Genomic DNA, 112,244 nt, shown 5'->3' with positions numbered 1-112,244 from the left:
ACGAGAAATACACGCTGGTGGTGTGGGCCGAGGGCGAGGCCTTGATACGGATGTCGATCCGCGAGCTGATGGAGCAGCTGGACCCGAAGTACTTTGCCCAGGTCCACCGCTCGGTGGTGGTGAACCTGCGCTCGGTCAGCCACCTGACCCGGGGCCTGAACGAGACGGCCGACGTCCATCTGCGCGGCCGCACCGAGGTACTGCCGGTCAGCCGCAGCTACCTGCACCTGTTCCGGCAGATGTAGAAATGCTGGTCAGCCGCCGCTGGGTCGGCCGGTGATGACCACTTTTTCCAGCTGCCAGACGGTGACGCCCACCTCGACCACCTTGATCATGACGAGGGTCGCCAGGATGACCACGGCCACCATCAGCGTGGTGTGCAGGGCGCTGTCCGAGAAACGGTGCAGATAGCTCTTTTTCCCGGGAAGGCGTTCGCGCCAGTGGCGGGCAACGGCGACAAGGCTCTTGCTGTTCATTTTGAGCTCCTGGCTGCGGGCCGCCGCGGCGGCGACCTCACAGCACAAGTCTAGGTGCCCATTCGAGCCGCTTCCAGGCCGGTCAGACCCAGGAAATTGCCTCCGGTCGCGCGATTGCGGGTCAGATCGCGTCCGTGCGCTCGTTCAGCCAGGCCAGCGCAGCGCCCTGAACCAGCGGACTCAAGCGGCGGCGCACCTCGGCGTGGTAGCTGTTGAGCCAGGCCTTTTCGTCCTCGCGCATCAAGGTCAGGTCGATGCAGCGGGTGTCGATCGGGCACAGCGTCAGCGTCTCGAAGGCCAGCATGTCGCCGAACTGACCCTTTTCGGGCGTGTCGAGCGCCACGTTGAGCACCAGGTTCTCGATCCGCACGCCCCATTGGCCCGGGCGGTAGATGCCGGGCTCGATGGAAGTGATCATGCCGACTTCCATCGCCATGGTCGCTTCCGGCATCGCCTTGGAGATGCTTTGCGGGCCTTCGTGCACATTCATGAAATAGCCGACACCGTGGCCGGTGCCGTGGCCGTAATCGATGCCTTGCTCCCACAGCGGGGCGCGGGCAATGGCGTCCAGCATCGGGCTCAGGGTGCCGCGCGGGAAACAGGTGCGCGACAAGGCCAGCGTGGCCTTGAGCACCAGCGTGTAGTCGCGCTTCTGCGCGGCGCTGACGGTGCCGATGGGCCAGACGCGGGTGATGTCGGTTGTGCCGCCGAGGTACTGGCCGCCGGAGTCGATCAGCAAGAGGCCATTGCCCTTGATCTCGCTGTGCGATTCATCGGTGGCGCGGTAGTGAGGCAGGGCGCCATTGGCATTGAAGCCGGCGATGGTGTTGAAGCTCAGGCCCTTGAAGCCCGGGCGGCGGGCGCGGGCGGCGCTCAGGTGCTCGTCCACCGTCAGCTCGGTGATGCGCTCACCAGCCGCGAAGGCGGCTTCAAACCAGGCGTAGAACTCGCACATGGCCGCGCCGTCCTGCTCCATCGCTTCGCGTACGTAAGCGGCTTCGTCAGCGGTCTTGCGGCTCTTGGCCAGGGTGCTGGGGTTGATGGCTTCGACCACGCGCACGCCGGAGGCCACGGCTTCACGCAGGCCCAGTGTCACGCGCTTGGGGTCGACCAGCAGCACAGCCGAGGCGGGCAGGGCGCCGAGCGCCGCCGGTGCCTGCTCGTAGGCGGCGATGGTCACGCCGTCTGCAGCCAGGCGGGCTTGCAGGGCCGCGTCGATCTTGCCTGGCGCCAGGAACAGCGTGGCCTTCTCGCCGTCCAGCAGCAGGTGGGCCATGAAAACCGGGTTGTAGGTGACATCGGCGCCGCGCAGATTGAGCAGCCAGGCCACGTCGTCTACCGTGGAAATGAAATGGTGGGTGGCGCCGCGAGCGGCCGCGGCGGCACGCACATGGGCGAGCTTGTCCTTGCGACTCACGCTGGCCTGCGGCGGCAAGTGCTCGAACACGGCCGCTGTGGGCAGTCCGGCGCGGTCTTCCCAGGCACTGGCGATCACGTCGACCGTGGTGTCCAGGTTCAGACCGGCGGCTTGCAGTGCGCTGCGGATCTGGTGAGCCAGGGCCAGGCCCAGCACCTGGCCATCCACCGCAACTGTGTCGCCGGCCTTGAGGTTCTCGACCATCCAGTCGATGTAATTGGAAGCCGCGGCCGACATGACCTTGACCAGCGTGATGCCGGTGCCGGCCAGCTCGGTTTCGGCCTGGCTCCAGTAGCGGCTGTCGGCAAACAGCGCAGCGCCGTCAAGCGTCACGACCAGGGTGGCCACCGAGCCCGTGAAGCCCGAGGCCCATTGACGGCCTTGCCAGCGGTCGGGCAGGTATTCGGAGAGGTGCGGGTCGGCCGAGGGAATCAGCGCGGCTTGGCAGCCTTTGGCGCGCAGGGCGTCGCGGATTTTCTCCAGGCGCAGCGTGATCGTGTGGGTGCGGGTGTCCATGTCGGCGCTCTCTCCAGGGCTTGTGGCTTCGGGGCGAAAGGCGACGATTTTTGCGAGATCGCCGCCTTTGATGAAAGGCGACGATTTTTGCGAAATCGCAGCTTTCACAGAAAGCTGCGATTTTCCTATAGCTCGGTGCGCAGTGCCCAAAGTTCAGGAAACAAGACCACATCCAGCATCTTGCGCAGGTAGCTGACGCCGCCCGTGCCCCCGGTGCCGCGCTTGAACCCGATGACCCGCTCGACGGTGGTGACATGGCGGAAACGCCAAAGGCGGAACGCGTCTTCCAGGTCTACGAGCTCCTCGCCCATCTGGTACAGGTCCCAGTGGTTCTTGGGATCGCGGTAAACCGAAAGCCAGCCAGCCTTCACGTCTTCGCTCATGGCATAGGCCTGCGTCCAGTCGCGCTGGGTGTGGCTCTCGGGCATGGCGATGCCGCGGCGTGCCATCAGGCGCAGCACCTCGTCGTACAGCGAGGGCGACTGGTAGGCCGCCTGCACCTGGTTGAGCAGGTCGGGCCGGTGCGCGTGGGGCTTGAGCATTGCCGGGTTCTTGTTCCCCAGCATGAATTCGATCTCGCGGTACTGCCAGCTCTGGAAGCCGCTGCTGTTGGAGAGATAGGGCCGTATCGCCGTGTACTCGGGCGGCGTCATCGTGGAGAGAACGTCCCAGGCATGCACCAACTGCTCCATGATGCGCGACACCCGTGCCAGCATCTTGAAGGCTTCGGGCAACTGGTCGGAAGCCACGCAGGCCACGGCGCCATGCAGCTCGTGCAGCATCAGCTTCATCCACAGCTCCGAGGTCTGGTGCTGGATGATGAAGAGCATCTCGTTGTGCTCGGGGGAGAGCGGCTTCTGCGCGGAGAGGATCTGGCCCAGCTGCAGATAGTCGCCGTAGCTCATGTCCTTGGAGAAGTCGAGCTGCGCCCCTTCTTCCTTGACAATGCTTTCAGTGGGGTGGTGTGGGCAGCTCATGTCACGGCGCCTTGCTGGTGGAACTCAGGGCGGCGCCATTCTTCGCTGGCGAGCACCGCATGCAGATGCTCGACAGCGTCGAACACCTCGGCATAGCCGATGTAGAGCGGCGTGAAGCCGAAACGCAGGATGTGCGGTACCTGCTCCAGGCGCCTCGGGTCGCCCGCGCGGAAGTCGCCGATCACGCCGCGGGCGATCAGGGCTTGCATCACGGCATAGCCGGCTTCCTGCAGCGGCGCCGCGAGGCTGAGGCAGACCTGGCTGCCGCGCTGGGACGCTTCGCGCGGGGAAGACAGACGAATGCCCAAGGACGCGCAGCGCGCCTCAGCGAGCTCGATGAAGAGCTCGCACAGCGCCACCGACTTCTTGCGCAAGGCGGCCATGCCGCCCAGGGCTTCGGCCGCCAGCACGGTGTCGACACCGCATTCCAGCGCCGCCGTCGAGAGGATGGCCGGTGTGCCCGCGATGTAGCGCCGGATGCCCGGTGCAGGCTGGTAGTTCGGCGTGAACTGGAAAGGCGCCGCATGGCCCAGCCAGCCCGACAGCGGTTGCCAGAAGCGCTCCGCATGCTTCGGATTCACCCACACGAACGCCGGCGCGCCAGGGCCGCCGTTCAGATACTTGTAGCCGCAGCCCACGGCAAAGTCGGCCCGTGCGCCGCTCAGGTCCACCTCATGCGCGCCGGCGGAATGGGCCAGATCCCAGATCACCAACGCACCCGCGGCATGGGCTGCGGCGGTCACTGCGGCCATGTCGTGCATGAAGCCGCTGCGGTAGTTGACCTGGGTGAGCATGAGCACGGCCAGGTCGCCATTCAGCGCGGCCGGCAGTTCGTCGACCGAGTCGATCAGTTTCAGCTCGGCGCCATGCTGACGGGCCAGGCTTTCAGCGATGTAGAGGTCGGTCGGGAAGTTGCTGCGCTCGGAGACGATCAGTCGACGTTTTGGCGCATCGGCACGGGCCATCTGCAGCGCGGCCGACAAGACCTTGTAGAGGTTCAAGGACGTGGAATCAGCCACTACGCATTCGCCAGGCTTGACGCCGATCAGGCGGCCAATCTTGTCGCCGATGCGGCCGGGCAGGTCGATCCAGCCGGCCGTATTCCAGCTCTTGATCAGGTCCTGGCCCCATTCCCTCTGCATCACCTCCTGCACGCGGCTGGCTGTAGCGCGCGGGAGCACGCCAAGGGAATTGCCGTCGAGGTAGATCACGCCTGGCGGCAGGTCGAACTGGTGGCGCAGCTCGCGCAGGGTGTCTTCGTCGTCGAGGACCTGGCAGTCCTGTCTTGTTCTTGTCATCTTCGTCATCACAGTTCTCTCAAGACCGCGCGCACCGGCGAAGCGCAGGCACCGGCCAGTTTCAGGGGCAGGGCGATCAACTCGTAGTCGCCTTCGGGTACTTCATCCAGCACCAGGTTCTCCAGCACACGCAGCTTCAGCCGCAGGAGCTGCTGATGACTGGGAAGCAGCTTGCTGCTGGCGGGGTCGACCGAGGGCGTGTCCAGGCCGATCAACTGCACGCCTTGTGCGGCCAGCCATGCCACCGTCTCCGGCGCATAGGCCGTGAAGTCGGGGTTCCAGGCGGTGTCGGCCTGTTTGCAGCAACGCACCAGCACGCGCGGCGGCAAGTTGGCGGCCGCGTGATGCAGGTGCTCGATGCGGATCAGCGGGCCGCAGTCGATCGCATGGATCACGCGGCAGGGGCCGAGGTAGGCATTCAGGTCGACCTCGGCCGCACTCGGCTCGTCATTGCCGTAGTGCAAGGGCGCATCGGCATGGGCACCGACATGCGGCGACATCGTGATCGCACTGAGGTTGACCGGGCAGTCGGGCGACACCCGCGCGGTCCAGCGCAGTGAATAGGGCTCGTCACCGGGAAATATCGGCGCTTCGGACGAAACGGTGGGCGAGATGTCCCAGAGGCGTGGCATGGCAGGCAGGGGAGATGAAATTCGGGCCGGACCTTAGCAAGGATGCTTGAGCCGTGGTGTCGGTTAATTCCAACGAGCTGTCAAGCCTGCGAGATCAGTCGGGCCTGGGTTTTCGTCTATTTGACACTTCAATTATCCAGACCTAAAGTGCGGCGAACCCTGCTCCGTTCTTCCATCGACAACACCATGCGCATCTGCTGCATAGGCGGCGGTCCAGCCGGCCTGTATTTCGCCCTCTTGATGAAGAAGCAGAACCCTGCCCACGAGGTGGTGGTGCTGGAGCGCAACCGCGCCGGCGACACCTTTGGCTGGGGCGTGGTCTTCTCCGACCAGACGCTGGCGGCGCTGCGCGCGGCCGACCCGCAGAGTGCGGCCGAGATCCTGGACGCCTTCAACCATTGGGACGATATCGCCGTGCATATCGGCGGCGAAACCGTGGTGTCCGGCGGCCATGGCTTCTGCGGCATCGGTCGCAAGCAGCTGCTGTCCATCCTGCAACGCCGCTGCATGGAGCTCGGCGTCGAGCTTCGCTATGAGCAGGACGTGCAGGACGACGCCGGGATCGAGGCCGACCTGATCATTGCGGCCGATGGCCTGAACAGCCGCCTGCGCCAGAAGTACGCGGCGACCTACCAGCCCGACATCGACCTGCGCAATTGCCGCTTCGTCTGGCTCGGCACCAAGAAGCTGTTCGATGCCTTCACCTTCGATTTTCAGCAGACCGAATGGGGCTGGTTCCAGGCCCACGCCTACAAGTTCGATGGCGAGACCTCGACCTTCATCGTCGAGACGCCCGAAGCCGTCTGGCAGGCGGCAGGGCTGGAGCAGATGTCCAAGGAAGAGGGCATCGCCTTCTGCGAGAAGCTCTTTGCCAAGGTGCTGGATGGGCACGCCTTGATGTCGAATGCAGCGCATCTGCGGGGCTCGGCGCAATGGATCCGCTTCCCCCGCGTCGTCTGCAAGACCTGGGTGCACTACCGTGAGCCCCTGGGCCTGCGCTCTGCGGAGTCCGTCCCCCAAGGGGAGCGCGGAGGCTCGGGGCGGCCCAGCGCCTCCGCCAACGGTGTTGCGCCCGTCGTCCTGATGGGCGACGCCGCCCACACCGCCCACTTCTCCATCGGCTCCGGAACCAAGCTGGCGCTGGAAGATGCGATCGACCTGGCGCGTGACATCGCGGCGCACGAGGGTGACCTGAAGGCGGCACTCGACGCGTATCAGGCGACACGCAGCATCGAGGTCCTGCGCATCCAGAATGCGGCGCGCAACTCGACCGAATGGTTCGAGAACGTCGATCGGCATGCGCGCCTCGACCCTCAGCAGTTCGCCTATTCGCTGCTCACCCGCTCGCAGCGCATCTCGCACGAGAACCTGCGCCTGCGCGACGCTCGCTATGTCGGCGACTTCGAGCGCTGGCTCGCCAGACGTTCGGGACTGGACGCGACGGTGCCGCCGATGTTCACGCCCTTCAAGCTGCGCGAGCTGACGCTGAAGAACCGCGTCGTCGTCTCGCCGATGGCGCAGTACTCCTGTGTGGACGGCTTGCCGGCGGACTATCACCTCGTGCACCTGGGCGCCCGCGCCCTGGGCGGCGCCGGCCTCGTGTTCGCCGAGATGACCTGCACCTCGCCAGATGCGCGCATCACGCCCGGTTGCCCGGGCTTGTGGAATGACGAGCAGATGCAGGGCTGGCAGCGCATTGTCGAGAACGTCCATCAGCACAGCAGCGCCAAGATCGCAATGCAGCTCGGCCATGCCGGCCCCAAGGGGTCGACGAGAGTGCCTTGGCATGGCGGTGAGGACCTGCCGCTGGAGTCTGGCAACTGGCCATTGCTGGCTGCGTCAGCGCAGCAATACCTGAGCGGCATCAGCCAGACCGCCAAGCCCATGGACCGCGCCGACATGGACCGCGTTCGCGATGACTTTGTCGCCGCCACGCAGCGAGCCGCCGCCGCCGGTTTCGATTGGATGGAGCTGCACTGTGCTCACGGCTATCTGCTCTCCAGCTTCATCTCACCTTTGACCAACCAGCGCCAGGATGACTACGGCGGCAGCCTCGAGAACCGTCTTCGCTACCCGCTGGAAGTGTTCCGCGCCATGCGGGCGGTTTGGCCTGCCGAGCGGCCGATGTCGGTGCGGATCTCGGCGCATGACTGGGTGCCTGGCGGAACCACGCCGGAAGATTCGGTCGAGATCGCGGCGGCCTTCAAGGCGGCGGGTGCCGACCTGATCGACGTGTCCTCAGGTCAGGTCAGCAAGGCGCAGAAGCCGGTCTACGGCCGCATGTTCCAGACGCCTTTCTCCGAGAACATCCGCAACCGCGTCGGCATCGCGACCATCGCCGTCGGCGCGATCTCCGAGGCCGATCACGTGAACAGCATCATCGCCTCCGGCCGCGCCGACCTGTGTGCCGTGGCGCGCCCGCATCTGGCCAACCCGGCCTGGACGCTGACCGAGGCCGCACGCATCGGCTACACCGGCCCGGCGGGCCTGGATTGGCCTCAACAATACCTGTCGGGAAAGCAGCAGATGGAGCGAGAGTTCGAGCGCCAGCGTGGTGCCGGGCTTGCGGCGGCTGAGCAGGCGAACAAGGCGCTGGGCGTATGACAAGGCGGCATGCAGTTGTGACCGGCGGTGGCAGCGGGATTGGCGCCGCAGTTGCGCGAGCGCTGGTGAACGAAGGCCATCGCGTCACGCTGATGGGTCGCCATCTGCAGCGCTTGCAGGCCCACGCGGATGCACTCGGCGATGTGGCCGTGCAGGTCTGCGATGTCGGCGACGAGGCCAGCGTGCAGGCCGCCTTTGCCGCCACCCCGCCGGTCGATCTCCTGATCAACAACGCCGGCCAGGTCGAGACCGCGCCGCTGGCCAAGACCTCGCTGGAGGTCTGGCAGCGGCTGCTGAACGTGAACCTAACCGGCAGCTTCCTCTGCAGCCGCGCGGTGATTCCGGCGATGCGCGAGCGCGGCTATGGCCGCATTGTCAATGTGGCCAGCACGGCGGGGCTCAAGGGCTATGCCTATGTGGCGGCGTACTGCGCGGCCAAGCATGGCGTGGTGGGCATGACGCGAGCGCTGGCGCTGGAGCTGGCCAGGAGCGGCATCACGGTCAATGCGGTCTGCCCCGGCTATACCGAAACCGAGATCGTCGCGGCCGCCATCGAGAACATCCAGGCCAAGACCGGGCGGTCGGCCGAGGAGGCGCGCGCCGAGCTGGCCAAGGCCAATCCACAAGGCCGGCTGATCACACCGGAGGAAGTGGCCGCCAGCGTACTGTGGCTGACACGGCCCGAGGCCGGCGGCATCAATGGACAAGCAATCGCCGTCTGCGGCGGGGAGACAGCCTGATGGCATTGCAGGACGAGGCAGGACCCGACCCCGATCTGGAATCGCGGGTCAGCGACAACGACCATCAGGCGCTCAAGCTCTGGCTGCGCTTGCTGGCCTGCACCACGCGGGTCGAAGATCAGATTCGCGCACGGCTGCGCGGCGAGTTCGGCACCACCTTGCCGCGCTTCGATCTCCTGGCGCAGCTGGAGCGGCATCCGCAAGGGCTGACGATGCGCGAACTCTCGCGGCGCCTGATGGTGACCGGCGGCAACGTCACCGGCATCACCGATCAGCTGGAAGCCGAAGGCCTGGTGCTGCGCGAAACCCATCCCAGCGACCGCCGCTCCTTCACCGTGCGGCTCACGCCGGCCGGTCGCCGCCAGTTCAAGCGCTGGGCGGCCACGCATGAGCAGTGGGTGGTCGATCTGCTGGGGGGCTGGAACGCCGAGGAGAAGCAGCAGGTCTACGGGCTGCTGTCCGGCCTCAAGACCCATTTGCTCGCTCTGGAAAGCCAACAGAAATCATCGGAGAAGGATGCATCGTCATGACGGCATCGAAGAACACGCATCTGCAGGGCGGCAATCTGCAAAGCCTGGTGGGCTGGCAGCCCGAGCATTTCGGCTGGCGTGTCGAGGGCTCGGTGGGTCTGATCACCTTGAACCGGCCCGAGCGCAAGAACCCCTTGACCTTCGAGTCCTATGCCGAGCTGCGCGACCTGTTCCGCCGCCTGGAATACGTGGACGAAGTGCGAGCCATCGTGGTGCAGGGCGCCGGTGGCAACTTCTGCTCGGGTGGCGATGTGCACGAGATCATCGGCCCGCTCACGCAAATGAGCATGCCGGACCTGCTGGCCTTCACCCGCATGACAGGCGACCTGGTCAAGGCCATGCGAGCCTGCCCGCAGCCCGTCATCTCGGCCATCGACGGTGTCTGCGCCGGTGCGGGCGCCATCATCGCAATGGCATCGGACCTGCGTGTCGGCACGGTTCGCAGCAAGACGGCCTTCCTGTTCACCCGCGTGGGCCTGGCCGGCTGCGACATGGGCGCCTGCGCCATCCTGCCGCGCATCGTGGGCCAGGGGCGCGCTTCGGATCTTCTTTACAGCGGGCGCTCGCTCGGCGGCGACGAGGGCCTGAACTGGGGCTTCTTCAATCGCCTGCATGAGCCCGATGCCTTGCTGAACGAGGCATTGAGCTGGGCCGCGCAAATCGCCACCGGCCCGAGCTTTGGCCATGCGATGACCAAGAAGATGCTGCACCAGGAATGGTCCATGGGCGTGGACGAGGCCATCGAGTCCGAAGCGCAGGCACAGGCGATCTGCATGATGACGCAGGACTTCCACCGGGCCTACAAGGCCTTCGTCGCCAAAGAGCGGCCCGAGTTCAAGGGAGATTGAGATGGAGCATCTCGATTGGCCTTTTTTTGAAGACAAGCACCGACGGCTCGCATCTGATCTGGATGCCTGGTGTGCCGCGCATCTGGCCCATGTAGATCACAGCGATGTTGATGTCGCCTGCAAGGGCCTGGTCAAGGCGCTGGGTGAGGCCGGTTGGCTGAAGCATGCGATTGCCGGCATGTCGCTCGGCGGCACGGCCGATGTGATCGACACCCGCGCCATCTGCCTGTTGCGTGAAACGCTGGCGCGGCACGATGGCCTGGCGGACTTCGCCTTCGCGATGCAGGGCCTGGGCTCGGGCGCCATCTCGCTCGCCGGCACGGAAGAACAGCGCCAGCGCTATCTGCCGCGCGTGGCTCGCGGTGAAGCCTTGGCAGCGTTCGCCTTGTCTGAGCCGGATGCGGGTTCCGACGTGGCCGCCATGCGCTGCGAAGCCATTGATGATGGCGACAGCTATTTGCTGAACGGCGACAAGACCTGGATTTCCAATGGTGGCATCGCCGACTTCTACGTCGTGTTCGCGCGCACCGGCGAACAGCCGGGCGCGCGCGGCATCTCGGCCTTCATCGTCGATGCCGACTCACCCGGCCTGGAGATTGCAGAGCGCATCGACGTGATGGCGCCGCATCCGCTGGCCACCCTGCATTTCCGCGGCTGCCGGGTGGCGCGGTCGCAGCGCATCGGCGCCGCCGGCGAGGGTTTCAAGATCGCGATGCGCACGCTCGATGTGTTTCGCACCTCGGTGGCTGCCGCGGCCCTGGGTTTTGGCCGCCGCGCGCTGCAGGAAGGGCTGGCGCAAGCCAAGAGCCGGGCGATGTTTGGCGGCCACCTGGCTGATCTGCCGCTGGCCCAGGCCAAGCTGGCCGACATGGCTTGCAAGATCGACAGCGCCGCCTTGCTGGTCTATCGCGCCGCCTGGCTGCGCGACCAGGGCAAGGCCATCACCAAGGAGGCCGCGATGGCCAAGCTGGTGGCGACCGAGAACGCCCAGCAGGTCATCGACTCGGCCCTGCAGCTGTTTGGCGGCCGGGGCGTGCGCGTCGGCGAGGTGCTGGAGTCTCTGTATCGCGAGATCCGGCCTTTGCGCATCTACGAGGGCGCCAGCGAGGTGCAGCAATTGATCATCGGGAGGGAATTGCTGAAATGACCAGCGCTCACGTCGATACCTTCGCTCGCGACCATCTGCCCCCGGCCGAGCAATGGCCGGAGCTGATCTTCGACCTGCCGGAGCTGCAGTTCTCTGCACAGCTCAATTGCGCCACCGAGCTGCTGGATCGCTGGGTGGAGCAAGGCCAGGGCGACCGGCCCTGCGTGCGCGGCGCCAAGCTGCAGTGGACCTACGCTCAGCTGCAGGCCGAGGCCAACCGCATTGCCCATGTGCTCGTGGACGAGATGGGCGTGGTTCCTGGCAATCGCGTGCTGCTGCGCGGCAGCAATACGCCGCAGATGGCGGCTTGCTGGTTCGCGGTGATCAAGGCGGGTGCGATTGCCGTGGCGACAATGCCGCTCTTGCGTGCCAAGGAACTCGGCCAGGTCATCAGCAAGGCCGAGGTCAGCCATGCGCTGTGCGATGCGAATCTGGCCGAGGAAATGCAGCTGGCGCAGGCGCAATGTGCTGGCCTGAAGCAGATGCTGTTTTTCCGCAGCGAGGCGGCCGATGGGCTGGAAGCCAGGGCCGCAGCCAAGCCTGTGCAGTTCACCAACGTGAATACCGCGTCGGACGATGTGGCGCTGATCGCCTTCACCTCGGGCACGACCGGAGCACCAAAGGGCACCATGCACTTCCATCGCGACGTGATGGCCATCTGCCGTTGCTGGCCGGTGCATTGCCTGAAGCCGGTGGCAGAGGACATCTTCATCGGCAGCCCGCCGCTGGCCTTCACCTTTGGCCTGGGCGGCCTGCTCTTGTTTCCGATGAGCGTGGGCGCATCGACCGTGCTGCTCGAGAAAGCTTCGCCGGATGCCCTGCTCGCCGCGATTGCCCAGTACAAGGCGACGGTTTGCTTCACCGCCCCTACGTCCTATCGCGCGATGGCGCCGCAGCTTGGCAAAGCCGATCTGACAAGCCTGCGCAAGTGCGTCAGTGCCGGAGAGGCCCTGCCCGCCGCCACGCGCAAGCTGTGGAAGGACGCGACGGGCATCGAGCTGATCGACGGCATCGGTGCCACCGAGCTCCTGCACATCTTCATCTCGCACGACGAGGCCGGCGCCCGGCACGGCGCCACGGGCAAGCCGGTGCCCGGCTACCGGGCCTGCGTGCTGGATGAAGAGGGCCAGGTCTTGCCTGCCGGCCAGGTCGGGCGGCTCGCGGTCAAGGGCCCGACCGGTTGCCGCTACCTGGCGGACGAGCGGCAGCGCGGCTATGTGCTGAACGGCTGGAACCTGACCGGCGACGCCTATCTGCAAGACGAAGACGGCTATTTCGTCTATCAGGCCCGCACCGACGACATGATCATCTCGGGCGGCTACAACATCGCCGGCCCCGAGGTGGAGAGCGCACTGCTCGCCCATCCGACGGTGGCTGAATGCGGCGTCGTCGGGGTACCTGACGAAGAGCGCGGCCAGATCGTCAAGGCCTTTGTCGTGCTGCGCGAAGGCTTTGTCGGCGATGCCGAACTGGTCAAGACCTTGCAGGATTTCGTCAAGGCGAGCATCGCGCCGTACAAATACCCCCGTGCGCTAGAGTTCCGCGCGACCCTGCCGCGTACTGAAACCGGCAAACTGCAGCGTTTCCGACTCAAGCAATCCAGCTGATCGACATGGAGAGGACCACGATGAAGAACAAGGCGATGAATGCGACCCTGCTCGGCGCTGCGCTGGCGCTGCTGGCTGCGGGCCCGGCCCTGGCGGCTGACAAAGTCAAGGTCGGTCTCCTGACCACGCTCTCGGGCGCGGGCGCCGGCCTCGGCGTGGACATCCGCGACGGCTTCCTGCTGGGCGTCAAGCACAGCGGCGGCAAACTCGGCGGTGTGCCCATCGAGCTGGTGACTGCCGACGATCAGCAGAACCCCGAGGTTGCCAAGCAGACCGCCGAGCGCCTGCTCAAGCGCGACAAGGTCGACCTGATGACCGGCATCGTGTTCTCCAACGTGATGCTGGCCGTGGGCCCCTCGGTGTTCGATGCCAAGGTGCCCTATGTGTCGGCCAATGCCGGCCCCTCGCAATACGCGGGCGAGCAGTGCAATCCGTATTTCTTCAACGTGGCCTGGCAGAACGACAACCTGCATGAGGCCGTGGGCAAGACGATGCTGGAGAAGGGCTACAAGAAGGTGGTGGTGCTGGCGCCCAACTACCCGGCAGGCAAGGACGCGATCACCGGCTTCAAGCGCTTCTACAAGGGCCCGGGCGCTGTAGTTGCCGACGAGATCTATACCAAGCTCGGCCAATTGGACTATGCGGCCGAGCTGGCGCAAGCCCGCGCCGCCAAGCCTGACGCGATGTACATCTTCCTGCCCGGCGGCATGGGCAGCGCCTTCATCAAGCAGTTCGTCGGCGCCGGCCTCTCCAAGGACATCACCCTGTTCGGCCCCGGCTTCTCGGCCGATGAAGACGTGATCCGCGCTGTCGGCGAACCGATGCTGGGCATGTTCAACAGCTCGCACTGGGCCCACGACATGGAGAACGCAGCCAACAAGAAGTTCGTCGCGGACTTCCAGGCCGAGTACGGCCGCATGCCTTCGCTCTATGCCAGCCAGGGCTATGACGCGGCCCGCCTGATGGACGGCGCGGTGAAGGACGTGAAGGGCAAGGTCGAGGACCGGCCCGCGCTTCTGAAAGCCCTGAAGGCTGCGCACTTCGCCTCGGTGCGGGGCGACTTCCGATTCAACAACAACCAGTACCCGATCCAGGACTATTACCTGCGCGTGATCACCAAGACCAATGCCGGCAAGGTGACGAACCGTACGCTCTACAAGATCTTCTCGCAGCACGCAGATGCATATGCCTCGAGCTGCAAGATGAAGGCGCTTTGATTGGACTGGATCCTCGTCACCGAGCAGTTGCTCAACGGCCTGCAGTTCGGGCTGATGCTGTTCCTGCTGGCGGCCGGCCTGACGCTGGTCTTTGGCATCATGGACATGATCAACCTGGCGCACGGCTCGCTCTACATGGTCGGCGCCTACCTGGCGGCGGCCGTGGTGGGCGCGAGTGGCAGCTTCGTGCTGGCCGTGGTGGTTGCCATGGCCGGTACCGCATTGCTGGGCATGGCGCTGGAGTGGAGCCTTTTGCGTCGGCTCTATGAGCGGGACCATCTCTCGCAGGTGCTGGCGACCTTCGCGCTGATCCTGATCATGAACGAAGGTGTGCGCATGATCTGGGGCGAACAGCCCCTGATGCTCAACACGCCCGCGGCCTTGTCCGGCCCGGTGGAGTTGTTGCCGGGGCTGATGTATCCGAGCTACCGGCTCCTGATCATCGGTGTGGGGCTGGCTGTGGCCTTGCTGCTGTGGCTCGGTGTGACGCGCACCCGCGTGGGCATGTGGGTGAGGGCGGGTGCGTCGAACCGACCGATGGCCATGGCTTTGGGTGTGGACACGCGCAAGCTGTTCACGCTGGTGTTCGGCATTGGCGCGGCGCTCTGCGCGCTGGCCGGCTCGCTCCTGGGCCCGCTCTTGGCGGTACAGGTGGGCATGGGGGAGAGCATCCTGATCCTGGCCTTCGTGGTGATCGTGATCGGCGGCATCGGCTCGATCCGCGGGGCTCTGGTGGGCTCGCTGCTGGTGGGGCTGGTGGACACGGCCAGCCGCACGCTCTTGCCGGCCGCCTTGCGCCTGCTGGCCAGCCCCGAGGTGGCTTCCAACGTCGGCCCGGCACTGGCTTCGATCCTGATCTATGTCCTGATGGCAGGGGTCTTGTTCTGGAAGCCGCAAGGCCTCTTTCCGGCACGCAGCGGATGACAGTTCCTACCTCCTTGCATCACCGAGGCCTCGGCCCTTGGAGCTGGCTCGTGCTGGCCGCGTTTGCGGCGTTGCCGCCGGTGCTGGCCGCCTTCGGCCTCGAGTTCTACACGGTGGTGGCAACCCGCGTGCTGATCTTCGCGATCGCCGCTTCCAGCCTCAATCTGATCCTGGGCTTTGGCGGCCTGGTCAGTTTCGGCCACGCCGCCTTTGTGGGCCTGGGCGCCTACACGGTGGGCATCCTGGCCGATGCGGGTGTCAGCTCGGCTTGGGTCGCCTGGCCAGTGGCTTGCGTCGTGTCGGGCCTGGCGGCAGCGCTGATCGGCTGGGTCAGCCTGCGCACGCGCGGCGTCTACTTCATCATGATCACGCTGGCCTTTGCCCAGATGTTCTATTTCCTGATGGTGTCGCTGAAGGCCTATGGCGGTGACGACGGTTTGCCGCTGCCGCAGCGCTCGCAGATGGGCATGGGCTTGGACCTGAAAGACGACGCGCAGCTCTATTGGGTCGCCTTGGCGCTCTCTGCGCTGGTGCTGGCCGGCCTGCAGCGGCTGCTGAACAGCCCGTTCGGTTGGCTGCTGCAAGGCAGCCGCGAGAACGAGACGCGAATGAACGCACTCGGCGCGCCGGTGCGCCGCGTGCAATGGCAGGCCTTCGTCCTGGCCGGCGCGCTGGCCGGCCTGGCGGGCGCGCTGCTTGCCAACCTGAGCGGCCTGGTCACGCCGCAGATGCTGCATTGGTCGCAATCGGGCCAGTTGATGGTGATGGTCATCATCGGCGGGGCTGGCGCCTTGTGGGGCGGCGCCTTGGGTGCGGCCGTGCTCTTGCTGCTGGAAGAGCTGCTATCGACTTACACCATCCACTGGCAGATGGCGCTGGGGCTGCTGCTCCTGTTCGTCGTGCTGTTCGCGCCTCGCGGTGTGGCCGGGCTGTGGAAGAGGCGAAGCCATGACTGAGCCCTTGCTGAAGGTCGAAGGCCTGGTCAAGCGCTTCGGTGCGCTGGTGGCAACGGACTCGGCCAGCTTCGACGTGCGCGACGGCGAGGTCCATGCGCTGATCGGGCCGAATGGCGCCGGCAAGACGACCCTGATCCACCAGCTCAGCGGCGCCTTGAAGCCCGATGCCGGCTGCGTTCTGTTCGCCGGGCAAGACCTGACCCGCGCTGACATGGCAGCCCATGTGAACGCCGGTCTGGCGCGTTCGTACCAGATCACCAGCATCTTCAAGAAGCTGTCGGTGCTCGACAACCTTCGGCTCGCCTTGCAGGCGCGCCGCGCGCCGAGCTGGTTCGGCTCGGTGCAGCGCGATGCGGCCTTGCGTGACGAAGCCGAACATCTGCTGTCCCAAGTTGGCTTGATTGCGCAGGCAAGAGCCACCGCGGGTGCGCTGGCTCATGGCGAGCAGCGCCAGCTGGAACTGGCCTTGGCTCTGGCCACCAGGCCGCGTCTGTTGCTGCTCGATGAACCGATGGCCGGCATGGGCCCCGACGAAGGCCGCCAGATGGTGGAGCTGCTCCTGACGCTGAAAGGCAAGACCACGCTCCTGCTGGTCGAGCACGACATGGATGCCGTGTTCCGCCTGGCCGATCGCATCTCCACCCTGGTGGCCGGCCGCGTGATCGCGACCGGCACGCCGGACGAAATCCGCGAGCATCCCGAAGTGCGCAAGGCCTATCTGGGTGACGAGGTGAGCTCATGACGGCACTGCTGGAAGTCACCGGCCTGCAAGCGGCCTATGGCGACAGCCAGGTGCTCTTCGGCGTCGATCTGAAGGTGGAAGCCGGCCAGGTCGCCACGCTGCTGGGTCGCAACGGCATGGGCAAGAGCACGCTGCTGCGCTGCCTGGTTGGCTGGCTTGCGCCGCGCGGCGGCAGCATCCGCTTCGCGGGCCATGACATCGCTGGCTGGAGCGCCGACCGCATTGCCCGCCTGGGGCTGGCCGTGGTACCGGAAGGGCGGCAGATTTTTCCGAACCTGAGCGTGCGTGAGCAATTGCTGGCCTTTGCCGCCAACCGCTGCGAGGCCAGGGAGCCGTGGACGCTGGACCGGATCCACGCGCTGTTCCCGCGCCTGCAGGAGCGCGGCGCCAACATGGGCAACGAGCTCTCCGGCGGCGAGCAGCAGATGCTGGCCATCGCCCGCGCGCTGATGACCAACCCCAGGCTGCTGATACTCGACGAAGCCACCGAAGGCCTGGCGCCGCTGGTGCGCGAAGAGATCTGGCGCTGCCTGCATCGCTTGCGTGATACCGGCCAGACCATCCTGGTGGTCGACAAATACGTGAGGCAGCTCTGCGAGCTGGCGGACCGCCACACCATCCTCGAGCGCGGCCGGGTGGCCTGGGCGGGCGAGACCGAGGAACTGGCCGCCGATCATGGCCTCTGGCAGCGCTACCTGGGTGTATGAAATGAATGCCATCTACGAGCGACGCGAGCGGGTGCGTTTCGGCCATTGCGATCCGGCCGGCATCGTTTTCTATCCGCGCTATTTCGAGATGCTCAATGCGCTGGTCGAAGACTGGATCAGCGAGGGCCTGGGCATTTCCTACGCCGAGCTGCTGGGCCCGCGCCGCGTGGGCTTGCCTACGGCAAGTCTGAACACCGATTTCAAGCGAATCAGCCGCATGGGCGATGAGCTTGTGCAGCGAGTCGCCATTACGAGGCTTGGGCGCACCTCGCTGACGCTGCATGTCGAATTCGAAGGCAGCGACGGTCTGCGCGTCGCCTTCGACCAGGTGCTGGTTTGCACCTCGCTGCAGACGCACCGTCCCCAGGAATTTCCCGCCGACCTGCGCGCCGCGCTGACGACAGCCCAAGAGGCGCAAGGAGTGAACCCATCATGAGCACCATCAGCAAACAGATTCTTCAACCCGCCGATTGGGCCGAGCCGCGTGGCTATGCCAACGGCGTGGCGGCCACCGGGCGCCAGATCTTCGTGGCCGGCCAGATCGGCTGGAACAGCCAATGCCAGTTCGAGAGCGACGATTTCGTGGCGCAAGTTCGCCAAGCCTTGTGGAACATCAAGGCGCTGCTGGCCGAGGCCGGCGCCAATCCGGAACACATCGTGCGCATGACCTGGTACCTGCTCGACAAGCGCGAGTACCTGGCGCGTGGCCGCGAGATCGGCACCGTGTACCGCGAGGTGCTGGGCCGCGAATACGGCATTGCGATGACGGCTGTGCAGGTGGCGGGCCTGATCGAAGACCGGGCCAAGGTCGAGATCGAGGTCACCGCTGTCTTGCCGCAATAATCAAGCCGATACACCCTATCCACTCGAGACCGACATGGCCAACAAAGCATCCTTTCACTGGGACGACCCGCTGCTCCTGAATGAGCAACTGAGCGACGACGAGCGCATGGTGCGCGACGCCGCTGCCGCCTATTGCCAGGAACGCCTGGCGCCGCGCGTGCTGGAGGCCTTCCGCCATGAGCGCACCGACCTGGAAATCTTCCGCGAGATGGGCGCGCTGGGCCTGCTCGGCCCCACCATCCCGGCCGAGTACGGCGGCCCCGGTCTCAACTATGTGAGCTATGGCCTGGTGGCCCGCGAAGTCGAGCGCGTGGATTCGGGCTACCGCTCGATGATGAGTGTGCAGAGCTCGCTGGTCATGGTGCCGATCTTCGAGTTCGGCAACGAGGCCACCAGGCAGAAATACCTGCCCAAGCTGGCCACCGGCGAATGGATCGGCTGCTTCGGTCTGACCGAACCCAACCATGGTTCCGACCCCGGCTCCATGGTCACGCGCGCCAGGAAGGTGACGGGCGGCTACAGCCTCTCCGGCGCCAAGATGTGGATCACCAACAGCCCGGTGGCCGATGTGTTCGTGGTCTGGGCCAAGGACGACGAAGGCGCCATCCGCGGCTTCGTGCTGGAGAAGGGCTGGAAGGGCCTGACCGCGCCGGCCATTCACGGCAAGGTCGGCCTGCGCGCCTCGATCACGGGCGAGATCGTCATGGACGAGGTCTTTTGCCCGGAAGAGAACGCCTTCCCGGAGGTGCGCGGGCTGAAGGGCCCGTTCACCTGCCTGAACAGCGCGCGCTATGGCATCGCCTGGGGTGCGCTCGGGGCGGCGGAAGACTGCTGGCACACCGCTCGCCAGTACGTGCTGGATCGCAAGCAGTTCGGCAAGCCCCTGGCTGCCAACCAGCTGGTGCAGAAGAAGTTGGCCGACATGCAGACCGAGATCACACTGGGCCTGCAGGGCTGCCTGCGCCTCGGGCGCATGAAGGACGAGGGCACGGCTGCGGTCGAGATCACCTCCATCATGAAGCGCAACAGCTGCGGCAAGAGCCTGGAGATTGCCCGCACCGCGCGCGACATGCTGGGCGGCAACGGCATCTCCGATGAATTCGGCATTGCCCGCCACCTGGTGAACCTGGAAGTGGTCAATACCTACGAGGGCACGCATGACATCCATGCGCTGATCCTCGGCCGCGCACAGACCGGCATCGCGGCCTTCTGAGCTTCGCGCTGATGGACACCGGCCGCATCGCCATCATCGGCTGCGGTCGCCTGGGCTCAACGCTGGCGCGGGCCTTCGATGCATCCGGGCTTGCCGTTGCGGCGGTGGCCAATCGCCGGGCCGAGGTCGCGCAAGCCCTGGCTGCGCGCTTGAAGGCTTGCGAGGCCTTGGGTGCAGAGCAGGCCGTGCGAGCAGCCGACCTGGTTTTTCTCTGCGTGCCCGACGACGCGATTGCGCCGCAATGCGCGGCCTTGCCCTGGCGCCAAGGCCAGTCCGTGGTTCATTGCAGCGGCGCGACGGAATTGACTGCGCTGGCTTCAGCCCGCGCCGCCGGCGCCGCTGTCGGTGGCTTCCACCCCTTGCAGATCTTCTCCGACCCCGAGCTGGCCTTGCAGCGCCTGGCCGGTTGCAGTGTCGGCATCGAGGCCGAGGCTCCAGCCTTGCTGGCCCGGCTTCAAGAATTTGCGCGACGCCTGGGCCTCAAGCCGCTCGAACTCAAGGCCGGCCAGCGTGCCGCCTACCACGGCGCTGCCAGCTACTCGGCCAGCTTTCTCCTGTCGATGCTGGACGAGGCGCGCCAGATCTGGGGCGAGGCCCTGGGCTTCACGCCTGAACAGACGCTGCAGGCGCTCCTGCCTCTGGCTCGCGCGACGCTGGAGGCCGCCGAGCGCCGTGGCCTGGCTGGCGCCCAGGCCGGCCCGATCTCGCGCGGTGATGTGGGCGTGGTCGCCGCCCACTTGGAGGCGCTGGACGCGCTGGGCGGCGCCCATGGCCAGATGTATCGTGAGTTTTCGCTGCGCCAATTGGCGCTGGCACGCGAGGCTGGTCGCTTGGGCGAGGCCGCCTTGCAGCAGATGGATCAGCTGCTGCGCAGCTGATCCGCTGGTTTTGTCGCTTTATCGCATGAGGGATGTCGCTGGCCGCCCCAGCCTGCGAGGATGCGCCTTTCGCCAAAACCTGACGGTGGCCAACCCGGCCACCTGCACCGTGCAGTAGCCAACACAGGAGCTTTTGCCATGGATGATGCGCGCACAAATCAAGCGCCAGCAAGCCCCCCCAGTCCGGCGCCGTTCGCGCCGCTGGCCGAGAACCAGCGTATCGAGGCCCTGGATGTGGTCCGTGGCTTTGCGCTGATAGGCATCTTTCTGATGAATATCGAATGGTTCAACCGGCCGTTCGCAGCCTTCAATGACGGCATTCCGCGGGATGCCACCGGCCTTGACTGGCTGGCCAACTGGTTCGTCAACTACTTTGTGGCTGGCAAGTTCTGGACCATCTTCTCCCTGCTGTTCGGCATGGGCTTCGCGGTGATGCTGGTGCGCGCCGAGAAGGCCGGCCGCGAGTTCAAGAAGGTCTATCTGCGGCGCATCCTGGCGCTCGGCGTGTTCGGTGCCTTGCACTACATCTTCCTCTGGGAAGGCGACATCCTCTTCAGCTATGCCGTCGGCGCCCTGGGCCTGATGATCGTGCTCTACGGCCGTACGTGGCCCATCCTGATCGGCGCGCTGCTGGCCTGCGCACTGGGCTTTCTCGCCAACGCGATGTTCGCCGTGATGACCGGCCTGCTGCTGATCGGCCTGTTGGCGATTTATCTGCGCTCGCCCAAGAAGGTCTTCGGGATTCCGCTGTTCAGCTTCCTGCTCCTCCTGATCGGCTCACTGATTTCGATCGGCGCCGTCGTGTTCTGGTTGCTGCCCGACGGGCCGACTGAGCCCCGCCTGCCGATGTCGGTCTTTGGCCCGTTGCTGTTCTTCACGGGCTGGATGTCCTGGAAGTATTACGAGCCGGCCGAAAAGCGCAGCCTGCGCATGGCGGTGGCCATCTACGTGTTTGCCGGTCTCGCCATGACCCTGGGTCCGCTGGTCCAGCATTTCTCGCCCGACCCGACCGTGGCGCCTCCGGGCAGCGAGCTCAAGCCCGCCGTGACGGCCGCGGAACCCGCCTCGGCCGTGGCGCTGGCCACCCCGGCAGCATCGCCGGTCCAGGCCGCTGCCTCGATGGCCAAGGCTGCTTCAGCCCCTGCCAAGCCCAAGACCAAGGCGGAAAAGGCGGCCGAGGCCAAGGCCGAGAAAGAGAAACGACTGAAGGAAGGCGCCGAGAAGCGCGTCAGCGAAACCAAGCTGTTCAGCAGCGGCAGCTATGCCGACATCGTCGAGCGCCGCGCCGGCCTGTTTCCTGAGAAGGCAGCCGGTGATGCAGGCTTCGCCATCCTGCTGGTGGGCATGTTCCTGCTGGGCAGCTGGTTCGTGCGCTCCGGCGTGATGGAGAACACCGAACGCCACTTGCCGCTGTTCCGCAAGATGGCCCTGTGGGGCCTGCCCGTGGGCATCGGCCTGGGCCTGTCGACCTGTTTCATCGCGATGTCGCACACGCCGGGCAACCAGTACGACGGCTGGGGCATTGCGCATGGATTGCGCATGCTGGGCAATCTGCCTGCCTGCCTGGGCTATGTGGGCATGGTGGTGCTGATGCTGCACAGCAAGACCTTTGGCGGCACCGTGAAGTGGCTGGCTGCGCCGGGTCGCATGGCGCTGACCAACTACCTGCTCCAGTCCCTGATCTGTACCCTGTACTTCTATGGCTATGGCCTGGGGCACTGGGGCATGTCGCGCAGCGTGCAGGTGCTGTTTGTCGTGGCCGTCTATGCCGGCCAGATCGTGTTCAGCCACTGGTGGCTGAGCAAGTTCCGTTACGGCCCTATGGAATGGCTGTGGCGCGGCTTCACCTACCGCCAGGTGCCGCCGCTGCGCATCGGCAGTGGCTCGACACCGTCAGCCGCCAGCGCGGCCTGAGCGCCATCGCTACTTGAGGGGCACGAGGTCGATGCGGCGTTCGGTTGCTGCATCGACCTTTGCCTTGGTGTAAAGCAGCGGGAAGTACTCGCCCTTGAGCCACAACGGGGCCAGGTCGCGGTAGTGCGGGCTGGCCGGGTCGCCCGACTGTCCCGGCGTGTTCATCGCCCGCGAGTTGTCCCAGTCGCCCACGTCGATGACGACGCGGAACGAGGCGCCACCGATCTGACGGAAATTGGCCGGGTCATAGCTCGAGACATTGACCGTGTGGCCGCCGCCGTGCTTCGGGAAGGGGCCGACGTTCAGCCGCTGCTTGTTGGCGCCATCGGTGGCATTGGCCAGTGGATGGGCGAACAGGATCTGGTGCAACTTGTCCCAGCGCCAGCTTGCGCTGTCTGTGCCGCCCAGGCGCTGCATTTCAGCCCAGGCCGCAGCGAGGCTCTTGTCGATGATCTCGTCGCGCCGGGCCTTGCCTGTGGCACCCAAGGCCGGTTCGGGTTGCTCCATGGTTTCGAACAGCAGCTCGGCATCAGCCGTGCGCAGCAATTGAGCGGCTGAAGCGGGCAGCAGCGCGTCTTTCAGGGCTGGACCGAGGTGGCGCGTGAACCAGAGCTCATACAGCGCCGCCGCCGCAGAACTGCCGTTCTCCACCGCGTCCCAATCGAGCAGCAGGCGCGCTGCTTCCTTGGCCTGCGCGTTCTGCAGGCTGGCGTTCTTCACCACGGCCTGCAAGCGGCGGGCCGCAATGGACAAGAGATCGGTCTGCAGCCGCAGCGTCTCTTCGACGCCCATCTTGGGCTGCGACTTCAGAACCTCGGCCAGGCGTTGCGAGCGCGGCGTTGCTGCCCATTCGAAGCCGAGCTTGCGCTCCTTGTACGGGTAGCCTGCGGGCAGGTTCTGCTCATTGGCCGAAGCCAGCCAGCCGGCCTCGGGGTTGTAGCGCGAAGGCATCTCCCGGCCAGCCCAGAAACCCTTCCATTCATAGCGGCCGTCGCCAGGCACGGGCAGTAGCCCGTCCCAGTTCGGGCGGATCGGCGCCAGCCCGCCGGCCACCCAGCCGATGTTGCCGCCGGCGTCGGCATAGATCTGGTTCTCGCTCGGTGCGCCCCACTTGGCCATGGCGCGTTTGAAATCCTCGAAATTGCCGGCCTTCATGTAGTCGATGCTGCCAAAGTAGGGCGCCATGCCGGGCTCCGACCAGGCCGAGCGCAAGGCATAGGCGCGGTGCTTGGCCTTGTCTGCATAGAGCAGCGGCCCGTGGCGGGTGAACAGCAATTCGACGTTCACCGGCGCGCCACCGCGCACCTGGATCGTCTCGGTGATGCGCTTCAAGGGCTCCCAGGCGCCGCGGTAGCGGTATTCGTTCGGCTTGGCAGGGTTGGTCTCGTAGACGTAGAGGTCTTCCTGGTCGGTGCCGAAGATGGTCAGGCCAAAGGCGATGCTGCCGTTGTGGCCGATGGAGATGCCCGGCAGCGCAGGTTCGCCGCCACCGATCACGTTCAGCCCCGGCGCGTTCAGATGGACGATGTAGCGCAGCGAAGGCGCGGCATGGGCCCGGTGCGGGTCGCTGGCCAGGATCGGTCGGCCCGTGCTCGATCGGCTGGGTGCAATCGCCCAGGCATTGCTGCCTTCGGCCGGGCGGGCGCGTTCATCGCCGGCCAGCTGGGTGTCGTCCACTTCAAGCGCACTGCGCCGGTCATCGCGCCCGCTGATCAGCACGCCCTGCGTGGCGAGGTTGTAGGTGCGTATCAGCTCGACCGGCAGGCAGGGGTCGAGACCTTCGGGCAGCTTCGTTTCCCAGGGGGGCGACAAATGGGCGCGCACCGGGTCGTGCTTCAGGTCGCTGTAGCAGGCCATGGTGGCACGCGAGAACTCGGAGCTCAGGTTGCGCGTCAGGCCATGGCTACGGATGCGCACCACGTCCTCCGGCTGCCACTTCTCCGGTGCATAGCCGAAGTGGCGGAATTCGAAAGGCAGCAGTGACGGGTCCTTGCCAGCCAGCTCGATATACGCATTGATGCCGGCCGCAAAGCGCGTGGCAATGCGCTGCGCATCCGAGCCATAGCTGCGCCATTCGCGGGCCATGTCGCCGCGATAGAGGAAGAGCCTTGCGGCCCGGTCCTGCTCGATGAAGTTGGGGCCGAAGATCGACGCGAGCTTGCCCAGGCCGCGGCGCCGCCAGAGGTCGATCTGGAAAAGCCGGTCCCGTGCGGCGTTGAAGCCCTGGACGAAGAAGAGGTCGTCCGCGCTCGCCGCATACAGGTGCGGCACGCCCCAGCGGTCGATCTGGATCTGCGCCGGCGCGGCAAGACCTGGCACCTTGATGGGCTCGGCCTGCGCCAGCGACGCCAGGCTGGTGGCGAGTGAAAGGGCCAGCAGATGCTGGAGCGGACGGGGCAGGGTCGGCTGGCTCATGATTGCTCAGCATTCTGATTCAAAGCGGCCCTGGCGCTCGTGTAGGCTGGGTCGAATCTGGATGCTGTCGATGAAACGCCTCATTTCCCTTGCCTTGTTGCTGCTGCTTGCTGCTGCCGCCGGTGCTGCCGATACCGCAGCACTTTCCCGTGGCCGTCTGATCTTTGCGGACGATTTCAACGCCCCACTCGACCCGGCGGTCTGGGTCACCGAGATCGCGCCCGGGCCCAATTCCAGTGTGACTGTGAAGGATGGCCGCCTGATGCTCGATACCCGCGGCGGCGTGACGGTCTGGCTCAACCGGCGGCTGCAAGGCAATCTGCTGATCGAGTTCCGGCGCGAGGTGCTGGTGGCGGGCGGCGTCAACGACCGGCTCAGCGATCTGAATCTGTTCTGGATGGCCAGCGACCCGCACAGGCCGCACCTCTTTACCCGCAACGGCGTTTTCGAGGCCTATGACGACCTGAGCCTCTACTACGTGGGCATGGGCGGCAACCACAACACCAGCACGCGCTTTCGCAGATACGGCGGCGGCGAGCGCAAGCTGCTGCAGGAGTACAGCGATGCGCCGCAACTGCTGCAGCCCAATCGCGAATACCTGCTCCAGGTGCTGGTGAAGGACGGCCGCACGACATTCAGCGTCGATGGTGTCGAGTTCTTTGCGTTTGACGATCCCGCGCCTTTGCGCTCAGGCTATTTCGGCCTGCGCAGCACCTGGTCGCGCCAGTCGGTGAGGGCCCTGCGGATCTGGCAGCTCGACTGAAGGGGGCGTGATCCAGTCCACGTCTGGCTGAGTCGGCCTGCCCACCTCGGGTACCGGCCTCGTGTACCCTTGCAGCGATTCAACTGTCGAGGCAACTCTTGTTTTCATTCGCAGCGAAGCAGATTCGCGCGCTCCTGGCTGGCCTGCTCAGCCTGTTCTCCCTGGGATTCGCGCTGGCCGCCCCGGCTGAGCCTGCGCCTGCCACGAGCCTGGCCCGGCGCCTGGCCGACCCCACGCAATCGCTGACCCAGTACAAGCTGGACCTCTGGCAGACCGAGCAGGGCCTGCCCTTGAACACGGTGCAGGCGCTCCTGCAGACCCGGGATGGCTATCTTTGGGTCGGCACGGCCGGTGGCCTGGCGCGCTTTGACGGCGCGCGCTTCACCGGATTCACGAGCGAGCAGGCACCGCATCTGGCCTCGGAGCCGGTGTTTGGCCTGCTGGAAGACAGCCACCAGCAGCTCTGGATCGGCCACAGCCAGGGCGTTTCCCTCTATCGCAGCGGCAAGTTCGAAAGCGCGGTGCCAGCCGCGCTGACGGAGGGGCGACGGGTCTGGGGCTTTGCCGAGGGCCGGGACGGTGCCATCTGGATGGCAAGCGAGAACGGCCTCCTGCGTTGGCATGAAGGTCAGTCCAAGCGCTATCAACAGGCGGACGGCCTGCCCACCAACAAGCTGCGGGCGCTGGCCTTCGACCAGGCAGGCGTGCTGTGGATCGCCACCAGCGGCGGCGGCCTGGTTTCGTTCGCCGCGGGCAAGTTCCAGGTGATGACGCCGGAGAACGGCCTGTTCCCGCACCTGCAGGTGCGCGCGGTGGTCCCCGACCCGCAAGGCGGCGTCTGGGTCGCCACGGCGGGGGCAGGTCTTGTCCACCTGAAGCACGGCAAGGTCAGCCGGACCTACACCATGGCCGATGGCCTGCCCACGGACCATCTCACGGCGCTGGCCCGAGACGCCCAGGGCTCGCTCTGGATCGGCACCTGGGGTGCCGGCATCACGCGCATGAGTGCCGATGGCCGTTTCAGCTCGGTGGGTGCTGCCGAGGGCCTGGCGGGCAGTCAGGTCTGGTCGTTGGCGCTGGACCGCGAAGGCAGCGTCTGGGTGGGCACCTGGGTGGGCGGCCTGAACCGCTTGCGCAACCGGGCTTTCGTCGTGTTCGGCGCCTCCGAAGGCTTGTCACACGACAACGTCCGCGCGGTGCTGCACGGTCGCGATGGCGTCAGCTGGGTCTCGACCGCGGGCGGCGGGCTCAATCGCATAGAAGGCGATCAGATCACCGCGCTTGCCAAGAAGGACGGCCTGCCCACCGACGAGATTTCTGCCCTGGCCGAGGACAAGGACGGGTCGCTGTGGATTGGCACCTACACCGCCGGCGTCGTTCGTCTCAAGGACGGTCGCTTCGAGAATTTCGGCCTCGGGCAGGGCCTGCCCAATGCCGAGATCCGCTCGCTCCTGCAGGACCGTCAGGGCCGGCTGTGGGTGGGCACGCGCGCCGGCATGGCGCGCTTCAACGGCGAGCGCTTCGAGCCCGTCACAGACAAGGGCGTGCCGCAAGAAGGCGTGCTGACGATGCTGGAGGACCGCAGCGGCACGCTGTGGTTCGGCACATCAGGCCAGGGCTTGCTGCGCCTGCGCGACGGCCGGTTCACCCTGCTGACGAAGGCCGACGGCCTGTTGTCGAACTGGATCATGGCCCTGCATGAAGACGCCTCGGGCAGCCTCTGGATAGCCACCAACGGCGAAGGCATGAACCGGCTGCGCGAGGGCAGGCTGGCCAGCATCCGCACCAGCGATGGCTTGTGGGATGGGTTGGCGCAGACAATTCTGGAAGATCGACAGGGCAATCTGTGGATGAGCTGCAACCGCGGCTTCTACCGCGTCGCCCGGGCCGAAATGGATGCGGTGGCCGACGGCTTGCAATCCAAGGTGGTGTCGGTGGGTTATGGCCCGGGCGACGCACTGCGCGGCACCACCTTTGCTGGTGGTCTGCAGGGAGCAGGCGCGGTTTCTGCCGATGGGCGTCTCTGGTTGCCTTCAGCGAACGGTCTGGTCATTGTCGACCCGCAGCGCCTGCCCGGGGCTGGCAAGCCACCGGGCGTGCGCGTGGAGAGTGTGCTGGTGAACGGCGCCAAGCAGGCCACGGATGCCGAGGTGCTGGTACCGCCGGGCGCGGTGCCGCTGGCGATACGCTTCACGGCCACGACCTTGCTCTACGCCGACCGGGCGCGCTTTCGCTACCTGATGGAAGGCCTCAGCCAGAACTGGGTGGAGGTAGGCAGCCTGCGCGAAGCGGCCTTTCCGGCACTGCCTCATGGCGACTACCGGTTCCGTGTGGCCGCGACGATCGATGGCGTTCACTGGAGCGAGGCCGAGCCGCCGCTGGATGTCAGGGTGCAGCCCCGCATGCACCAGACGCTGTGGTTCATCGTCGCTGTGCTGCTGGCTTGTGGCATGAGCATCTGGGCCTTGTTCCGCTTGCGTACTCGCAGCCTGCGGGCACGTCAGGAAGCGATGGAGCAGCTCGTGGCATTGCGCACCGAAGAATTGCGCCAGGCCAATGAGCATCTCTCGCGACTGTCCTATGTCGACGCCTTGACCGGCCTGGCCAACCGCCGCCGTTTCGACGAAGCGCTGCATGAGGAATGGCGCCGCAGCCGCCGCACGCATGCGCCGCTGGCACTGCTGATCGCCGACATCGACAGCTTCAAGGCCTACAACGATGTGCTGGGTCATCCGGAGGGCGACCGTTGCCTGAAGGCGGTGGCCGGTGTGTTTGCGGATGCCCTGGGCCGAGCCGGCGACCTGGCCGCGCGCTATGGTGGCGAGGAATTCGTCATCCTGATTCCGGGCGCCGACCATGCGGCGGCTGCGGCCGTGGCCGAGTCCATGCGCGCTGCCTGCGAGGCGCTGGCCATCCCGCATCCGGCCTCGCCGGTCGGTCCGGTGGTGACCCTGAGCCTGGGCGTGGCCAGTTGCCTGCCCTCGGACGGAGTGACCGTCGAGTCGCTGCTGGCGGCTGCCGATGCGGCGCTCTACCGCGCCAAGCAGGATGGCCGCAACCGCGTGCGCTGACGCGCATCAGGGCAGAGCGTCTCCCAGCTGGCTCCTGTAGAGGCGCTTGAAAGCGGCGCTTTCGCGCTCCTGCGCCAGCAGGGCCCAGAGCTGCTCGGCCTGCGCAGGATGGCTCTTGGAAAAGCGCTTCGAATACACAAGGAAGTAGGACTTGCGCAGCAGGGCAGGGCCGGCGTTCTCCAGCTTGCCCGCCCATTGCGGGTCGCGGCTGAGGTCATGCGCATGGGCCTGCGAAACCAGCACGCCGGAGAGGCGGCCAAGCGCCAGCTTCCTCATCATCGCTTCGGCAGTGGGTGAACCCTCGTCGACCACGGCACCATGCTGCCTCGCGAACTCGGCGATCGAATAGCCGCGCTGTGCGCCCAGGGGCGGGGCTGCCTTGCCAAGGCCCAGGAAGCGCTGGCCGTCCCAGCTCAGCTCGCTGCCCGGCATGCGCAGCAGCCAGTAGCCGAGGGCGAACATGCGGCGCGTCTCATCGACCTGGCCGTCTGCGCGCAGGGGGAAGACGAGCCCGGCGGCCCGCTCGGGCGTGTGGCTGGCCGCGAGCACGCCGTCATGTTCGCCGAGCGCTGCTTCGCGCAGGCAGCGAGCCCAGGGCAAGGGCACAAGGCGCAGCTCCAGCTCGGGTGCGCGTTTGGCCACGGCTTTCAAGAGTTCAACAGCCACCGGATGCGCGGCGGCGTCGTTGAGCTCCTGGTTGAAGCAGATGCTGATGGCGGCCTGGGCCGCACCGGGCCCTGCAAGCAGCATTGCAGTGAGGAGGTAAACAAGGCGCAGCGGCATGCCGCGATCCTAGCCTTGGCGCCTCAGCGGCTGTGTGAAGTGAGCTTGGACAGCGGCGAGGCCATGCTGACGCCGGGTGCCGCGCGTCGCGCGACCGGCACAGCGGCCGGACTCGGCTCGGCCTCGTCCAGCGCGGCATCGGCATTGCCTCCGAGCGCGGGCACGCCCTCGGGGTTGCGCCGCATGGCCACGCCGACGGCGAGGATGTCGATCACCAGCAGGTGCAGGATGCGGCTGATCATGGGCAGGTGGGTGGAGACGTCTTCCACATGGTCGACGATGAGCGTGGCATCGGCCTTGCGCGCCAGCGGCGACTGGCTGGCCGTGATGGCGACCACGGCTGCGCCGCGCTCGCGGGCCTTGTCAGCCACTTCGAGCAGCTCTGGCAGCTTGCCGCTGCTGCTGATGATGACGGCCACATCCTTCGGGCCCAGCACACCCGCAGCCAGCGCCTGCAGGCGCGGGTCGGTGTAGGCGCTGCTGGACACGCCGAAGCGCAGGAACTTGAACTGTGCGTCCTGCGCCACCACGCCGTAATGGCCGACGGCAAAGAACTCGATGCGGTTGGCGTTGAGCAGCAGTTCGATCGCGCGGTCGATCATTTCGCGGTTCAGCTCGCTGCGGATCTGCAGGATGGCCGAGGCCGTATTGCCCAGCACCTTGGCACCCAGCTCCACCACCGAGTCGTCATGCATCACCTGCGTGTGCGTGACCGGCACCGTGCCGGTAAGGCCCGAGGCCAGGCGCAGCTTGAAGTCCGACAGGCCCTCGCAGCCGAGCGAGCGGCAGAAACGGATGACGGTGGGCTGGCTGACCGAGGCAGCGCGTGCAATCTCGACGATAGGATCGTTCAGGACGTCGCGCGGATGGGCCAGCACATGCTCGGCCACGCGCAATTCGGCCGGCGAAAGCTCGCTGCGGGCGCGCCGGATCTGGCCCAGGATGGCCGAGCCGGGCGTGTTCTCCAGTGTGCGCAATTGCGCTTCCAGGATTGCCGAGGCGCCCATGAAGGTGGCCTGCTCGGCCGTGATCACGAAGGTCGGGATGCCGGACACATAGTCGCGAAAGCGCCCCTTGTCTTCGAAGCGCTCGCGGAAGCGAGACTTGTCGAAGTAGGCACCCAGGCGCGGCACGATGCCGCCGCCGATATAGATGCCGCCCAAGGCGCCCAGCGTGACCGCCAGGTTGGCAGCGGCCGTACCGAGCAGGGCGCAGAAGATGTCGAGCGATTCGACGCAGACGGCATCGCTTTCATCCAGCGCACGCTGCGTGATGTCGGGCGCGGCAAGCGGCGCGGCGGCCAGGCCGGCGCGTTGAGCCAGCGCGCGGTAGATCAGCTCCAGGCCGGGGCCGGAAACCAGGCGCTCGAAGGACACGTGCTCGAACTGGTCCCAGGCGAAACGCAGGATGTCGATCTCGCGCTCGTCGCGCGGCGAGAAGCTGGTGTGGCCGCCTTCGGCACCCAGCGAGATCCAGCCGTCGCCGGAAGGGATCAGGCCTGAAGTGCCCAGGCCCGAGCCTGAGCCCAGCACGCCGACCACGCTCTGGCGGCGCGCTTCGCCGCCGCCGATCTGGCGCAGGTCGTTGCCACGCAGGCGCGGCACGGCCATGGCCAGCGCGGTGAAGTCGTTCACCACCACCAGGGTGTCAAAGCCCAGGCGCTGGCGCATCTCTTCAATCGAGAACTGCCAGTGGTAGTTGGTCATGCGCACCGAGTCGCCTTCGACCGGGTTGGCAATGGCGATGGCTGCGTGGCTCACCTCGGTGCCAGCGGGCAGCGTACCAAGGTAGGCGCTGACCGCGGCATGGAAGTCCGCATGCTCGGCACAGCGCAAGGACGCGATCTGGCTGAACTCGCCCTGGGCGGTTTCCAGCGCGAAGCGGGCATAGGTGCCACCGATGTCGGCAATCAGTCTGGGGCTGTCGAATGAGGACATGGGGCGGGGCGGACCTGTGGAGCTGGCGGCGCGCGATTATGAGCCGCAAACGTGCACCGCCAGAGGGCATGGGCTGGGTTCGGATCGATCCAGATCTGCGGACACATGCGGCCCGCTGCGAGCTTGTAGCCGCAACGATAGCGCGAGATATGTAGCTCGGCTACATGAATCTCCCGTCGTGCACCGGGCGTCGGCCAAGAATAAGGCGTAGTCCGCTTGTGTTGACTATGTAGTTTTGCTACCTTACGAGCTTCCAATCCATCCGCGCCCCTCTTTCTATGTGTTCTTATGCCGAGCGCTCAGCGCGTCCTCCTGTCGAGGTTTGCCTGTGAAGCGGGACGATTTGTGCCTGGTGGCCGACGTCGGCGGCAGCAATGCCCGCTTTGGCCTGGTGGAGCAGGCGGGTGGCCCGATTCTTCATGTCCGCAGCCTGCCGGTGGCGGCTCATGCGGGTCTGGCTGAGGCGGTCGAGGCCTATCTTGAGGGTTTGCCGGGTGGTGCTGACGCGCGGCCACTGCATCCCAGGCATGCAGCCGTTGCCGTGGCCACGGCTGTGGCTGGCGACCAGGTCGAGTTCACCAACAGCCCCTGGGGCTTCTCCATCGAGGCGGTGCGCGATCGACTGGGCCTGGAGCGCCTGCTGGTGCTCAATGATTTCGAGGCCTTGGCGCTGTCGCTGCCGCGCCTGCGTGCCGATCAGCTGCGCGCGCCGGGTGGCCTGCCCACGCCCAGGGGCACGCTGGCCGTGATCGGCCCGGGCACTGGCATGGGCGTGGCCGGGGTGATCCAGACGGCTCATGGCTGGGTCGCATTGCCGGGTGAGGGTGGGCACTCCACGCTGGCGCCGGCCGATGATTTCGAGAGCGAAGTGCTGTCCGTGGTGCGGCGCGACTACGCCCATGTGTCGGCGGAGCGCCTCTTGTCCGGCATCGGGCTTCCCGTCCTGCATGCGGCGCTGTCCAGGATGGCGGGGCGCCCCCTGCAGGTACCGCTGGCGGCGGAGCAGATCGTCGAGAGCGGCGTGGCTGGCAATGACGCGATCTGCTCGCAAACGCTCGATGTGTTCTGCGCGCTGCTGGGTGGCTTTGCCGGCAGCGTGGCCTTGACCCTGGGTGCTCGTGGCGGCGTCTACATCGGCGGCGGCATCGTGCCGCGACTGGGCGAGCGCTTCTTCCAGTCGCGCTTCCGTGAGCGCTTCGAAGCCAAGGGTCGTTTCCGCTCCTATCTGGAGGCGGTGCCGACCGTGCTGATCACCGACACCCTGGCCGCGCTGAGTGGCGCTGCCTTGGCCTTGGAGCAGGCCTGAAAACAAAAAATGTAGTTGAGCTACATATCGAGTTCGGTGTTTACCCGAGTTGCGAGCTTGAGTCGAATGAAATCAAAGGGTAAACCCTGGAATTCGATGTCTTTTTTTCGCTAAACACCGATTGATTCGACGGCGCTAGGGTTTTCTTTGTATTGGCAGTGAATCTAGTTTTAGTACAGAATTCTTTCAGGCATCAGGTTCTCAGTTCCCCGACAAGAACTCCTCCAGATCGTTGCGGGGCTTGTGTTGTTCAAAAAAAGCTTCAGGAGACAAGTAATGAAGACATCCCGTCAGAAGCGTGAGCAGTTCCGTCTCAGCCCGGTGGTTGCCGGCTGTGCGGTGCTCATGGTGGCCAGTGGCGTTTACGCGCAAACCGCGCCTGCAACGCCGGCTCCGCAAACCCTGGAGACGGTGACCGTCACCGGTATCCGCAAGGGCATCGAGGACGCGATCTCGGCCAAGAAGGGCTCGGACTCCATCATCGAAGCGATCTCCGCTGAAGACATCGGCAAGCTCCCCGATGCCAGCGTTGCTGAATCGGTCTCGCGTCTGCCGGGTGTCGCTTCGCAGCGCAACCGCTCGACCGGCAAGGCTTCCAACGTCAGCGTGCGCGGCATGTCGCCCGACTTCAATGGCGCGCTGCTGAATGGCCGTGAACAAGCCTCCAGCGGTGACAGCCGTGGCGTCGAGTTCGACCTGTATCCGTCCGAGCTGCTGGCCTCGGTGCTGATCTACAAGAGCCCGGATGGCTCGCTGGTCGGGCAGGGCCTGGCTTCGACCATCGACCTGCAAACCGCCCGTCCCCTGAACTTCAGCGGCCGCCAGGCCGCCGTCAACTACCGCAAGCAGCGCACCGGCGTGGCTTCGGGCGCTGGCGAAGGCACGGGTACGCGCAAGTCGGTCAGCTACATCGACCAGTTTGCCGACCGCACCATCGGTGTGGCTGTGGGCCTGGTGAAGTTCGACGAAAAGGGCGCCGACCAGCAGAAGTTCAATTCCTGGGGTGGCTGGACGCTGCCGTTCGCCCCGAGTGGTGGTGCCAATTCGCCCCTGCTGGCCTGCGATGGCCCGACGCCTCCCGCGGGTTGCGCCAGCGGCGTGGGCAAGGTCAACGTGATGGGCGGCTTCACCGCCGATACCGAATCGAGCACGGCCACTCGCGAAGGCCGCATGGCGACCCTGCAGTGGAAGCCCAACAAGGACTTCGAGTCGACGTTCGACTACTTCTATTCCAAGGGCCAGTTCGGCCTGAAGAAGACTGGTCTGGAAGGCGCCATCGGCGACGACGACAACAGCAACTACGATCCGCGCGGCCAGATCACGAACTACACGATCGCCAATGGCGTCGTGGCTTCGGGCACGCTGTCCAACTACAAGGGCGTCGTTCGCAACCACATCGAAGGTGGCGCCGACAATATGAAGTCCTGGGGCTGGAACAACAAGCTCAAGCTGCAGGACTGGACGCTGGCGGCTGACCTCTCGCAGTCCCGCGTCGTGCGCGATTCCTCGCGTTACGAAACCACAGCCGGTCAGCCGGGCAATGGCAACAAGAATGCAGCCGGCCTGGGTTCGATCAGTTGGACGGGCTTCAACGGCTCCAACTTCACCGACGTGAAGTACTCCACCAGCCTGAGCTATGCCGATCGCGCGGTTGCCAAGCTGACCGACGTGGACGGCTGGTCGGGCGGTGAAACCTCGCCGCAGGCCGGTTATGTGGCGCTGCCGCATGTGCAGGACAAGATCGACGCGATGCGCCTGTCGGGCAAGACGGAACTGAACTGGGGTCCTATCGTCAGCGGCGAATTCGGTATCAACCATACCAAGCGCGAGAAGATCCGCACGACCCAGGAAGGTCGCCTCTTCATCAAGGGCACCGACCCCTATGGCGCCGTCGCAGTGCCGGGTTCGGATGTTGCCATCGCCGGTACCACCGGTCTGCAGGTCGCCTCCTGGGATCCGCGCGGCTCGCTGGGCACGATTTATGACCTGGCGAAGAAGGTCGACACCGACATCCTGAACAAGGACTGGAGCGTCAACGAAAAGGTCACGACCGCTTACTTCAAGGGCGATTTGGACAGCCAGCTGTTCGGCCTGAACTACCGCGGCAATGTCGGCCTGCAGATGGTCAAGACGAACCAGGAGTCGACTGGCTTCAATGTGGATCGCGCCAACTGCACGGGCAACACGGTTGCTACCTGCCCGGGCGCCACCGTGGCCCAGGGCAAGAGCTATACCGACTTCCTGCCCAGCCTGAACATGAACTTCGACCTGGGCGGTGACCAGGTGATGCGCTTCGCTGCCGCTAAGGTGCTGTCGCGCGCCAATATGGGTGACATGCGGGCCAGCCTGGGTTACTCGGTCAACAACAGCGGCGTGCAGATCCTGACCGGCGACGGCGGCAACCCGCAGCTGAACCCGTTCCGCGCCAAGGCCGTGGACCTCTCGTACGAGAAGTATTTCGGCAGCAAGGGCTACTTCAGCGCCGCCGGTTTCTACAAGAAGCTGGACAGCTACATCCTGCGTTTCCCGACCGCGTTCGACTTCAAGCCCTACACCAGCTCGAAGACGCCGCTGCCGACCACCGGCCCGTACGCCGGTTCCACGCAGGGCTTGCTGACTCGCCCGATCAATGGCTCCGGCGGCAACATCAACGGAGTCGAGCTGGCTGTCAACGTGCCGCTGAACTTCGTCTCTTCGTGGCTTGATGGCTTCGGCGTGATGCTGAACCACTCGCACACCTCGAGTTCGATCGCACTTCCGAAGTCGGGCTTCAGCCTGGAAGACGGCGACCGCGTCCCGGACAGCATCCCGCTGCCTGGCTTGTCGAAGAACGTCACCAACCTGCGCTTCTACTACGAGAAGGCCGGCTTCCAGATCGCCGTGGCTCAGCGCCATCGCTCGGACTTCCTGGGCGAAGTCAGCAACTTCCAGGATGACCGTCAGCTCGCCTTCATCAAGGCCGAGTCCATCGTCGACCTGCAGTTGTCCTACGAGTTCCAGTCGGGCTGGCTGAAGGGCCTGTCCATCATGGCTCAGGGCAACAACATGACGAACTCCGAGTTCCAGCGCTACACGACCGACCGCAATGCCGTGACCGAGAAGATCAAGTACGGCAAGACCTATCTGTTCGGTATCAACTACAAGCTGTAAAAAGAGTCCTCGACTTGACCCCCGCCCGGCTCAGGCCCGCGGGGGTTTCTTTTTGTTCGAGGCAATAGCAGGAAGAGATCATGCAAACCCCCATCAAGACCGTCGTCATCGTGGGCGGCGGTACCGCCGGCTGGATGACGGCCGTGGCCATGGCAACCGTCTTGCGCGGCCGCTACAAGATCCGGCTGGTCGAGTCGGACGAGATCGGCATCGTTGGCGTCGGTGAGGCGACGATCCCGATGATCCAGCGCTTCAACAAGACCATCGGCCTTGATGAAAACGAATTTCTGCGTGAGACGCAGGGCACCTTCAAGCTGGGCATCGAGTTCGTCAACTGGGGGCAAGTGGGCGACCGCTACATGCACGGCTTCGGCCGTGTCGGGCAAGACCTCTGGACCGTGCCCTTCGAGCAGTACTGGCGCAAGATGCGCGCCGCCGGCAAGGCGCGACCGCTGGAGGAGTACTCGATCACGCGCATGGCCTCCAAGGCCAACAAGTTTCTGCCGGCGCAGACCGACCTGCCGAATTCGCCGCTGGGCGAGATCGCCTACGCCTATCACTTCGACGCCAGCCTCTATGCGCGCTACCTGCGCAAGCTGTCTGAAGCGCGGGGTGTCCTGCGCACCGAAGGCAAGATCTCGCATGCCACGCAGCGCGCTGCCGATGGCCACATCGATGCTGTGGTGCTGGAGAGTGGCGAGCGTGTGGAGGGTGACCTTTTCGTCGATTGCTCGGGCTTCCGTGGCCTCCTGATCGAGCAGACGCTCAAGACAGGCTATGAAGACTGGACCCACTGGCTGCCGTGCGACCGCGCGCTGGCCGTGCCATGCGAATCGGCCCCGGTGCTGACGCCCTACACCCGCTCCACGGCGCACAAGGCCGGCTGGCAATGGCGCATTCCGCTGCAGCACCGCATCGGCAACGGCCATGTCTATTGCAGCAATGCGATCAGCGACGACGAGGCAGCAGCCACGCTCCTGGCCAATCTCGACGGCAAGCCCCTGGCCGAGCCGCGCATGATCAAGTTCAAGACCGGCATGCGCAGCAAGAGCTGGAACAAGAACGTGGTGGCCATCGGCCTCTCAAGCGGCTTCATGGAGCCGCTGGAGTCCACCAGCATCCACATGATCCAGGCTGCGATCCAGCAACTGATCGACTTCTTCCCGGACGAGGGCTTCAGCGCCCGCGACACCGAAGAGTTCAATGCCCAAAGCCGCTTCCATTACGAGCGCATCCGCGACTTCATCATCCTGCACTACCACCTGAACCAGCGCAGCGATTCGGAGTTCTGGCGTGGCTGCGCCAACATGGCGATCCCGCAGACGCTGAAGGAGAAGATGGACCTCTACCGCACGCGCGGCCGCCTGTTCCGCTTCAACAACGAACTGTTCACCGAGGTGGGCTGGCTGCAGGTGATGGAAGGCCAGAACCTGGCGACCGATGGCTACCACCCGCTGGTCGATGTGCAGAACGAGGCCGGCATCGCTGAGTTCCTCGAAGGCGTGCGCGAAGTGATCGGCAAATGCGTGGACGTGATGCCCGATCACGCGGCCTATATCGCCCAGCATTGCAAGGCGATGCCGATCAAGATGTAGCCGGTGCCCGAGGCGCTGGCAGGCTGAGAGGTTGATTCGATGCTCCTGCGTTCCCTTCTTTCCCGCGGCCTGGTCGCGGCGTCCTTCCTTGCTCTCATCTCGCCCAACGCCATGAGCCAAGCATCTGCTGCTGCCGCGCCCGACATGCCCCATGTCGAGTGGTCTCGCCAGGCCAGCATCTACCAGGTCAATATCCGCCAGCACACGAAGGAGGGCACGCTGCGTGCCTTTGCGGCTGACCTGCCACGCATTCGCAAGATGGGCGTGGACATCCTCTGGTTCATGCCTCTGCAGCCGATTGGCAAGAAGGAGCGCAAGGGAGGACTTGGCAGCTACTACTCGATCAGCGACTACACGGCGGTGAACCCCGAGTTCGGCACGCTGGATGACGCCAAGGCGATGGTGAAAGAGGCGCATGCGCTGGGCTTCAAGCTCATCCTCGACTGGGTGCCCAACCACACGGCCTGGGATCATCCCTGGACCACCCAGCACAAGGATTGGTACAAGCTCAACGACAAGGGCGAGATCTTCCCGGTCACCTTTCTTGAGGGCGCCGAGCCTGAGTACTGGACCGACGTGGTGGCGCTGGATTACCGCAGCGAAGGTCTGCGCAAGGCCATGATCGCGGCGATGGCGTTCTGGCTGAAGGACGTGGGGCTGGACGGTTTCCGATGCGACGTGGCCAGCCTCGTCCCGACCGACTTCTGGGAACGCGCCCGAAGCGAGCTCGACAAGATCAAGCCCGTCTTCATGCTCGCCGAGTCCGACAAGCCCGAGCTGCACCGCCGTGCCTTCGACATGAGCTACAGCTGGGACCTTGCCGATGTCTTCAAGGACATCGGCAAGGGCAAGGCAGGTGCGCGTGAAATGCAGGCCTGGCTGAAGGCGCAGAACGAAGGCACGGCGGCCAAGGTCTATCCAGGCCATGCCTATCGCATGCGCTTCACCAGCAACCACGACTTCAACTCCTGGCATGGCACCGACGCGGAGCTGTACGGCGATGCCTATCAGGCGCTGGCCGTCTTGAGCTTCACCTTGCCCGGCATGCCCTTGATCTACGGCGGCCAGGAAGCGCGCCTGGGCAAGCGCCTGGCCTTCTTCGAGAAGGACCAGGTGGCGTGGCAGAACTATGAGCTGCAGGGCTTCTACACCGAGCTGCTGGCCTTGAAGAAGAACAACCCGGCTCTGGCCAACGGCCAGTACGGTGCCAAGGCCGAGCCGCTCGACACCGGCAACGACAAGGTCTTCGCCTTCCGTCGCCAGCAGGGCGGCAATGTGGTGACCGTGGCTGTCAATCTTTCGGCGGCCGAGCAAACCTACCGTCTGGATGGCGCGTCTGAGAAGCTGGCGCCCTGGCGCTGGGCCATCGCAGCCAAGCGCTGATGCCAGGCCGCCTGCTGATCACCGGCCTTGGCGGCACGCTGGCGCCGCACCTGGCGCAAGCTGCAACCGCGGCTGGTTGGCAGGTGCTGGGCTGGGATAAAAACCGGATACCGGTGGACGATGAAGTGGCCGTGGCCGCACATCTGCAAGCCAGCCGGCCCGATGCCATCGCTCATTTGGCGCTCGGCGCTGTGAGCTGGGGTGCGATGCTGGCTGGACATGCGGCGAGGCAATCGCTGCCGTTCCTGTTCACCAGCACGGCCATGGTCTTTCATCATGAGCCTGATGGCCCGCATGGGCCTGGTGACGAGCGCACGGCGCAGGATGAATACGGCCGCTACAAGATCGAAGCCGAAGACGCGATCCGCGCCGCCTGTCCCGCCGCCCGCATCGCCCGCATCGGCTGGCAGATCCATGAAGTGAGCGAGGGCAACAACATGCTCGCGACGCTGGACGGCTGGCAGCGCGAGCAGGGCCGCATCGCAGCCAGCAGTGCCTGGGTGCCGGCCTGTTCATTCATGCCAGACACGGCGGTGGCCTTGCTCCAGTTGCTGCAGGACGACGACGGCGCCGGCCAGACGGTGCATCTGGACAGCAATGCCGAAGAAGGCATGAGCTTCGACAGGCTGGTCGCTGCGCTCGCTCGCCGCTTTGATCGCCAGCACTGGCGCATCGAGGTCAACGAGGACTACCGGCATGACCAGCGCCTGGCCGACCCACGCCCCGGCCGCATGCCCGGCCTGTCGCGGCGCCTCGATCAGAAGCCGTAGCGCTTGCGTATCGCCGGCAGGGTGCCATCGGCTTCAAGTGCAGCCAGCGACGCGTTGATCTGCGCGAGCAGGTCTGCCGATACCGTCTTGCGGCTCAGCATCAGGCTGACCGGCAAGCGCTGCTCGGGCAGCGGCGTGCGAGTCACGGGCGTGCCTTCAAGTCTGCCGATGTGGATCAAGGTGGGAATGTCGCCAATGATCAGGCTGGCGCGGCCCCGCTGCAGCATGGCCAGGCCACGCTTCGCGCTGTCGTAGGGCTCGGCCAGGCCGGCGGGCCGCAGCCTTTCGATCAGCCCATCCAGCTCGCCGCCGGTGCGGAACTTGGGCACCAGCACCGGAATGCGGCGCGTGATCAAGTCGCTGAACGCCTGCAGCGTTGCGAACTGCTCGCGCTGCGCTTCCAGGCTCATCAGGCCGATCAGCTCGTGGCGGTAGGTGCTGGTGAACCAGGCCTGCTCCTGGGCATGCTCGGGAACGCTAGCGGCCGGTACCAGGTCCAGCTCGCCGGCCGCCATCATCTGCGGGCGCCGCCGCCGTGGCGTTTCGGGCACCAGCTCCAGCTGATAGCCGATGCGCCGCAAGACGGCCTCGATCAGCTCCACGTCCAGGCCGACGCCGCGCTCGCCCTCCATGTAGACATACGGCGGCCACGCGGAACGCACCATGCGCAGGCGGCGCGCCTGGGCGAGGCCGATGGCCGGCATGCCCGGAATCAGGAGGCTGGCAAGGAGCTGGCGGCGGAGCATGGTGATGCGCGCTCAGGATGGCGGGGACGCGCCCATTGTGAGCCCGCCCCGGCGCCACGACCAGGGCCTTGCATCACCTGTTCAGGCGTAGCTGAGTTCGCTGGCCTTGCCCCAGAAAACGCGGTAGACAAACACGGTGTATCCGAGGATGGCCGGCACGGTGAAGGCGCAGCCCCAAAGGATGAAGGCCAGCGACTTGGGCGCAGCTGCGGCCTGCCAGACCGTCATCTGGTCTATCAGCACGTAGGGATAGAGGCTGTAGGCCAGGCCCAGCGAACCGAGCAGCATCACCAGCACCATCAGCGCGAATGGCAGCCAGCAGAGCTTGCCCAGCACGCGGTGCGAGTTGAGCAGGGCGCGCAGGCCCAGGAGCGAAAGGCCGGTCGTCAGCGGAATCGGCAGCAGCGCGATCAGTTCGGGCATGCGGAACCAGCGTGCCGAGACCGTGGGGCTCACCAGCGGCGTGGCCAGCGAGATCAGCGCCAGGCCGATCACCACGGCCGGCCACGCCAGCTTGGCCCGTTTCACTGCCAACGCCTGCAGCTCACCCTCGGCCTTCATGATCAGCCATCCGGCGCCCAGCAGAGCGTAGGCGGCAGACAAGGCCAGGGCGATCACCGCGGCGAAGGCGGTATAGGTCCAGCCCTCCTGGAAGCCGGTGATGTAGCGCGCCAGCATCCAGCCCTGCGCCAAGGAAGCCATCAAGGAGCCGGCCATGAAGAGGCGGTTCCACAAGGGCTTCCATTGCGCATGGGCCTTGACGCGGAAGTCGAAGGCCACACCGCGCAAGGTGAGGCCGATCAGCATCACCGCCACCGGCAGGTAGAGCGCACCGATGATCAAGCCGTGTGCCTTCGGAAAGGCCACCAGCAAGATGCCCACGCCCAGCACCAGCCAGGTTTCATTGGCATCCCAGAACGGGCCGATGGAGGCGACCATGCGGTCCTTGTGCTCGTCGTTTGCGCCCACCATCAGGAGGCCCACGCCGAGGTCGTAGCCGTCGAGCACCACGTAGATGAGCAGGGCCAGGCCCATCAGGCCCATGAATACAAGCGGCATCCATTCAGCGGCGTTCATGCGGGGCTGCTCCCAGTCGCGAGGTCGACCTTCTTCTCGGCCATGTACTTGATGACCGACACGTAGGCCACGATGAGTCCGAGGTAGAGGACCAGATAGCCGGCGAGCGACAAGGCAATGGTCGGCGCTGGCGTCTTGGAGGCCACGTCCGCGGTGCGCAGCAGGCCGTAGACAATGAAGGGCTGGCGGCCGATCTCGGTCACATACCAGCCGGCCAGGGTGGCCAGCCAGCCCGAGAAGCTCATCAGCGCCAGGCCGCGCAGGAGCCAGCGGGGCAGGTCGTGCGCAACCCACTGTCGACGCTTGTAGAGCCACAAGCCCACCCAGCTGAAGGCCAGCATCAGGAGGCCGGTGCCCACCATCACGCGGAAGCCGAAGAACAGCGGCTTGACCGGCGGATGCGCGTCCTTGAATTCATCGAGGCCGCGGATCTCGCCCTCGGCGTCGTGAGTGAGGATCAGGCTGGCGAGCTTGGGCACCGGAATCTCCAGATGGTTGCTGCGCGTCTTTTCATCCGGCCAGGCGAACAGCAGCAGGGGCGCGCCGCGCTCGGTCTGCCACACGCCTTCCATCGCGGCGATCTTGGCGGGCTGGTGCTTCAAGGTGTTGAGGCCGTGCATGTCGCCGACCCAGATCTGCAAGGGGATGAGGATTGCACCCAGTGTGAGCCCCACGCGCAGCACGCTGGCCGTCCAGACCTGCGGCTTCTTCTTCAGCAGCTGCCAGGCACTGACGCCGGCCAGAAGAAAAGACACCGTCAGGCCCGAAGCCAGCAGCTTGTGCGAGAGGCGGTAAGGGAAGGAGGGGTTGAAGATGACCTCCGACCAGTCCAGCACGTGGAACTCGCCGTTGATGATCTCGAAGCCCTGCGGCGTCTGCATCCAGGAGTTCAGGCTCAGGATCCAGAAGGCCGACAGCGTGGTGCCGAAGGCGACCAGGAAGGTGGCGGCGAGATGCACCCGCTCGCCAACGCGGCCATGGCCGAACAGCATCACGCCGAGAAAGCTCGCTTCCAGGAAGAAGGCGGTCAGCACTTCGTAGCCCAGCAGCGGCCCGGCGATATTGCCGGCCTTCTCCATGAAGCCCGGCCAGTTGGTGCCGAACTGGAAGCTCATCGTGATGCCGCTGACCACGCCCAGCGCGAAGGAGAGCGCGAACACCTTGGTCCAGAAGCGGTAGGCCGTGAGCCAGATATCGCTGTCGGTCTTCAGCCAGCGCCAGCGGAAGAACAGCAGCACCCAGGCCAGCGCGATATTGATCGTGGGGAAGAGGATGTGGAAGGAGATGTTGGCGGCGAACTGCATGCGCGCCAGGACGAGGGCATCCAGGGCATCGAGCATGGTTCAGCCCTCCCGGTCGGTCTTGGCTGCGGGCTTGATGCGGCCGGTGAACTCCAGCAGCTTCTGCACCTTGGAGCCCATCTTCATCAGCTGTCCGAGCGTCTGCGAGTCGAGCCGCTGCATGTCGTCGAACCAGCTGCTCATCAGCTCGATCAGGTCGTGCATGCCGCGCATGCGTTCCTGCGCGATGCGGTCTTCCTCGGTATTGGGGGACTCGAGCAGTGCATTGCGCAGCATCGACAGCGTGGGTTCGATCTCGCGGCGGCGGCGCTCCTCGGCCAGCGTGCGAAAGATCTCCCAGGCGTCACTGGGCGCCTCGAAGTACTCGCGTCGGTCGCCGGCCAGGTGCTTGAGCCGCACCAGGCGCCAGGCCTGCAGTTCCTTCAGCCCCATGCTCACATTGGAGCGGCTGAATTCCAGTGACTCGGCCAATTCGTCCGCGTTCAGCGGTCGGGGCGAAACGAAGATGAGGGCATAGATCTGCCCCACCGTGCGGTTGATGCCCCAGCGGCTGCCCATCTCGCCAAAATGCGCGACAAAGCTGCGGACCAGGGGGCTCAGGGCTTCCATGACGACCTCTCGTTCAATTTGCGTCAACTCAAGATTTTGCTGAATTTTCAGGAATTTCTGAAAGTTCAGCAAGCTCAAGCTGAATCGCCCGATCAAGGCAAGGGTTGTCGGCTCAGGCCGAGCTGGCGCTCAGCCGCTCGACCAGGAACTCCACCGCCACCCGTACCTTGGGTATTCGGTAGCGGGTCTGCAGGTAGAGCAGGTAGATGCCGGCCTCGCCGCCGCGGCCGACAGACACGGGCTGGTCCAGCGTGATGGCCTGGAGCTCGCCGCGCCGGAAGTAGTCCACCAGCGCCCATTCCGACAACAGCACGATGCCCTGGTGCCGGCAGGCCATGGCAATCAGGCTGGCGCCGTCGTTGCTGATGAAGGCAGGTGTGACCGGCACCTCGTGCCAGCCGTCATCGCCCAGCCCCTGCCACTTGATCACGGCGTTCGGGCCGCGGTACATCAGCGCGCGGTGGCCTGCGAGGTCGTCCAGCGTGCGGGGTGTGCCGGCCCGCTCCAGGTATTGCGGCGAGGCAGCCAGCACGAAACGGTTCGGGTCCAGGCGACGGGCGACGACGCGGTCCTGCGGCTGGCGGCCACCGCGGATCGCGATGTCAATCTGGTCGCGCCCCAGCTCCACCAGGGCATCGCTCAGGTGCACGTCCAGCACGATGTCGGGATAGCGCTCGCCGAAGTCCTGCAGCGCTGGCATCAGGAGGCGCTGGCCATAGCCGGGCATGGCGCTGATGCGCAGGGTGCCGCTGGGCGTGCTGGAGTGCTGGCCCACCAGCTCATCGGCATCGTCCAGCTGCGCCAGGCCCGGCCGCACCTGCTCCAGGTAGAGCGCGCCGGCCTCGGTCAGGCGCACGGTGCGCGTCGTCCGGTGCAGCAGCTCGATGCCCAAGCTCGCTTCCAGGTCGGTGATGCGCCGCGAGATCGAGGAGGCCGGCACGCCGAAGGCCCGGGCCGCCCGCGAGAAGCTCAGGGTGTCGGCCACCTTGACCAGGTACTGAAGGGCGCGCAGCTTGTCCATCGTGGGCTCTTGATCATTGCCATTGCGACAAAAGATTTTGCCGAATATGACGGATTCCGTCTTGAGACCGGCAGGCCTAGCATTCGGTCATCGCAGTACAGACGCCGAAACCGGCTAGCAGGACCTCACCATGACAACGATGCTCAAAGCCCAGTACAACGAACGCGGCCCGGTGCCGCAGGCCGTGATCGCGGCCGTGCCTTTCGAACGCCCGACCCTTTCGCAAGGCCAGGCCCTGGTGGCCGTGCTGGCCGCACCCATCAACCCGAGCGATGTGCTGACCCTGACCGGCCAGTACGGCATCCTGCCGCCGCTGCCTGCCGTCGGTGGCAGCGAGGGCGTGGGCCGGGTCGTCGAACTGGGCCCGGACACCCAAGGCCCGGCCATTGGCCAGACCGTGCTGCTGCCGGCCGGCTCGGGCACCTGGGCCACGCATCTGGTGGCACCGGCCGCGCGCCTGATTCCGCTGCCGAACGGCGCCGACCCGCAGCAGCTGGCCATGCTGACCGTCAATCCGCCGACGGCCTCGCTGCTGCTCAGCGACTTCGCCACCTTGCAGCCGGGCGACTGGGTGATCCAGAACAGCGCCAACTCAGGCGTGGGCAGCTACGTGGTGCAACTGGCCAAGCTGCGCGGACTGAAGACCGTGAATATCGTGCGCCGCGAGTCGGCCATCGCCGGCGTGCTGGTACAGGGCGGCGATGTGGTGCTGGTCGATGGCGACGACCTGGCCGAGCGGGTCAAGGCCGCCACCGCAGGCGCGCCGATCAAGCTGGGCATTGATGCCGTCGGCGGCAAGGCGACGATGCGCCTGGCCGGCACGCTGACCGAGAGCGCCGTGGTGGTGAACTACGGTGCCTTGAGCGGCGAGCCCTGCATCGTGTCGCCGCGCGAGCTGGTGTTCCGCGACGTGAGCTTGAAGGGCTTCTGGCTGGCGCGCTGGTTCCGCACCACGCCGCAGCCCCAGCAGTTCGCACTGCTGACCGAACTGGCCGGCCTGATTGCGGCCGGCAAGCTGAGCACGCCGATCCAGGCGAGCTACGACGTGGCGCAGATCAAGGAAGCGGTGGCTGCCGCTGCCGCTGGCGAGCGCCAGGGCAAGATCCTGATCGTGCCTGCCCAGGCCTGAATCAGCTCACAGCTTGAGCTGCGCAAACGCGGCCTGCAGCCCGGCCACGCCGCCCACGCGCTGGTCGTTGATGAAGACCTGGGGCATGGACCGGACCGAGGGACCGCATTTGGCGTAGAAGGCCATGCGCTGCTCCTCGTCCTCGATCCTGATTTCCTCGAAGCCCAGGTTCCGGGCCTTCAGAAGCATCTTGACGCTGTCGCACTGCGGGCAGGCTGACTTGGAGTAGACGACGATTTTGAGTTCCATGCGGACAGTCTAGATCAGGCCCTTCCAGCCCCGCTCCTGATGCAGAAAGGCCTGGCGCATCAGGTGCTGCTGGCTGGCCGGCAGCGGACCTTGTTCGATGGCCGCGAGGTTGTGCTTGAAATGCGCGAGCTTCCCGGTGCCGACGATGGTGCTGGAGACGCCGGGCAGGAAGGCGGTGAAGCGCAAGGCCAAGGCGTTCCAGTCTGCCTCCGGGATGGCCGTGGGCAGCCCCATCGCCTGCCAGCGGTCCCAGTAGATGCCTTCGGCATAGGCCTCGGGCCGCTCGCTCATGCGCCAGATCGCGCCGGCCACCGGCCGTTTGGCGATCACAGCCACGCCCAGGCGTTGCGCTTCCGGCAGGCGCACCGGCAGGTTGACCTGGTCGCAGACGCTGACCGAGGTCTGCAGCGAGCCGAACTGGCCGCTGGCCAGCGCGAAATCGATCTCGGCGTTGTCGCCCGAGTAGGCCGCCACGCGCAGCTTGCCGGCTGACCTGCAGTCCTGCAGCGCGCGCGTCACCTCGCCTTGCTCAAGGGTGCCAAGCGGGCATGAGTGCAGATGGACGATGTCCAGCACGTCGGTGCGCATCAGGCGCAGCGCGCGCTCCACACCTTGCACGATGCAGTCGTAGGTCCAGTCGGGCACGCCTTCGACGCCGTAGCCCACCTTGGTTGACAGCACGAAGTCCTGGCGGCGATGGGCAATGTGACGGCCAATGCGCTCCTCCGACAGGCCGTAGCCGCGCGCGGTGTCGATCAGGTTGACACCCAGGTCCAGCACCTCATTGAGCAGGCGACCGGCCTCCTCTTCGCTGGTGCGCTCATCGTTGATGTGCATGGCGCCGAAGCCCAAGGGGCTGACACGCAGGCCGGTTTGGCCGAAGTCTTGGAGGTTCATGGCGCAGAGATCAGGACGGCACCGGACAGCGGCGCGAGAGTGAGAGTCAGCGAGCCATCGGCACCGACTTGGTAGGTTCTCTTGCTCAAGGCATCGCGCAGACGCTTGCCGTGCAGCTCGACTGGCAGCTTGAGCCTGACGCTGCGCGCTGCGGTGGCGTTGTTCGTCGCGGTGACGGCCCAGCTCTCGCCATCCTGGCGGGCCAGCGCAATCACATGGGCATCAAGGTGGATGGGTGCGCTGATCGAGCCATGGCGCAGCACGGCGTGATCGTTGCGCATCGCGGTGAGGCGCTTGAAGTCTGCGAGCAAGGCTTCGTCGGGCTTGCCGCCTTCGTCGGCCCAGGGGTAGGCCGCGCGGTTCAGCGGGTCATCGCCGCCAGCCAGGCCCACTTCGTCGCCGTAGTAGATCGTCGGCGAGCCGGGGAAGCTCATCTGGAACAGCACGGCCAGCTTGAGGCGCTGCTTGGCCTCTTTGAGCTTTTGCGGATCATCATCGTTGTGATAGCCGAAGTGATGCAGCGCGCGGGCCTGGTCATGCGTTGAGAGGAGGTTCATCAAGGCATAGAAGGCCTGCGGCGGATACGCCTCGCGCATCAGCTCGATATTGGCGTAGAGCGCCTTTGCATCGCCGCCGGCTGCGTATTCCAGCAGCGCATTGCGGAAGATGTAGTTCATCGTCGAGTCGAAGGTGTCGCCGAGGAAGTACTTGCTGGCGTCGAACCAGGTCTCCGCAACCGTCAAGGCATCCGGCCTGTGGTTCTTGACCGCCTTGCGCCACTCGCGCCAGAAGTCGTCCGGCACCCAGGGTGCCACGTCCATGCGCCAGCCGGCCGCGCCGCGGTCCAGCCATTGCTTCATCACCGATTCGGGGTTGCCATAGGCGAATGCGCGGAAGGCCGGCGAAGCCTTGTCGATCTCTGGCAGGTCCAGCACGCCGACCCAGCCCTTGTATTGCTTGTCGGGGGCGGTCTGTTTGGCGTCGAAGGTGAACCAGCTGGCGTATGGTGAATCCGGATTGATCTTGCCGTTGTCGAAAGCACCGCCCGGCTTGAAGTTGCCGAAGCGGTTGAAGTAGGGCGAGTCCTGGCCAACGTGATTGAGCGATGTGTCCGGAATCACGCGGATGCCGCGCTTGGCGGCTTCGGCGCAGAGCCGCTCGAAGTCCGCGTTCGTGCCGAAGGCCGGGTCGATCTGTGTGTAGTCGCCGGTGTCGTACTTGTGGTTGCTGGCCGCTCGGAACACCGGCGTCATGTAGATCGCGTTGGCGCCCAGCGACTTGATGTAGTCGAGCTTGTCGATGATGCCGGCCAGGTCGCCACCGAAGAAGTCATTGTTGGGCAGCGCGTCGGAGCCGTCGCCCGAGGCCGGCTTCCAGGGTTTGTCGAGCCAGTTTTTGTGCAGCTCCACGGTCTTGTCGTGATAGCGGTCGCGGCCTGGCTGCGGGTCGTTGCTTCGGTCGCCGTTGCGGAAGCGCTCCGGGAAGACGTAGTAGTAGACGATGTCGCGCGCCCAGCTCGGCACCTTGAAGTCCGCCGCGTACACGGTCTGGCGATAACGACGAATGCGCTTGTCGTCGGCTGGCTTGTCTTCCGTCAGCCCGAGGCCCATCGTGCCCTTCTCGCGCGTCCAGAACACCTTGTCGCGGTTGTTGCCGTAGACGTAGGCGCGGCCGGCAATGCGGGCCTCGAAGTGATAGCCGTAGATGGCGGGCTCGGTGAAGCGATGGCGGACGGTCCAGCGCTCGCGCTTGCCCTCGGTCGCACGGCTCATCGGCAGGCGTGCGAGCGGCAGGTACTCCAGCACTTCCTGGTTGCCTTCCAGGCGACGCTTGGCCACGACCAGTTCAAGCTGCTCGACGCCGGGCAGGGCACTGATGGAGAAGGCCACTTCGCTGCCGGCGGTCACGGCGCCGAAGGGCTGCTTGTCGGCGATCGAGCGTGAGTCGAAGCGCAGGCTGCGCGCCACCGCATTGCCCACGGCAGGCACGGGCTTGGTCGCAGGCAGCTTGCCGGCGAAGGGCAGGATCTGCAGGCTCGGAGCCAGGCCGTCCAGGCGCAGCGTCAGCTTGTAGCCGCCCTTGAAATGCTGGCTCATCGCCGGGCCCTTCAATTGCAGCTGCGCAGGCTTGCCGCCGAAGTCGGCGTCGGCCGACCAGTCTTCGTCGCCGACCTTGAACTGATGCTCGCCCTCCAGGCGCACATGCAGCTCGTAGCGGTCGCAGACATAGCTGAAGCGTTGCGCATCTTCTGCGCTCCAGCCATTGAAGCTGCCGCGCAGGAAGAGTTCGCGCTGGCCCAGTGGCGAGGCCTGGCACTTGGCCGCCGCCATGGCTGGCCGAACGGGCAGGGTGGCAGAGGCGACCAGCATGGTCGCCAGCATCAACAGGAACTTGCTCATTGAACTCGCTTGTAGCGGTTGTAGCCACCCAGGGCCTTGGGCCTGGGTTGCAGCAGCAGCGCGCTGTGCGGTGGCATGTCGACGGTGATGAAGCCCGGGCCGATGGCCATGGTCGGTGCGGGCGACACCAGGCCCAGCAGGTCGACCATGGGCGTGTCGTCCATCAGGTGGGCATTGGCAATCATCAGGCGCTCGCGCACTTGCTTGTCGCTTGGGTTGGCAATCACCACGCGGGTATCGAGCACCTTGTCGGTGTGGCGCTCGAAGGCGAAGAGCTGCTGCGAATCGATCAAGCGGAAGTCGCCGACGCGCAGCGCACGGTGCGTCTTGTGCAGCTGGATCAGCTTGCGGACCCAGACAAGCTCGGGGTTGTCGTCGCGCACCAGGTCCCAGCGCATCGGGCCGCGGTTTTCGGGGTCGGTGCCGCCTGTCATGCCGACCTCTGCGCCGTAGTACAGGTTCGGCGCACCGGGCAAGGTGAACTGCAGCGCCTGCACCATGCGGCGCTGCGCTGTGACCGGCAGCTGCGTGGCGATGCGCGGGATGTCGTGGTTGTCGATCACCACCCAGGACTTCAGCATCGCCTCGATGCCCGAGTCCTTCACCAGCCGCTCGGTCAGGCGGGCAGCGGCTGCCGGGGCAATGTCGCCGCGCGTCATGCTCAGCACAATGTCGCGCAGGGTGAAGTTCATCACCGCGTCCATGGACTTCAGCCATCGGTCCGGATAGTTGGCGATCTCTCCCACCACGAGCGACCCCGGTTTCTCCTTGTGGGCCGCATCCGTCAGCTCGCGAAGGTAGGCCTGGCCCAGCTCGAAGGCCGTATCCAGGCGCCAGCCATCTGCGCCATCACGGAGGTAGGAGCGAACGACCGAATCCTTGTCCAGCCAGAGATGCCGGCGCACCACCAGGTTCTCCAGCTTCAGCTCGGGCAGGTTCTGGTAGCCGGTCCAGACCAGGGCGCCGCCCTCGTACTGTGGGCCGATGGAGAACCAGTTTCGCCAAGGGCTGCTCGGGTTGGCGAAGGCGTCCTTGAAGACCGGCGCGTTGCGGCCCATGTGGTTGAACACGCCGTCCAGCACCACCTTCAGGCCGCGCTGGTGCGCGTCGGCCGCCAGGCGCTTGAAGTCTTCGCGGCTGCCGTACTCGGGGCTCACCTTCTGGAAGTCGAAGGCGTCGTACTTGTGGTTGGTCCAGGCCAGGTGGATCGGGTTCAGGTAGAGCACATCGGCACCCAGCTGCTGGATGTGTTCCAGCTTGCTTGCGGCGCTGGCGAGGTCGCCACCCCAGAACTCGAGTTCGGCCGAATTGAGCTTCTGGTCGGCCAGGTAGACGCCGGCCTTTGGCGCTTCGCTCCAGGGCTTCAGGACCTTGGGTGACGGGTAGAGCGCACGCTTGCCTTCCAGGTCTGCGGCGGGCACGAAGCGGTCCACGATGATCTGGTAGACAACGGCACCGTTGCGCCAGTCGCGCTCGCGCTTTTCAAAGGTGCCAGCCGCACCGGCCGGTGCAGCCTGGGCTGAGCTGGTAGCCGCCAGCAGCGCCAGTGCGGTGGCGAGCGCCTTCATCCCTTGACCCCACCGGCCGTGAGGCCGCTGACGATCCAGCGCTGAGCGAGCAGGAACACCGCCGTGATCGGCAGGCCCGAGAGCACGGCCGCGGCAGCGAAGTCGCCCCACAGGAAACGCTGGTCGTGCAGGAAGTACTTGGAGCCCACCGCCAGCGTGAGGTTGCCTTCTTCGCGAAGCAGGACCGAGGCCACCGGGTATTCGATGATGGTGCCGATGAAGGCCAGCACGAACACCACCATCAAGATCGGCACGGCCATTGGCAGGAGCACCATGCGGAAGGCCTGCCAATGCGTGGCGCCGTCGACCTTGGCGTTTTCCTCGATCTCGACGGGAATGGTCTCGAAATAGCCCTTGATGGTCCACACATGCGTGGCCACGCCGCCGAGGTAGGCCAGCACCAGGCCGGCGTGTGTCTCCAGGCCGATGGCCGGCACATAGGTGCCTATGGTCTCGAAGATCGCGTAGATGGCCACCAGCGCCAGCACGGCCGGGAACATCTGCAGGAGCAGCATGGAGTTGAGGATGGGCGTCTTGAAGCGGAATTTCAGGCGCGCGAAGCCATAGGCAGCCGTGGTCGAGATGGCCACGATCAGGAAGGCAGCCACGGTGGCCACCTTGATCGAATTCCATAGCCAGGTCAGCACCGGAAAGGGCGGCTGCACCAGGCTGCCGTCGGCGGCCTGGTAAGGGATGCCCAGCGCCAGCTTCCAGTGCTCCAGGCTGATCTCGGTCGGTATCAGGCTGCCGGTGGCGAAATTGCCGGGCCTGAGCGAAATCGACACCACCGCCAAGAGCGGGAACAGCGTCAGCGCCAGGAAGACCCAGAGCAGCGCGTGGGCGCCGAACACCCGCCAGCGGGCTTGCTTGCCTCGAACGATTGCCATGTCAATGCCCGCCCGGCCGCCCGAAGGGCATTGAGCGCCCCCTCGGGGGGCAGAGAACAGAGTGAACGTGGGGGCTCATTGCCGTGTTCCTTGCTTTACTGGTTGGCCTTTTTCATCAATCGGAGATTGATGAGCGACATCGCCGCGACGAGGACGAAGATCAGCGTCGAGATCGCTGCCGCCAGGCCGAAGTCGGTGCCCGAATCGCGGAAGGCGATGCGGTAGGTGTAGGACACCAGGATGTCGGTTTGGCCCGCCGGGATCTTGCTGCTGAGGTAGTCGGGCCGGCCGTCGGTCAGGAGCGCGATCAACACGAAGTTGTTGAAGTTGAAGGCGAAGGCGCTGACCAGCAGCGGCGCCAGCGGCTTGATGATCAAGGGCGCCGTGATCTTGAAGAAGTTGGTGAGCGGGCCGGCGCCGGCCAGGGCCGAGGCCTCGTACAGATCCGCGGGAATGGCCTTCAGGAGGCCCGAGCACAGGATCATGATGTAGGGGTAGCCCAGCCACACGTTCACGATCACCAGCATGATCTTGGCCAGCAGCGGGTCGGCAAACCATGCGGGCTTGATGCCGACAAGGGCATCAAGGATGGCGTTGATCTCGCCGAAGTTCTGGTTGAACAAGCCCTTGAACACCAGGATGGAGATGAAGCCCGGCACCGCATAGGGCAGGAACAGCAGGGTGCGGTAGGTGCCGCGCAAGCGCAGGTCCTCCCAGTTCAGCATCACGGCGAGCAGCATGCCGATCGCGGTGGAGAACAGCACGGTGCTGAGCGAGAAGATCACCGTCCAGCTGAAGATGGCGAGGAAGGGCCCGCGGAAGTCTTCGTTCAAGAGCATGCGGGCGTAGTTCTGCCCGCCGACCAGCACCTTGAAGCCGGGCTGCAGCTGCTCGCCCGCGGTGCTCTCGAAGAAGCCGGTGTCGCGATTGGGCTTGTAGAGCTGACCGTCGGCCAAGCGCTTCAGGTTGCCATCAGGCTGGGCTTCCCAGTAGCGCCGGATCGGGCCGAACTCGCGCAGGCCCAGGTAGTGCAGGGTGTCAGCCTGACCGGGCATCTGCAAGAGCAGTTGCGACAAGGCCTCGCGGTGCGTGATCAGCTCGCGCAGTGGCAGGGCGGCTTGCAAGGGGCTGCTCAGGGGCAGCGGCTCAGCCGCCACGTCGCGCATCTCGACCTTCAGCTCGCCCTTGGCCTTGCGCAATGCCAGCGGCGAGGAGACGAAGCGCGGCTCACCGCTGGCAGCGTCGCGCAGCACGAGCCGGAACTCTGCGCCATCGGCATGCAGGCTGAAGGGCTGGACCTGCCCTTCAACGGCATCGCGCTGCTCCAGCAGGTACTCGCGCACCCGCTCTTCGCTGAGCAGGTGGGCCGACGAATAGTTGGTGAAGCCGATCACCGCCGTGTAGACCAGCGGAAAGGCGATGAACACCAGCATGCCGGCGATGCCGGGGAACAGGTAGCGCGCGGCGAAAGCCACCTTGCTCACGTAGACGTAGAAGAAGGCGGCGAAAAGTGCCAGCAGACCCAGTGCCCAGAAGGTCTGGCCCGAGGCATGGACCATGAATACCAGGTAGAGCGAGGCCAGTATGGCCGCGAGGGTGAGCGGCCAGCGCAGGAGGCGGGCCGCCTTCTCCAGCGGGCCGGGTGGCAGCTGGCTGTAGGCGATGCGGTGCGCGGTGGTGGACATCGTGGCGGAAGTGGTGGAGGCGTTCATTGCGGACTCACTCCTCACTTCGCCGTCTTCAAAAGCATGCGGCCGGCGGCGCCGGCCAGTGCGTCCTGCGGGCTCTGCAGCCCGTTGGTGATGGCTTCCAGCGCGGCGTCCATCGCGGTCCAGAAGCGGCCCACCTCGGGGATGTTGGGGATCGGTTCGCCGGCGCGGGCGTTGTCCATGCTGGCCTTGATCAGGGGGTTCACGGCCAGCTCGGCATAGAAGGCCTTGTTGGCCGGCACGCCGATCGGCACATCGGCATCGAGGATCTTCAAGGCCTCGGGGCGCATCAGGTGGTTCTCGATGAACTCGACGGCGATGTCCTTGAGCTTGCTCGGTGCCGAGACCATGCAGCCCAGCACGCCCACGAAGGGCTTGGAGGGATGGCCCGGCACCACGGCAGGAATCGCGGCCACGCCGAAGTCGATCTTGGCGCGCCGCGCGTTGTCCCAGGCCCAGGGGCCGGAGATCATCATCGCCACCTGGCCGCGGGCAAAGCCGGTTTCCATCTCGGAGTAGCGGGCGCCCTTGGGCATGTGGCCCTGCTTGACCAGGTGCTCCAGCATCTGCGCGCCGGCCAGTGCACCGGCATTGGCCACGCCCACCTTCTCGGCGTCGTACTCGCCCTGCGCGTCACGGTCGAACACCCGGCCGCCAGCGCCGGCCAGCAGCGGCCAGCTGAAGAAGCTCTTGTTGTAGTCCCACAGGATGGCGCGCTTGCCCTGGGCTTGCAGCTGCTTGTCGAGCGCGATCAGCTCGTCAAACGTGGCAGGCGGCGTGGGCACCAGGGCCTTGTTGTAGATCAGGCCGGTGGTCTCGATGGCGATGGGGTAGGACCAGAGCTTGCCGCGGTAGGCCATCGCCTTCCAGGCGGCTTCCTCGTTTTCTTCGCGCAGTTTCTTGCCTGGGCGGATGGCCGTCAGGAGGCCGGCCTTGGCCCATTCGCCGATGCGGTCGTGCGGCCAGCAGAAGATGTCCGGGCCCTTGCCGGCGCCGGCCGCCTGCGTGAACTTCTCGGGGGCGTCGACCGGGTGCTCGACCACGACCTTGACGCCCGAGGCCTTCTCGAAGGCATTGCCGACCTTCTGCAGGCCGTTGTAGGCCTTGTCGCCATTGATCCAGACCAGCAGCTTGGGCGAGGACTCGGCGAGCACGTCGGCGCCCCAGCCCAGCAGGGCCAGCGTGAGGAGTGCGGCCTTCATTCCCCCAGCTCCGGCGCAGCCAGACGGCGGAAGGCCGTGCCCTCGGCGTCGAACAGATACAGCGCTTCGGCCGGAAACTGCAGCTCAAGCGCCTCGCCGGCACGCAGGCGGTCGCAACCGTTGCGGCCTTCGAACTGGCAGGTCAGGGGTTCTTCCAGGCCGGGGTAGGGGAAGTACGCGAAGGTCAGGCTGCCGAGCGACTCGACGAAGGCCAAGGTGCTCTGCATCAGGTTGCTGTCACCGCCCACACGGATGTGTTCGGGCCGCACGCCCAGGGTCACCTTGTCGCCGACTTTGGCCCGGCTGGCGTCCACTAGCGCGCGCATGGTCAGGCCGCCGGCCAGCTTGATCTCGGCTTCGCCCGCCGAGACCCTGGCCAGTTCGCCAGCGAGGAAGTTCATCTTGGGGCTGCCGATGAAGCCGGCCACGAAGAGATTGCGCGGATGTTCGTACAGCTCCAGTGGCGAGCCGACCTGCTCGATCTTGCCGGCCGAGAGCACCACGATGCGGTCTGCCAGCGTCATGGCCTCGACCTGATCGTGGGTCACGTAGACCATGGTCGTCTTCAGGTCTTCGTGCAGCTTGGCGAACTCATAGCGCATGCGCACGCGCAAGGCGGCGTCGAGGTTGGAGAGCGGCTCGTCGAACAAGAAGACCTCGGGCTTGCGCACGATGGCGCGGCCGATGGCCACGCGCTGGCGCTGGCCGCCCGACAGGTCCTTGGGCTTGCGGTCCAGCAGATGCTCGATGTGCAGGATCTTGGCGGCGTTGCGCACGGCGCCGTCAATCTCGTTCTTCGGTACCTTGGCCAGCTTGAGACCGAAGGCCATGTTGTCGTACAGATTCATATGCGGGTAGAGCGCATAGGACTGGAACACCATGGCGATGCCGCGCTCGGCCGGCGGCACGTCGTTCACGAGGCGGCCGCCGATGCGCAGCTCGCCGCCGGTGATCTCTTCCAGGCCGGCGATGGTGCGCAGCAGCGTGGACTTGCCGCAACCTGAAGGGCCGACGAAGACCATGAACTCGCCATCGCGAATCTCGAGGTCGATCCCGTGCAGGATCTTCACATCGCCATAGGCCTTGGCTACACCGGAAAGCTGGACGTCCGCCACTGTTGTCTCCATGCCGGCGACTTGAGGCGCGGCTTGCTGTTCTGTTGACCCCCGGTCGGATGCCCCGGGGTGGGAAGCTGGCTGGAATATACCGTTGAAAATGTAGTGTTACAACATGGCGACTACCCGAGGTTCGATGGCTGTTGGCCTAGAATTGCTGTGTCAATTTCGGAATCGGGAATTCCCGATGTAGTGAAACTACACAAAATCCGACTCTTGGGCGATACTCCGCCCCAGTCGCCGGCCGCCGAGCCGGTTCTGCGCCCGCGCCAAAGCTCCGTTGCGGCCGGGCGCGCCTGATGGAAGACCCATGAAAGCAAGCACGATCTTCGCGACTCTCAAGACCGCTGCCATGAGCTCAAGCCCCACCCCGATTCAAGCCGCCTTCAAGACCGCCCTGCAGCGCGAGCTGCGCGGCGCCGTAGACCCGGCCAGCCGGGAGGCGCTGATGCGTGCCGCCGCTGCCGCCTGTCGCGAGCAACTCGCCGAGCGCTGGGCTGCCACGCAAGCGGCAGATGCCAAGCGGGGCGTCGATGCACCTGTGCGTCGCGTGCACTACCTCTCGATGGAGTTCCTGATGGGCCGGGCCCTCGGGAATGCCATTGCCGCGCTCGGCCTCGACGAAACGCTGCGCGAAGCCTTTGCGGTGCAGGGTCAGGCCTTGCCCGATGTGCTGGAGCGCGAGAACGATGCCGCCCTGGGCAATGGCGGCCTCGGCCGCCTGGCCGCCTGCTTCCTGGATTCCTTCGCCGAGCTGGGCCTGCCGTCCTTCGGCTATGGCCTGCGCTATGAATACGGCATGTTTGCCCAAGGCATCCAGGACGGCCGACAGGTCGAGCGTCCGGACGACTGGCTGCGCCTGGGCAATGCCTGGGAGGTGCCGCGCGCCGACGTGCGCTACGCGGTCGGCTTCGGTGGCCGCGTCGAGGTCGACGCCGACGGCAGCCGCCGATGGGTGCCGGCCGAAACGCTGGTGGCACAGGCCTATGACTTCATCGTGCCGGCCCACCACAGCGAACGCGTGTCCACGCTGCGCCAATGGCATGCCAGCGCCGCAGCGCCGATCGACTTCAATGCCTTCTGCCGTGGCAGCTATGCGCAAGCGGCCAAACATCGCGTGCAGGCTGATGCGATCAATTGGGTGCTCTATCCGGACGACTCGACCGACCCCGGCCGCGAGCTGCGCCTGAAGCAGGAAGCCCTCCTGGTCAGTGCCTCCCTGCAGGATCTGATTGCGCGTCATCTGCGCGAGTTCGGCTCTCTGCACAACCTGGGCAAGGCCAACGCGATCCATTTGAATGACACGCATCCGGCACTGGCCCCGGCCGAGCTGATGCGCCTGCTGCTTGACGAGCACGGCATGGTCTGGGACGAAGCCTGGGCGATCACGCGCCAGGCGGTCTCGTACACCAACCACACGCTGATGCCCGAGGCGCTGGAGAAGTGGCCGCTGTACCTGTTTGAAGCGCTGCTGCCCCGTCATCTCGAAATCATTTACGAGATCAACCACCGCTTCATGGAAGAGCTGAAAGCCCGCTTCCCCGGCGATGAAGGGCTGATGAGCCGGGTCTCGCTGATCGAGGAAGACGGCGGCTTCGGCAGTGGCGGCGAGCGCCGTGTGCGCATGGCCCATCTGGCCATCGTGGCCTCGCATCGCGTCAATGGCGTGGCTGCGCTGCACAGCGAGCTGATGGTGCAAACCATCTTCGCCGACTACGCCCGCATCTGGCCCGAGCGCTTTCACAACGTCACCAACGGCGTGACGCCGCGCCGCTGGTTGCAGCAGGCCAATCCGGCGCTGTCTTCGCTGATCGACTCGCGCATCGGCAAGGGCTGGCGCAAGGACCTGGCGGAGCTGAGCAAGCTCAAGCCCCTCGCGGAAGATGCCGAGCTGGGTCGCCAGTTCCGTACGGTCAAGCGTGCGAACAAGGAGCGCCTGGCTGCCCTGATCCGCCGCGAGCTCGGCATTGCGGTCAACCCGGACAGCCTCTTCGATGTGCAGATCAAGCGCATCCACGAGTACAAGCGCCAGCTCCTCAACATCCTGCATGTGGTGGCGCGCTATCAGGCCATCGTGGCGAACCCGGACGCGAACTGGGTGCCACGCACCGTGGTGATCGCCGGCAAGGCGGCCTCGGCCTACCAGATGGCAAAGAGCATCATCCAGCTGGCGCATGACGTGGGCCGCGTGGTCAACAGCGACCCGCGCGTGGGCGACAAGTTGAAGCTTGTCTTCCTGCCCAACTACAGCGTCTCGCTGGCCGAGACCATCCTTCCGGCAGCGGAGTTGTCGGAGCAAATCTCGACGGCCGGCACCGAAGCTTCGGGCACCGGCAATATGAAATTCGCCCTGAACGGTGCGCTGACCATAGGCACCTGGGACGGCGCGAACATCGAGATGGCCGAGGCTTTCGGCGTCGAGAACATGTTCTCCTTCGGCCTGCGCACCGAGGCCGTGGCCAAGATCAAGTCGCTGGGCTATGACCCGCGCCTGTATGTCGAAGAGAACCGTCAGCTGAAGGCCGTGATCGACGCCATCGCTTCCGGCGAGTTCAGCGGCGGCGACACTCACCGCTACCGCGCCCTGGTCGACAAGCTCCTGGGCCACGACAGCTATCTCCTGATGGCGGACTTCGCCGACTACGTGGCGACCCAACTGCGGGTCGACGCGCTGTATCAGGACCCGGCGGCCTGGAACCGCCGTGCCATCCTCAATGTGGCCGGCATGGGCTGGTTCTCGTCGGACCGTACGATTGCGGACTATGTCGAGCGCGTCTGGTCGGTGAAGAGCCTGAGCTGACCTGGGCCCTACTGGAGAAGAGTCTGAATGCTGTCTGAATCGGAGTTGCAGGCGCTGCTCGCGGCGCGTCACCCGGACCCGTTCTCGGTGCTGGGCCTGCATGCCGATGCAGACGGCAAGCTCTGGCTGCGCGCGCTCTTGCCCGGCGCGGCCGGCGTGATGGTGCTGGAGGCCGGCACACGCAAGGTGGTGGCCAGCCTGCCGCACCGAGAGGGCGGCTTCTTCGAGGCGCCGATGGGCCGGCGTCGCAAGAAGTTCGAGTACCGCTTCCAGGTGCGCTGGGATGACGGCCATGAAGGCTGCCATGCCGACGCCTATGCATTCGGCCCGCAGCTGGAAGAGCAAGACCTGACCCTTCTGGCCCGGGGCGAGCATCCGCGGCCCTACACGCAGCTCGGTGCGCACCCTATGGAGCAGGGCGGCGAGCATCCGGTGGCTGGCGTGCGCTTCGCCGTCTGGGCGCCGAATGCGCGCCGCGTCAGCGTGGTCGGTACCTTCAACAACTGGGACGGGCGCCGCCATGTGATGCGCCTGCGCCATGGCGCCGGCATCTGGGAAATCTTCATTCCCCACATGCAGCCGGGCGATCTCTACAAGTTCGAGATCGTCGGGCCGGGGGGCAACCTCTTGCCGCCCAAGGCTGACCCTTATGCGCGTGCGTCGCAACTGCGACCCGAGACGGCCAGCATCGTGGCCGCGCCGCTGCGTGAGCCTCAGGCGCTGAGCGCCGAGCGCGTGACGGCCAACCGCCGCGATGCGGCAATCAGCATCTATGAAGTGCATGCCGCCTCATGGCGCAAGCCCGAAGGCCGCTTCCCGACCTGGGACGAGCTGGCCGCCGAACTGCCGGCCTATGCCGCCGCGATGGGCTTCACTCATCTGGAGCTGATGCCGATCAGCGAGCATCCCTTCGATGGCTCCTGGGGCTACCAGACGCTCGGCCTGTTTGCGCCGAGTGCCCGTTTCGGCCCGCCCGAGGGCTTTGCGCGCTTCGTTGCGGCCTGCCACGAGCGTGGCCTGGGCCTGCTGCTGGACTGGGTGCCTGCGCATTTCCCGTCCGATGCATTCGGCATTGCGCAGTTCGACGGCACGCACCTTTACGACTACGCCGACCCGCGCGAGGGCTTTCATCGCGACTGGAACACGCTGATCTACAACTTCGGCCGCAATGAAGTGCGCCAGTTCCTGATCGGCAACGCCCTGTACTGGACCGAGCGCTGGGGCGTGGATGGCTTGCGGGTCGATGCCGTGGCCTCCATGCTTTACCGCGACTACTCGCGCCCGGCCGGCGAATGGGTTCCGAACTCGCAAGGGGGCCGCGAGAACTTCGAGGCGATCTCGCTGATGCAGCGCATGAACGAGCGCCTGGGGCTGGAGTCGCCTGGCGCGATCACGCTGGCTGAAGAATCCACCAGCTTTCCGGGCGTTTCGCGCCCCACATCGGCCGGCGGCCTGGGCTTCCACTACAAATGGAATATGGGCTGGATGAACGACACCTTGCGCTACATGCACGAGGAGCCGATCCACCGCCAGTGGCACCACGACAAGATGACCTTCGGCCTGGTCTATGCCTTCAGCGAAAACTTCGTCTTGCCGATCTCGCATGACGAGGTGGTGCACGGCAAGGGCTCGATGCTGAACAAGATGCCTGGGGATGGTGATCCGAATGAATGGCAGAAGTTCGCCAACCTGCGTGCCTACTACGGCTTCATGTGGGGCCACCCGGGCAAGAAGCTGCTCTTCATGGGCCAGGAATTCGCGCAGCGCGATGAATGGAGCCATGAACGCCGCCTGTCCTGGGAGCTGCTGGAAGACGAGCGCCATGCCGGCGTGCAGCGGCTGGTGCGCGACCTGAACAGCATCTATCGCGAGCTGCCGGCCCTGCACAGGCTGGATTGCGAGCCGGCAGGCTTTGAGTGGCTGCAGCAGGAAGATCGCCTGCAGTCGGTGTTCGCCTGGCTGCGCCGCGACGATGTCGGCGGCGAGGTGATCGTCATCTGCAATTTCACGCCGGTGCCGCGGCCGGACTACCGGCTCGGCGTGCCGGCCGGCGCCCGGGCATGGCGCGAGCGGCTCAATACCGACTCGGCGCATTACGGCGGCAGCAATGTCGGCAATCTGGAGGGAACTTTGAAGGTCGAGAAGAAGGCCGCGAATGGTCGGCCGCAGTCGATCAGCGTCAGCCTGCCGCCGCTGGCCACACTCATCCTGGTACCTGCATGAACTTGCCAGCGCAAATCGAAGAAGGTCGGCACGAACCGCTCGGCGCTGTTGCGCGCGATGGTGGCGTCAACTTCGCCGTGGTGTCCGAGAACGCGAGCCAGATCGAGCTCTGCCTGTTCGACGGGGCTGGCCAGCGCGAGTTGCGCCGCTACAGCCTGCATGGCCCGCATGACGGCGTGTTCCACGGCTTCCTGCCGGGCGTGGGGCCTGGTCTTGTCTATGGCTTGCGGGCGCATGGCCCTTACGAGCCGCAGCAAGGCCACCGCTTCAATCCGCACAAGCTCCTGCTCGACCCGTATGCGCGCGAGATCGTGGGCCATTTCTCCTGGGCGGCCGAGCATCATGGCTATGAACTCGGGCATCCGGACGGACCGCGTTCCTTTGATGCGCGCGACAACGCCGTGCAGGCGCTCAAGGGCAGGGTGGCCGAGCCCTTGAGTGGCCTATCGCCACGCGAGAGTGCGCCTCGCCATGCACCGAATGACGTGCTCTTGTATGAGGTGCATGTCAGAGGCTTCTCGAAACTGCACCCGGAGATTCCTGCCGAACTGCAAGGCAGCTATGCCGGTCTCGCCCACCCGGCGGCCATTGCGCATTTCAAGCAGTTGGGCGTGACCACGCTTTCGCTCCTGCCGGTGCAGTATTGCGTGGACGAGCCGCACCTGCATGGCAAGGGTCTGCGCAACTACTGGGGCTACAACACCCTTGGTTTCTTCGCGCCTGACCCGCGGCTGGCCACAGCGGCGAATCGTGACGACCCAACAGCGGTGACGGCCGAGTTCCGTGCCATGGTCGAGGCCTTGCATCAGGCGGGCCTGGAGGTGGTGCTGGACGTGGTCTACAACCACACGCCCGAAGGCAATGAGTTCGGGCCGACCTTGAGTTTCCGCGGTCTCGACAACCGCCTCTGGTACCGCCTCGCTGGCGACGACAAGAGCCGCAGCGAGAACCTCACCGGCTGTGGCAACACGCTCAATGCCCAGCATCCGCGCGTGGCGCAATTCGTGCTCGACTCCTTGCGCTACTGGGTGACGGAGATGGGCGTGGACGGCTTCCGTTTCGACCTGGCGCCGGTGCTCGGTCGTACCCACCATGGCTACGAACCGCAGGCGGCCTTCTTCGCGGCGCTGCGGCAAGACCCGGTGCTGGCCGGCGTGCACCTGATCGCCGAGCCCTGGGATGCGGCATACGACGGCTATCAGCTCGGTCGCTTCCCCGGCCGCTTCCTGGAATGGAACGACAAGTTCCGCGATGCGGTGCGCGGCTACTGGTTGCAGAGCGGCAAGGTGGGGCGCGGCGAGTTCGCGCGGCGCTTCACGGCGTCCAGCGACGTGTTCCACCACGGCCAGCGCCGCCCCACGGCCTCGGTCAACTTCGTGGCGGTGCATGACGGCTACATGCTGAACGATGTGGTCAGCTACAGCCACAAGCACAACGAGCCGAACGGCGAAGGCAACCGCGATGGGCGCGACGGCGAGCTCAGCGCGAACTTCGGTGCCGAAGGGCCGAGTGACGATGCGTGCATCAACTCGACCCGCGAGCGCGTGCGCCGGGCGATGCTGGCCACCTTGATGCTGGCGCAAGGCACGCCGATGCTCAACGCCGGCGACGAGATCGCCAACAGCCAGCAAGGCAACAACAACGCCTACTGCCAGGACAACGAGATCGGCTGGCTGAACTGGGCCAGTGCCGATCTGGAGCTTGCGGCCTTCGTCGCCGAGTTGGCGCGCCTGCGTCGCAGCGAACCGCTCTTGCGCCATGGGCGCTGGTTTGCCGGCCCTGGTTCAGATAGAGCCGGCGATGCCTGCATCGCCTGGTTCAGCCCGACGGGCCACGAGATGCAGGTGCACGATTGGCACCAGGCCGACCAGCATGCGTTTGCCTGCCTGCTGCGCGGCGCCAGCGAGGCTGCACCGCGCCTGGCCATCGTGTTCAACCCCGATGCGCAGGCGCGCCCCTTCCATTTGAGCGCGCAGAGTTTTTCCGTGCTGCTGGACAGCAGCGGTGAGATCGAGAGTGGCCAGCGCATTGCCGCCGGCCAGGGATTCCAGGCACCGGCACGCAGCCTCCTGCTGCTGCGCGCTGGTTGAGATCAAAAGAGAGAGTAGAGAGACGTCATGGACCTCAACAAACGAAGCGCCGGCGTGCTGGCCCACATCACCTCGCTGCCTGGCCCAAACGGCATGGGTGACTTCGGCCCGGCCGCCTACCAGTTCGTCGATTGGCTCGCTTCGGCTGGCCAGGGCCTCTGGCAGCTCTTGCCGACCACGCCCATCGGCCCGGGTGATTCGCCCTACCAAGGCGTCTCGGCCTTCGCCGGCAGTCAGTGGATGGTGGCCTTAGAGCCGCTGGTGGAAAAGGGCTGGCTGGCCGCACCGGAATTGCCCGAAGCTGGCTTCGATGCCATGAAGGTGGACTACGGCCGCGTGCTGCCCTGGCGCGAGCAGCAGCTTCGCGCGGCCTCGGCCGGTTTCTTCGCCAAGGCCACGGCCGCTGACAGGCTGGCCTTCGCCGACTGGTGCGCCGGCCAGGCCGAGTGGCTCGACGACTACGCGCTCTTCATGGCGATCCGCTCTCCGCTGAACGGTCAGCCCTGGTGGGACTGGGCGGCGCCGCTAGCGCGCCGCGAAGCTGCTGCGATTGCCGAAGTGCGCAAGACCCACGCGGAAGAAATCGCCTTCTGGCAGTTCGTGCAATGGTGCTTCGACACGCAGATCACCGCGCTCAAGGCCTATGCGAACAGCAAGGGCGTGCACATCATGGGCGACCTGCCGATCTTTGTTGCGCACGACAGCGCCGATTGCTGGTCGCGCCCCGACCTGTACCACCTCGACAAGAATTTCCAGACCACGGTGGTGGCCGGCGTGCCGCCGGATGCGATGTCGCTGGATGGCCAGCGCTGGGGCAATCCGCTCTACCGCTGGGACAAGATGGCAGCCGAGAACTATGCTTGGTGGACCGCCCGCGTGAAGCGCGCCCTGAGCCAGGCCGATGTTTTCCGCATCGACCATTTCCGCGGCTTCGCGGGCTATTACGAGATTCCGGCGAGCAGCCCGGACGCCAAAGAGGGCCGGTGGCTCAAGGGCCCGGGCCAGGCGCTGTTCGATGCCATCGAGGCGAGCCTGGGCAAGCTGCCCATCGTGGCCGAAGACCTGGGCTTCATCACCGACGATGTGCATGAACTGCGCGACGGCTGCGGTTTCCCGGGCATGAAGATCCTGCAGTTCGCCTTTGGTGGCGAGGCCGATCACGAATTCCTGCCGCACATGTGGCCCAAGGCCAGCGTGGCGTACACCGGCACGCATGACAACGACACGGTGCGCGGCTGGTGGAACAGCGCCTCGGCACGCGAGCGGGCTTTCGCCGGCTCCTACCTCGCTTGCGGCGACCACGACGTGCACTGGGCCATGATCCGCGCCTGCTGCAACTCGGTGGCCAATATCGCGATCTTCCCGCTGCAGGACGTGCTGGGCCTCGGGGGCGAGCACCGCATGAATGTGCCGGGCATCTTGGGCGGCAACTGGGCCTGGCGATTCAAGTGGGACATGCTCGGCCAGGAGCCCGCACGCGTGCTGGGCCTGATCAGTGCGGCCAGTGGCCGTGCGCCGATTGGGCTCTTGCACCTGCCTTGAAGCGCACCCCGGGCGCTGCTGCCAGAATTGCTGCCTTCATTCTCGAAGGCAGCTTCTCTCATGGCATTTCCACATCAAGCCCGCATGGACTGGGCCGAGTTCGAACAGGCGGCGCCCGGCGTGGTGCTGGCGATGCGCGCCCTTGGCAAGGCCGTCGATGAATCGGGGCTGGACAAGCAGATCACCGAGCTGATCAAGATCCGCGCCTCGCAGCTCAATGGCTGCGCGTTCTGCCTGCAGTTCCACCTGAACATGGCGCGCAAGCTGAAGGTCGTGCCGGCCAAGATCGACCTGGTGGCCACCTGGGCCGAGGCGCCAGGGCTGTTCACGCCGAAGGAGCGGGCTGCCTTGGCCTGGACCGAGGCGCTGACACAAATGACCGAGCACCGCCCGACCGGTGCCCTCTATGCCGAGCTGCAGGCGCAGTTCACGACTGTCGAGATTGCCGGCCTGACCGCCGCCATCGGCGCGATCAATGCCTGGAACCGGATGGCCGGCAGCCTGTCGTTCACGCCGCCGGTGCCGGAGTCGCAGCTCAGCGCCTGAGCTCGACGATCAGCGGCGAGCGTGCGGGCACGGTGATGGTGTCCCCGAGCGTGATGGCCTGACCGGTCATCGCATCGACGGCCGACTTGGCTCCCGGCAGCATTTCGGCAAAGCGGCGCAGGTCGACCTTGGCTTCCTTGCTGCCCTTGTTGAGCAACAGCATCACGCGCGGCGCATTGGGCTCGCTCTTCAGATAGCGGAACAGGGCGTAGACGCCGTGCTCCGGCGAGTAGTGCATCAGCTCGCCGTCGTGCACCACGCGGCTGCTCTTGCGCCACGTGAAGAGCTTGCGCAGGAAGTCTTGTGCCTCGCGCTGCTTGTCTTTCAAGCCCTGGCCGGTGAAGCCGTTCACCGCATCGCCGGCCCAGCCGCCGGGGAAGTCGGAGCGCACGGCGCCGTCGTCGCGCTCCCTCGGGCTCTGCATCAGCAGCTCGGTGCCGTAGAAGACCTGCGGAATGCGGCGCGTGGTGGCCAGGTAGGCCAGGGCCAATTTCCAGGCGCCCAGGTCTTCCTTCAGCAGCGAGTAGAGGCGCGGCGTGTCGTGATTGCCTTCGAACAGGACGAGCTGTTCCGGCGCCGGATAGACGAAGTCGTGCGCCAGCGCCTCGTAGAGCTTGGTGAGGCCGCTGTCGTGACCATCTGCTTCCCCCAATGCGGCGAGCAGGGCGCCATGCAACGGGAAGTCCATCATGCTCGGTGTGCTGGAAACATAGCCGTCGTGGTTGCGCTTGCCGCGCTGCCAGTACGACACCACGGCCGGATGCGGGCTCCATTCCTCGCCAACGATATTGAGCTTCGGATACTCCTGCATCACGCGCTCGGACCAGCGTGCGAGGAACTCGCGGTCGGAGTAGGAATAGGTGTCGGTGCGGATGCCTGAAAGAGAGGCGTACTCGATCCACCAGATCGTCATCTGCGTCAGATAGGTGGCCAGTTGCGGATTGCGCTGGTTGAGGTCCGGCATGTTGCGGGTGAACCAGCCGTCGGTGAATCGCTTGCGGTCGCTCTCTGACGCATAGCGGTCCTGGAGCGTCATGCGTGCATGCTGGGTCTCCACGTACTTGTAGCCCCCAGGGTTGACCAAATTGGTCACCCCACCCCCCGAGGGGGCCGACGAGGCTTGGGGGCGGCCCTGCGCCTCGTCTGCTGGCCACTGATTGAGCCAGTCTGGCGCCGGCATATCGCGCATCCACCAGTGGCTGGCGCCGATGTGGTTGAGCACGATGTCCTGGATCATGCCGATGCCTTTTGAGCGGGCTTCGCGACTCAGCTCGCGGAACTCTTCGTTCGTGCCGAAGCGTGCGTCGATCTTGTAGAAGTCGCTGGCGGCGTAGCCGTGATAGCTGTACTTCTCGGCGTTGTTTTCGGTCAGTGGCGTAGGCCAGATCTGCGTGAAACCGAGGCCTGCGATGTAGTCCAGATGCTGTCGCAGGCCGGCGATATCGCCGCCGTGGCGGCCGCCGGGGCTGCGTCGGTCATTGCGTTCCAGCAGGCCGGCGGGCTGAGCGCGATCTGCCTGACCCTGGGCGAAGCGGTCGGGCACGACGAGGTAGATCGCATCCTTGGGGCCGAAGCCCTGTCGGTCCGCAGAGCCGGGCTCGCGCTGCAGCAGCTGGTAGCGCTGCTTGAGGTGGGTCTTGCCGCCGCTGAACAGGATCTCGAACTCGCCAGCCTTGGCTTGCGGGTCGATCTGCAGGTCCAGGAACAGGTAGTTGGGATTGGCGGTGCGGGTGGTCTTCTTCAACGTGATACCTGGCGCCATGACCTGTGCCTGCAAGTCACCGATGCGATCGCCATGCACCATCAGCTGCAGCTCCGGGCTGCGCATGCCGACCCACCAGAAAGCGGGTTCGATACGGGAGATGGTCTGGGCTTGGCTCATCAGGCTGGTGCACAGCGCCAATGCGCCGCCGAGATTGCGGATCACGTTCATCAACACGTCCCCATCGGCGCATTGTGGCGCCTTGTTGTAGCTAAATTACTGATCGATCATTCGCTCACGGAGGCAAGCATAGCGGCATGATTCCTGTAGTGCAAAGCTGAATTGTTTTGATTAATGTAGTTTTGCTACCATTCAGAAAACAAGCACGGAGACAGGCATGAGATCGAGATCGCGGATGAGCGGCGGCTGGCTGCTGGGCTTGGCCGTGCTGGCCTGGAGTGGGCAGGCGCGGGCCGGCGGATGTGATGTTGAAGACTTTCAGGCACTGCTGCATCCCAATGGTCTTGTGGCCGAGGCGCAGGCCTACTGGCTGGATCGCCAACTCGTGCAATGGCCCGGTCAGACGGCCGAGCCAGGTCAGCGCTGGCGCTTGCATGCCTCGATGGCGGGTTCGCTGTCGGTGCAGGCAGGTCAAGCCGTTCGGGGCGCAGAAAACAGCTTCGACCTGCAGCCTGATTCGCGGGGCCTTTCGCCAGCAACGGCCGAGCGTTTCAAGTTTGTCGGAGCCGGCCCGAGGCTGCGTCTGTCCATCGATGATCCGGCTCGCCTGCATCGCGCTCAACTGATACTCGCGCGCGAAAACGAAGCTGGTCAGGTGCTGGCCTTCACACGCATCCAGAGCCCCGGCGCGCTTGACGATCTCTATGCCGCGGCTGGCGATATTGCGGACCTTGGCGTGGCTGTGCAGCCCGCAGCCAAATCCACCAGCTTCAAGCTCTGGGCGCCCACCGCGCGTGCGGTGAGCCTCTGCCTGTACGACAGCGATGCGAGCAAGGCCAGCGCCGAGCAAGCGATGCAGTTCGACGCGACCACGGGTGCCTGGTCCTGGCGCGCGCATGGGGACTTGTCGGGCCGCTATTTCAACTACCTGGTCGAGGTCTTCGTGCCCGGCAAGGGTTGGGTGCGCAATCGCGTCAGCGACCCGTACTCGAGCAGTCATGGCACGGATTCCTGGCGCAGCTATATCGCCGACCTCAATGCCGCGAAGCTGAAACCGCGCGGCTGGGATCAACACCGCCGGCCCAAGCCCTTGGCGGCCGCCACCGACATGCTGATCTACGAGCTGCATGTGCGCGACTTCTCCATCGCTGACGCGACGGTTCCAGTGGCCAGGCGCGGCCGCTACCAGGCCTTCACCGAGACCCGCTCGGCGGGCATGCGCCATCTGCGCTCGCTGGCTCAGGCGGGCATGACGGACGTGCACCTGCTGCCGGTGTTCGACATCGCCAGCATTCCCGAAGCCCAATGCGCCACACCGACCGTGCCCACGGCCGCCGCAGACAGCCCGGACCAGCAAGCCAGGGTGATGGCGGTCGCCTCGAAGGATTGCTTCAACTGGGGCTACGACCCGCTGCACTACGGCTCGCCCGAGGGCAGCTATGCCAGCAGCGCGGCCGATGGCGCACGCCGCATCATCGAGTTTCGCCAGATGGTGCAGTCCCTGCATGAGGCTGGCTTGCGCGTGGGCATGGACGTGGTCTACAACCACACGCCGGCCTCGGGCCAGGATGCCAAGTCGGTGCTGGACCGCATCGTGCCGGGCTACTACCAGCGGCTCGATGCCAAAGGCCAGGTCGAGCGCTCGACCTGCTGCGACAACACGGCCACCGAACATCGCATGATGGCCAAGCTGATGATCGACACGACGGTACGCTGGGCTCGCGACTACCGTGTCGATTCCTTCCGCTTCGATCTGATGGCCCATCAGCCGCGTGCTGCGATGGAGATGCTGCAAGCGGCGGTCGACAAGGCGGCTGGCAGGCATGTCGAGCTGATTGGCGAGGGCTGGAACTTTGGCGAGATCGCCAATGGCTCACGCTTCGTCCAGGCGTCGCAACTGTCCTTGAATGGCAGCGGCATCGGCACCTTCAGCGACCGGGGCCGCGATGCGGCGCGCGGCGGCAGTGCGGGCGACAGCGGCGAGGCGCTGCGCAAGAACCAGGGCTGGCTCAACGGCCTGGTCTATGCGCCCAATGACGCGGCACCGAAGCGCGAGCCCGTCGAGCTGTTCCGCGCGGCCGACATGACCCGTGTCGGCCTGGCCGGCTCCCTGCGCGACTTCGAGCTCGAGACCTTTGAAGGCAAGCGCCGCAAGCTCTCCGAGATTCCCTATGGCGACCAGCCTGCGGGCTATGTTTCGCAGCCGGGCGAGGTGGTCAACTACGTGGAGAACCACGACAACCAGACGCTGTTCGACATCAACGTGATGCGATTGCCTCGCGACACTTCGCGCGAGGACCGGTTGCGGGTGCAGATGCTCGGCGCGGCACTGACCGCCTTCAGCCAGGGCATTGCCTACTTCCATGCCGGGCTTGAGGTGCTGCGATCCAAATCGCTGGACCGCAACAGCTACGACTCGGGCGACTGGTTCAACCGCCTGGACTGGAGCCTGCGCGACAACGGCTTTGCCGCCGGCCTGCCGCCCCAGGGTGACAACGGCCGTGACTGGCCGCTTCTGCAGCCGCTGCTGGCTGACGACTCGATCAAGCCGCGGCCGGCCGACATCGCCAGGGCCCGCGCGATGTTCCTGGACCTCCTGAAGATCCGCGCCAGCAGCAGCCTCTTGCGCCTTCGCTCCGCAGATGAGGTGAAGCGACGTCTTCACTTCCTCAACACCGGCCCGCAGCAGAACCCGGTGGTGATGGCCGCCGTGCTGGATGGCCAAGGCCTGGCCGGTGCCGGCTTCAAGCGCCTGCTCTACCTGATCAATGTGTCGCCTCAGGCGCAGACGCTGCAGATCGAGAGTGAACGCGGGCACGCCTACCGGCTGCACCCGGTGCAAGCCAGCGCGGCTGCAGCGGACCAGCGCCCGCGCCGCGAGGCTCGTTACGAGCAGGGCAGCGGCGCCTTCGTAGTGCCCGCCCGGACCGCCGTCGTCTGGGTCCAGGAATAGCGCAAACACGGGGGCTTGACCTTCGGCACGCGTGGCAAAAGGGGACTAGCATCTGAGCAGGCAGGCGCCGCACGGACCCGTGGGATGCTGGTGGTCGCTTGCCGCCACTGCGAGGTGCGCGATGCGAAAAATCCTACATGCCAGCCTGTTGGCCCTGGCGGCTGCGCTCTCTGGTTGCGTGAGCGTGCCGCTCCTGGAGCCGCAGGAGCTGTCAGCCCTGTTCAAGGACTCGGCGTTCAAGCCCCTGGCCCAGCCCATTGACGACAAGGCCGTCTTCGAGTTGAGCCCGGAGATGCGCCAATTCCTCAAGCGCGATGTGGCGGATCAAGTCGTCGCCCGCGGCCCTCGCTGGGCACTGATTGACGCGCTCTATACGAAGCGCAAGCTGATTCTTGACTACGACTCGGCCATCACGCGCAATGCCTCTGAGGCGTTCGAGTCGCGTGCTGGCAATTGCCTGTCGCTGGTCATCATGACGGCGGCCTTTGCCAAGGAGTTGGGCCTGGGGCTGCGCTATCAGCTGGTCCATACCGAAGGCAGCTGGAGCCGTTCCGGCAACGTGCTCTTTCTGGCGGGGCATGTCAATGTGAGCCTGGGTCGCCGGCTGCAGGAGAGCAGCAATGTCTTCGCGCTCGACATGGACATGATGACCGTCGACTTCATGCCGCCCGAACTGAACCGGGTGGAGCGCGTTCGCACCATCGACGAGGGCACCCTGGTCGCCATGTATTACAACAACCGCGCTGCCGAGTTCATGGTGGCCAATGACCTCGACCAGGCTTACTGGCTGGTTCGTGCCGCCATCGATCGCTCGCCGAACTATGTCAATGCCTACAACACGCTGGGCGTGATCTATCGGCGCCATGGTGACCTGGTGGCGGCCGAGAAAGTCCTGCGCCAGGTCGCGCGGCTGGAGCCCGACAACCCTCAGGCCCTGGGCAATCTGGTGATTGCCTTGCGGGACCTCGGTCAGCTTGCCGAGGCCGAGCAGGTGCAGCGCCGGCTCAACGAGCTGCAGCCTGACCCGCCCTATGCCTTCTTCGACCGTGGCGTCGAGGCCATGAATGCGGGCGACTATGTGAGAGCGCGGGGGCTGTTCGAGAAGGAAATCAAGCGCGCCGCCTACGTGCCCGAGTTCCATTTCTGGATGGCCTTGGCCGACCTGCGCCTGGGCGATCTGGCCAGCGCCAGCAAGCACATGGCGATTGCCAAGGACTACAGCACGACCATCAAGGACCGCGACATCTACGCCACCAAGCTGAACAAGATCAACAGCTACATGACCGGCGCCAAGCCCTAGCGCGAAAGGTTCGGCTAGAGCGGCGGCAGGCCGTGCCGCGCGCGGGCCCGCGCGCAGGCGTCGTCGCCCAGGCCCAGTGGCGCGCGCAGGCCGAATTCACGGCAGGGCGAGGGCCGCCATTCATAGATGCCGCAGCTGGCCTTGACGCCGACCGTGCCCACCAGGGCGGCGCAGCGCGGGCTGGCGTGGTCGGTGCCGCGCATGCGGGCCAGGCTGTGGTTGAGTTCACCGCACAGGCCGTCAGGCACGCTGCCGCCTTCGCTCATCATTTCCTCGCGGGCGAAGTCGACCCGGAAGCTGGCGCAGCAGGCGCCACAGCGCGTGCAAGGGTTGTCTGCGGTCGAGCTCATGCGCTCAGTGTAGGGCTGGCTATGATGGTGGCCAGTTCTCAGGAGTCGCTTGCATGCGTTTGGTTTCCATCGCCCTTGTCGCCGCTTCCATCGCCCTGTTCAGCGTCGCCGCCCAGGCCCAGGCACCTCAATTGCAGGTCAAGGACGCCTGGGTGCGCACGACCGTGGCGCAGCAGAAGGCGACCGGTGCGTTCTTTCAGCTGCGCGCTGACAGCGATTTGCAGCTCGTTGAGGCCAGCTCGCCCGTGGCATCCATGGTCGAGATCCATGAGATGGCCATGGAAGGCAGCGTGATGCGCATGCGTGCGGTCGAGAGCCTGCCGCTGCCCGCCGGCAAGAGCGTCGAGTTCAAGCCGGGTGGCCTGCATGTGATGCTGATGGGCCTGAATCGCCCGCTGGCCGCTGGCGACAAGATCCCGCTGACGCTGGTCTACCTGGACAAGAACAAGAAGCGCCACCAGGTCGAAGTGCAGGCCGAGGCGCGCGCGCCGCAAGCCGCCAAGCCCTGAGGAGCCGCCGCCATGCTGAAGCCTCTCGCTCTCTCCCTGTTGCTGACCAGCATGGCCGCTACTGCCGCCGATCTCAGTATCGCGGTGCTGGACAAGCAGGGCCAGCCCCTCGCTGACGCCGTGGTGATGGTGGACAGCACGATGGCCGGCCCGCGCCCGGTGCCTCCGGCCGAAGTGCTGGTTGCTCAGGAGAAGCAGCGCTTTGTGCCAGCCATCAGCATCGTGGCGCCGGGCACGCGCATCGTGTTCAGCAACAAGGACAGCTTTGACCACCATGTGATTGCCGGCTTGATGGGGCCGGGCGGCGTCTATCTGGACCCCGGCCAGACCATCCAGTTGCGCCTGTCGGGTCGATCGGGCAACCGCACGCCCGGCACCGAAACCCGCAGCTTCAACCATAGCGGCCCTTATCTGCTTGGCTGCCATCTGCACAGCTCGATGCGTGGCCATCTGTACGTGGCCGACTCGCCTTGGGCCAAGCTCAGCGGCAGCGACGGCAGGCTGGTGGTCGAGGGCCTGCCGGAAGGTGCAGTGAGGGTGCGCGTCTGGCATGCAGACCAACTGCTTGAAAACGAGCCGGTCTCAGCCCAGCTTCAAGCCGGCAGCAACAAGCTGACGGTCAAGACTCAGGTGGTGGCACGCGCCAGCAAGGCGACGCCGAGCTCGGTCTATCCCTACTAGCGTTCCCTGACGACAGTCACGGTGCAGTCCGATTCGGCCAGCACCTGGGAAGAAACGCTGCCGAGGTAGCGCCGCAGCGCGGAAGCGCCTCGCGCCCCCATCACGATGTGGTCGATGCCATTGCGGCTGGCAAATTCGATGATGGCCGTGGCCGCGTCAGGCGCTTCCAGGACATGGAAGGTCAGGCGGCCGTCCTGCAGGTCCAGCGCCTTGCTGATCGGGCGTGCCCAGGACTTCAGGGCGATCAGCTGCTTCACGTGCAGGCTCTGACCCTGGCTGTCGGTGAGTTCGTCCATGCCGAGCCGGGCCGTCTTCATCACGCTGACGCAGGCCAGGCGCGCGCCGACCTCGGCCTGCACAACGCGGCGCACATGCTCACTCAGTTGCTCCAGCAGTGCCGGCGTGGCGCTCTCGATGTCGATGGCCGCCATGATGATGGGGCTGCGGCCCAGTTGTTCGCTCGGCCGGGTCGGCGCGGTCGGCTCGCTACCGATGGCGAAGAACCAGCGCTTCAAGGTCTTCAGGCTGTTGCTGCCTTGTGTCTTCTCGGACCGCCGTGTCAGCGCCACGCTTTGCGGGCTCTTCAGGTCCAGCAACAGCTGCGCGGCACTCTGGTAGCGGCGCTCGGGCTTGACCTCCAGGCAGTGCAGCACGATCTCCTGGAACCAGGGCGGCAGCTTCGCGTCTATGGCGCGCAGCGGCACCGGCTCCACATAGAGCCGGCGACGCAGGCCGCGCACCGAACTTGGCTGGCCGAATGGCCGCTCGCCGGTAGCCAGGTGATAGAGCATCACGCCCAGGGCGAACAGGTCGCTGCGCGGGTCGTTGCGGATGAATTGCACCTGCTCGGGCGACATGTAGGGCCCGGTGCCCATGGGCAGCGAGAATTCCTCCTCGAGCAGGTCGGGCAGGTGGTCATGCCGCGAGAGGCCGAAGTCGACCAGGACCGCGCGGCCATCCGGCCGGAACATGATGTTGCTGGGCTTGATGTCCAGATGCACGACGTGCTGGCGATGCAGGTCCTGCAAGGCTGTGGCGACGCGGATGCCGATGTCCACCACCTCCTCCAGTGGCAGGGGCGCGTCATCCAGGCGTGGCCTCAGCGACACGCCTTCGATGCGCTCCATCACGATATAGGCCTGGCGGGTCCAGTCGCCACGAGCGACGAAGCGCGGCACATGCGGACCCTTGAGTGCGGGCATCAACATCTGCTCGACCTCGAAGCCGACGATGGTGGCCGGGTCTTCGCCGCCCTTGATGCGCGGCACCTTCATCATCAGCCGGAAATCCTCGCCCTCGACCGGCTCAACCCGCGTCACGCTCCACAGATTGGCCATGCCGCCCTGGTGCAGCCGCGCCTCCAGCCGGAAGCCGTCGATCACCTGGCCCTCCTGCAAGGGCGAGGGCGGCAGGGCGGCGCCGAAGGTGCTGGTCGGGCTTGTCATCTGCTCTACTCGCCTGCCAGCAAGCGATCGGCCAGCCGTGCTGGCAGGCCGGCCGCGCGCACGCTGGCGGCCGCCGCGTCGGCGTCGTAGGGGACGCGCTGGAAGCTCAGGACGCTTTGTTCGCTGTCAAAGATCGCGTAGCAGGCCGCCGGATTGCCGTCCCGCGGCTGGCCGCAGGAGCCGGGGATCGCCAGCCATTGGCGATTGGTCAGGAGCGGAATTTCGACGCCGGCTTGCGGCGTGAATTCACCGGCCTTGCCGGTGCCGCTGAGATGGAACAGCATGGGCTCATGCATATGGCCGCAGAAGGTGTAGCGCGCCTTCGTGGCATGCATGCTGCGGATGGCCTCGAGCCGGCCCTGGATGTATTCGTAGCTCGCCGGGTCATAGGCATTGGCATGAACGAAAAGCATCTCGCCGCGCTCGACCGTCATGGGCAGCTGCTTCACAAAGGCCAGTTGGTAGGGTTGCAGTTGGCTGCGCGTCCATTCGGCGACCTCGCGGGCCTCTTCGCGCATGCCGGGGAGGGCGCCGCGGGCCACTGCGCTGTCGTGGTTGCCCATCACGGCGACCGCGCCTTCCTCGACCAGCTCCATCACCCGGTCCAGCACCCAGGCCGGATCGCCGCCATAGCCGAGATAGTCGCCCAGCAGCGCATGCTGCTGCACGCCGCGCGCGGCAGCATGCTCGAGGACAGCAGTGAGTGCCTGGCGGTTGGCATGCAGGTCGGAGATCAGGGCGAGTTTCATTTGCCAGCTAGGCTGCCACAGGGGGCTGACAGCATGCTGAACAGAGCCCTGCATGTGTACCGGCGGATACCGCCGAGTTCAAGCACAATCGTCGCGAGTCTTGATTGACGAAATCTGAATGAGCCAAGCCTGCAGATTGCTGTTGACCGGCCTGCTTTGCCTGCCAATGCTGGCCTGGGGCGGATGCTCCCGCCCCTTGAAGGTGCCGGCGTCGCCCATCGGCCTGAGCGTGACGGTGGATGGCGAAACCATAGGTGGGGTCTATCCCGACATCCTGCGCGGATTGGGCGACGCCTGCCGCTTCGAGTTTTCCAGCGTGCCGCGGGCCCGGCTGGAGCTGATGTTCGAGGCCGGTCAGGCCGACCTCCTGATTCCGGCGACCCGCACGCCGCGGCGTGACGAGCTGGGCCTTTTCGTTCCCATGGTGCGCAGCCGCGCGACGCTGATTTCCCTGCTCGACAAGGACAGGCCGGCGCTGCGTTCGCTGGACGAGCTCTTGCGGCGGCGCGAGTTGCGCGTGGTGCTGGTGCGCGGCTTCGACTACGGCGAGGCCTATCTGGCCATGGCGCGCGAGCTGGGCAGCCAGGCCCGGCTGGTCCAGGCGGTGGATCCGCTCGAAGCGGCGCGCATGCTGAGCATGGGCATGGCCGACCTGACCGTGATGTCGCCCAGCATCATTGCCGGCGCGATCCACAACGACTCTCGCTACAAGCCTCTGCTGGCCAAGCTCAGGATCGAGTCGGTGGAAGAGATGCCGTGGGGGGAATCCGGCGCCTACCTGTCCAAGTCGCTGCCTGGTGCTGACCGCGCGATGCTGCGCGACATGCTCGAGAAGAGCACCCGCAGCGGCGAGGTCTGGAAGACCTTTCAGCGCTACTACCCGGCGAATGTGCTGGTGGACGGCTTGAGGCCGCGCTGAAAGGCAATCCGGCCCTCAGCCGATCCGGCCGAGCAAAAGGTACTCCATCAGTGCCTTCTGCACGTGCATCCGGTTCTCTGCTTCGTCCCACACCACAGACTGCGGCCCATCGATCACATCGGCCGACACCTCCTCGCCGCGATGTGCCGGCAGGCAGTGCATGAAGAGGGCATCGCGCTTGGCGACCGACATCATCTCGGCGTCGACACACCAGTCGGCGAACGCCGCCCGGCGGGCTTCGTTCTCGGCTTCGTAGCCCATGCTGGTCCACACATCGGTGGTGACCAGGTCGGCACCTCGGCAGGCTTCCAGCGGGTCGGCGAAGACCTTGTAGCAGGCGGTGTTCTTGATGCCGGCCACCGTCGGATCGACTTCGTAGCCGCTCGGTGTGCTGACATGGACCGTGAACCCGAGGATCTCGGCGGCCTGCAGCCAGGTGTTGGCCATGTTGTTGCCGTCACCCACCCAGGCCACGACCCGGCCCTTCAGGCAATCAACATCCACCACGCCGCGCTGGTTCATGCCGCGCGCCTCGATGAAGGTGAACAGGTCCGCGAGGATCTGGCAGGGGTGGTACTCGTTGGTGAGGCCATTGATCACCGGCACTCGCGAGTGCGCGGCGAAACGCTCGATCTTGGTCTGCTCGAAGGTGCGGATCATCACGATGTCGACCATGCGGCTGATCACGCGGGCGCTGTCTTCGATCGGCTCGGCGCGGCCCAGCTGGCTGTCGCCGGTGGTCAGGTGCACCACCGAACCGCCCATCTGGTACATGCCGGCCTCGAAGCTCACGCGCGTGCGCGTGCTGGCCTTCTCGAAGATCATGGCCAGCGTGCGGTCCTGCAGCGGCTGGTATTTCTCGTAGTTCTTGAAGCGGCGCTTGATGGTGGCGGCGCGCTCGAACAGATGCGCATACTCCTCGGCGCGCAGGTCCTTGAACTGCAGGTAGTGGCGGATCAGGCTGGAGCCGGGCTTCATGGCTTGGGCGTGGCCACGAAGGCCTTGATCAGCGGCACCAGAATCGCGGCGAGTTGAGCCGCCTCATCGCTGCTCATGATCAGCGCGGGAACTAGGCGCACGACCTTGTCGGCGGTGACGCTGATCATCAGGCCGGCATCGGCCGCTTGCTGCAGCAGCGCTGCGGCGGATCGGTCGAGCTCGATGCCCAGCATCAGGCCCTGGCCGCGCACCTCGACCACACCGGGCACACCGGCGAGTTGCTCGGTCAGCGCGGCCTTGAGCTCGCCGCCGACCTTGGCGGCGTTTGCCAGCAGGCCATCTTCTTCCATGATGCTCAGCGTCTCGACGCCTGCCCGCATGGCCAGCGGGTTGCCGCCGAAGGTGGTGCCGTGGTTGCCCGGCTGCAGCACCTTGGCCGCACGCGGGCCGCAGACCACGGCGCCGACCGGCACGCCCGAACCCAGGCCCTTGGCCAGCGGCATCACGTCCGGCGTGATGCCAGCCCATTGGTGGGCAAACCACTTGCCGGTGCGGCCGATGCCGCATTGCACCTCGTCCAGCATCAGCAGGATGTCATGCTCGTCGCAGACGCGGCGCAGGCCTTGCAGGAACTCGATGCGGGCCGGGTTGACGCCACCTTCGCCCTGGATGGTTTCCAGGAAGATGCCGGTGACGTTGGGGTGCGCCTTCAGGGCCGCCTCGACCGCGGCGATATTGTTCAGCGGCACGCGCACGAAGCCGCCCACCAGCGGGCCGAAGCCGGCATGGATCTTGGGGTTGGCTGTGGCAGACAGCGTGGCGATCGAGCGGCCATGGAATGCGCCCTCGAACACGATCAGCTCAGGGTTGGTGTTGCCGCGGTCATGGCCGAACTTGCGGGCAATCTTCAATGCCGCCTCGTTGGCTTCCAGACCCGAGTTGCAGAAGAAGGCGTTGGTCATGCCGGAGATCTCGACCAGTTTGGCGGCGAGCTTCTCCTGCAGTGGCACGTGGTAGTAATTGCTGGTGTGGATCAGCTTGGCGACCTGCTCCTGCAGGGCTGGCACCAGGCGCGGATGGGCGTGGCCGAGTGTGTTGACCGCGATCCCGCCCAGGCCGTCCAGATATCGTCGCCCGGCGGTGTCCCAGACCCAGCAGCCCTGACCATGCGACAAGGCGATGGGCAGGCGGCCGTAGGTCTGCATCACATGCGGCTCGGTGGGCGGAACGGGCGGAACGGGGGCGTTCATCAACTCTCCAGTGCAAGCGAAAACGAAAGGGTCGTTGATTCTACGGGTCGCCCCCAGGTCGGGTTGGCCGGCGTGCGCTATGCCAACCACGCAGCGGAACTTTGTTGCACGCTTGCTGCGCCGCAACAAGGCACAATACCGGCTTTGCCTCGACGGCCTGACGCCGCGAGTTGTCTGTCCCGCTAGCGAGCCCATGAGTCTGCCGCCCAAACCGCGCGAAGTGTTCATCCAGGGATTGACCCTGGAAGGGCGCACGTTCCGGCCCAGTGACTGGGCCGAGCGCTTGGCCGGCGCCATGTCCTGCTTTCGCCCCGGCGGCAACACGGGGCGCATCGGCGACCACATCGGTTATTCGCCCTACTGCGTGCCTCGCGTGATCAACGGCGTCAAATGCGTGATCGTCAACGAGGAACTGAAGGCACTCGAGCCGATGGCCTGGGACTTCGTCATGAACTTTGCTCGTGACAACCAGCTTCAGGTGGCCGAGGCCTGCCTGTTGCCCGAGCGGCCCGCGAGCAGGGACTGAGTCGCACTGCGCGCCAGGGTTTGCCTGTAGCGCCAATTGCGGCGAAGGGCGCATTCCGGGGGTGTGGTTTCCTGGCTTGTTGATATACGCTTGCAGCAATGTTGTTACATGCTGGTTCTGACCTTGCCATGACTCCGCCGGAGCCTGTCACCTGGGTGTTGCTGCGGGGCTTGACCCGAGCGGCAGGGACTTGGGGCGAGTTTCCCCATATCTTCGTCAATCAGCTGGCCAAGTTGCAGCCGGACGTGCGTGTCTTGCTGCTCGATCTGCCAGGTCATGGTGAGTTGCATGACCGGTCCAGCCCCAGCTCCATTGCTGCTCTTGTCGATGCCTGCCGGTCGGAGTTGCAAAGGCGGGGCGTGAAGACGCCCGTTCATCTGCTGGCCATGTCACTGGGCGCTTTGGTCGCCAGCGATTGGGCGGCGCGCTATCCCGCGGAGGTCAGTGCGGCGGTCTTGATCAACACGAGCCTGCGACCCTTCAGCCCGGTCATCCGACGCTTGCGCCCCGCGGTGCCATTCCAGTTGCTGCGTTTCAGCCTGACGACACAGGCCGGGGCCGCGAAAAGGGCCCGGGTCCGATTGACCAATGTCTGGCGCCAGGTCCTGGCCGTCGTCCGCTTCCAGGCCAGCCGCGCACGGCCGGAGCCACCCATGCTGCTCTTGTGCAGCCTGGGAGATGGCCTGGTGGATTGGCGTTGTTCGCAGACGCTGAGTCGCGCCTGGGGTGTGCCGCTGCGCATGCACACGGCAGCGGGGCATGACCTGCCCCGCGAGGATCCGCCCTGGGTGGCCAGCGCGGTGTCGGAATGGATGGCCTTGCGCGATCGGAATCCCGCGGTGAAATCGCGGTAATTGGTCGGGCGATCAATCAGGAAGCCCGTCAGAGTGGCAGGCAAACAAAAAGCCCGCCGAAGCGGGCTTTGAGCTTTGCACCAGCGCTGGAAGTTAGGCGGCCAGCGCCTTGATCTTCGCGGACAGGCGGCTCTTGTGGCGAGCTGCCTTGTTCTTGTGGAAGATGCCCTTGTCAGCAACCGAGTCGATCACGGCTTGAGCAGCCTTGAACAGTTCGGCGGCCTTCGGCTTGTCGCCAGCGACAACGGCCTTTTGCACGTTCTTGACGACCGTGCGGAATTTGGAGCGCAGCGCCGTGTTGGCTGCGTTGAGCTTGACGTCCTGGCGGGCGCGCTTGCGGCCCGATGCCAAACGGACGGTCTTCTTCTTGGCTTTGGAAGAGGTTGCCATGCTGTGAATCTACCCAGTTGGTGCAAAGACCGCGAGTATAGCAGTTTTAGTGGGCTGGAGAAGGGTTTGCCGCATTGCGCAAGCCAAACAGCCCTTCGTCGCATAGATAATGCGGCGCCCCGACCGACATCTGAGTGATGAATCTACTCCGCGCTGCCTCCTTTGTTTCCGTCCTGACGCTGGCATCGCGGATCACCGGTCTGGTGCGGGAAAGCCTGGTGGCCGCGCTGTTCGGGGCGTCTGCCTTGACTGACGCTTTCCAGGTCGCGTTCCGGATACCCAACCTCTTGCGTCGGCTGTTTGCCGAGGGCGCATTTTCGCAGGCCTTCGTGCCGGTGCTGGCGGCCACGCGCGCCAAGGAGGGAGATCAGGCTACCCATGAGCTGATCGATGCCGTGGCCACGGTGCTGACCTGGGCCTTGGTCCTCACCTGCGTGCTGGGTGTGATTGGCGCGCCCCTGCTGGTCTGGATGCTGGGAGCCGGCCTGAATGAAGGGCGCGATGCCGCCGTCGTGATGACGCGCTGGATGTTCCCCTATATCGGCTGCATGTCCCTGGTCGCCTTGTCGGCCGGCATCCTGAATACCTGGAAGAAGTTCATGGTGCCGGCGGCCACGCCGGTGCTGCTCAATCTGTCGGTGATTGCTTCGGCCTGGTTGCTGGTGCCGCGCCTGCAAGCCTGGGGCTGGCAGCCCATTTACGCACTGGCGATCGGCGTGATGCTCGGTGGTGTCTTGCAACTGGCGGTGCAGATCCCGGCGCTGAAAAAGCTCGGCGCGCTGCCGCGCATCGGCTTGTCGCCCTCGGCGCTGCGTCGCTCCTGGAGGCAGGCGGGCGTGCAGCGCGTGCTGACCCAGATGGCGCCGGCGCTGCTGGGAGTGGGCGTGGCCCAGCTCTCCTTGATGATCAATACGCAGATCTCGACCTTCATTGGCGCTGGCGTGGCCACCTGGGTCAGCCTGGCGGACCGGCTGATGGAGTTCCCGATTGCCCTGCTGGGCGTGGCCTTGGGCGTGGTCCTGACGCCGCAGCTCTCCGCTGCCCAGGCCAAGGGGGAGGGGCAGGACTATTCCGACCTGCTGGACTGGGGCCTGCGCCTGGTCGTGCTGTTCGGCCTGCCTTGCGCCGTGGCCTTGCTGGTGTTTCCCGAGCCCATGGTGGCCGTGCTCTATCACTACAAGAAGTTCCTGGCGATCGACGTCGTCAACACCAGCCGGGCGGTGATGGGCTATGGCGCCGGCCTGATGGGCCTGGTGGCGATCAAGGTGCTGGCGCCAGGCTATTACGCCAAGCAGGACACCCGCACGCCGGTGAAGATCGCCGTGGGCGTGCTGGTCCTGACCCAGCTGCTCAATGCGCTCTTCGTGCCGATGTTCGGCGCGGCCGGGCTGACCCTGTCCATTGGCATCGGCGCCCTGCTGAATGCAGGCCTGCTGCTCTGGGGCCTGCGCCGCCGCGGCAGCTATCAGCCCCTGCCGGGTTGGCTGATGTTTGCATTGCGGGTGCTGTTGGCCAGTGCAGCCATGGGTGGTTTGCAGTACTACCTGGCCACCCGGATTGACTGGATCGAGCTCGGCCAGCATGGCCTCTTGCGCGCCATTGCCATGGCCGGCTGCCTGGTCGCCTCGGCTGTGCTGTACTTTGCTGTGCTGCTCTTGTGCGGATTGAAGCTGCGCCAGTTTGTCCGGCGTGGCTGAGATCAATAAACTCGGGGCATGAGTTCCTCGTTGCGCTTGCATGCCCCGTCGGCGCTGGAGTATTTCGCCAGCCTGGTGGCGGAGGACATGAGCATCAACCTGCTCGAGGCAGCAATCGCCATCGGCCAGGATGAGTTCCCCAGGCTCGATGTGCAGTCCGTGCAAGCGGAGGTCGATACCCTGGCCCGCCGCCTGCTTCAGCGCCTGCCGGCCGATGCCCCGAGTGCGCACCGCCTGCGTGCCTTGAACCGCTATTTCCACACCGAGCTGGGCTTTGCCGGCAACGTCAACAACTACTACGAGGCCGGCAACAGCTATGTGCACCACGTGCTGGCCACCCGGCGCGGCATTCCGATCACGCTGGCGGTGATCTACCTGGAGCTGGCGAGCCAGATCGGCCTGCAGGCGCGGGGCGTGGCGTTTCCGGGGCACTTCCTGATCAAGCTGCACCTGTCCCAGGGCGAGGTGATGCTGGACCCCTTCAGTGGCCGGTCGCTCTCGCGCAGCGAGCTGGACGAAGCGCTGCAGCCGTATCGGCAGAGCGCGGGCCTCGCAGGCGATGTGGACCTGCCGCTGGAGCTGTTCCTGCAGGCTGCCACGCCGCGCCAGGTGCTGGCTCGCATGCTGCGCAACCTGAAAGAGATCCATCGCGCCCAATCCGACTGGGACCGCCTGCTGCCAGTGCAGCAACGCCTGGTGCTGCTGCTGCCGGATGACTTGAATGAGCGCCGTGACCGGTCGCTGGTGCTGGAGGCCCTGGGGCACTGGAGCGCCGCGGCGGCCGACATCGAGTTCTACCTGGATCGGGCCGAGCAGGCGCCAGACCGAGTGGCGCAGCAGCTGCGCCTGGACGATCTGCGCGGCCGAGATGGTCCGGCCTTGCATTGAGTTGCATGCCCGGGCGCGCACATAGAATCGCCGCGCCCCTCCACCCATTCCCAGTCAAGCCGCCATGAAGCTCAGTCACCGTCAACGCCTGGCCCTGGCCTGGACCGGTCTGGCCCTCGGTGCCCTGGCGCTGATCTGGTTGCTAAAGCCGGTGCTCGCGCCTTTCATCGCGGCCGGCGTGCTGGCCTATGCCTTGCATCCCATGGTGGAGCGCCTGACGCGTCGCCATGTGCCGCGCCTGCTGGCCGTGGTGCTGGTGGAGCTGCTGGCGGTCCTGGTGCTGCTGGCCCTGGTGCTCTTGATCGTGCCCATCCTCAGCAAGGAGCTGCCGCTGCTGCGCGAGCAGATCCCCATTCTGGCGGCCAAGGCCAATACCCATCTGGCGCCGCTGCTCAAGCAGTTCGGCGTCGATGTGGCGCTGGACATCAGCAGCATCAAGTCCTTCGTCCTGAAGTACCTGGATGCCAATCTGGAAGACTGGCTGGGCACGGCGCTCAGCTCGGCCCGCATCGGCGGCAGCCTGCTCTTGACCCTGGTCGGCAATCTGGTGCTCTTGCCTGTGGTGCTGTTCTACCTGCTGCACGACTGGCCGAAGCTGCTGGAACGCGGCTGGAGCCTGGTGCCTCCGCGCATGCATGAGCCGGTGGGTGGCTTCCTGGAGGAATGCGACCAGATGCTGGGCCAGTACCTGCGCGGCCAGCTGCTGGTGATGGGAGCGCTGGCGATCTTCTACAGCGTTGGCCTGGCACTGGCCGGCTTCGACCTGGCCATGCCGATCGGTGTGTTCACCGGCATGGCGGTCTTCATTCCCTACCTGGGCTTCGGCCTCGGGTTGCTCCTGGCGCTGCTGGCCGGCTTGCTGCAGTTCGCCAGTCTCTATGGCCTCCTGGCCGTGGCGGTGGTGTTCGGCCTCGGCCAGCTGATCGAAGGTTTCCTCCTGACTCCGCGCCTGGTGGGCGAGCGCATCGGCCTGTCGCCGCTGATGGTGATTTTTGCGCTGCTGGCCTTTGGTCATCTGTTCGGTTTCGTCGGCGTGCTGATCGCGCTGCCCTTGAGTGCCCTGGGCGTGGTGGCCTTGCGCCGCGCCCGTGCTGCCTACCTGGACAGCACGCTTTACCAGGGTTGATGAGTGAGTTTTTCTTGTTGAAGCAGATACCGCTGGCCATCGGGCCCGACCCCGAATACACATTCGACAACTTCGTGCCCGGTGCCAACAGCGCCTTGCTGGCCCAGTTGCGCCAGCTGAGTCTTGGTGCGCCGCCGCTTTTCATCTGGGGCCCGCCGGGCAGCGGCAAGACGCATTGCCTGCGTGCCCTGGCGCAGGCCTGGCAGGCAGGCGGCGCCCAGGTCGGCTGGTACGACGCCGACACCGTCCTGCCCTGGGACTTGCCCGCCCAGCCTTCGCTGCTGCTGATGGACGACTGCCAGCGCTTCGACGCCGGCCAGCAGCATGCCGCTTTCACGCTTTTTGTCGAGGCGGCCACGCATGGCCTGGCCGTCGTGGCCAGCGGCACCGCACCGCCGGTCGACCTGGCACTGCGCGAGGACCTGCGCACCCGCCTCGGCTGGGGGCCGACCTTTGCCCTGCAGCCTCTGTCGGAGGCCGAAACCCGCTCGGCCCTGCGCCGGGAGGCCGACCGCCGCGGCATCTTTCTCGGCGACGAGGTGATGGACTACCTGCTCACCCGCTTCGCCCGTGACCTGAAACACCTGATGCGGCTGCTGGACCGGCTGGACGAGTTCGCGCTGGCCCACAAGCGCGCCGTCACCGTGCCGTTGCTGCGCCAGATGCTGGCCGACGAATCACCACAAGAATCCCCATGAACCTGACCCTGTTCGACCTTGACGGCACCCTGATACCGCAGGACTCCGACCATTCCTTCGGCGAGTACATGGTGAAGATCGGCTGGGCCGACGGCGCCGCCTGGGCCGAGCGCAACGACGAGTTCTACGCCCAGTACCAGCGCGGCGAGCTGGACGTCGATGCGTACATAGACTTCGCCACTTCCGTCTGGCGCTCGCGCCCGCCCGCCGAGGCCGAGGCGACCCGGGCCCGGTTCATGGAAGAAGTGATGTCGCCGCTGATGCGCGACAATGCCCGCGCCCTGGTGCGCCAGCACCAAGACGCAGGGGACCTGGTGGCCATCGTCACCGCGACCAACGAGTTCGTCACCGCACCGATTGCGGCCGCCTTTGGCGTCGAACATCTGATCGCGGTGAAGTTGCAGCGCGATGCGGCAGGCCGGTATACCGGCCAGATCGACGGCGTGCCTTCGTTCCAGGCCGGCAAGATCAGCCGGGTGCGGGATTGGCTGGCCAGCGAGGGGCGACAATGGCAGGACTTTGAGCGGACCACCTTCTACAGTGATTCGGTCAACGACCTGCCGCTCTTGGAGCAGGTCAGCCACGCGGTGGCGACCAATCCGACGCCGGCTCTGGCGGACATCGCCGCCAAGCGCGGCTGGACCATTTTGAAACTCTTCGAATGATCAAGAAATTCATCGACAAGCTGTTCGGCAAGGCTGCCGGCGCCACCTCGCTCGGCAAGCGGGTCGAGGTGCAGGCGGCCGAGCACGGCATCGACCCGACGTTGCTCGACGAGCGCGCCGTGCGCGTGGTGCAGACGCTGACCGATGCAGGCTTCGAGGCCTATATCGTCGGTGGCGCGGTGCGCGACCTGCTGCTGGGCTGGCGCCCGAAGGACTTCGACGTGGCAACCAACGCCACGCCCGAACAGGTCAAGAGCCTGTTCCGCCGCGCATTCATCATCGGCCGGCGCTTCCGCATCGTGCACGTGGTCTACGGCCGCGGCCGCGAGCATGAGGTGATCGAGGTCTCGACCTTCCGGGCGCTGCCCACGGCCGAAGGCGCCGAGCAGGTCAGCGGCAACGAGAAGACGTCCAAAGCCGAGCTGGCCGGCAAGTCGCATGTGGTGGACGCGGAAGGCCGCGTGCTGCGCGACAACGTGTGGGGCCCGCAGATCGAAGATGCGGCCCGCCGCGACTTCACGGTCAACGCCATGTACTACGACCCGCAACGCCAGCTGGTGGTTGACTATCACGGTGGCCTGGCGGACGCCAAGAAGCGCGTGCTGCGCATGATCGGCGACCCGGAAACACGCTACCGCGAAGACCCGGTGCGCATCGTCCGGGCCGTGCGCTTTGCCGCCAAGCTCGGCTTCGAGCTGGAGCCCAAGACGCGCGCGCCGGTCAAGGCCAGCGCGGCCTTGCTGGCCAACGTGCCGGCTTCGCGCCTGTTCGACGAAATGATCAAGCTGCTGCAGACCGGTCATTCCCTGGCCAGCCTGGAGCAGTTGCGCAAGCAGGGCCTGGCCCGCGGTGTGTTCCCCATCCTCGATGCAATGCTGGACAGCAAGGGCGAGCTGTACGAAGGCGCCCGCGGCCAGTTTGTGCGTCTGGCGTTCGAGGACACCGACCGCCGGGTCAAGGAAGGCCGTGGCGTGTCGCCGAGCTTCATGCTGGCCTGCATGCTCTGGCACGAGGTGCTGGACCGCTGGACCAAGATCCGCGAATCGGGCGAGCCGACCATTCCTGCGCTGCAGCAAGCGATTGATGCGGTCTTTGACGCCCGGATTGGCGACATCTCCGGTCGCGGCAAGTTGGCCGCCGACATGCGCGAGATCTGGATGATGCAGCCGCGCTTCGAGCGCCGCAGTGGCAGCAGCGTGTTCAGCCTGATCGAGCAGCCGCGTTACCGCGCCGGCTTCGACTTCCTGCGTCTGCGTGCGGACGTTGGCGAGGTCGACGGCGCCCTGGCCGACTGGTGGGAAGACTTCGCGCTGGGTACCGACGACGAGCGCGAAGCGCTGCTGGAAGACGCCCGCGAGAAGGACAAGCGCCGCGCGCCCAAGGCTCACGCTCAGCCGCGCAAGCCGGCTGCCGCCGCAGCCCCCAGGGCCGAGGCCGAAGGGGAGGAGGGCGGCGAGCTGGACGGCGCCGCGCCGGCCAAGAAGCGCCGCCGTCGTCGCAAGCCGGGTGGTGCTCGCAAGGCCGAGGGCGGTGCCACGTCCACGCCCCAGGAGTGAAATGAAGGTGCTCGCCTATGTTGGCCTGGGCGCCAATCTGGGCGACATGCGGCAATCCCTGGAGCATGCCCTGGCTGAGCTGGCGGCCTTGCCGGCGAGCCGGCTGGGCGCCGTGTCCGGCGCCTACCGCAGTGCCCCGGTCGATGCCGAGGGGCCGGATTACCTCAATGCGGTGGCCGTCCTGGAAACCGAGCTGGCACCCCTGGCCCTGCTGGACGCCCTGCAGGCCATCGAGTTGGGCCTGGGCCGCGAGCGACCGTTCTGGCATGCACCGCGCACCCTGGACCTGGACCTTCTGCTCTACGGCCAGCAAGTGATTGCCAGCGCGCGGCTGACGGTGCCCCATCCCGAGCTGCATCGGCGAGCTTTCGTGCTGCAACCGCTGCTGGAACTGGCTCCAGACCTGCAGGCGCCCGGTCTGGGTGCCTTGCAGCCCCTGCTGCAGGGGACGCGAGAGCAGGCAATCGAGCGCCTCCCGATTACACTCTCGCCCTTGCCGCGCATGACGCGGTGATGAAAATCGAAAGATTTCAAGAAAATCCCGAAGATTTCGAGAAAATCCTCAAGATTTCAAACAGTCGTTGATGTGAAGGTGGGCCGTACCGGCCCCGTCCGCACCCCAGGAGTCCCCATGTTTTTTGGCAAGTTGCTGCCCCGCGAGGGCAATTTTTTCGAGTTGTTCAATGAACATGGCGCACAGATCGTTGAGGGCGCGCGCGCCTTCATGCTGATGATCCAGAACTACAACGACCTCGACCTGCGCGAGAAATATGCGGCCGAGGTCGACAAGGCTGAGCATGCCGCCGACCGCATCACGGCCGAGGTCAACCGCCTCCTGCACCGCACCTTCATCACGCCTATCGACCGCGAGCAGATTCACGGCCTGATCAACGCCATGGACGACATCCTCGACCTGCTGCAGGACTCGAGCGAAACCATGTCGCTGTACGACGTGCGTTCCATCCCCGAAGAAGTGCTGCGCCTGGGCGACCTCTCGGCAAAGTGCTGCGAGCGCGTCCAGCATGCCGTGACCCTGCTGCCCAAGCTGAGCCATCCCAAGACCGCAGAAGCAGCGATCAAGACCTGCGAAGAGATCGACAAGCTGGAAAGCGACGCTGACCGCGTGATGCGCGCCGCGATGTCCAAGCTGTTCCGCGAGCAGGATGATGTTCGCGAGTTGATCAAGCTCAAGGCGATCTATGAGCAGCTCGAGTCGATCTCAGATCGTTGTGAGGACGTGGCCAACCTGATCGAGGGCATCGTCCTCGAAAATTCCTGAGCCCCGCGCAATGCAGTCAGCACAAGTAGCCCTCTGGGTTGTCGCATTGCTGGTCGTACTGGCCGTGATGTTCGACTTCATGAACGGCTTCCACGACGCGGCCAATTCGATCGCGACTGTGGTTTCCACCGGTGTCCTGAAGCCGCAGCAGGCCGTGCTCTTTGCGGCCTTCTTCAACTTCGTGGTCATCTTCGGGATGAGCAATTTCGGCGTCGCCACGACGGTGGGCAAGGGCTTTGTCCAGCCGGGCGTCGTCGACCATCACGTGGTTTTCGGCGCCCTGGTGGGCGCGTTGACCTGGAACATCATCACCTGGTGGTACGGCATTCCGTCGAGCTCCTCGCATGCGCTGATGGGCGGCATCGTCGGCGCCGTCATCGCCAAGGCCGGCGCCGGTGCGCTGGTGGCTTCTGGTGTCATGCGCACGGTGGCGTTCATTCTCGTGTCGCCGCTGCTAGGTTACCTGCTCGGTTCGCTACTGATGGTGATCGTGGCCTGGGTGTTTCGTCGCACCGCGCCGCTCAAGGTCGACGGCTGGTTCCGGCGCCTGCAGCTGGTATCTGCCGGTCTCTATAGCGCCGGTCACGGAAGCAACGATGCGCAAAAGACCATCGGCATCATCTGGATGCTGCTGATTGCCACCGGGCATGTGGCCGCTGATGACAAGGCACCGCCGTCCTGGGTGATCTGGATCTGCTTCGCAGCCATTGGCGCGGGCACGATGTTCGGCGGCTGGCGCATTGTCAAGACGATGGGTCAGAAGATCACCAAGCTGAAGCCGGTCCACGGCTTCTGTGCGGAAACGGGCGGCGCAATGACACTGTTCCTGGCCTCGGCGCTTGGCATTCCGGTATCGACCACGCACACGATCACCGGCGCCATCGTTGGTGTTGGTTCCGTGCAGCGGGCTTCTGCCGTTCGCTGGGGCGTTGCGGGCAATATCGTCTGGGCCTGGATCTTCACGATTCCGGCCTCGGCCTTTGTTGCCGGAGTCTGCTACTGGCTCAGTTTCACGCTGTTCTGATCGCGGTCAGTGGCAGTAGAAGGGCCCGCCACGTGCGGGCCTTTTCCTTTGCTGGAGCCTACTGGCTGATAGCCTGGGCCGCCTCGGCCTGCGTCTCGTAGTAGCGCTGAGCGCTGAAGGCAATCGTCGTCATCAAGGCAGTGCCACCCAGCAAGAGGCTCAACACCACGCCGATCACTGCTGGCCATCCAGTCTTGCGGCCGGCCTGACCGGGGTTGCGCTGCTCATCCCATTGCTCGTCAGGCGTGAGGCCGTAGATGATGGCGTTCAGCATGGCGTAGCTCAGCATCAGGCCCAGCAGAGGCATCAAGAGCCAGCTCAGCCGGTCGTCCTGGCCCAGCAGGTCCATGCGCTGCAGGCCGTACATGCCGGCCAGCGTGGGCCAGGGATGCAGCCAGAACCATTTGTCCTTGAAGCCGTGCAAATAGAGCCGGTGCAGGCCGAAGACGCCGAGGCCCATCGCCAGCCAGGTGGCCAGCGTCTTCGATTTGTAGCTGTTCATGGCGTGGCTTCCGGCGAGCTCTGGTCACCCTGGCCGAGCTGGCGCTGCATCAGCACCACATCCAGCCAGCGGCCGAACTTCCAGCCGGCGCTCTTCAGCGTTCCGGTGTCTTCAAAGCCCATGGCGCGGTGAACGCCGATGGAGCCCTTGTTCCCGGCATCGCCGATCACCGCAAGCATCTGGCGGGCGCCCAGCGCCTCGCAGCGCGCCATCAGTTCGGCCAAGAGCAGCTTGCCAAGGCCCTGGCCGTGGCTGTCGGGATGCAGGTAGATCGAGTCTTCCAGGCAGAAGCGGTAGGCCAGGCGGGGGCGGAAGTAGTTGGCATACGCATAGCCCAGCACCTGCTCGCCACGCTGGACGACCAGCCAGGGCAGCTTGCGGCCCAAGACTTCGGCGCGGCGGCGGGTCATCTCGGCCAGGTCCGGGACTTCGGTCTCGAAAGTGCCGGTGCCGTGAAGCACGGCATGCTCGTAGATGGCCTGGATCGCAGGCAGATCGGCCTCGGTGCTGGGGCGGATTTGCAGTGATGGGGACGGGGTGGGAGTGGGGGAAGAGGAGATTTCTGCGCTCATATGGGGATTCTCTCCGGCGCGAGTCTATAATGCCGGGTTTTGGTGCTGGTCAGCCGAGGGGCTGGCGTATCTACAGCGGCCAACAACGGTGCGAGGTGATGCAATTGTGTCAGCTCGCATCACCCGAACTGCTTGCCCTGAGTGTCTCCTCGTGCGGTAGTTGCTCTGAATATTTTGGAACAATCATGGTTGTGATTCGTCTGGCACGTGGCGGCTCTAAGAAGCGCCCCTTCTACAACATCGTCGTGGCTAACAGCCAGAACCGCCGTGACGGCCGCTTCATCGAGAAGGTGGGTTTCTACAACCCCATCGCTTCCGGTGCTGCCGAGCCGCTGCGCGTTGCTCTGGACCGCGTCAGCTACTGGACCGGTGTCGGCGCTCAGCTGTCGCCCGCCGTTGCTCGCCTGGTTGGCGAAGCAAGCAAGAAGGTCGCCGCCTAAGTGACGGCTTCGTCCGACCTGCAAACAAGCGTCACCGAGCCCGCTTGGCCCGATGATGCGATTGAGGTCGGGCGCCTTCTGGACGCCTGGGGCGTCAAGGGCTGGATCAAGGTGCAAGCCTATTCAGCCGACGCCCAGGCGCTGTTCTCGTCGCGCCGCTGGTTCCTGAAACCGGCCGACGACAACAAGCCCGCAGTGGTGGGCAAGGCCAAGGCCTTGCCCACCCTGCTCAAGATCCTTGCGGTCCGCGACCACGGTGACGGCATTGTTGCCAACATCGAAGGCGTGACCGACCGCAGCGGCGCCGAGGCTCTCGGCGGTGCGCGCATCTTCCTGTCGCGCAGCAGCTTCCCCAAGCCTGAGACCGACGAGTACTACTGGGTCGACCTGATCGGCCTCGCCGTGGTCAATCGTCAGGGCGAAGAGCTCGGCACCGTGGCTGGCCTGATGGACACCGGCCCGCACAGCGTGCTGCGCATCACGCCGCCTGGTCTGCAAGCGCCGGTCAAGCCCGACCAGGAACGTCTGATTCCTTTCGTGGCTGCCTTCATCGACGATGTGGACCTGGCCGAGCGTCGCATCAGCGTCGACTGGGGCCTTGATTACTGAACCCCGGCTCGCTGCCGGCGAGTTCGCGATGCGCTTCGACTGCATCACCCTTTTTCCCGAACTGTTTGCGCCGCACCTGAGCAGCGGCGTGACCCGGCGTGCCTTCGAGAGCGGCCAGGTGAACGTCAGGCTCTGGCAGTTGCGCGACTTCGCCGAGGACAACTACCGCCGCGTGGACGACCGCCCCTTTGGCGGAGGGCCCGGCATGGTGATGCTGGTCGAGCCGCTAGAGCGTGCGCTGGCCGCTGTGAAGGCCGCGCGTGCAGCCGCTGCCGTGGATGCGGGTGCGCCGGCCATTATCCATTTCAGCCCCACCGGCCGTCGCATCGACCAGGCCCTGGTGCAGGAGCTGGCGGCGGGGCAGGGCGGCGTGCTGCTGTGTGGCCGTTACGAAGGCATCGACCAGCGCTTTCTCGACCGTCACGTGACGCTGGAGCTGAGCCTGGGTGACTTCATACTCTCTGGCGGCGAGCTGGCTGCTCTGGCCTTGCTGGACGCGATGGCCCGGCTGCAGCCCGGTGTCCTGAACGACGCGGCATCGCACCAGCAGGACAGCTTTTCAGAGGGGCTGCTTGATTGCCCGCATTACAGCCGCCCCGAAGTGCTGACCGGCTTGCCGGATCAAGCGGGAGACCTGCCGGTGCCGCCGGTGCTGATGTCCGGGCATCATGCCAATATTGCCCGCTGGCGCCGCGAGCGCTCGCTGGAACGCACGCTGGCCCTGCGCCCGGACCTGATCGCTGAAGCCCGGGCGGCGGGGCGCTTGAGCCGCAGCGACGAAGCGTTCTTGCGCAGCCTGATTCAGCCCTCAGGCAAGGCCTGAAGGTCGCGCTGAATTTTGTGGCTATAATGGTCGGCTTTTCGATCCTCTGCTGGGCCTAGTGCCGGTCGTCTTTCAAGCCGACCAGCCCCTTTGCAGGCAAGCTGCCATCAGGTTGATGGTCAGAGCCGCGGCGCCAACAAGATCCCATGGAGAAACACAATGGACTTGATCCAAACCCTTGAGCAAGAAGAAATTGCTCGCCTGAACAAGACCATCCCGGCATTCGCTCCTGGCGACACCGTGATCGTCAGCGTCAACGTCGTTGAAGGCACCCGCAAGCGCGTGCAGGCCTACGAAGGCGTCGTGATTGCCAAGCGCAACCGCGGCCTGAACAGCAGCTTCATCGTCCGCAAGATCTCGAGCGGCGAAGGCGTCGAGCGTACGTTCCAGCTGTACAGCCCGCTGATCTCGACGATCGAAGTCAAGCGTCGTGGCGATGTCCGCCGCGCCAAGCTGTACTACCTGCGTCAGCGTTCGGGCAAGTCGGCTCGTATCAAGGAGAAACTGGCCTAAGCCTGTTTTCGCCGAAGTTAATGGTTCCGAGGGAACCGTTAACGCAGGCAGAAGCTGGCTACATTACCAGCAAGCAAAGCCGCCTCCGGGCGGCTTTGTCGTTTGCGCTCTATGCTCTCGCATGGTCCGACCTGCCATCCTCCATCCGCAAGCCGTGCCGGTCACGGCGGTGGATGCCCATCTGCCTGCCGTCGCGCCGGAATCGCTGACAGTCGCTGCCTTGCGCGCGCGCTTTGCCGTGCCGCCGGATTGGCAGGTCGAGATCCCTGGCGATGGTGGCGTCTTCGCGAACCGGCCACCGGCCGCGGCCTCTGTGCTGGTGCCGCTGGTCATGCATGAACAGGGCGTTCAGCTGCTGCTGACCCGCCGCACCGACCATCTGCGTGACCATGCGGGCCAGATCAGCTTTCCCGGTGGCCGCGTCGAGCCTGAAGACGACGACGCCGTTGCCACGGCCCTGCGCGAGACCGAAGAGGAAATCGGCCTGGCGCGCAGCCATATCGAGGTGATCGGCAGACTGCCGATCTACACGACGGTGACCGGCTTCCATGTCACGCCGGTCGTGGCGCTGGTGCAGCCCGATATCGAACTGCGGCTCGACGAGTTCGAGGTGGCCGAGGCCTTCGAAGTGCCGCTCGCCTTCCTGATGGATCCTGCCAACCATCGCCGGCATCGCTTCGAGTTCGAGGGCGGCGAGCGCAGCTTCCTGTCGATGCCCTGGACCAGCCTGGATGCGGTTGGCCAGCCGCGCGAGTACTTCATCTGGGGTGCCACGGCCGCGATGCTGCGCAACTTCTATCGCTTCCTTTGTGCTTGATCCCTGCCGGATGAAAGCGGGGCGCCGCTATCATCGTCGCCCATGAACTTCTTCGCGGTCCTGTTTGCGCTCCTGGTCGAGCAGCTGAAGCCTTTGCCCCACGGCAACAAGGTCCATGATGGCGTGATTGCCTGGGTGCGCTGGACCGGCCGCAACTTCGATGCCGGCCGCGAACACCATGCTGCGGTCGTCTGGACCATCACGGCCGTAGGCCCGGCGCTGCTGGCTGCCGCCATCCATATCGCGATCCGCCAGTTCAGCGACATGCTGGCCCTGGCCTTCACCGTGCTGATGCTCTACCTGACGTTGGGCTTCCGCCAGTTCAGCCATTACTTCACCGACATCCGCGATGCCCTGGAGCGTGGCGACGAGCTGGAAGCGCGCCGCCTCTTGTCCGCCTGGCGCCACCTGGATGCGAGCGAGCTGCCTCGCACCGAGCTCCTGCGCCACGTGGTCGAGCATTCGCTGCTGGCTGCGCATCGCCATGTCTTCGGCGTGTTCTTCTGGTTCGTCGTGCTGTCGACCCTGTGGCTGGGTCCGGCGGGCGCCGTGCTGTATCGCATGGCCGAATTCGCCAGCCGCTACTGGGCATTCAAGAGTCGGACCACCGACGCACCGACCAACGAGCGCCTGATGCGCCTGTCGCGCCAGCTGTTCGGCTTGATCGACTACATACCGGCGCGCCTGACCGCCACGGGCTTTGCCATCGTCGGGAATTTCGAAGAGGCGGTGAATGCCTGGCGGCGCGACGCCAGCCTGTGGATGCATGCCAATGAAGGGATCATCCTCGCGTCAGCCGCTGGCGCCCTTGGTGTGCAGCTGGGTGGCCGTGCGGCACCGGGCGTGACGCCGGACCGCAGCAAGACCTTCGAATCCGGCAGCGATGCCGATGCCACGGGCGCCGCCGGTTCAACCCAGGGCGCACCGCTACAGCTGGGGCACCTGCAAAGCGTGGTGGGCCTGGTCTGGCGGTCGGTGGTCTTGTGGATGCTCCTGCTGGCCTTGTTGACGCTGGCCAATCTCGTGGGCTGAGCTTCTCCGCCGAGCCGGCCAGGCAAGACCGTACCCCAGCTCCGGAATTGGCTTCGCCCGCAGATTGGGGCGCACGAATGCCATCGCCGATTCCCCATCGACCGCAAATGGCCAGCTCAGCATTCTGAGCGGCATCAGCTCTATTCGCTGGCCACGCCCAATGGCGCCAACGTATCGATCCTGCTCGAGGCGCTCGGCCTGCGCATCCCGAGCTGATTCAGAACTGCTCGATCCAGCCCGATTGCAGGGCCGACTGCGGGTTCGATCCGGCTTGTCGCACCGCGGCCATTGCTGCGTCAACCGGCTGACCGTGCGCCTTCAAGATGCAGGCCGCCACGGTGCCGGTGCGGCCGATGCCGGCCGCGCAATGCAGCAGGACGCGCTCGCCCAGCACGAGGCTGTGTGCGATCTGATCCACGCCCTGGCGGAACGCCGCAGGGTCGGCGCCGAGGCCGAAATCGCGCATCGGCAGATGCTGCCAGCGAAAAGGCAGCCGGCCTTCCGCAATCGCCTTGTGATAGGCCGGCGACAGCTGCGCCACCTCATCGAGCGGGTTCAGGCAGACCACCAGGTTCAGGCTGTGCGCCCGCGCCTCGTCGAGGAATGATCCCCAGGGCTCGAGGCGGCCTGGCATCGACTGCAGCCAGAGCTTGCCGGGCAAGTGGGCGGGTAGGGTGACAGCGCGGAAAGCCATGGCTCAATTCTCTATCGCTTCGGCGTCAGCCAAGGACCCTGGATTGCCTCGCGCGTCTCCTGCACAGCAATGCTCCACAACTCATCGATGACTTGGTCGTCGAGCTGGTAGTGGCCGCCGTAGCAGCCGTCACCCAGGTACTCGCGCTTGGCCTGCGGGTCGAGAAGAGCCATGTGGCCGTAGTCCACCAAAGGCTTGGGCGCCGAGGGCAGGGCAACGCCGGGCAGGCGCGTCAGCGCAAAATTCTCCATCCAGGATGCATGCGAGGCCTGCGGGTCGTGCTTGCGCACAAAGTCCAGTGTGCGCGGTGCGGCCCACCAGTTGTGCCAACGCAATTGCAGCTGCGGCAATTGCGATTGCAGCTCCGCTGCGATGCCTGCCGCCGGGCTGTTGCCGCCATGTCCATTGACGATCAGCACGCGCTTGAAGCCATGGTGATGAAGCGATGTGACCAGGTCTCGCAGCACTGCCAGCAAGGTTTCAAGCCGCAGCGTCAGCGTGCCCGGATAGGCCATATAGGTCGGCGTGTAGCCATAGGGCTGTGCGGGGAATACCGGCGCCTTGAGCGGCTCGGCGGCTGCGGCGGCCACCGCCTCCGAGAGGAGCGCATCCACTGCCAGCGAGAGGTAGGCATGCTGCTCGATGCTGCCCAAGGGCAGCACGGCCAGGTCACCGCCTTCTTGCAGATGGCGTTCGATCATCATCCAGTTGCAGTCGCGCACGCGCATGCTTGCCTCCTCCTTTGACCGCATTGTGACCCGCCGATGGGCCTGCCAATGTGCCTGTCGAGCCCATGGTTTATAAACGATGCGTTTATAAATTGACGGGCATGCGGCATGATCCCGCCATTGCAAAGAACGGGGCCCGAGCCATGATCACGCCGCTGGGGCAGCCACTGAAGCTGCCAGTGTCGCTGCCTGAAAACGCCATGCTGCAGGCGGCGCTGAGCGAGGCGCTGCGCCATGGCCCGAACTATGGTGTCGGCGGCCGGAGCCTGAGCAGCCACCTGCCGATGGTGCTGGTGGCGCTGGCCCGCCTGGATGCTCCGGCCGAATCGTTGCGAGCGCATCTCGTGCATTGGGCGGCGCGCTTGCCGCCGGCCGGGCCGGTGCCGAAGCTTGTCCTTGAGCAGGCCTTGCCCAGCTTGCTCCTGGCGCCGGAATCGGCGGCCTTCCATGGTTCGATCCGCCTGGCCTATGCGCTGGAGTCTGGTCATGCCGGCGAGCAAGCCGCGGCGCTGGCAGCCTGGGCCGGCACGCGCTTTTCGCTCGGCCCGGCATTGCCTGCCACGCAAGGCAGCGCCAGCCTGCGCACGACGCTGGATGCAGTCCGTGCGGACCCTGCCATGGCATTGAATCTGCCGGCCGGGCCCTCCACCATCACCGACGACATGAAAGCCGCTGTGGCCTTGCCCCGCGTCGACGACTATCTGCCCATGCCCAGATTGAGCATTGACGAACTGGCCGAAGCGTCGCTGGCCGCCTACCTCTCCACCTGCAACTTCACGGCCCTGCATCTGGTGACCGGCCTGCACGCGCTGCGCATCCTGATCTCGCAGGTGGAGGTCGATGAGGGCCAGGTCTTGCGCCATGCCTGGCGAGCCTGGCTGGCGGCCTATGTGTCGATCGGCCGGCCTGCACTGGCCTGGGCCGCAGTTCATGCGGGGCAAGCGAGCGAAGGCGACTGGGCGGCTCAGCTGCCCGCGCTTCATGCCAGCCTGAACGACCATCGCATCAAGCTTGCTGACAGCGCCCGCGAGGAGTGGCGGCTGCGCGGCTGGCCCGGCTATGCGCTGTGCCTGCAAGCGCAGGGAGCGGCGCGATGAGCGCCGTGCAGGCAACTTCGGCGCCCATCCGCCATCCGCGCCTGGTGCTGGCCGCCGTTTGTGCGCTGGCCTTGATGAGTACGCTGGGTGTGGCCTTGCCCTATCCGATCCTGGCGCCGATCTTCGTGGGCGGGCCGGTCGACAACTTCACCCACTTCGCCGGCCTCGATCCCAAGCTCCTGATGGGCCTGGCGCTGGCGGCCAATCCGCTGGGCATTCTTGTCGGCAGCCTTTTCGTCGGCCCGCTGTCGGATCGCTATGGCCGCCGCGCGGTGCTGAGCGTCACGCTCTCGGCCACTTTGGTGGGGTACCTGCTCACGGCAATGGCACTGGACCAGCGCTGGTACCTGCTGTTCGTGCTGGCCCGCTTCGGCACTGGCCTGACCGAGGGCAACGTGGCGGTGGCGCGCGCCCTGGTGGCCGACATGCATGAGCAGGTTGACCGCACGCAATCCTTCGCCTGGCTCAATGCCTGCCTCTACATGGGCTGGTTGCTGGGGCCCCTGGTGGGCGGCCTGACGCTGCGCTTCGGCGACGCCGTGCCCTTTGTGCTGGCCAGCCTGGCCATGCTGCCCTGCCTGGTCATCCTGGGCCTGGCCGTTCCAGGTGCACAGCGGCGCGCCGGTCCCTTGAAGCTGCTCCAGGCCATGCGCGAGAAGCAGGCGCTCGGGCTCCTGAAGCAGGACAAGGTGCTGGCTGCCTTCTTCGCGCTGCAGCTCAGCTACAGCATGGGTATCAATGCGCTCTATGAATTCGCGCCGCTGTGGATGTTCGAGAACCTGGGTCTGGGCAGCGCCGGCATCGGCTGGGCCACGGCGGCGCAATGCGCAGCCATGACCAGTGCCAGCATCCTTGCCGGCAGGTTGCCGCGCAGCCGGCGGCCCCTGCGTCGTGCCGGCTTGCTGGCGGTCATTGCCGCAAGCGGGCTCACCGCATTGGCCTTGCTGCCGGGCTGGTTCGGGCTGGCTGCCATCGTCGGTCTGGGTGTGCCACTGGCTCTCTACAACGCGGTCTTGCCCGCCTGGATGTCGGAGCGATTTGCCGCGCATGGCCAGGGCCGGGTGATGGGCCTGCTGTCGACGATCTTTTGCCTGGCCAATGTGCTGGTGGCCTTGGCCGGCGGCCTGATCGCGCTCCTGTCGGTCCGCTGGATCATGGGTCTCGGCGGTGTGATGTGCCTGCTGGCAGCGACACTGCTCCTGCGCCTGGCCAAACGCGAGGACGGCAGCCCATGAAGCAGACCGGCGAGCAGTTGCTCTTTCAACTGAAGAGTCGCGGGCCGCAGAGCGCGGCGACGCTGGCGGCCGCCTGTGCGATCACGCCGATGGGTGCGCACAAGCAGCTGCAGGCGCTGCAGGAGCAGGGACTGGTCGATGCCGAAGACCAGGTTCAGGGCCCGGGCCGACCCAAGCGCATCTGGCGGCTCAGCGCTGCCGGCCATGGCCGCTTCCCGGATCGCCATGGCGAGCTGGCGGTGCAGCTGATACGTCAGACGGCAGCCGTCCTGGGCGAGCAGGCCCTCGACCGTTTGATCACGGCCCGCGAGCAGGAGATGCTGGCGGCCTACGCCGGGCGCCTGCAAGGTGCGCGCAGCCTGCAGGCGCGGGTGCAGCGCCTGGCAGAGTTGCGTGCCGAGGAGGGCTACCTCGCTCGCGTCGAGAAAGCGGGCAAGGCCTGGCTCTTGATCGAAGACCATTGCCCGATCTGCGCCGCTGCGAGCGCCTGCCAGGGCTTCTGCCGCTCCGAGTTGTCACTGTTCACGCAGTTGCTCGGCGAGGGCGTCAGGGTCGAGCGCAGCGAACATCTGCTGGCGGGCGCCAGGCGCTGCGCGTACCGGATCTCCCCGGCTTGAACGGGGGCCCAGCGGGCCTATCATCGCCGCGCGCCTTGTCGCGCGAAGCCGAGACCGCCCATGTTGCTACGCCCATTGAAGATGGCCCTTGGACTGCTGAGCCTGAGCCTGCTCACACCCCTCCATGCCGCCACGCCCACCGAGAAACTCCACGCCCTGTTCCAGCAGAGCTGGGATGAGGACCTGGCGCGCAGCCCGCTGTCGGCGACCTACTACGGCGAGCACCGCTACGACGCACTCCTGCCCGACCTGAGCATCAGGGGCACAGACGCGGACCTGCAGCGCAGCCGTCAGCGACTGGCTGCCTTGCGTGCCATACCGAAAGCCAAGCTGCCGCCGGTCGAGCAATTGAATCACCAGCTTTTTGAATACGAGCTGCAGGAGGAAATCGACGCTGCGCCGTTCAAGCTCTACCTCGAAGCCATCGGCCCGCGCGGTGGGGTGCAGACGGCTGGTGAATGGTCGGAGTCCATGCCGTTCGAGAAGCTCGAGCACTACCGCAACTGGCTGTCGCGTCTGCGCGCCTTGCCGCTCTTCGTCAGGCAGACGCAGGCCTTGCTGCAGCAGGGCATGGCTGAGCGGCGCGTGCCGCCGCGCATCCTGATGACGCGGGTGCAAAGCCAGTTGCGCAGCCTGCTGGTGGACAAGCCGGAAGACAGCAGCTTCTACAAGCGTTTCATCACCATCGCGCCGGCAATCCCGGCCGAGCAGGCGCAAGCGCTGCGTGCCGAGGCACGCACGCTGATCCAGGAGCAGTTGCTGCCGGCCTATCGCAGCTTCGAAGCCTTCTTCAGCCAGCAATACCTGCCTGCTTGCCGCGAGACCGTCGGTGCCTGGGACTGGCCGGACGGCGCAGCGCTCTACGCGAACCGGGCGCGGCACTACACAACGACCACGATGACGCCGGAGCAGATCCATGAGGTGGGACTGCGCGAAGTGGCGCGCATCGAAGGCGAGATGGACAAGCTGATCCAGGAGATCGGCTACAAGGGCACTCGCGCTGAATTCTTCAACTGGCTGCGCACCGACCCGCAGCATTTCTTCACCGACCCGCAGAAGCTCTATGAAGCCTATGTGCTGGCCGCCAAGAGGATCGAGCCCGAACTTCCCAAGTTGTTCGGCAAGCTCTACCGAACGCCGTTTGGTGTGCGGGCGATCCCGGACATCACGGCGCCGCACACCTACACCGCCTACTACAACCCGCCTTCGCTGGACGGGCGCCGCGCCGGCTACTACTCGGTCAATCTGTACCGGCCCGAGGTGAGGCCGAAGTGGGAGATCGAGGTGCTCACTGTGCATGAATCCGTGCCGGGCCATCATCTCCAGACAGCCCTGGCGCAGGAACTGGGCGAACTGCCGCAGTTCCGGCGCAGCGCGGGCTACACGCCCTTCGTGGAAGGCTGGGCCTTGTACTCGGAGCGCTTGGGCTACGAGATCGGCCTCTACAAGGACCCGTATTCGCGTTTCGGTCAGCTCAGCTACGACATGTGGCGCGCCGTGCGCCTGGTGGTGGACACGGGCATCCATGTCCAGCGCTGGAGCCGCCAACAGGCCATCGACTACTTCATGGCCAAGGCGCCCAAGGCCGAGGCCGACATCATCAACGAGGTCGATCGCTACATCTCCTGGCCCGGGCAGGCCCTGGGCTACAAGATCGGCCAGCTGAAGATCCTCGAACTGCGGGCGATGGCCGAGCAGCAGCTGGGCGCACGGTTCGACCTGCGTGCTTTTCATGACCATCTGCTCGGCGCCGGTGCCTTGCCTCTGGACCTGCTCGAGCGCAGGATGAAGGCCTGGCTTGCATCGCAGATGAAGTAGGACCAGGCTGCGAAGGCACTTGGAGACGTATCAATTGGTGAACGCGTCGACGGCGGCCGGCCCGGCGCGTTACAAAGTGGTCCTAGGAGTCCTTCACATGAAACGCATCATTCTTTCCACGCTTCTGGCCCTTGGCGCCGCCTCTTCGATGGCGGCCGATGTGGGTGTCTCCATCAGCATCGGGCAACCCGGCTTCTATGGCCGGATCGACATCGGCAACATGACGCCGCGCTACTACAACGTCGAGCCGATGATCATCGAGCGTGTCGCGGTGCGCCCGGCGCCTGTCTACCTGCGTGTGCCGCACGGCCACCAGAAGGACTGGCGCAAGCATTGCCGACACTACAACGCGTGCGGCGTGCCGGTCTATTTCGTGCGGGACGACTGGTACGAGCGCGAGTACGTGCCGCGCTACCGCGACCATTACGACCGCGATGCCCGCCGCTGGCGCGATGACGATCGACGCGATGACAGGCGCGACGAGCGCCGGGACGACCGTCGCGATGGTCGCCGGGACGATGATCGTGGCCACGGCAAAGGTCATGGCAAAGGCCATGACAAGGGCCGCGACTGAGCGATCAGTCGCTGGCGACGCCGGCCCGCTCCAGCATCGCGTGCAGCAAGACATTGCAGCCCGCGGTGATGTGCTCGGGCTTGGCGTCCTCGATCTCGTTGTGGCTGATGCCGTCCTTGCAGGGGATGAAGATCATGCCCGCAGGCGCCAGGCGCGCCATGTAGACGGCGTCGTGCCCGGCGCCTGACACCGCCGGCATGTTGGAGTAGCCCAGTGCGGCCGCGGCCTTGCCAACGGCCGCAACGCAATCTGCATGGAAGGGTGCTGCAGGGTAGTGCGACACCAGTTCGATGCTGATCGGCAGGCCGCTCGCAGCGCTTGCATCGGCCACGGCCTTGCGGATGTCCGCGTCCATCTTTTCGACGAGATCATCCGTGGCATTGCGCAGGTCGATGCTGAACTTGACCCGGCCCGGAATCACGTTGCGGCTGTTGGGATGCACCTGCACCATGCCCACCGTGCCGCGGCCATGCGGCGGATAGCGGTGGGCAATGGCCACCACTTCCTGCATGAGCCTTGTCGCCACTTGCAGCGCGTCCTTGCGCAGCGCCATCGGCGTCGGGCCGGCGTGGGCCTCCATGCCGGTCACCACGCAGTCGTACCACTTGATGCCCAGCACGCCGGTCACCACGCCGATGGTGACGTCGTGGTCTTCCAGCACCGGGCCCTGTTCAATGTGGGTCTCGAAATAGCTGCCGATGGGATGGTCGCCGGGTTCCTCGTCGCCGATGTAGCCGATGCGCTCCAGTTCCCCTTTGACTGTCTTGCCCTCGGTGTCAGTCGCGGCGTAGGCGTGCTCCAGCGTGAAGGCCTTGGCGAACACACCTGAGCCCATCATCACAGGCACGAAGCGCGAGCCTTCCTCGTTGGTCCAGAAGGCCACCTCGATGGGCGCCTCGGTCTCGATGCCGAGGTCGTTGAGCGTGCGCACCACCTCGATGCCGGCCAGCACGCCGTAGTTGCCGTCGAACTTGCCGCCGGTGGGCTGGGTGTCGATGTGGCTGCCGGTCATCACCGGGGGCAGGGCGTTGTTGCGCCCCGGGCGGCGCATGAAGCCGTTGCCGATCTTGTCGATGGTGATGCTCATGCCGGCCTCGCGGGCCCAGCCGAGCACCAGGTCGCGGCCTTGCTTGTCGAGGTCGGTCAGTGTCAGGCGGCAGACGCCGCCCTTCTGCGTGGCTCCGATCTTCGCAAGCTCCATCAGCGAGTCCCAGAGGCGTTCGCCATTGATGCGGATGTCTTGCAAGGCGGGCTTGGTCTTCATGTCCATGATTGCTCTCCTCAGCGAGCGACTGCGCTAGGTGCCAGGTCTTGCGAGCGGGCCTTGGCGGCGGCGAAATTCGGGCCGAAGGCCGGGCGCTTGATGTAGCGGCCCGCGCCTTGCACGGCACGCAAATCACCGTTGGCATAGACCAGCTTGCCTTGCGAAATCGTGTGGCTGGCGATGCCGCGCACGGTGCGGCCCTCGAAGATGTTGAAGTCGTTTTTCGAGTGATGCGTCTTGGCCGAAATCGTCTTCGTCCCTTGCGGATCCCAGAGCACCAGGTCGGCGTCCGAGCCTTCGGCGATCAGGCCCTTGCGCGGATAGAAGTTGAACAGCCTGGCGCAGTTGGCCGAGGTGATGGCAACGAACTCGGAAGGCGTGAGACGGCCGCTGTTCACGCCGGCATCCCAGATCACGGCCATGCGTTCCTCGACGCCGCCGCAACCGTTCGGGATCTTGGCGAAGTTGTCGATGCCGGCGGCCTTCTGCGAGGCGCAGAAGGTGCAATGGTCCGTTGCCGTTGTGTGCAACTGGCCGCTCTGCAGGCCGCGCCACAGGAACTCCTGATGGATCTTGGGCCGGAAGGGCGGGCTCATCACATAGGCCGCCGCGGTGGCGAAATCAGGATGGCGATAGACGCTGTCGTCGATCAGCAAGTGACCGGCCAGTACTTCGCCGTAGACGCGCTGCCCACGAGCCCGCGCCCGCGCAATCGCCTCGGCCGCCTCGATGCAGCTCACGTGCACGATATAGATCGGCACGCCCAGGACATCGGCAATCGCAATCGCGCGGTTGGCCGCCTCGCCCTCGACCATCGGCGGGCGCGAGAGCGGATGGCCCTCCGGCCCGGTGATGCCCATCTTGGCGACTTCCGCCTGCAGCAAATACACGAGCTCACCGTTCTCCGCATGCACCGTGGGCATGGCGCCCAGTTCGAGCGAGCGCTTGAAGCTGTTCACCAGCGTCTCGTCGTCGCACATGATGGCGTTCTTGTAGGCCATGAAGTGCTTAAAGCTGTTGATGCCTTCCTGGTGCACCAGGCGGCCCATGTCGGCATGCACGCTTTCGCTCCACCAGGTCACGGCGACGTGAAAGCCGTAGTCGGCGGCTGATTTCTCGGCCCAGCCGCGCCATTGCTGGTAGGCGTCCATCAGTGGTTGCTGCGGGTTGGGGATCACGAAGTCGATGATGGACGTGGTGCCGCCGGCCAGGCCCGCTGCGGTGCCGCTGAAAAAGTCGTCCTGCGTCACCGTGCCCATGAAGGGCAGTTGCATATGGGTGTGCGGGTCGATGCCACCGGGCAGGAGGTACTGGCCCGTGCCATCGAGCGTTTCGCAGCCGGCCGGTGCCTCGGCCAGGGCGCGCGTGCCCAGGGCCGCGACCTTGCCGCCCACGCACAGCACATCGGCGGCGAATTCGCGGTCGGCGTTGACGACGGTGCCGCCGCGTATCAGCAAGGCATTTGCGGTCATGGTTGTACTCCGGTGAGCCTTCAGCGTTTCTTCGCCGTCAGGTAATAGTAGGCGCCCGCCACGGCCAGGCTGAAGAACCAGCCGAAGTCGAAGAGGGCCAGCAGCAGCGGCGGCACGGCGGCCTTGTTGATCAGGCCGGACACCGCCAGATAGCCCGGTAGGCAGGGCAGCACGCCCAGGCCGAAGGCGATCAGCGCGTGCACATTCCAGCCGCCCTGGTACTCGTAGTCGCCGCCGCGGCGGTAGAGGTCGTCGAGCTTCAGTTCGGTCTTGCGCACCAGGTAGTAGTCGGCCAGCAGGATGCCGGCGATGGCGCCCAGCAGCGTGCCGTAGCCACCCAGCCAGGTGAACAGGTAGCCGCCCGAGGTGGCCAGCAGCTTCCAGGGCATGAACAGCAGGCCGATCAGGGCCGCGATGAGACCGCCCATGCGGAAGCTGATCCGGTTCGGCGCGAGCTGGCTGAAGTCGTAGGAGGGCGAGACCAGATTGGCCGCCACATTGGTGGTCAGGTTGGCCAGCAGGATCACCACCAGACCGATACCGGCGGCCACCGGCCCCATCTGCGTCAGCAGGCCGTCGGGGAACAGCTGGGCACGGCCGTAGAGGATCTGCGAGACCGAGAAGCCGATCACGCCGACCAGCGAGAACAGCGCCATCGGCAGCGGCAGGCCGATGGCCTGGCCGATCACCTGCTCGCGCTGGCTCTTGGCGAAGCGGGTGAAGTCGGGGATGTTGAGCGCCAGCGTGGCCCAGAAGCCCACGAGGCCGGTCAGCGCCGCCCAGGTCTTGGGCCCGCCCTCGACCACCTTGGCCGGCAGGCTGAAGATCTGCGCCGGCGATACGTTCATCAAGGCCCACGCCACCAGGGCCAGCGAGGCCGCGATCATCAGCGGCGCGGCGATCACCTCGAGCAGGCGCACTGATTCCAGGCCCTTCCAGATGAAGCCGATGTGCACAGCCCAGAACAGCAGGAAGCAGACCAGCTGCGACGTCGAGATCGTCTCGCCGGCCGAAGGCGTGGCCAGCCCCATGCCCAGCGTGTTGCAAAGGCCGTGCAGGGCCAGTGCGCCGAAATAGCAGTTGATCGAGAACCAGCCGCAGGCCACCAGACCGCGCAGCACGGCCGGCAGGTTGGCGCCCTTGACGCCGAAGGACGCACGGGTCAGCACCGGAAAGGGGATGCCATGCTTGGCGCCGGCGCGGCCGATCAGCAGCATGGGCACCAGCACGATGCAGTTGGCCGCGAACACCAGCCAGATCGCGCGCTGCCAGCTGAAGCCCTGGTCCAGCATCGAGCTTGCCATGGTGTAGGTGGGCACGCAGATCACCATGCCGACCCACAGTGCGGCAAAGTCCTTCCAGCCCCAGTGGCGCTGGGCGGCGGTGGTGGGCAGCAGGTCGGCGTTGGACAGGTCCTTGTCCGCGTTCTGGATCATCCGGTCGCTCCTCGGTTGAGATGGCTCTGGCGTCGCAATCTTTGTGCCTGCGCGCACAGCGCGCCATGCGGACTTGCCCGCTCGCTCAGGCGGTGCTGCGCATCGGGTTGTTCGGATGCGTCGTCCAGTTGGCGTACTCGCCGCTCACCGGCTTGCCGGTGCGCAGGTCCATCTCCCCGGGTGCGAGCTTTCGCATCGTGATCGTGTCCGGCACCGGACAGATCGAGACGCAGAGGTTGCAGCCCACGCACTCGGCCTCGTTGATCTCGAAATGGCGTTGGCCGTCTTTCACGGCAAAGATGGCCTGGTGCGAGGTGTCTTCGCAAACCACATGGCAGCGGCCGCACTGGATGCAGCTGTCCTGGTTGATCACCGCCTTCTCGGTGTGGTTGAGGTTCAGCTGGTTCCAGTTCTTCACCGTGGGCACGGCCAGACCGCGCATCTCGTCGATGCTCTTGTAGCCCTTCTCATCCATGAAGTTGGAGAGGCCCGAGCACATGTCCTGCACGATCTTGAAGCCATAGACCATCGCGGCGGTGCACACCTGCACCGTGCCGCAGCCCAGCGCGATGAACTCGGCCGCATCGCGCCAGGTGGTGATGCCGCCGATGCCGGAGATGGGTAAGCCGGCCGTGGCTGCATCGCGCGCAATCTCGGCCACCATGTTCTGCGCGATGGGCTTTACCGCCGGGCCGCAATAGCCGCCGTGCGAGCCCCAGCCATCGGTGCTGGGGTTCATGATCATGCGGTCCAGATCCACGCCGATGATGGAGTTGATGGTGTTGATCAGCGACACCGCATCGGCGCCACCCGCCTTGGCCGCACGCGCGGGCATGCGCACATCGGTGATGTTGGGTGTCAGCTTCACGATCACCGGCAGGCGGGTGTACTGCTTGCACCAGGCCGTGACCATCTGGATGTACTCGGGCACCTGACCCACGGCCGAGCCCATGCCGCGTTCGCTCATGCCATGTGGGCAGCCGAAGTTCAGCTCGATGCCGTCGGCACCGGTGTCTTCAACCAGCGGCAGGATGTTCTTCCAGCTCTCTTCATTGCAGGGCACCATCAGCGAGACGATCATGGCCCGGTCCGGCCAGGCGCGCTTCACGCGCTTGATCTCCTCAAGGTTGGTGCGCAAGGGGCGGTCGGTGATCAGCTCGATGTTGTTCAAGCCAATCACGCGGCGGTCCTGGCTCATCAGCGTCGTGTAGCGCGGGCCCGATACGTTGACCACCGGCGGGTCTTCGCCCAGCGTCTTCCAGACCACGCCGCCCCAGCCTGCCTCGAAGGCGCGGGTCACGTTGATCTCCTTGTCGGTCGGCGGGGCCGAGGCCAGCCAGAACGGGTTGGGGCTCTTGATGCCCAGGAACTTGCTGCTGATGTCGGCCATGTTCAGCTCCTCAGTGCGGCATCGATGGAAATTGCGGCCTGCTTGCCGTGCTCGACGGCTTCGACCGTCAGGTCGCGCCCGCCGAAACGGCAGTCGCCGCCGGCCCACACCTTGGGGTGATTCGTGCGGCCGGCATCGTCGGTGGCGATGCGGCCGTTCTTCAGGGCGATGTCGGGCACGTCGGCGGGTTCGAAACTCTGGCCGATCGCCTTCAGGACCATGTCGGCTTCGAGCACGAATTCCTCGCCGGTCTCGACAAGCTTGCCTGCGCGCGCCTCGGTCACGGCAAAACGCACGCCGGTGACGCGGCCGCCGCTGGCGATGATCTCCTTGGGTGCGGCCCAGGTGCGCAGGGTCACGCCGTTCTTGCGGGCCCAGTCCTGCTCGTAGCCCGAGGCGCTCAGCGACTCTTCACCACGGCGGTAGACCATGGTGACCTCACGGGCGCCGAGCAGGCGGCTCTGCACCGAGGCATCGACGGCCGTCATGCCGCCGCCGATCACCACCACCTTGCGGCCAACAGCGACTGTGGCCGGATCGGACTGGCGGAGCTCGGCGATGAAGTCCACCGCATTGGCCAGGCCCTTGACCGAGGGCTCGTCCACGCCCAGCGAGTTGACGCCTGATAGACCCAGGCCCAGGAAGACCGCGTCATGGCTTTGCGTGAGCTGGGACAGCGTGGTGTCGCGTCCGAGCACGGTCTCGTGCCGAACCTCGATGCTGCCGATGGACAGCAGCCACTCGACCTCCTTCTGCGCGAAGTCGCCCGTGGTCTTGTAGGTGGCGAGGCCGTATTCGTTCAGGCCGCCGAGCTTTGGGTTGGCATCGATCAGCGTGACGTCGTGGCCGCGCCGTGCGAGGCCATGCGCTGCGGCGAGGCCGGCCGGACCGGCGCCAACGACGGCGATCTTCTTGCCGGTGGCGGCGGCGCGAGTGAAGAGCGGCGCGCCGCCTTTGGCGAAGAAGGCGTCGGTCGCATAGCGCTGCAGGAGGCCTATCTCGACTGGCTTGCTCTCGTTGGTGTTGCGCACGCAGCCTTGCTCGCACAGCACCTCCGTCGGGCAGACCCGCGCGCACATGCCGCCCAGCGGATTCGCTTCGAGGATGACCTGCGCAGCGCCGCGCGTGTTGTCCTGCGCGATGCGCTGGATGAAGCTCGGGATGTCGATGCCGGTCGGACAGGCGGTGGTGCAGGGCGCATCGAAGCAGTAGTAGCAGCGCTCGGCCTCGATCAGCGCCTGGGTGCGGTTCAGCGGCGGGTGGGCATCGCAGAAGTTCTGCGCGTACTGCTCGGCGTTCAGGCGCGCGGCATGTAGGCCCGGCTGGTTGGGGTCCATGGGGATCTCCTGGCTTGGCATGGCAAGACACGGCGGACTGAGCCGCTGACCGTGAATAATTTACCGACTGGTAAAAAATAACCAGTTGGTAAATTCCCGCATGGCGCGCCGGCGCTCTCATGTTGAGATCAGTGCCTGGACGCAGCCGGGATAATTCCTGCCATGCCATTGACGAACAGGAAGAAGACGGCCAGCGCCGTGCGGCCGCCACGCCAGGCGCGGGTGCGCAAGGAAGCCCAGATTCGCGCCGAGGCCGAACGACAGTTCGCCCAGTACGGTTTCGAAGGCAGCTCGCTGGAGATGATCGCGGCCGGCCTGGGCCTGAGTCGCCACAACCTGCTGTACTACTACCCGAACAAGGAAGGCCTGTACCGCGCCGTGCTGGACGATGTGCTGGCCGAATGGCTGCAGCGCATGGAGGGTCTGGTGGCGGGTACCGACCCCGAGGCGGCGGTGCGCGATTATGTCGCCGCCAAGCTGCGCTTTTCGCGCGAGCGCGTGGCCGGCTCTCAGGTGTTTGCGCGAGAGGTCATGGCCGGTGCGCCGCGCTTTCGCGACGCCATCGAGTCGCGCGTGCTGCCGGCCTTGAATGCCGATGTGCAGACCTTCGAGCGTTGGGCGAAGGAAGGGCGCATCGCCTCGCTGGACTTCCGCCACCTGATGTTCAGCATCTGGGCCAGCACGCAGGCCTATGCGGACCTGGGCGCGCAGTTCGCCATCCTCCTGGGCAAGCCTGCGCTGGAGGCCGAAGACTTCGAGGCCGCCGAGGCGGTGATCCTGAAGCAGGTGCTGTCGGCCTTGTACCGCTAGCGCAAGCAGTACAGCACCTGCGCAGCGCCATGCCAGCTAGCTTGGCGAGCGCTTGGAGGCTCTGGCTGTCGCGCGCTGATGGGCGCCGGCACAGACTTCAGAGCAGGCTGAAGCGGTGCCGCAACATCTGGCTTTGCCGGCGTGACACGCTCACCCGGCGCCCGTCGCTCAGCTCGACCACCAGGCTGCCGTCAGGTGCCTGCAGGCCGACGATTGCGTCCAGCCGCACGATGGCCTGGCGACTGAGCTGCAGCCAGCGCTGAGGATCAAGACGCGGCAACAGGCGGGCGAGGCTGCCTGCGAGCAGGTATTCGCCGTCGGGCGTTTGCAGGCTGAGGTAGTTGTCGCGACTTTCGATCAACGTGATGTCGCCGAGTCGCACCAGCGCCATCCGTTCGCCGCGGCGCAACAGCACCCGATGATCGTCGGGCAGCAGGAGGCTGTGGGGCAGTGCCCGGCGTAGCCGTTCCAGCGCCTCGCCCAGCCGGGCCGGTTCTACCGGTTTGACCAGGTAGTCAAATGCGTTCAGATCGAAGGCCTCGACAGCGAAATCTGAATGAGCCGTACAGAAGATGATGCGTGCCTCGACACCCAGGGCCCGGGCCACGGCCAGGCCGTCCATGCCAGGCATCTGCACGTCCAGCAGCAGGGCGTCGGGTCGCAGCTCGCGCTGCAGGGGCAAGACCTGCTCGCCATGGCTGGCCTCACCGACGATCTCGACCTCCGCATGAGCCGCCAGCAGGCGGCGCAACTCCTGGCGGGCCAGGCGTTCGTCGTCGACGATGAGCAGTCGCAAAGGCGTCATGCGGTGCCTCGCAGTGGCAGCGTCAGTGTGACCCTGAAGCGCTCACCGCCTTCGATGCCGAGGCTGCCGCCGCAGGTCAGTTGCAGGCGCTGGCGCAGGCTGGCCAGGCCGCTGCCGAGGCCTGGCTGGAGTGGAGCGGCGCCTGCGAACGGGTTGCTGACGCTCAATTGCCAATGCTTGGGTGCCAGCAGCGCCGCCTCGATCATCAGCGTGCCCCCGTCCACTCTCGGCGCGATGCCATGCTTGACCGCGTTCTCGGCCAGCGACAGCAGTGCAAAGCGCGGCAAAGGCAGGTCCATGAGGGCTTCCGGCAAGCGCGCCTCGACCTGCAGCCGCTCCTCCAGGCGCAGGCCTTCCAATGCCAGGTAGTGCCGGCTCAGCGCCCAATCCTCGCGCAGCGTGACCAGGCCATCGCCGCCGTCCAGGCTGCTGCGCAGCAGGGCTGACAACGAAGTCAGCATGTCTGCCGCGCGCTGCCGGTCCTCGAAGATCATTGCTCGCACACCGTTCAGTGCATTGAACAGGAAGTGCGGATGCAGCTGGCTCTGCAGCATCTGCAGCTGGGCACGCTCGGCCTGGCGGCGCCAGCGCTCTTGCTGACGCCGCTGCCAGACCAGCAGATAGAACAGGGCGGCGGTCAGGTATTGCAAGCCCGTCAGCACCAGCGAGCCACCGGCGGCGATGGCCATCATCTGTTCTCTGCTGAGGCTCAGCTGGTCTTGCGCAATCGCCAGCTCGCGGCCCTGCAGCAGCACGAGCGCGAACTCCAGGGCTACGTCGCCTGCCGCTGCCGCCGCGATGGCCAGCAGGCGCCGTGGCCAGGTCCAGGTTTCGCGTCGGGCCAGCCTGTCCAGCAGCAGCCACAGCAGGCCAGCGCGTAACAGCGCATGGACGGCCGTGACCAGGTCGCGGCCCGTGCCGTGCGGCGGGGCGTTCAGCAGCCAGCGTTCGATGGCGGCCGAGGCCAGGGCCTGAGCCAGGCACAGCCCCAGCAGCAGTAGGGCCAGGCGCCAGCTGGCCCGGGCCGGGCGGCCTTCAGCCGTCCACTCGTTCAATCTCGAATCCCTCCGCCTTGAGCAGGGCGTCCAGTCCATCGCTGCCGCCCAGGTGTCCGGCACCGACGGCGATGAAGAGGCGACGCCCTTCGCGCAGCAGACCGACCAATTTGTCGCGCCATTGTCGGTGCCTTTGCGTCAGCAGCCGCTCGTGGGTGGCTGGGCTGAAGGCGGTCTCGCTCAGTTGCTGCTGCATGCCGGCCACATCGCCACGCAGCCAGGCCTCGTAGGAGGCGACGCCATCAGCCCCTTGCCGCTCGAGCAATCGGTCCAGCAGGGCGAGCTGGTCGGTGGCGGGCAACTCGCGCAGCAGGCTCATGCTGGCCTCCATGCCCTCCAGCTCCAAGAATGGCTTGTCCTTCAGTGCCTGATGCACCGCATGGAGGCTACCCGTCTCCGGGTTCAAGCCCTGCTGCACAGCCAGCAGCTTGGACAGGGCGCCCAGCGTGAAGAACGCCGGCATCGCATCCAGCTGCTCGCACGGCAGGCGGCGCTCGCTGCAAAGGACCTGGTAGCGGCGGCTGCGCTCCGGGTCGAGGCCGCCCTTGAACGAGGCGCCTTCCTGGCGCATGCCGACAATCAGCCGGGCCGCGGCCAGCTTGTCCGGCGGCATGCGGACCTCGCTGGCCAGGCCCTCGCTGCCGGCGAGCGCGCGCTGCACATAGGCCGGCAGCGTGGTCTCGCCGGGGCGGGCATAGGGCAGGGTGCCAAAAAGCCAGGCGCTACCCCCGCCATTCAGGCGCACGCGCCACAAGGCCGGGCGCGGCATTGCCTGAGCAGCCTCAGCTGCGCGGTTCGATGGCGGTGCGGCGCCGTCTGTGGGGCCGGCCAGGACCTGCTGCGCGGACAGGGCCAGCAGCACCAGGGTCAGCCAGGCCGCGGCCGGTGCCGCCGCTTGCCAGCGGCTTGTGTTTGCTTTCATGGTTTCTCCTCCATGGTGTTGATGAAACGGTGCGGCAGCTTCGGGCATTGCCCCGCTGCCTCGCCAGCGCTTTCGTGGTGAGCGGTCGATACCTTGCGTCGAGCGGCTGACCCTGGTGTCCGCTGCAGCGACAATCGGCCGCATGAATGTCATGGACTATCCCGACGGCTTCCGCCGCGTCAGCCAGGCACTGGAGCAGCGGCAGCACGCCCATCGGCCGCTGTGGCTGGCCGAGGCCGCCCGCACCTCGCAGGAGGCGGCTGACGCCCTGGGCGTTTCCCTGGGCCAGATCGCCAAGTCGGTGGTCTTCAGGCGCAAGGCCGACGAAGCCGCCGTGCTGGTGATCACCTCGGGTGACAAGCGCGTGGACGAGGCCAAGCTGAAGGTCCATACCGGGGCCCTGGGCCGCGCCGATGCGGACTTCGTCAAGGCGCGTACAGGCTTCTCCATTGGCGGTGTGTCGCCGCTCGGTTTTGCACCGGCCGATGGCCAGGCAGCGCCTCAGCTCTTCGTGGACCGCGAGCTGTTCCGCTTCGACATCATCTGGGCCGCCGCTGGCCATCCGAATGGCGTGTTCAAGATGACGCCGGCTGAGCTAGAACAATTGACGGGCGCGCCCGTGATCGACGTGGTCCAGGCGAGCGAATGATGAATCCCTGCCCACCGCCCGTTGCCATCGGCGTTGCCTCGCCTTGCATCAACATCTGCCGCATGCATGGGCCGACCGGCCTGTGTGAGGGCTGTGCCCGCACCATCGACGAGATCGCCGCCTGGTCGCGCATGGAAGATGGAACGAAGCGGGCCGTCTGGGCGCTGCTGCCCGCGCGCCGCGAGCGCTTGATTGACCAAGGCGTGTTCACCGCCGCCACCGACGAGGACATGCCATGAAGACCCTGCGTTTCTATTTCGACCCGATCTCTCCCTACGCCGCACTCGCTTTCGAACAGCTGCCCGAAGCGCTGGCTGATTGCGGCAGCTACGAAGTGGAATACGTGCCCATCCTGTTCGCGGGTCTCCTGATGGCGCACGGCCAGAAAGGCCCGGCCGAGATCGAGAGCAAGCGCCGCTGGACCTTCCGCCAGATTGCATGGCAAGCCCACAAGCTGGGCATCCCCATGCAGACGCCGGCCCAGCATCCCTTCAACCCCTTGCCGCTCTTGCGCCTGGCCTGGGCCTGTGCCGCGCCGGGCAGTACGCCCAACCGTCACCAGGTCGAGACGATCTTTCGCCATGTCTGGCGCGGCGAGGGCGCCAACGCCGTCGATCCGCAGCGCCTGGCAGCGCTGACGCAAGACCTGGCCCCGCGGCAGGACCCGGCCAGCGATGCGATCAAGGTTCAGCTGCGTGAAGCGACCGAAGCGGCCCTCTTGAAGGGCGTGTTCGGCGTGCCGACCATCGAGCTGGATGGTCGCCTGTTCTGGGGCCTCGATTCGCTGGAAATGGTGGCCGGGGCCCTGCGCAGCGATGCCTGGTTCGAAGGCCCGGATTGGGATGCCGCAGGCGCAGAGCGTCCCGGCATCAAACGGCAATGAT

101 protein-coding genes (1 of these 101 cut by a window edge) are annotated in these 112,244 nt (G+C 65.8%); 61 read left to right on the top strand and 40 right to left on the bottom strand.

Annotated features, from left to right (window positions below; genetic code table 11):
- On the top strand, positions 1 to 245 hold the end of the coding sequence (locus V3596_RS08535; protein WP_334277258.1) for a LytR/AlgR family response regulator transcription factor. It extends 571 nt beyond the left edge of the window; 245 of the gene's 816 nt are visible here — the last part of the coding sequence; its start codon lies off the left edge, out of view; it ends in the stop codon at positions 243 to 245.
- Between the two features lie 9 nt (positions 246 to 254).
- Here the strand turns inward: V3596_RS08535 and V3596_RS08530 are convergent, their stop codons facing one another.
- The 5 genes from V3596_RS08530 to kynB form a co-directional block, all read right to left on the bottom strand.
- On the bottom strand, positions 255 to 476 hold the full coding sequence (locus V3596_RS08530) for a hypothetical protein (protein WP_334277257.1): 222 nt from the start codon (positions 474 to 476) through the stop codon (positions 255 to 257).
- Between the two features lie 121 nt (positions 477 to 597).
- Positions 598 to 2,409, bottom strand: a complete 1,812-nt coding sequence (locus tag V3596_RS08525) for an aminopeptidase P family protein (RefSeq protein WP_334277256.1) — start codon at positions 2,407 to 2,409, stop codon at positions 598 to 600.
- Between the two features lie 125 nt (positions 2,410 to 2,534).
- Complete coding sequence (kynA, locus tag V3596_RS08520; protein WP_334277255.1) at positions 2,535 to 3,386, bottom strand: tryptophan 2,3-dioxygenase; 852 nt, start codon at positions 3,384 to 3,386, stop codon at positions 2,535 to 2,537.
- Entirely contained in the window at positions 3,383 to 4,684 is a 1,302-nt protein-coding gene (kynU, locus tag V3596_RS08515) for a kynureninase (RefSeq protein ID WP_334277373.1), read from the bottom strand. Before kynU ends, kynA begins: the two co-directional genes overlap by 4 nt.
- A gap of 8 nt (positions 4,685 to 4,692) precedes the next feature.
- The gene (kynB, locus tag V3596_RS08510; RefSeq protein WP_334277254.1) at positions 4,693 to 5,316 is read right to left on the bottom strand and encodes an arylformamidase; all 624 of its coding nucleotides are present in this window, start codon (positions 5,314 to 5,316) and stop codon (positions 4,693 to 4,695) included.
- 186 nt (positions 5,317 to 5,502) lie between these two features.
- Here kynB and V3596_RS08505 point away from each other — a divergent pair, with 186 nt between their 5' ends.
- From V3596_RS08505 to V3596_RS08430, 16 genes are all read left to right on the top strand, one after another.
- Entirely contained in the window at positions 5,503 to 7,920 is a 2,418-nt protein-coding gene (locus V3596_RS08505; protein ID WP_334277253.1) for a bifunctional salicylyl-CoA 5-hydroxylase/oxidoreductase, read from the top strand.
- A complete protein-coding gene (locus tag V3596_RS08500; protein WP_334277252.1) occupies positions 7,917 to 8,660 on the top strand; it encodes an SDR family NAD(P)-dependent oxidoreductase in 744 nt (247 codons plus the stop codon). Before V3596_RS08505 ends, V3596_RS08500 begins: the two co-directional genes overlap by 4 nt.
- Positions 8,660 to 9,190: a MarR family winged helix-turn-helix transcriptional regulator gene (locus V3596_RS08495; RefSeq protein ID WP_334277251.1), complete on the top strand. Its 531-nt coding sequence runs from the start codon at positions 8,660 to 8,662 to the stop codon at positions 9,188 to 9,190. The genes V3596_RS08500 and V3596_RS08495 overlap by 1 nt, the downstream gene beginning before the upstream one ends.
- Positions 9,187 to 10,038: an enoyl-CoA hydratase family protein gene (locus V3596_RS08490; protein ID WP_334277250.1), complete on the top strand. Its 852-nt coding sequence runs from the start codon at positions 9,187 to 9,189 to the stop codon at positions 10,036 to 10,038. Before V3596_RS08495 ends, V3596_RS08490 begins: the two co-directional genes overlap by 4 nt.
- A 1-nt stretch (position 10,039) precedes the next feature.
- A complete protein-coding gene (locus V3596_RS08485; protein ID WP_334277249.1) occupies positions 10,040 to 11,185 on the top strand; it encodes an acyl-CoA dehydrogenase family protein in 1,146 nt (381 codons plus the stop codon).
- Positions 11,182 to 12,792 carry an AMP-binding protein gene (locus tag V3596_RS08480; protein WP_334277248.1) on the top strand — a complete coding sequence of 537 codons (1,611 nt, stop codon included), beginning with the start codon at positions 11,182 to 11,184 and terminating at the stop codon, positions 12,790 to 12,792. The genes V3596_RS08485 and V3596_RS08480 overlap by 4 nt, the downstream gene beginning before the upstream one ends.
- A 5-nt stretch (positions 12,793 to 12,797) precedes the next feature.
- On the top strand, positions 12,798 to 14,009 hold the full coding sequence (locus V3596_RS08475; RefSeq protein WP_395386395.1) for an ABC transporter substrate-binding protein: 1,212 nt from the start codon (positions 12,798 to 12,800) through the stop codon (positions 14,007 to 14,009).
- Complete coding sequence (locus V3596_RS08470; protein WP_334277245.1) at positions 14,010 to 14,933, top strand: branched-chain amino acid ABC transporter permease; 924 nt, start codon at positions 14,010 to 14,012, stop codon at positions 14,931 to 14,933.
- On the top strand, positions 14,930 to 15,889 hold the full coding sequence (locus V3596_RS08465) for a branched-chain amino acid ABC transporter permease (protein ID WP_334277244.1): 960 nt from the start codon (positions 14,930 to 14,932) through the stop codon (positions 15,887 to 15,889). Before V3596_RS08470 ends, V3596_RS08465 begins: the two co-directional genes overlap by 4 nt.
- On the top strand, positions 15,882 to 16,631 hold the full coding sequence (locus V3596_RS08460; RefSeq protein ID WP_334277243.1) for an ABC transporter ATP-binding protein: 750 nt from the start codon (positions 15,882 to 15,884) through the stop codon (positions 16,629 to 16,631). Before V3596_RS08465 ends, V3596_RS08460 begins: the two co-directional genes overlap by 8 nt.
- Complete coding sequence (locus V3596_RS08455) at positions 16,628 to 17,338, top strand: ABC transporter ATP-binding protein (protein ID WP_334277242.1); 711 nt, start codon at positions 16,628 to 16,630, stop codon at positions 17,336 to 17,338. Before V3596_RS08460 ends, V3596_RS08455 begins: the two co-directional genes overlap by 4 nt.
- 1 nt (position 17,339) lies before the next feature.
- Positions 17,340 to 17,774 carry an acyl-CoA thioesterase gene (locus tag V3596_RS08450; RefSeq protein WP_334277241.1) on the top strand — a complete coding sequence of 145 codons (435 nt, stop codon included), beginning with the start codon at positions 17,340 to 17,342 and terminating at the stop codon, positions 17,772 to 17,774.
- On the top strand, positions 17,771 to 18,181 hold the full coding sequence (locus V3596_RS08445; RefSeq protein WP_334277240.1) for a RidA family protein: 411 nt from the start codon (positions 17,771 to 17,773) through the stop codon (positions 18,179 to 18,181). Before V3596_RS08450 ends, V3596_RS08445 begins: the two co-directional genes overlap by 4 nt.
- A gap of 34 nt (positions 18,182 to 18,215) precedes the next feature.
- Positions 18,216 to 19,394: an acyl-CoA dehydrogenase gene (locus V3596_RS08440; protein WP_334277239.1), complete on the top strand. Its 1,179-nt coding sequence runs from the start codon at positions 18,216 to 18,218 to the stop codon at positions 19,392 to 19,394.
- Positions 19,395 to 19,405: 11 nt separating this feature from the next.
- Complete coding sequence (locus V3596_RS08435) at positions 19,406 to 20,272, top strand: Rossmann-like and DUF2520 domain-containing protein (RefSeq protein ID WP_334277238.1); 867 nt, start codon at positions 19,406 to 19,408, stop codon at positions 20,270 to 20,272.
- 138 nt (positions 20,273 to 20,410) lie between these two features.
- Positions 20,411 to 22,186, top strand: coding sequence for a DUF418 domain-containing protein (locus V3596_RS08430; protein ID WP_334277237.1), 1,776 nt, complete (start codon positions 20,411 to 20,413; stop codon positions 22,184 to 22,186).
- A gap of 9 nt (positions 22,187 to 22,195) precedes the next feature.
- Here V3596_RS08430 and V3596_RS08425 read toward each other — a convergent pair whose 3' ends face one another.
- On the bottom strand, positions 22,196 to 24,601 hold the full coding sequence (locus V3596_RS08425) for a penicillin acylase family protein (protein WP_334277236.1): 2,406 nt from the start codon (positions 24,599 to 24,601) through the stop codon (positions 22,196 to 22,198).
- 70 nt (positions 24,602 to 24,671) lie between these two features.
- Between V3596_RS08425 and V3596_RS08420 the strand changes: the two genes are divergently transcribed.
- Positions 24,672 to 25,364 carry a DUF6250 domain-containing protein gene (locus V3596_RS08420; protein WP_334277235.1) on the top strand — a complete coding sequence of 231 codons (693 nt, stop codon included), beginning with the start codon at positions 24,672 to 24,674 and terminating at the stop codon, positions 25,362 to 25,364.
- A 98-nt stretch (positions 25,365 to 25,462) separates the two neighbouring features.
- Positions 25,463 to 28,435, top strand: coding sequence for a two-component regulator propeller domain-containing protein (locus V3596_RS08415; RefSeq protein ID WP_334277233.1), 2,973 nt, complete (start codon positions 25,463 to 25,465; stop codon positions 28,433 to 28,435).
- 6 nt (positions 28,436 to 28,441) lie between these two features.
- Here V3596_RS08415 and V3596_RS08410 read toward each other — a convergent pair whose 3' ends face one another.
- Positions 28,442 to 29,218 (bottom strand): substrate-binding periplasmic protein, encoded by a 777-nt coding sequence (locus V3596_RS08410; protein ID WP_334277232.1) that lies wholly within the window; start codon positions 29,216 to 29,218, stop codon positions 28,442 to 28,444.
- 23 nt (positions 29,219 to 29,241) lie between these two features.
- Positions 29,242 to 31,155, bottom strand: a complete 1,914-nt coding sequence (locus V3596_RS08405) for a glucokinase (protein ID WP_334277231.1) — start codon at positions 31,153 to 31,155, stop codon at positions 29,242 to 29,244.
- A gap of 328 nt (positions 31,156 to 31,483) precedes the next feature.
- On the opposite strand from V3596_RS08405, the gene glk reads away from it, so the two are divergent.
- The 5 genes from glk (at position 31,484) to V3596_RS08380 (ending at position 39,359) form a co-directional block, all read left to right on the top strand.
- Entirely contained in the window at positions 31,484 to 32,461 is a 978-nt protein-coding gene (gene glk, locus V3596_RS08400) for a glucokinase (RefSeq protein WP_334277229.1), read from the top strand.
- A 276-nt stretch (positions 32,462 to 32,737) separates the two neighbouring features.
- On the top strand, positions 32,738 to 35,611 hold the full coding sequence (locus tag V3596_RS08395) for a TonB-dependent receptor (protein ID WP_334277228.1): 2,874 nt from the start codon (positions 32,738 to 32,740) through the stop codon (positions 35,609 to 35,611).
- Positions 35,612 to 35,691: 80 nt separating this feature from the next.
- Positions 35,692 to 37,206, top strand: a complete 1,515-nt coding sequence (locus V3596_RS08390) for a tryptophan halogenase family protein (protein ID WP_334277227.1) — start codon at positions 35,692 to 35,694, stop codon at positions 37,204 to 37,206.
- 111 nt (positions 37,207 to 37,317) lie between these two features.
- Positions 37,318 to 38,589 (top strand): alpha-amylase family glycosyl hydrolase, encoded by a 1,272-nt coding sequence (locus V3596_RS08385; RefSeq protein ID WP_334277226.1) that lies wholly within the window; start codon positions 37,318 to 37,320, stop codon positions 38,587 to 38,589.
- On the top strand, positions 38,589 to 39,359 hold the full coding sequence (locus V3596_RS08380) for a sugar nucleotide-binding protein (protein WP_334277225.1): 771 nt from the start codon (positions 38,589 to 38,591) through the stop codon (positions 39,357 to 39,359). Before V3596_RS08385 ends, V3596_RS08380 begins: the two co-directional genes overlap by 1 nt.
- Here V3596_RS08380 and V3596_RS08375 read toward each other — a convergent pair.
- From V3596_RS08375 to V3596_RS08355, 5 genes are all read right to left on the bottom strand, one after another.
- Positions 39,347 to 40,105 (bottom strand): substrate-binding periplasmic protein, encoded by a 759-nt coding sequence (locus V3596_RS08375; RefSeq protein ID WP_334277224.1) that lies wholly within the window; start codon positions 40,103 to 40,105, stop codon positions 39,347 to 39,349. The two genes, V3596_RS08380 and V3596_RS08375, sit on opposite strands and share 13 nt — an antisense overlap.
- Before the next feature lie 81 nt (positions 40,106 to 40,186).
- Positions 40,187 to 41,182: a cytochrome d ubiquinol oxidase subunit II gene (locus tag V3596_RS08370; RefSeq protein WP_334277223.1), complete on the bottom strand. Its 996-nt coding sequence runs from the start codon at positions 41,180 to 41,182 to the stop codon at positions 40,187 to 40,189.
- Positions 41,179 to 42,522 carry a cytochrome ubiquinol oxidase subunit I gene (locus tag V3596_RS08365; RefSeq protein WP_334277222.1) on the bottom strand — a complete coding sequence of 448 codons (1,344 nt, stop codon included), beginning with the start codon at positions 42,520 to 42,522 and terminating at the stop codon, positions 41,179 to 41,181. The genes V3596_RS08370 and V3596_RS08365 overlap by 4 nt, the downstream gene beginning before the upstream one ends.
- Before the next feature lie 3 nt (positions 42,523 to 42,525).
- Positions 42,526 to 43,092, bottom strand: coding sequence for a GbsR/MarR family transcriptional regulator (locus tag V3596_RS08360; RefSeq protein WP_334277221.1), 567 nt, complete (start codon positions 43,090 to 43,092; stop codon positions 42,526 to 42,528).
- A gap of 112 nt (positions 43,093 to 43,204) precedes the next feature.
- Positions 43,205 to 44,113 carry a LysR family transcriptional regulator gene (locus V3596_RS08355; protein ID WP_334277220.1) on the bottom strand — a complete coding sequence of 303 codons (909 nt, stop codon included), beginning with the start codon at positions 44,111 to 44,113 and terminating at the stop codon, positions 43,205 to 43,207.
- A 130-nt stretch (positions 44,114 to 44,243) separates the two neighbouring features.
- Between V3596_RS08355 and V3596_RS08350 the strand changes: the two genes are divergently transcribed.
- A complete protein-coding gene (locus tag V3596_RS08350) occupies positions 44,244 to 45,242 on the top strand; it encodes a zinc-dependent alcohol dehydrogenase family protein (RefSeq protein ID WP_334277218.1) in 999 nt (332 codons plus the stop codon).
- A 6-nt stretch (positions 45,243 to 45,248) separates the two neighbouring features.
- Here V3596_RS08350 and V3596_RS08345 read toward each other — a convergent pair whose 3' ends face one another.
- The 8 genes from V3596_RS08345 to V3596_RS08310 form a co-directional block, all read right to left on the bottom strand.
- A complete protein-coding gene (locus tag V3596_RS08345) occupies positions 45,249 to 45,491 on the bottom strand; it encodes a glutaredoxin family protein (protein ID WP_334277217.1) in 243 nt (80 codons plus the stop codon).
- A 9-nt stretch (positions 45,492 to 45,500) separates the two neighbouring features.
- A complete protein-coding gene (locus V3596_RS08340; protein WP_334277216.1) occupies positions 45,501 to 46,388 on the bottom strand; it encodes an aldo/keto reductase in 888 nt (295 codons plus the stop codon).
- Positions 46,385 to 48,787, bottom strand: coding sequence for an alpha-amylase family glycosyl hydrolase (locus tag V3596_RS08335; RefSeq protein WP_334277215.1), 2,403 nt, complete (start codon positions 48,785 to 48,787; stop codon positions 46,385 to 46,387). The genes V3596_RS08340 and V3596_RS08335 overlap by 4 nt, the downstream gene beginning before the upstream one ends.
- The gene (locus tag V3596_RS08330; RefSeq protein WP_334277214.1) at positions 48,784 to 50,355 is read right to left on the bottom strand and encodes a glycoside hydrolase family 13 protein; all 1,572 of its coding nucleotides are present in this window, start codon (positions 50,353 to 50,355) and stop codon (positions 48,784 to 48,786) included. Before V3596_RS08330 ends, V3596_RS08335 begins: the two co-directional genes overlap by 4 nt.
- The gene (gene malG / locus V3596_RS08325) at positions 50,352 to 51,242 is read right to left on the bottom strand and encodes a maltose ABC transporter permease MalG (protein WP_334277212.1); all 891 of its coding nucleotides are present in this window, start codon (positions 51,240 to 51,242) and stop codon (positions 50,352 to 50,354) included. The genes V3596_RS08330 and malG overlap by 4 nt, the downstream gene beginning before the upstream one ends.
- A gap of 95 nt (positions 51,243 to 51,337) precedes the next feature.
- A complete protein-coding gene (gene malF / locus V3596_RS08320) occupies positions 51,338 to 52,954 on the bottom strand; it encodes a maltose ABC transporter permease MalF (protein WP_334277211.1) in 1,617 nt (538 codons plus the stop codon).
- Positions 52,955 to 52,968: 14 nt separating this feature from the next.
- A complete protein-coding gene (gene malE / locus V3596_RS08315) occupies positions 52,969 to 54,153 on the bottom strand; it encodes a maltose/maltodextrin ABC transporter substrate-binding protein MalE (protein WP_334277210.1) in 1,185 nt (394 codons plus the stop codon).
- Positions 54,150 to 55,268, bottom strand: a complete 1,119-nt coding sequence (locus V3596_RS08310) for an ABC transporter ATP-binding protein (protein ID WP_334277372.1) — start codon at positions 55,266 to 55,268, stop codon at positions 54,150 to 54,152. The genes malE and V3596_RS08310 overlap by 4 nt, the downstream gene beginning before the upstream one ends.
- Before the next feature lie 310 nt (positions 55,269 to 55,578).
- Between V3596_RS08310 and V3596_RS08305 the strand changes: the two genes are divergently transcribed.
- The 5 genes from V3596_RS08305 to V3596_RS08285 are packed head-to-tail and all read left to right on the top strand — an operon-like array spanning position 55,579 to position 64,469.
- Entirely contained in the window at positions 55,579 to 58,068 is a 2,490-nt protein-coding gene (locus V3596_RS08305) for a glycogen/starch/alpha-glucan phosphorylase (RefSeq protein WP_334277209.1), read from the top strand.
- Positions 58,069 to 58,095: 27 nt separating this feature from the next.
- The gene (gene glgB, locus V3596_RS08300) at positions 58,096 to 60,291 is read left to right on the top strand and encodes a 1,4-alpha-glucan branching protein GlgB (RefSeq protein ID WP_334277208.1); all 2,196 of its coding nucleotides are present in this window, start codon (positions 58,096 to 58,098) and stop codon (positions 60,289 to 60,291) included.
- Positions 60,288 to 62,381, top strand: a complete 2,094-nt coding sequence (glgX, locus tag V3596_RS08295; protein ID WP_416383967.1) for a glycogen debranching protein GlgX — start codon at positions 60,288 to 60,290, stop codon at positions 62,379 to 62,381. Before glgB ends, glgX begins: the two co-directional genes overlap by 4 nt.
- 27 nt (positions 62,382 to 62,408) lie before the next feature.
- Complete coding sequence (malQ, locus tag V3596_RS08290; RefSeq protein ID WP_334277206.1) at positions 62,409 to 63,923, top strand: 4-alpha-glucanotransferase; 1,515 nt, start codon at positions 62,409 to 62,411, stop codon at positions 63,921 to 63,923.
- Positions 63,924 to 63,983: 60 nt separating this feature from the next.
- Positions 63,984 to 64,469, top strand: coding sequence for a carboxymuconolactone decarboxylase family protein (locus tag V3596_RS08285; RefSeq protein ID WP_334277205.1), 486 nt, complete (start codon positions 63,984 to 63,986; stop codon positions 64,467 to 64,469).
- Here the strand turns inward: V3596_RS08285 and V3596_RS08280 are convergent.
- A complete protein-coding gene (locus tag V3596_RS08280) occupies positions 64,459 to 66,402 on the bottom strand; it encodes a glycoside hydrolase family 13 protein (RefSeq protein ID WP_334277204.1) in 1,944 nt (647 codons plus the stop codon). The genes V3596_RS08285 and V3596_RS08280 overlap by 11 nt on opposite strands.
- Before the next feature lie 166 nt (positions 66,403 to 66,568).
- Between V3596_RS08280 and V3596_RS08275 the strand changes: the two genes are divergently transcribed.
- Positions 66,569 to 69,304: an alpha-1,6-glucosidase domain-containing protein gene (locus tag V3596_RS08275; RefSeq protein WP_334277203.1), complete on the top strand. Its 2,736-nt coding sequence runs from the start codon at positions 66,569 to 66,571 to the stop codon at positions 69,302 to 69,304.
- A 121-nt stretch (positions 69,305 to 69,425) separates the two neighbouring features.
- Positions 69,426 to 70,604, top strand: a complete 1,179-nt coding sequence (locus V3596_RS08270; protein ID WP_334277202.1) for a tetratricopeptide repeat protein — start codon at positions 69,426 to 69,428, stop codon at positions 70,602 to 70,604.
- 14 nt (positions 70,605 to 70,618) lie between these two features.
- On the opposite strand, the gene V3596_RS08265 is transcribed toward V3596_RS08270, so the two are convergent.
- Positions 70,619 to 70,954 (bottom strand): YkgJ family cysteine cluster protein, encoded by a 336-nt coding sequence (locus V3596_RS08265; protein ID WP_334277201.1) that lies wholly within the window; start codon positions 70,952 to 70,954, stop codon positions 70,619 to 70,621.
- Positions 70,955 to 71,007: 53 nt separating this feature from the next.
- Between V3596_RS08265 and V3596_RS08260 the strand changes: the two genes are divergently transcribed.
- Positions 71,008 to 71,463: a copper chaperone PCu(A)C gene (locus V3596_RS08260; RefSeq protein WP_334277200.1), complete on the top strand. Its 456-nt coding sequence runs from the start codon at positions 71,008 to 71,010 to the stop codon at positions 71,461 to 71,463.
- Positions 71,464 to 71,475: 12 nt separating this feature from the next.
- The gene (locus V3596_RS08255; RefSeq protein WP_334277199.1) at positions 71,476 to 72,144 is read left to right on the top strand and encodes a cupredoxin domain-containing protein; all 669 of its coding nucleotides are present in this window, start codon (positions 71,476 to 71,478) and stop codon (positions 72,142 to 72,144) included.
- Here V3596_RS08255 and V3596_RS08250 read toward each other — a convergent pair.
- On the bottom strand, positions 72,141 to 73,589 hold the full coding sequence (locus V3596_RS08250; protein WP_334277198.1) for a serine/threonine protein kinase: 1,449 nt from the start codon (positions 73,587 to 73,589) through the stop codon (positions 72,141 to 72,143). The genes V3596_RS08255 and V3596_RS08250 overlap by 4 nt on opposite strands.
- Before the next feature lie 5 nt (positions 73,590 to 73,594).
- Positions 73,595 to 74,338, bottom strand: coding sequence for a metallophosphoesterase family protein (locus V3596_RS08245; RefSeq protein WP_334277197.1), 744 nt, complete (start codon positions 74,336 to 74,338; stop codon positions 73,595 to 73,597).
- Positions 74,339 to 74,456: 118 nt separating this feature from the next.
- Between V3596_RS08245 and V3596_RS08240 the strand changes: the two genes are divergently transcribed.
- Positions 74,457 to 75,257 (top strand): substrate-binding periplasmic protein, encoded by an 801-nt coding sequence (locus V3596_RS08240; protein ID WP_334277196.1) that lies wholly within the window; start codon positions 74,457 to 74,459, stop codon positions 75,255 to 75,257.
- A gap of 15 nt (positions 75,258 to 75,272) precedes the next feature.
- On the opposite strand, the gene argF is transcribed toward V3596_RS08240, so the two are convergent.
- Both argF and V3596_RS08230 read right to left on the bottom strand, forming a co-directional pair.
- Positions 75,273 to 76,235 carry an ornithine carbamoyltransferase gene (argF, locus tag V3596_RS08235; RefSeq protein ID WP_334277195.1) on the bottom strand — a complete coding sequence of 321 codons (963 nt, stop codon included), beginning with the start codon at positions 76,233 to 76,235 and terminating at the stop codon, positions 75,273 to 75,275.
- Positions 76,232 to 77,446 (bottom strand): aspartate aminotransferase family protein, encoded by a 1,215-nt coding sequence (locus V3596_RS08230; protein ID WP_334277194.1) that lies wholly within the window; start codon positions 77,444 to 77,446, stop codon positions 76,232 to 76,234. The genes argF and V3596_RS08230 overlap by 4 nt, the downstream gene beginning before the upstream one ends.
- 193 nt (positions 77,447 to 77,639) lie before the next feature.
- On the opposite strand from V3596_RS08230, the gene V3596_RS08225 reads away from it, so the two are divergent.
- Both V3596_RS08225 and V3596_RS08220 read left to right on the top strand, forming a co-directional pair.
- Positions 77,640 to 77,972: a DUF3579 domain-containing protein gene (locus V3596_RS08225; RefSeq protein ID WP_334277193.1), complete on the top strand. Its 333-nt coding sequence runs from the start codon at positions 77,640 to 77,642 to the stop codon at positions 77,970 to 77,972.
- A gap of 98 nt (positions 77,973 to 78,070) precedes the next feature.
- Positions 78,071 to 78,826, top strand: coding sequence for an alpha/beta fold hydrolase (locus tag V3596_RS08220; protein ID WP_334277192.1), 756 nt, complete (start codon positions 78,071 to 78,073; stop codon positions 78,824 to 78,826).
- Positions 78,827 to 78,919: 93 nt separating this feature from the next.
- On the opposite strand, the gene rpsT is transcribed toward V3596_RS08220, so the two are convergent.
- Positions 78,920 to 79,216 (bottom strand): 30S ribosomal protein S20, encoded by a 297-nt coding sequence (rpsT, locus tag V3596_RS08215; RefSeq protein WP_334277191.1) that lies wholly within the window; start codon positions 79,214 to 79,216, stop codon positions 78,920 to 78,922.
- Positions 79,217 to 79,353: 137 nt separating this feature from the next.
- Here rpsT and murJ point away from each other — a divergent pair, with 137 nt between their 5' ends.
- The 9 genes from murJ (at position 79,354) to V3596_RS08170 (ending at position 88,149) form a co-directional block, all read left to right on the top strand.
- Complete coding sequence (gene murJ / locus V3596_RS08210) at positions 79,354 to 80,913, top strand: murein biosynthesis integral membrane protein MurJ (protein ID WP_334277190.1); 1,560 nt, start codon at positions 79,354 to 79,356, stop codon at positions 80,911 to 80,913.
- An 18-nt stretch (positions 80,914 to 80,931) separates the two neighbouring features.
- On the top strand, positions 80,932 to 81,801 hold the full coding sequence (locus V3596_RS08205) for a SirB1 family protein (RefSeq protein ID WP_334277189.1): 870 nt from the start codon (positions 80,932 to 80,934) through the stop codon (positions 81,799 to 81,801).
- Positions 81,802 to 81,865: 64 nt separating this feature from the next.
- Positions 81,866 to 82,927 (top strand): AI-2E family transporter, encoded by a 1,062-nt coding sequence (locus tag V3596_RS08200; RefSeq protein WP_334277188.1) that lies wholly within the window; start codon positions 81,866 to 81,868, stop codon positions 82,925 to 82,927.
- Positions 82,928 to 82,944: 17 nt separating this feature from the next.
- Positions 82,945 to 83,625, top strand: coding sequence for a DnaA regulatory inactivator Hda (gene hda, locus V3596_RS08195; protein WP_395386855.1), 681 nt, complete (start codon positions 82,945 to 82,947; stop codon positions 83,623 to 83,625).
- Positions 83,622 to 84,290: a histidinol-phosphatase gene (locus V3596_RS08190; RefSeq protein WP_334277185.1), complete on the top strand. Its 669-nt coding sequence runs from the start codon at positions 83,622 to 83,624 to the stop codon at positions 84,288 to 84,290. The genes hda and V3596_RS08190 overlap by 4 nt, the downstream gene beginning before the upstream one ends.
- The gene (pcnB, locus tag V3596_RS08185) at positions 84,287 to 85,846 is read left to right on the top strand and encodes a polynucleotide adenylyltransferase PcnB (RefSeq protein WP_334277184.1); all 1,560 of its coding nucleotides are present in this window, start codon (positions 84,287 to 84,289) and stop codon (positions 85,844 to 85,846) included. Before V3596_RS08190 ends, pcnB begins: the two co-directional genes overlap by 4 nt.
- 1 nt (position 85,847) lies before the next feature.
- Entirely contained in the window at positions 85,848 to 86,360 is a 513-nt protein-coding gene (gene folK / locus V3596_RS08180; protein WP_334277183.1) for a 2-amino-4-hydroxy-6-hydroxymethyldihydropteridine diphosphokinase, read from the top strand.
- Positions 86,361 to 86,477: 117 nt separating this feature from the next.
- Entirely contained in the window at positions 86,478 to 87,125 is a 648-nt protein-coding gene (locus V3596_RS08175; protein WP_334277182.1) for a DUF47 domain-containing protein, read from the top strand.
- A 10-nt stretch (positions 87,126 to 87,135) separates the two neighbouring features.
- The gene (locus tag V3596_RS08170) at positions 87,136 to 88,149 is read left to right on the top strand and encodes an inorganic phosphate transporter (protein ID WP_334277181.1); all 1,014 of its coding nucleotides are present in this window, start codon (positions 87,136 to 87,138) and stop codon (positions 88,147 to 88,149) included.
- A 58-nt stretch (positions 88,150 to 88,207) separates the two neighbouring features.
- On the opposite strand, the gene V3596_RS08165 is transcribed toward V3596_RS08170, so the two are convergent.
- Positions 88,208 to 88,651 (bottom strand): TM2 domain-containing protein, encoded by a 444-nt coding sequence (locus V3596_RS08165; protein WP_334277180.1) that lies wholly within the window; start codon positions 88,649 to 88,651, stop codon positions 88,208 to 88,210.
- On the bottom strand, positions 88,648 to 89,223 hold the full coding sequence (locus V3596_RS08160; protein WP_334277179.1) for a GNAT family N-acetyltransferase: 576 nt from the start codon (positions 89,221 to 89,223) through the stop codon (positions 88,648 to 88,650). Before V3596_RS08160 ends, V3596_RS08165 begins: the two co-directional genes overlap by 4 nt.
- 185 nt (positions 89,224 to 89,408) lie before the next feature.
- Here V3596_RS08160 and rpsP point away from each other — a divergent pair, with 185 nt between their 5' ends.
- The 6 genes from rpsP (at position 89,409) to V3596_RS08130 (ending at position 93,457) form a co-directional block, all read left to right on the top strand.
- On the top strand, positions 89,409 to 89,663 hold the full coding sequence (rpsP, locus tag V3596_RS08155; RefSeq protein ID WP_334277178.1) for a 30S ribosomal protein S16: 255 nt from the start codon (positions 89,409 to 89,411) through the stop codon (positions 89,661 to 89,663).
- Positions 89,664 to 90,272 (top strand): ribosome maturation factor RimM, encoded by a 609-nt coding sequence (gene rimM, locus V3596_RS08150; RefSeq protein WP_334277177.1) that lies wholly within the window; start codon positions 89,664 to 89,666, stop codon positions 90,270 to 90,272.
- Between the two features lie 28 nt (positions 90,273 to 90,300).
- Positions 90,301 to 91,095 (top strand): tRNA (guanosine(37)-N1)-methyltransferase TrmD, encoded by a 795-nt coding sequence (trmD, locus tag V3596_RS08145; protein WP_334277371.1) that lies wholly within the window; start codon positions 90,301 to 90,303, stop codon positions 91,093 to 91,095.
- 159 nt (positions 91,096 to 91,254) lie between these two features.
- Positions 91,255 to 91,608: a 50S ribosomal protein L19 gene (rplS, locus tag V3596_RS08140; protein ID WP_282825760.1), complete on the top strand. Its 354-nt coding sequence runs from the start codon at positions 91,255 to 91,257 to the stop codon at positions 91,606 to 91,608.
- Between the two features lie 121 nt (positions 91,609 to 91,729).
- Positions 91,730 to 92,425 carry a CoA pyrophosphatase gene (locus tag V3596_RS08135; protein ID WP_334277176.1) on the top strand — a complete coding sequence of 232 codons (696 nt, stop codon included), beginning with the start codon at positions 91,730 to 91,732 and terminating at the stop codon, positions 92,423 to 92,425.
- Positions 92,426 to 92,467: 42 nt separating this feature from the next.
- The gene (locus V3596_RS08130) at positions 92,468 to 93,457 is read left to right on the top strand and encodes a CobD/CbiB family protein (protein WP_334277175.1); all 990 of its coding nucleotides are present in this window, start codon (positions 92,468 to 92,470) and stop codon (positions 93,455 to 93,457) included.
- 217 nt (positions 93,458 to 93,674) lie between these two features.
- Here the strand turns inward: V3596_RS08130 and V3596_RS08125 are convergent, their stop codons facing one another.
- Positions 93,675 to 94,151, bottom strand: a complete 477-nt coding sequence (locus V3596_RS08125; RefSeq protein WP_334277174.1) for a protein-tyrosine phosphatase family protein — start codon at positions 94,149 to 94,151, stop codon at positions 93,675 to 93,677.
- Between the two features lie 11 nt (positions 94,152 to 94,162).
- A complete protein-coding gene (locus V3596_RS08120) occupies positions 94,163 to 94,879 on the bottom strand; it encodes a creatininase family protein (protein WP_334277173.1) in 717 nt (238 codons plus the stop codon).
- 143 nt (positions 94,880 to 95,022) lie between these two features.
- Here V3596_RS08120 and V3596_RS08115 point away from each other — a divergent pair, with 143 nt between their 5' ends.
- The 5 genes from V3596_RS08115 to V3596_RS08095 all read left to right on the top strand — a co-directional run bounded on the left by V3596_RS08115 (position 95,023) and on the right by V3596_RS08095 (position 100,220).
- Entirely contained in the window at positions 95,023 to 95,976 is a 954-nt protein-coding gene (locus tag V3596_RS08115; protein WP_334277172.1) for a questin oxidase family protein, read from the top strand.
- On the top strand, positions 95,973 to 97,211 hold the full coding sequence (locus V3596_RS08110; protein WP_334277171.1) for an MFS transporter: 1,239 nt from the start codon (positions 95,973 to 95,975) through the stop codon (positions 97,209 to 97,211). Before V3596_RS08115 ends, V3596_RS08110 begins: the two co-directional genes overlap by 4 nt.
- Positions 97,208 to 97,828 (top strand): helix-turn-helix transcriptional regulator, encoded by a 621-nt coding sequence (locus V3596_RS08105; RefSeq protein WP_334277170.1) that lies wholly within the window; start codon positions 97,208 to 97,210, stop codon positions 97,826 to 97,828. The genes V3596_RS08110 and V3596_RS08105 overlap by 4 nt, the downstream gene beginning before the upstream one ends.
- A gap of 60 nt (positions 97,829 to 97,888) precedes the next feature.
- A complete protein-coding gene (locus V3596_RS08100) occupies positions 97,889 to 99,646 on the top strand; it encodes a DUF885 domain-containing protein (RefSeq protein ID WP_334277169.1) in 1,758 nt (585 codons plus the stop codon).
- 97 nt (positions 99,647 to 99,743) lie between these two features.
- Positions 99,744 to 100,220 carry a hypothetical protein gene (locus tag V3596_RS08095; protein WP_334277168.1) on the top strand — a complete coding sequence of 159 codons (477 nt, stop codon included), beginning with the start codon at positions 99,744 to 99,746 and terminating at the stop codon, positions 100,218 to 100,220.
- Between the two features lie 4 nt (positions 100,221 to 100,224).
- On the opposite strand, the gene V3596_RS08090 is transcribed toward V3596_RS08095, so the two are convergent.
- The 5 genes from V3596_RS08090 to V3596_RS08070 form a co-directional block, all read right to left on the bottom strand.
- The gene (locus V3596_RS08090; RefSeq protein WP_334277167.1) at positions 100,225 to 101,490 is read right to left on the bottom strand and encodes a Zn-dependent hydrolase; all 1,266 of its coding nucleotides are present in this window, start codon (positions 101,488 to 101,490) and stop codon (positions 100,225 to 100,227) included.
- Positions 101,491 to 101,501: 11 nt separating this feature from the next.
- A complete protein-coding gene (gene hydA / locus V3596_RS08085) occupies positions 101,502 to 102,956 on the bottom strand; it encodes a dihydropyrimidinase (protein ID WP_334277166.1) in 1,455 nt (484 codons plus the stop codon).
- A 20-nt stretch (positions 102,957 to 102,976) separates the two neighbouring features.
- The gene (locus V3596_RS08080) at positions 102,977 to 104,392 is read right to left on the bottom strand and encodes an NCS1 family nucleobase:cation symporter-1 (RefSeq protein ID WP_334277165.1); all 1,416 of its coding nucleotides are present in this window, start codon (positions 104,390 to 104,392) and stop codon (positions 102,977 to 102,979) included.
- Positions 104,393 to 104,477: 85 nt separating this feature from the next.
- On the bottom strand, positions 104,478 to 105,782 hold the full coding sequence (preA, locus tag V3596_RS08075; protein WP_334277164.1) for an NAD-dependent dihydropyrimidine dehydrogenase subunit PreA: 1,305 nt from the start codon (positions 105,780 to 105,782) through the stop codon (positions 104,478 to 104,480).
- Between the two features lie 2 nt (positions 105,783 to 105,784).
- Positions 105,785 to 107,119: an NAD(P)-dependent oxidoreductase gene (locus tag V3596_RS08070; RefSeq protein ID WP_334277163.1), complete on the bottom strand. Its 1,335-nt coding sequence runs from the start codon at positions 107,117 to 107,119 to the stop codon at positions 105,785 to 105,787.
- 162 nt (positions 107,120 to 107,281) lie between these two features.
- Between V3596_RS08070 and V3596_RS08065 the strand changes: the two genes are divergently transcribed.
- Positions 107,282 to 107,929: a TetR family transcriptional regulator C-terminal domain-containing protein gene (locus tag V3596_RS08065; protein WP_334277162.1), complete on the top strand. Its 648-nt coding sequence runs from the start codon at positions 107,282 to 107,284 to the stop codon at positions 107,927 to 107,929.
- 97 nt (positions 107,930 to 108,026) lie between these two features.
- On the opposite strand, the gene V3596_RS08060 is transcribed toward V3596_RS08065, so the two are convergent.
- Genes V3596_RS08060 through V3596_RS08050 form a run of 3 tightly spaced genes read right to left on the bottom strand, consistent with a single transcriptional unit; the run spans position 108,027 to position 110,711 of the window.
- Positions 108,027 to 108,734: a LytR/AlgR family response regulator transcription factor gene (locus tag V3596_RS08060; protein ID WP_334277161.1), complete on the bottom strand. Its 708-nt coding sequence runs from the start codon at positions 108,732 to 108,734 to the stop codon at positions 108,027 to 108,029.
- Positions 108,731 to 109,789, bottom strand: a complete 1,059-nt coding sequence (locus V3596_RS08055; protein ID WP_334277160.1) for a sensor histidine kinase — start codon at positions 109,787 to 109,789, stop codon at positions 108,731 to 108,733. The genes V3596_RS08060 and V3596_RS08055 overlap by 4 nt, the downstream gene beginning before the upstream one ends.
- Positions 109,770 to 110,711, bottom strand: coding sequence for a TraB/GumN family protein (locus V3596_RS08050; protein WP_334277159.1), 942 nt, complete (start codon positions 110,709 to 110,711; stop codon positions 109,770 to 109,772). Before V3596_RS08050 ends, V3596_RS08055 begins: the two co-directional genes overlap by 20 nt.
- Positions 110,712 to 110,853: 142 nt before the next feature.
- Here V3596_RS08050 and V3596_RS08045 point away from each other — a divergent pair, with 142 nt between their 5' ends.
- From V3596_RS08045 to V3596_RS08035, 3 genes are read left to right on the top strand one after another with little or no spacing between them, the layout of a single operon-like run.
- Positions 110,854 to 111,360 carry a YbaK/EbsC family protein gene (locus V3596_RS08045; protein WP_334277158.1) on the top strand — a complete coding sequence of 169 codons (507 nt, stop codon included), beginning with the start codon at positions 110,854 to 110,856 and terminating at the stop codon, positions 111,358 to 111,360.
- A complete protein-coding gene (locus tag V3596_RS08040; RefSeq protein ID WP_416383966.1) occupies positions 111,360 to 111,599 on the top strand; it encodes a DUF1289 domain-containing protein in 240 nt (79 codons plus the stop codon). The genes V3596_RS08045 and V3596_RS08040 overlap by 1 nt, the downstream gene beginning before the upstream one ends.
- Positions 111,596 to 112,243 carry a 2-hydroxychromene-2-carboxylate isomerase gene (locus tag V3596_RS08035; RefSeq protein WP_334277156.1) on the top strand — a complete coding sequence of 216 codons (648 nt, stop codon included), beginning with the start codon at positions 111,596 to 111,598 and terminating at the stop codon, positions 112,241 to 112,243. The genes V3596_RS08040 and V3596_RS08035 overlap by 4 nt, the downstream gene beginning before the upstream one ends.
- Position 112,244: the final 1 nt, after the last annotated feature.

Origin of the sequence: Roseateles microcysteis (genome assembly GCF_036880965.1) — a bacterium.
GTDB lineage: Bacteria > Pseudomonadota > Gammaproteobacteria > Burkholderiales > Burkholderiaceae_C > JAUASW01.
The sequence above is the reverse complement of the archived record's forward strand: the minus strand, read 5'-3'. Positions and strand labels throughout refer to the sequence as shown.

Excerpts from the sequence above, each read along its gene's own strand:
- V3596_RS08480 (WP_334277248.1), top strand. The coding sequence starts at position 11,182 with ATGACCAGCGCTCACGTCGATACCTTCGCTCGCGACCATCTGCCCCCG.
- V3596_RS08445 (WP_334277240.1), top strand. The coding sequence starts at position 17,771 with ATGAGCACCATCAGCAAACAGATTCTTCAACCCGCCGATTGGGCCGAG.
- V3596_RS08380 (WP_334277225.1), top strand. The coding sequence starts at position 38,589 with ATGCCAGGCCGCCTGCTGATCACCGGCCTTGGCGGCACGCTGGCGCCG.
- V3596_RS08045 (WP_334277158.1), top strand. The coding sequence starts at position 110,854 with ATGAATGTCATGGACTATCCCGACGGCTTCCGCCGCGTCAGCCAGGCA.
- V3596_RS08110 (WP_334277171.1), top strand. The coding sequence starts at position 95,973 with ATGAGCGCCGTGCAGGCAACTTCGGCGCCCATCCGCCATCCGCGCCTG.
- V3596_RS08475 (WP_395386395.1), top strand. The coding sequence starts at position 12,798 with ATGGAGAGGACCACGATGAAGAACAAGGCGATGAATGCGACCCTGCTC.
- V3596_RS08360 (WP_334277221.1), bottom strand. The coding sequence starts at position 43,092 with ATGGAAGCCCTGAGCCCCCTGGTCCGCAGCTTTGTCGCGCATTTTGGC.
- V3596_RS08275 (WP_334277203.1), top strand. The coding sequence starts at position 66,569 with ATGAGATCGAGATCGCGGATGAGCGGCGGCTGGCTGCTGGGCTTGGCC.
- V3596_RS08255 (WP_334277199.1), top strand. The coding sequence starts at position 71,476 with ATGCTGAAGCCTCTCGCTCTCTCCCTGTTGCTGACCAGCATGGCCGCT.
- hydA (WP_334277166.1), bottom strand. The coding sequence starts at position 102,956 with ATGACCGCAAATGCCTTGCTGATACGCGGCGGCACCGTCGTCAACGCC.
- kynA (WP_334277255.1), bottom strand. The coding sequence starts at position 3,386 with ATGAGCTGCCCACACCACCCCACTGAAAGCATTGTCAAGGAAGAAGGG.
- V3596_RS08425 (WP_334277236.1), bottom strand. The coding sequence starts at position 24,601 with ATGAGCCAGCCGACCCTGCCCCGTCCGCTCCAGCATCTGCTGGCCCTT.
- malG (WP_334277212.1), bottom strand. The coding sequence starts at position 51,242 with ATGGCAATCGTTCGAGGCAAGCAAGCCCGCTGGCGGGTGTTCGGCGCC.
- murJ (WP_334277190.1), top strand. The coding sequence starts at position 79,354 with ATGAATCTACTCCGCGCTGCCTCCTTTGTTTCCGTCCTGACGCTGGCA.
- V3596_RS08355 (WP_334277220.1), bottom strand. The coding sequence starts at position 44,113 with ATGGACAAGCTGCGCGCCCTTCAGTACCTGGTCAAGGTGGCCGACACC.
- V3596_RS08490 (WP_334277250.1), top strand. The coding sequence starts at position 9,187 with ATGACGGCATCGAAGAACACGCATCTGCAGGGCGGCAATCTGCAAAGC.
- V3596_RS08040 (WP_416383966.1), top strand. The coding sequence starts at position 111,360 with ATGAATCCCTGCCCACCGCCCGTTGCCATCGGCGTTGCCTCGCCTTGC.
- V3596_RS08130 (WP_334277175.1), top strand. The coding sequence starts at position 92,468 with ATGAACTTCTTCGCGGTCCTGTTTGCGCTCCTGGTCGAGCAGCTGAAG.
- V3596_RS08115 (WP_334277172.1), top strand. The coding sequence starts at position 95,023 with ATGATCACGCCGCTGGGGCAGCCACTGAAGCTGCCAGTGTCGCTGCCT.
- V3596_RS08495 (WP_334277251.1), top strand. The coding sequence starts at position 8,660 with ATGGCATTGCAGGACGAGGCAGGACCCGACCCCGATCTGGAATCGCGG.
- V3596_RS08485 (WP_334277249.1), top strand. The coding sequence starts at position 10,040 with ATGGAGCATCTCGATTGGCCTTTTTTTGAAGACAAGCACCGACGGCTC.
- V3596_RS08105 (WP_334277170.1), top strand. The coding sequence starts at position 97,208 with ATGAAGCAGACCGGCGAGCAGTTGCTCTTTCAACTGAAGAGTCGCGGG.
- V3596_RS08175 (WP_334277182.1), top strand. The coding sequence starts at position 86,478 with ATGTTTTTTGGCAAGTTGCTGCCCCGCGAGGGCAATTTTTTCGAGTTG.
- preA (WP_334277164.1), bottom strand. The coding sequence starts at position 105,782 with ATGGCCGACATCAGCAGCAAGTTCCTGGGCATCAAGAGCCCCAACCCG.
- V3596_RS08340 (WP_334277216.1), bottom strand. The coding sequence starts at position 46,388 with ATGAACCTCCAAGACTTCGGCCAAACCGGCCTGCGTGTCAGCCCCTTG.
- V3596_RS08285 (WP_334277205.1), top strand. The coding sequence starts at position 63,984 with ATGGCATTTCCACATCAAGCCCGCATGGACTGGGCCGAGTTCGAACAG.
- V3596_RS08435 (WP_334277238.1), top strand. The coding sequence starts at position 19,406 with ATGGACACCGGCCGCATCGCCATCATCGGCTGCGGTCGCCTGGGCTCA.
- V3596_RS08330 (WP_334277214.1), bottom strand. The coding sequence starts at position 50,355 with ATGAAGGCGCTCGCCACCGCACTGGCGCTGCTGGCGGCTACCAGCTCA.
- V3596_RS08250 (WP_334277198.1), bottom strand. The coding sequence starts at position 73,589 with ATGACAAGCCCGACCAGCACCTTCGGCGCCGCCCTGCCGCCCTCGCCC.
- V3596_RS08390 (WP_334277227.1), top strand. The coding sequence starts at position 35,692 with ATGCAAACCCCCATCAAGACCGTCGTCATCGTGGGCGGCGGTACCGCC.
- V3596_RS08375 (WP_334277224.1), bottom strand. The coding sequence starts at position 40,105 with ATGCTCCGCCGCCAGCTCCTTGCCAGCCTCCTGATTCCGGGCATGCCG.
- V3596_RS08455 (WP_334277242.1), top strand. The coding sequence starts at position 16,628 with ATGACGGCACTGCTGGAAGTCACCGGCCTGCAAGCGGCCTATGGCGAC.
- V3596_RS08070 (WP_334277163.1), bottom strand. The coding sequence starts at position 107,119 with ATGGACCCCAACCAGCCGGGCCTACATGCCGCGCGCCTGAACGCCGAG.
- kynB (WP_334277254.1), bottom strand. The coding sequence starts at position 5,316 with ATGCCACGCCTCTGGGACATCTCGCCCACCGTTTCGTCCGAAGCGCCG.
- trmD (WP_334277371.1), top strand. The coding sequence starts at position 90,301 with ATGCGCTTCGACTGCATCACCCTTTTTCCCGAACTGTTTGCGCCGCAC.
- folK (WP_334277183.1), top strand. The coding sequence starts at position 85,848 with ATGAAGGTGCTCGCCTATGTTGGCCTGGGCGCCAATCTGGGCGACATG.
- pcnB (WP_334277184.1), top strand. The coding sequence starts at position 84,287 with ATGATCAAGAAATTCATCGACAAGCTGTTCGGCAAGGCTGCCGGCGCC.
- V3596_RS08080 (WP_334277165.1), bottom strand. The coding sequence starts at position 104,392 with ATGATCCAGAACGCGGACAAGGACCTGTCCAACGCCGACCTGCTGCCC.
- V3596_RS08450 (WP_334277241.1), top strand. The coding sequence starts at position 17,340 with ATGAATGCCATCTACGAGCGACGCGAGCGGGTGCGTTTCGGCCATTGC.
- V3596_RS08135 (WP_334277176.1), top strand. The coding sequence starts at position 91,730 with ATGGTCCGACCTGCCATCCTCCATCCGCAAGCCGTGCCGGTCACGGCG.
- rplS (WP_282825760.1), top strand. The coding sequence starts at position 91,255 with ATGGACTTGATCCAAACCCTTGAGCAAGAAGAAATTGCTCGCCTGAAC.
- glgB (WP_334277208.1), top strand. The coding sequence starts at position 58,096 with ATGCTGTCTGAATCGGAGTTGCAGGCGCTGCTCGCGGCGCGTCACCCG.
- V3596_RS08430 (WP_334277237.1), top strand. The coding sequence starts at position 20,411 with ATGGATGATGCGCGCACAAATCAAGCGCCAGCAAGCCCCCCCAGTCCG.
- V3596_RS08420 (WP_334277235.1), top strand. The coding sequence starts at position 24,672 with ATGAAACGCCTCATTTCCCTTGCCTTGTTGCTGCTGCTTGCTGCTGCC.
- V3596_RS08225 (WP_334277193.1), top strand. The coding sequence starts at position 77,640 with ATGAGTCTGCCGCCCAAACCGCGCGAAGTGTTCATCCAGGGATTGACC.
- V3596_RS08100 (WP_334277169.1), top strand. The coding sequence starts at position 97,889 with ATGTTGCTACGCCCATTGAAGATGGCCCTTGGACTGCTGAGCCTGAGC.
- rpsT (WP_334277191.1), bottom strand. The coding sequence starts at position 79,216 with ATGGCAACCTCTTCCAAAGCCAAGAAGAAGACCGTCCGTTTGGCATCG.
- V3596_RS08205 (WP_334277189.1), top strand. The coding sequence starts at position 80,932 with ATGAGTTCCTCGTTGCGCTTGCATGCCCCGTCGGCGCTGGAGTATTTC.
- V3596_RS08350 (WP_334277218.1), top strand. The coding sequence starts at position 44,244 with ATGACAACGATGCTCAAAGCCCAGTACAACGAACGCGGCCCGGTGCCG.
- V3596_RS08090 (WP_334277167.1), bottom strand. The coding sequence starts at position 101,490 with ATGGACATGAAGACCAAGCCCGCCTTGCAAGACATCCGCATCAATGGC.
- V3596_RS08410 (WP_334277232.1), bottom strand. The coding sequence starts at position 29,218 with ATGCCGCTGCGCCTTGTTTACCTCCTCACTGCAATGCTGCTTGCAGGG.
- V3596_RS08200 (WP_334277188.1), top strand. The coding sequence starts at position 81,866 with ATGAAGCTCAGTCACCGTCAACGCCTGGCCCTGGCCTGGACCGGTCTG.
- V3596_RS08265 (WP_334277201.1), bottom strand. The coding sequence starts at position 70,954 with ATGAGCTCGACCGCAGACAACCCTTGCACGCGCTGTGGCGCCTGCTGC.
- V3596_RS08190 (WP_334277185.1), top strand. The coding sequence starts at position 83,622 with ATGAACCTGACCCTGTTCGACCTTGACGGCACCCTGATACCGCAGGAC.
- V3596_RS08465 (WP_334277244.1), top strand. The coding sequence starts at position 14,930 with ATGACAGTTCCTACCTCCTTGCATCACCGAGGCCTCGGCCCTTGGAGC.
- V3596_RS08345 (WP_334277217.1), bottom strand. The coding sequence starts at position 45,491 with ATGGAACTCAAAATCGTCGTCTACTCCAAGTCAGCCTGCCCGCAGTGC.
- V3596_RS08395 (WP_334277228.1), top strand. The coding sequence starts at position 32,738 with ATGAAGACATCCCGTCAGAAGCGTGAGCAGTTCCGTCTCAGCCCGGTG.
- V3596_RS08160 (WP_334277179.1), bottom strand. The coding sequence starts at position 89,223 with ATGAGCGCAGAAATCTCCTCTTCCCCCACTCCCACCCCGTCCCCATCA.
- V3596_RS08405 (WP_334277231.1), bottom strand. The coding sequence starts at position 31,155 with ATGTCCTCATTCGACAGCCCCAGACTGATTGCCGACATCGGTGGCACC.
- malQ (WP_334277206.1), top strand. The coding sequence starts at position 62,409 with ATGGACCTCAACAAACGAAGCGCCGGCGTGCTGGCCCACATCACCTCG.
- V3596_RS08460 (WP_334277243.1), top strand. The coding sequence starts at position 15,882 with ATGACTGAGCCCTTGCTGAAGGTCGAAGGCCTGGTCAAGCGCTTCGGT.
- V3596_RS08125 (WP_334277174.1), bottom strand. The coding sequence starts at position 94,151 with ATGGCTTTCCGCGCTGTCACCCTACCCGCCCACTTGCCCGGCAAGCTC.
- V3596_RS08370 (WP_334277223.1), bottom strand. The coding sequence starts at position 41,182 with ATGAACGCCGCTGAATGGATGCCGCTTGTATTCATGGGCCTGATGGGC.
- glgX (WP_416383967.1), top strand. The coding sequence starts at position 60,288 with ATGAACTTGCCAGCGCAAATCGAAGAAGGTCGGCACGAACCGCTCGGC.
- V3596_RS08230 (WP_334277194.1), bottom strand. The coding sequence starts at position 77,446 with ATGAACGCCCCCGTTCCGCCCGTTCCGCCCACCGAGCCGCATGTGATG.
- V3596_RS08050 (WP_334277159.1), bottom strand. The coding sequence starts at position 110,711 with ATGAAAGCAAACACAAGCCGCTGGCAAGCGGCGGCACCGGCCGCGGCC.
- V3596_RS08245 (WP_334277197.1), bottom strand. The coding sequence starts at position 74,338 with ATGAAACTCGCCCTGATCTCCGACCTGCATGCCAACCGCCAGGCACTC.
- V3596_RS08505 (WP_334277253.1), top strand. The coding sequence starts at position 5,503 with ATGCGCATCTGCTGCATAGGCGGCGGTCCAGCCGGCCTGTATTTCGCC.
- V3596_RS08365 (WP_334277222.1), bottom strand. The coding sequence starts at position 42,522 with ATGCTCGATGCCCTGGATGCCCTCGTCCTGGCGCGCATGCAGTTCGCC.
- V3596_RS08305 (WP_334277209.1), top strand. The coding sequence starts at position 55,579 with ATGAAAGCAAGCACGATCTTCGCGACTCTCAAGACCGCTGCCATGAGC.
- V3596_RS08335 (WP_334277215.1), bottom strand. The coding sequence starts at position 48,787 with ATGAGCAAGTTCCTGTTGATGCTGGCGACCATGCTGGTCGCCTCTGCC.
- V3596_RS08260 (WP_334277200.1), top strand. The coding sequence starts at position 71,008 with ATGCGTTTGGTTTCCATCGCCCTTGTCGCCGCTTCCATCGCCCTGTTC.
- V3596_RS08385 (WP_334277226.1), top strand. The coding sequence starts at position 37,318 with ATGAGCCAAGCATCTGCTGCTGCCGCGCCCGACATGCCCCATGTCGAG.
- V3596_RS08220 (WP_334277192.1), top strand. The coding sequence starts at position 78,071 with ATGTTGTTACATGCTGGTTCTGACCTTGCCATGACTCCGCCGGAGCCT.
- V3596_RS08270 (WP_334277202.1), top strand. The coding sequence starts at position 69,426 with ATGCGAAAAATCCTACATGCCAGCCTGTTGGCCCTGGCGGCTGCGCTC.
- malE (WP_334277210.1), bottom strand. The coding sequence starts at position 54,153 with ATGAAGGCCGCACTCCTCACGCTGGCCCTGCTGGGCTGGGGCGCCGAC.
- malF (WP_334277211.1), bottom strand. The coding sequence starts at position 52,954 with ATGAACGCCTCCACCACTTCCGCCACGATGTCCACCACCGCGCACCGC.
- V3596_RS08525 (WP_334277256.1), bottom strand. The coding sequence starts at position 2,409 with ATGGACACCCGCACCCACACGATCACGCTGCGCCTGGAGAAAATCCGC.
- V3596_RS08280 (WP_334277204.1), bottom strand. The coding sequence starts at position 66,402 with ATGAACGTGATCCGCAATCTCGGCGGCGCATTGGCGCTGTGCACCAGC.
- V3596_RS08165 (WP_334277180.1), bottom strand. The coding sequence starts at position 88,651 with ATGAACAGCTACAAATCGAAGACGCTGGCCACCTGGCTGGCGATGGGC.
- kynU (WP_334277373.1), bottom strand. The coding sequence starts at position 4,684 with ATGACAAGAACAAGACAGGACTGCCAGGTCCTCGACGACGAAGACACC.
- V3596_RS08530 (WP_334277257.1), bottom strand. The coding sequence starts at position 476 with ATGAACAGCAAGAGCCTTGTCGCCGTTGCCCGCCACTGGCGCGAACGC.
- V3596_RS08440 (WP_334277239.1), top strand. The coding sequence starts at position 18,216 with ATGGCCAACAAAGCATCCTTTCACTGGGACGACCCGCTGCTCCTGAAT.
- V3596_RS08120 (WP_334277173.1), bottom strand. The coding sequence starts at position 94,879 with ATGCGCGTGCGCGACTGCAACTGGATGATGATCGAACGCCATCTGCAA.
- V3596_RS08500 (WP_334277252.1), top strand. The coding sequence starts at position 7,917 with ATGACAAGGCGGCATGCAGTTGTGACCGGCGGTGGCAGCGGGATTGGC.
- V3596_RS08065 (WP_334277162.1), top strand. The coding sequence starts at position 107,282 with ATGCCATTGACGAACAGGAAGAAGACGGCCAGCGCCGTGCGGCCGCCA.
- argF (WP_334277195.1), bottom strand. The coding sequence starts at position 76,235 with ATGAAGCCCGGCTCCAGCCTGATCCGCCACTACCTGCAGTTCAAGGAC.
- V3596_RS08035 (WP_334277156.1), top strand. The coding sequence starts at position 111,596 with ATGAAGACCCTGCGTTTCTATTTCGACCCGATCTCTCCCTACGCCGCA.
- V3596_RS08170 (WP_334277181.1), top strand. The coding sequence starts at position 87,136 with ATGCAGTCAGCACAAGTAGCCCTCTGGGTTGTCGCATTGCTGGTCGTA.
- rpsP (WP_334277178.1), top strand. The coding sequence starts at position 89,409 with ATGGTTGTGATTCGTCTGGCACGTGGCGGCTCTAAGAAGCGCCCCTTC.
- V3596_RS08095 (WP_334277168.1), top strand. The coding sequence starts at position 99,744 with ATGAAACGCATCATTCTTTCCACGCTTCTGGCCCTTGGCGCCGCCTCT.
- V3596_RS08060 (WP_334277161.1), bottom strand. The coding sequence starts at position 108,734 with ATGACGCCTTTGCGACTGCTCATCGTCGACGACGAACGCCTGGCCCGC.
- V3596_RS08240 (WP_334277196.1), top strand. The coding sequence starts at position 74,457 with ATGAGCCAAGCCTGCAGATTGCTGTTGACCGGCCTGCTTTGCCTGCCA.